The sequence below is a fragment of the Vibrio sp. PID23_8 genome (genome assembly GCF_003584965.1).
Classification (GTDB): domain Bacteria; phylum Pseudomonadota; class Gammaproteobacteria; order Enterobacterales; family Vibrionaceae; genus Vibrio.
Genome location: NZ_LIXE01000008.1, coordinates 1 through 113291, shown reverse-complemented (window position 1 = coordinate 113291; position 113291 = coordinate 1). Strand labels below are relative to the sequence as shown.

Sequence of the window (113291 nt, the reverse complement as noted above, 5' to 3'; positions counted from 1 at the left end):
CGGCTTAATCATCGGGGCGACCAAAGACTGTGTGGCCTCACTGCCACAGCCGCTAAGGCTAAGAGATGACACGAGCAGCGCAGAAATTGCACTCAATTTAAGTATCTTGTGGCCAACTTCAACTACGACCATATTTGCTTCACTCCAAAAACGTGACCGACTATTTGATCGGTGCACTGTTAAGTAATAATTACGTACAAAAGCAAAAGTAAACTTTGGAGTTTATTTTAAAGGTAATTACGCTAACGGTAAACTCAAAAGTTTACCAACTTGTTTTTGTTTGCTAGATTGTGAACGTCTAAGAAAGGAGAACTCCATGACACGCGTAGAAAAAAAACGCCTAGCGATCATCACCGCCGCGAAGGAAGAGTTCATTCAGCACGGCTTTACTGGAGCAAACATGGATCGTGTGTGTGCATTGGCCGAGGTCTCTAAGCGCACTTTATATCGTCACTTTGAAAGCAAAGAAGTGCTTTTTGAATCGGTACTTAGCGTGATTAAATCTTCTATCGGTGAGACACACGATTACCCATTTGATGGTGATAAAAGCATCCAAGAACAGCTAACGACCATTACCCATAAAGAAGTCGAGATACTTTACAAAAATTATGGTATTCCTTTTACCCGTGTGGTTGTGATCGAGTTTTTGCGCGAACCAGAAATGGCTCAACAGATCATTTCTAAGCTTTATCACTCTAAAGCACTAACAACGTGGTTTGAGCTGGCGCAGCAAGCCGGTGCAATTCGAAACATCAATATTGATTTACTTTCCGACACCTATACGAGCATTTTTAACGGGCTGTTCTTATGGCCACTCGTATTCAATATGCAACCTATGCCAACTGAAACAGAGCTCGATCAGAAGATTTCGCATTTGGTTTTCGTGATATCAAGTACCTGCGAAGCATCGGCTCAACAATATGAAACGCCCTCTCAGAAAACAGATTCTTCAAATAACTGAGACACCTGCTGGATCAGTGCATCAATCTGGTCCAACGCGACATTGCCATAACCCAACACGGCTCCATGCAAATCACGCGTCTGAAAATCAGGATGCTCATAATAACTCATTGGGCGGAGCACGATACCTAGAGCTTCGGCCCGCTTTGTCCATTCATGTTCATCGATTCCCTGTTGCCATTTTAGTGTGATGTGAAGCCCAGCAGCTTGGCTAATGACACTCACTCTGGCTGGCAAATATTTCTCGATAGCCAAGCTCATCTGCTCATGCTTTGTTTTGTATAAGCGGCGCATCTTACGAATATGACGAAGCAAGCCTCCTTCCGTGATGAATTCCGCTAACGCTTCTTGAGTATGCGTTGGCGAATCACCACATAGCGCATCCTTAACCACAAGTCTATCTTCGACTAAAGACTCCGGCACAACGAGATAGCCTAACCGCAAGCCGTTAAACATCACTTTATTGAGCGAATTGCACTAGGCAGAACGCAGGAAATTCGCTTGAGTAATGAGAAAGAGCTCAAAGCGACCATGCTACTTCGCATCCCACTGACCGAAGCCTCTGTGAAAATCAGTCACTTTGGCGTGAGTGATGAGGCTCAAGATATGGATATTCCCGTTTGGGCAGGTGTTTTGCCTTATCGAACAGTGGTAGGGCCGCTTCAAGCTTGTGAGGATCTTTATGAAGGGATTGAAGAGCCTGACTACCGTAGTGCCTACCCGAATCGCTGGCAAAAATAGGAGCCGATGCCCCTGCTACTTCGTTCTATTAGCTCAACATTCAAAACGCAGTGAATACTCTTTTGGCGTCACGCCGCGGTGCTTTTTAAACATTCGATTGAAACTGGCCACATTGCTGTATCCAAGCATTTGAGAGATAGCTGGCACACTGTTGCCCTTTCTTAATTGCTCTGCTGCGACGTTGCTTAATACATACCCTGAAACGGTCGAAAAATTTAGCCCAAGCTTGTGCAATCGACGCTGAAACTGCTGCTCTGAAAGCCCAAATAGCATCGATACTTGCTCTAATGTGGGTAACCCGTAATGGCGGCTATAATTCACCACTTCATAAATGATTTTAAGCTCATCCTCTGGGTCCGGCATGTTGAGCAGATCATCTAAATCGGAAAAACTCATCGCAAGGCGGCTCTCTTGACGATGCGTCACCTGCTTTGAAGCAAGACGATCGTCACTATGAATCCAGATCTCCGTTCTAGGTTGACTCCACATCACCTCACACCCAAAGTACGCTTTGTATAGTGCGTGGTTCTTTCTTGAGCCCGAAATCATCACTCGCAATGGTGCATAATCTTGGCCGAGAAACGCCCGCAATACCTTTATCATAAAAGTGGCGCAGCGGATGCTATCATGCACTTTGCCCGATGCATCGACAAAAGGATTGTGATAAGTCCATTTAACGATATTCCCAGATTGCGCCCCGGCAAAAAACGCACCGGATTGCAAATTACTCACCCCATAATTCACGCGGCGAATCGTGCTGGATAAATCGTTCCCCGAAAACAGCCAGCGCCCTATAGGCCCGAGTGTTTGAAGATCGACCTCCCGACTTAAATTTAATATCACATCAGCGTCACCACTCCGTGATTCTAGGTTTCGATACCACTCATTGACAGCAGGGATCGGAACCAAAGTCATTGGGTTATGAAAAACAGAAGCCGGGATCCCAAGGTCTTCTGACTGCAATTTATACTTAAATAACGCGAGGTTATGAATATTTAGGATGCCCATTGCGCGAATAAACCGAACCGTTTCCACTACTAATCACATCAAATATAGTCGACAATTGATTGAATTTGTCACAAACAATCATCCTTTTCAATAAGTAAACACAATACGCCCCATATATCTTAGAGGAGCAGTTTATGAGTTTACTCAGTGTCCCATTTGTCGGAACAGGCGCAGACACCGCTTTGCATGTTGTTGCAGCCGTCGTATTAATCGCCAGTGTTGCTGGTGCGTGTTACGGCTTTTGGAAAATCCATGAATTACCAATCAATAAAGCACACAGTAAAGATCACCATCAGATAGGGCTCATCACCGCCCTCACTTGGATAGGGTTCGTCTGGCACTGGGTTTGGGTGCTCGCGGTGATCTTTGCCTTCGTTGATATGGAAAAAGCCATTCTCAATCTGCGTGATACATGGAGAAGTAAACCGCAATCAGAAACACAGCCACAAGAGGAGGCATAATGTTAGAAGGTTTAGCGGTTTGGGCACTGTTTATCTACTTGCTTCGCCTTGTTGGCATGCCTTGGAACAAAGCAACGAAGTCATTTGCTTACCTTGGTGGGGTCGGTTGGTTGATGTTTGTGTGGGTAGGGTTGATCAACTTTACGCCAATGGATCTCTCTGGTGGTTCTGTGGTGCAGTCTCCTCATATTCAACTTCGCCCCGATTCAACCAACGTCAGAGGCAAAGTCGACCACATTTATATCAAGCCTAACCAACAAGTTGCGCAAGGTCAGCTCATCTACGAACTCGACCCTACGCAATATGAAATCGCATTTAATCAAGCGAAAGTCTCTGCCGATGTGGCAGAAGTCGCGCTTGAAACGGCACAAGGCGATATTTCGATTGAAGAAGCGAATCACGAAGCGTTGGTGCAAGACCTTGAAACATCAAAAAGCCAGTTAGCTGCAGCGCAAGTTGATTTCAAATTGCAAAAGAAGATGTTAGACCGTTACGTTGAACAAAACCGCGTGGTGCAAAACACCATTACGGAAAGTGACATCGACAAACAATCGAGCGCAGTGGACATGGCGCGCCACAATGTGTTGACACTTGAGTCACAAATCAAGAAGAAGCAAGTGGATATCTCACGGGCAAAACTTGCTATTGATAAAGCCGAACTTGCGGTCGAAACCAAACGTGCAGAACTTCGCCAAGCACAAGAGCAAATCGCCAAAGCGCAGTGGGATCTCAACAGCACAAAAGTGCACGCCCCTGCCGATGGGTTTGTCACCAACTTTATTTTACGAGAAGGCCAGCGTGTCTCAGTCGCGCCTCGTATCAATATGTACACCAACGAAAAGTACGTACTGATGCGCGTGAACCACCAAGCCATTCGCAATATCAAACCGGGTCAACCGGCTGAGTTCGCCTCATCGATATATCCTGGTAAGATCTTCGCCGCAACGGTTGAGGGTATCGTTGAAGCAACCGGTGAATCACAAGGCAACCTGTTAGGCTTAGACGATTCGGTAAGAGCAACAACGGGTAAAAACTTACAGAATAAACATCACTTTGTTCGCCTAAAAATTGATGAACCTGAAGGCTATGACATTCCAGTTGGTTCTGTTGGTCTTGCGTGGGTAAGCGGTGAAAAGCCAATTGGTTTCCTTGCCTTCCTAGATGCAATTCGGGGCATTATCATCCGAATGAAGTCTCAGTTATACTTCTTCTACTCTATCTAAACGCCCAAACCGCCAGTTTCGCTGGCGGTTTTCTTGTCATTTGTATCCAAGCACGTACTGTCCCCGTATAACAAATAGTTAGTAAATATTGGAGCAGACTCATGTCGCCAAAGGAAAGAAGCCTACCTACCCATCGAATATCAAGATTTGGCAAATTCGCCTCGCTTGCGACCCGTGTTGCTGGCAACGTGATTGCAGAAGGCACCAAGCAAATCGCAAAGGGCAACAGACCCAAAGCGAAAGATCTTTTGCTGACACCACAGAACATCGCACGCTTAACAGACCAACTCGCTCACCTGCGCGGTGCAGCCATGAAGCTTGGTCAAATGCTCTCAATGGATGCCGGTGATGTCTTGGAGCCTGAATTAGCGGACATCCTTTCTCGACTTCGCTCTAATGCCGACCCAATGCCAGCCAAACAACTGAACGGTGTGATGGAAAGCTCGTTGGGGGTCAATTGGAAAGACGATTTTCTCTCTTTTAACTTCAAACCCATTGCCAGCGCCTCGATCGGACAAGTACACCAAGCTTACAGCGATGCAGGTGACAACCTAGCAGTCAAAGTGCAATATCCTGGAATAAGAAAAAGCATCGATAGTGACGTAAACAATGTGGGGACACTGCTTAAAGTGGTTGGATTGATTCCAGAGTCTGTCGATTACAAAGGATTGCTCGAGGAAGCGAAAAAACAACTGCATGATGAAGCCGATTACGACCGCGAAGCACAGTTTGCCATTCGCTATCATGAGGCTTTGAAAAAGGCCCCTCATTTTGTGGTGCCGAAAATACACACTAAAAGCTGTTCCGACTCCGTGCTCAGCATGGAGTTCATTGATGGCTGTCCGATTGAGCAAATCGAACATTATGACCAAAATACGCGAGATTTTGTCATACACAGTCTGCTCGAATTGCTGTTCCGAGAGTTGTTCGAATTCAAGATGGTACAAACCGACCCCAATTTTGCCAACTATTTGTATATTGAGAGTACCCACCAAATCGGCTTGCTGGATTTCGGCGCGACTCGTGAGTACAGCGAACGTTTTAGTACCGGCTATCTCCAAGCCTTCGCGTCGGTCGTGAACAATGACGAACAAGGCTTGAATGATGCACTGGAGCAAATAGGATTCTTCAGCCAATCCATCTTGCCTGCTCAGCGTAAAGCCATTCTCGATCTGGTCAAAATGGCGTGCGAACCAATGTTGGTTGATGAACCTTATGATTTCAAAGCCAGTGGATTGGCACAAAAGCTCCGCGAAGCAGGCACCATTTTAAGCATGGAACAAGATTACTGGCACACACCACCAGCCGATGCCCTTTTCCTGCATCGAAAAATCGGCGGAATGTACTTCCTTGCCGCTCGTGTTGGTGCAAAAGTGAACGTTCACCATCTGGTTCTGCCATATCTCAGTTAACTCACCCTTTAGGGTGTTGTTTTTCTGCTACTTTCGCGTAACTTTGACAGCAGTTTATCAACCTACTGTCGGGGTTCTCAGTGAGCAAGTTTCAAGACCTCTCAACTTTAATAGAACAGATTGTCAAAGCGGACGAAGCGGATCAAATCACCGCACTGAATGATTCCATCGAATACGGCTTAGAACCAGGCTCCGTCGCATTGATTCTGGAAGCTTTTCCCATTGATGATCGTGTCCGTTTGTGGCGAGCACTGCCGTTAGAGTTTCACATCGATGTGTTGACCGAAATGCGTGCCGATGTGCGTTTTTCTATCATTAATGCTTTATCTGAGGTCGAACTAAAACTCACCCTTGCAAAACTAGATAATCTCTCACTGATCGAATGGGCTGACTCACTCCCTGAAGAGATCATCAATGAAGCATTGTCTCTCATCGAGAAAGACGAGCTCGAGCTATACGATCAGGCGAATGAATACGAAGAAGATGAACTCGGCCGCTGGGCTGAGCGTAAGATCATTACACTTCCATTCAACATTACGGTAGAAAAAGCACGTATGCTGATGGCTCGCTACAGCTATGACGCACCACAACATGTGTATTTAATTAACCGCTGCAAACAGTTTCGTGGTGTCGTGAACTATCACGAGTTACTGCGAGGTGAAAGCGACATTCGACTAAATACGCTCGCGATTGAAACCGTCACTGTGCTCGACAGTAAAATGAAATTACCAGAAGCCGTAGAAGCATTAGAGCACAGTGCGCTCTCAGCACTTCCCGTCACCGATGCAGACCAAACCTTAATTGGCGAAGCGGATTGGCAATTTGCACTCAGTACTCAGCGAGAGATTTACGAAGCTCGTTTGATGGCGGGTACAGGTATGGATGAAGGTGATGACTTATTCGCCCCTGTCATGAAAAGCTCTCAAAAACGTGGGGTTTGGCTTGGGATCAACCTCATCACCGCTATTTTCGCTTCGGTAACCATTGGTCTGTTTGAAGATGTCATTGCTCAAGTAGTCGCGTTAGCCGTTTTGATGCCGATTGTCGCATCGATGGGTGGTATTGCAGGTAGCCAAACACTGACTCTGATGATTCGTGCGATGGCGCTCAATCAGATCACACCTGGTAACCGTTTTGCTTTATTGAAAAATGAACTGGGCATCGGCTCTTTAAACGGACTATTGTGGGCACTAATCATTGGTGGTTTAGCAGGGCTTTGGTTTCAATCTACCGTATTAGGTGCAACCATTGCACTGGCCATCATCGTTAATATCATCACGGCAGCGTTGTTTGGCGTACTTATACCAATAGCTTTAGATAAGTTGAAGCTTGACCCCGCGTTAGCAGGTTCGGTCATTTTAACGACCGTCACTGATGTGGTTGGCTTCTTTGCCTTCTTGGGTACTGCGAGCTTAGTCATGTTATAAAATTAGCACCGTCATCTAACTGATTAATAAAGACTAGCAATACCAGCAAAGCGATTTATTCATATTATTTAAGGTAAAATGCACATGAACTGCTATGCTTATAGTGACCCTTTTTAAGCCGAGGGTCACCTAGCCAACTGACGTTGTTCGTGAACTCGACTTGTTCACGCATACATAGGCCAATCGCTTTGCTGCGGTTGGCTTTTTTTTTACCCCCCACTATTCTTTCCTTACGTACTTAACCGGCTTGCACCACGCCACACACAAAATCATTTCATCCTTCATTGGCCACCTACGGTCAAGATAACCATAAAAAATAAACACTCCAGACCAAAAACGCCACCTAACCATCATAACCACAACCAAATTTGACAGATTGCGTTCAAATAATGAACACAACAAAAATAAACACCAAGAAAACGTTTGCTTTTTCATTCATAAAGGGACGACAGCAACAGACTTAAGAAAGAAACCATCAAATTCAAACAGGACATAACATTAACGGAAATAATACCGATTTCATTACACTTTCAGTAAAATGCAGAGGCCATTAACAAACATTTTTTACTCTAAAAATAAATTACAAACCACTGATTTAAAATCAAAAAATAACAAAAAAACCTCAGACAAACGTTTTAATAACAAAAAACACATTGACTATGGAATTTACATCACGATAATACGCGCCGTTTACCCAGAATTTGGGTTCGATAATTCATTTTATTTTTCTTTGCGGAGGTAAAAATGGCTGCAGACAATAACTACAGTCTTGGACCAGTTCCTAACAGTGCCAGAAAGGGTGTCGCTTCATTAACCATGGTAATGTTAGGACTCACTTTCTTCTCCGCGAGTATGTGGACGGGCGGTTCGCTCGGTACTGGCCTTTCTTTTGATGATTTCCTCCTCGCTGTTCTCATTGGTAACCTAATTCTCGGCATCTACACTTCTTTCCTTGGTTACATCGGCGCTTCTACTGGTCTTTCTACTCACCTTCTTGCTCGTTTCTCTTTTGGCTCTAAAGGCTCTTGGCTCCCTTCCGCACTGCTTGGTGGTACACAAGTTGGCTGGTTCGGTGTTGGCGTGGCAATGTTTGCCATTCCGGTTCACAAGGCGACAGGCATTGACACTAACTCCCTCATCATTCTCTCTGGTCTCTTAATGACCGCGACCGTTTACTTTGGTATCTCTGCACTGATGATTCTATCGGCGATTGCTGTTCCTGCCATTGCACTACTTGGCGGCTACTCCGTGATCGAAGCGATAAACAGCATCGGTGGTATCGCTGAGTTACAAAATGTACAACCAGTTGAGCCCCTTGATTTCTCAGTCGCATTGGCAATGGTAGTTGGTTCATTCATTAGTGCGGGTACATTAACGGCCGATTTTGTCCGTTTCGGTAAAAAGCCAAAAGGCGCCGTCATGGTGACCATGATTGCCTTCTTTATTGGTAACTCACTCATGTTTGTCTTTGGCGCTGCTGGTGCAGCGGTAACCGGTCAGTCTGACATTTCCGAAGTGATGATCGCGCAAGGTTTATTGATCCCTGCCATTATCGTTCTAGGCTTGAACATTTGGACAACCAATGACAATGCGCTTTACGCATCCGGTCTTGGCTTCTCCAACATCACTGGTTTACCAAGTAAATACATTTCCATGGCTAATGGCGTGGTAGGAACACTTTGCGCACTTTGGCTCTACAATAACTTTGTTGGCTGGTTAACGTTCCTATCACTTGCTATTCCACCGATTGGCGGCGTTATCATCGCGGATTTCCTAGTAAACCGTAAACGTTATAAAAATTTCGACGCGGCGGAGTTCCAAACTGTTAACTGGGCTGGCATTATCGCCGTTGTCATTGGTGTAGCAGCGGGTCACTTCCTTCCAGGTGTGGTTCCTGTTAACGCAGTACTAGGCGGCGCAATCAGCTACCTGACTCTTAATCCCATTCTTAATAAAAAGACACTGGCTGAACAGCCAGCGTAAGGAATCAGCATGACAACACTATTGATCAAAAACGCTACGCTAAAGGGACAGGAAGGTCTCCAGCAAATACTGATTGAGGATGGTCAATTCAAGCGTATTGAAAACAATAATGTAGAGCTAAATTACTCAGGTGACGTACTCGATGCCGAGGGCGGCATGGTTGTCGCACCTTTTTGTGAGCCGCACATTCACTTAGATACAACCCAGACTGCTGGTGAACCGAGTTGGAACATCTCTGGTACACTGTTCGAAGGGATCGAGCGCTGGGCTGAACGCAAAGAAATGCTGTCGATTGAAGACGTCAAAGCACGTGCAAAGCAAACACTAAAATGGCAAATCGCCAATGGGGTTCAGCACGTGCGTACTCACGTTGACGTTTCTGACCCTACCCTTATCGCACTAAAAGCGATGGTGAAAGTGCGTGAAGAGATGAAAGAGTGGGTCGACATTCAAATCGTTGCTTTCCCACAAGAAGGCATCTTATCTTACCCTAACGGTAAAGAGTTGCTTGAAGAAGCCGTTCAACTGGGGGCAGACGTTATCGGTGCAATCCCACACTTCGAGTTCACTCGTGAATACGGTATTGAATCCCTACACTATGTGTTCGAACTGGCACAAAAATATGACCGTCTGATCGACGTACACTGTGATGAAATCGACGACGAACAATCTCGCTTTGTTGAAACACTGGCAGCATTAGCGCACAAATTCAATATGGGCCACAAGGTAACAGCAAGCCATACGACGGCAATGGGCTCTTACAACGGCGCCTATGCCTCTCGCCTATTCCGCCTACTGCGCATGTCTGGTATCAACTTCGTTGCAAACCCATTGGTGAACATTCACCTACAAGGTCGCTTTGACGACTACCCGAAACGTCGTGGTGTAACACGCGTTAAAGAGATGCTGAATGCCAACATCAACGTATGTTTTGGTCATGATGATGTGTTTGATCCTTGGTACCCACTAGGTACAGCGAATATGTTGCAAGTTCTGCACATGGGTCTGCATGTGTGCCAAGTGATGGGTTACGATCAAATCAATAACTCACTGGATCTGATCAGCACCAATTCAGCCCGTACGCTGAACATTCAAGACAAGCACGGTATTGAAGAAGGCAAACCTGGTAACCTACTGATCCTTCCTGCTGAAAACGGTTTTGATGCAGTACGCCGCCAAGTGCCAGTGCGTTACTCCGTTCGTCACGGTAAAGTGATTGCGGAAACTCAACCAGCGACAACACACATTCATCTTGGTGAACAAGAACAAGTAACGTTTAAACGTTAATAGCCACTCTGAATAAAAAAGAACAAGGGGCTGATACTATCAGACCCTTGTTTTATTTTTTCATTCGTTGCGTAAGCTTTTGCTGACAACTAATGATGTTTCTCAACATGGAAGGAGAACGGCCTAAATAGACGATCTTGCCCTCTTCATCCACAATCGCGGGCTCCACTTTTAAGCCTTTCATATCTGCACCGCCTTCCACTAGCTTACGCTCTAATTCATATAAATCCTGCATTTCTTGGATTCATTTTATAATTGTCGATTTCGCGTGAATCCTATCCCTCTCACCTAGAATGAATTTTGACTGAAATAAAAAATAGCCATCCATTATACGTCTATTTTCATTATTTATAAAAACAACAAGATGAACGTAATCCAAACATATTTTCTATAAAATTTGTTGCCGGTCTCAGCAATATCACCCTAAACGTGGACCACAACATACCTCAAGCTTACTTAATGACGGACTAGGTAAAAAAGAAGGTGCTGATTTAGCGATAGAATTGCCTGCTTCTTATTTGCATGATTGCTTCACCTACCCTAAAGATCACCCAGACCGAAAGCAAAGTTTCCACAATGGTGGCGAAGAAAGCCATCTCGTTTTTAGAAAAGATTAACTATCCATAACAATACCATGATGCGGTTACTCATGCGATTGAAGCGCAAGGCGCTTCCCTGATTGTGGCAAACCATGTCAGTTACGTAGACGCACTTATCTTAATGGGCACATCGACCCGCCCGATGCGATTTGTGATGGATAAATCAATCAGTGAACTGCCCGTTCTTAAGTACGTTTTCCGTCATGCTGGCGTCATCCCAATCTGTTCACCACGCAAATGCGCAGAGATATACGAAAGTGCTTTCGAGAAAGTCGAGCAAGCGCTTAATAACGATGAAGTGGTTAGTATCTTCCCAGAAGGTCGATTAACGTCAAATGGTGAACTGGGTGAATTCAGACCTGATGTTGAGAAGCTCCTAAGCCGAACACCTGTTCCTGTGACTACAATGGCGTTAAAAGGCTTATGGGGATCGTTCTTCAGCCACAAAGATGGACACGCATTAACTAAGCATCCAGCTCGATTCTGGTCTCGAATTGAAGTCAGTATTGGTGAATTACTGCAACCGGCAATGCTAAATCGCCATTTGTTACAAAATGAAGTGCAAGATTTGCTCATTCGCCGACAGTAGTTCAGTGCAGAATTTAGTAGGATAAAGTCAACGTCACAAATCTAGGAGGTGTTATGAAAATCATCATCTTACATGGTCTTTATATGCATGGGCTCGTCATGCAGCCTCTTAGCCAACAACTGCGTAAGTTTGGCTACGAAACAAAGGTGTTAAGTTACAACACCGTATCAATTAATGAAGAATCACTGTTTGACTCTATTGATCATGCACTTAATCCTTTCGCTGCTAACGTATTGGTGGGCCATAGTTTGGGGGGGTTGATGATTAAACGCTACCTCGCAAACAGGCAGCCAACTACTAGCTTGATTTCGCATGTCGTCGCGATTGGTTCTCCGCTGAAAGGGGCGTCCATCGTAACTCGCATTCAGGATCTTGGTTTTGGTGTCATGTTGGGTAATTCGCCTCATCATGGCCTCAATATGCATGAAGATGTTTGGGCTTTCCCGCAAAAGCTCGGCAGCATCGCTGGCACCATGCCGATTGGCGCACGACAAATCCTGATGCACAAAGACCACACACTCTCAGATGGAACCGTCACCGTAGAAGAAACTCGACTAGATGGCATGCAGGATCATATCGAAACAAAGCAAACCCATACCAGCCTAATCTATAACACCTTTGTGCCAGAACAGATCGATCATTTTATTCGTACCGATCATTTCAATCGATAGCACACTTTTCCATCAAATAGTTACCTTCGACTTTTCAATTCTTAGTGTACGCAGTACTATCTCTACTCCGACCGCTCATGCTGAGTCGTCGGAGTTTTATTTCCGACTAAACAATAATGTTAAGTTCGGACTCAATGTTCTCAGGGCGGGGCGAAATTCCCCACCGGCGGTATACTCTTTTGAGTGAGCCCGCGAGCGCTCGATTTATCGAGGTCAGCAGATCTGGTGAAATGCCAGAGCCGACGGTTATAGTCCGGATGAAAGAGAATAAGAATACACCAGCATATTTACTCAATGTATTTATCAAATTATTGAGAAGTTCTGGTGCGTTTCTTTTTGATCGCGTTTTTTGTTAAGTGCGGGTTTATGCCATTCATTAGCGCGTAAACTTGTGGTTATAATGATGAACACAACGATCTCTCATACCGCCCTGATTCTGGTGATATTTAGGAGTTAACCATGAATCAGTCATCACTACTTGCCGAATTTGGCAACCCAATCACACGTGTTGAAAACGCACTTATCGCTCTCAAAGAAGGCCGTGGCGTGCTTCTTCTTGATGATGAAGATCGTGAAAACGAAGGCGACATTATCTATTCAGTTGAGCACCTAACAAACGAGCAAATGGCACTGATGATCCGCGAATGCAGCGGCATTGTTTGTTTATGCCTGACCGATGCTCAAGCAGACAAACTTGAACTTCCACCAATGGTTGTGAACAACAACAGCGCAAACCAAACCGCTTTCACTGTTTCAATCGAAGCGAAGCAAGGCGTAACAACGGGTGTTTCTGCGGCCGACCGCGTGACAACCATCAAAACCGCAGCGAATCCAAATGCAAAGCCAGACGACTTGGCTCGCCCAGGTCACATATTCCCACTTCGCGCTCGCCCTGGTGGTGTAATGACTCGCCGTGGTCATACCGAAGGTACGGTTGATCTCATGCAGATGGCGGGACTACAACCTGCAGGTGTACTGTGTGAAGTCACAAACCCAGACGGCACAATGGCAAAAACGCCGGAAATCGTCGCATTTGGCCGCCTTCATAACATGCCTGTACTGACTATCGAAGACATGGTCGCGTACCGTAATCAGTTCGATTTGAAACTCGCATAAGCACTTAGCTATCAAACTGTTCTAAGCCGCATACTCGTGCGGCTTTTCTACCCGTCGCTCTATCCTACCGTCCAACGTTTCACTTTATGCATACTCATTTGGCTTAAAGGGGCTGAATTCCGAGCATTGGCACGTCTGCAAGCCAAGTCGTTCTCACTTAGGTTACTTGGTTAGATAAGTACTACGCTTACTAATGCCACCGAACAATAACGATAAGGAAGACTGCTATGGCGACGACACGTTCTACCATGTTACAGCTGGGATATTTAGGCCTCATTCCTTTTCTGTTTAGCTTAGTACTCATCCTTACTGACACCGTATTGTTTGACTTAAACGGCCAGCAATTTTTCATCACATACAGCGCCGTTATTTTGAGCTTTTTGTCTGGCAATTTATGGGGCAACGGCATCGACCATTATTACCATCGCCTTAGTCGTAATGCATTGATACTCAGTAACCTATTCGTCTTGCTCGCTTGGGCCGCCCTATTGCAAAGCAACAAGAATCACATGGTGGCAACGCTACTCTTAGCCATTGGTTATGTCGCAGTTTGGTACGCAGAAAAACTAATAAGAAAAGTAGAGAAAGAAGTAGAGCCAAAAGGCTATCAACTAATGAGAGGAAAGCTCACTGCTGGCGTTGTGTTAATGCATGGTCTGGTATTAATTACATAAAAATGACGACCTCCGAGGTCGCCATTTTTGATTTTGCGTCAATGCTTACAGGGTAAGTAAGTAGTTCACCAACTCATTGTACTCATCGTAACTGCGGATCTCGTTCGCAAGCACAATGTACTTGTTATTCACTAATACACCAGGTACCCCTGTCAGAGTACTCTCTTCAAATTTCTTATCGAACTGCTTTTGCATCGAGTTTACAGCAAAGCTATTGTATGCCGCGTCAAACTTCTTCGCATCCACACCATTATCGACAAAGATCTGCTTTAGTTCGACTTCATCGCGTGGGGCTTGGCGCATTTGGTGGATCTGCGCGAACATAACCGGAACCATGCTTTTCTCAACACCTAACGACACCATCGTTGCATATGATTTTGCCATTGGCACCGCCATATCACTGCCCATAAAGGCAACGTGAACTTTCTCAAAGCTTGCATCTTCTGGTAGTGCTGATTTTAAGTTCTCCACCACTGCTTCGAATTTATAACAGTGTGGGCAGTAAAATGAGAAAAACTCCGTAACGGTGGGTTTGCTGGCTTTTTCCACATCCAAGACTTTGTAATGCTTACCTTCTTCAAATTGCGCAGCGTGAGTGGTAAATGTCAGTAAAAGAGTGCTGCATAGCGCGAGTAGTTTTTTCATGTTTGATTCCTTCTGACACACGAGTGCCATATTCACTAATTAATAAGAATCCAGCGGTACTGGAGAATGATGAATGTGGGAATCAAACAATTGGAGGGCGGTAAGTTTTATAAACCACGGCCACGGCTTTCGGCGTTGATGATTTATCGATAAGAGCAAGCTGGTGGGGCAGCAGCATCAAGTCATCATGCAACAAGTTGATAGGCATTTTAACGATACATAAAGAACTGCAGCTTGTATGAGCTTGCTGTCCTTTCTCCATCAGGTGGTCACTGTGATGCGATTCAACACAATCGCTTTTGTTCACCCTCTGGTGCTGCTGAAGATCAAATTTTTGCTCTTGAGCACACAGTGCCTCTATCTGCACCTTCGCCGCACGCACACTAGAGGCAAAACCCGTTAGCAGCATGGCTAGCAGGCAAAGCATCGTCGTTGTGAATGTGCGGTTAAAACTCAACATACAACATCTTCAAAATACGGTGAGTCTTCATCATACAGAAACCGTTCTTGCTTACAAGTGAGACACTCCACAACCCATACAGAAAACGTATTCATCCGTAGTCTCCATCGAATACCGTTCGATAAGGCTTGAAATTCCTGTGAAGCCTGAGTAATAGTTAGAACGGTTTTTGAACAAACAAGGAAGAGTTAATGCTTAAAAAGAGATTCTTTAAAACGAAAGATGAAGTCGAAGTCACGTTCGAGCTAGACAAAAATCAGTGGCAATCGATTCAAATTGCAGGCGATTTTAACAACTGGCAACCAGAACCCATGAAACTCGTAAAGAAAAGTGGCCAGTTTAAATTTAAGACACGCTTGCCGAAGGAGCAAAATATTGAATTCCGTTACCTGTTTGATGACGAAGAATGGGAGAACGATCCATACGCCGATGCTTATGTGCCTAACGGCTTTGGTAGTGACAACAGTGTCGTCTGTACCGCGGCGGAATCTTCATAACATTTCATTCAACCTTCTACAGGCGCATTCGTGCGCCTTTTTTATGTCTATTATAAAGCAAGGTAATTCGCTATTGTTTCCAGCCAACAACAGTGTTTTAGCTAAAGTGATATATATCAACAAATGTCATTTCCTTAATATTACCCACATTGCAGCGAAACAACTGCTTTCAAACAAAGCGATTTTCAAGCAAGAATAAAAAGGAAACAAAAGATGAAAAAACTGATCGTAATTACGGGTGCAAGCTCAGGTATTGGTGAAGCTATCGCACGTCGCTTAAGCGATGAAGGCCACCCTCTTCTTCTTCTGGCTCGCCGCGTAGAACGTTTGGAAGCACTGAACTTACCAAATACACTCTGTGAGAAAGTAGACGTAACAGACAAATCTTCTTTTGAAGCCGCTATTGCGAAAGCAGAAGAGAAATTTGGACCAGCAGATGCGTTGGTGAACAACGCCGGTGTAATGTTACTTGGTCAAATTGATGCTCAGGATGCTTCAGAATGGAAGCGCATGTTTGATGTGAATGTGCTTGGCCTGTTAAACGGCATGCAATCGGTTCTTGCTCCGATGAAAGCCCGCAATAGCGGTACGATTATCAATATCAGCTCTATCGCAGGTAAGAAAACCTTCCCAGATCACGCGGCATACTGTGGTACTAAGTTCGCGGTGCACGCTATCTCCGAAAACGTGCGTGAAGAAGTGGCGGCGTCTAACGTTCGTGTTACCACTATCGCACCGGGTGCTGTAGAAACGGAACTGCTTTCTCACACTACGTCTCAAGACATCAAAGATGGTTACGATGCATGGAAAGTAGACATGGGCGGCGTACTTGCTGCTGATGACATTGCTCGTGCCGTTGTGTTTGCTTACCAACAACCACAGAACGTCTGTATCCGTGAAATCGCATTGGCACCGACTAAACAACAGCCATAGTTTCACATCGCGGCCCCTGCCAACGGGCCGCTTGTCTACTCTCATTCTCGCGTCTCTGGCATTATGTTTACACTGATTAAAAATTAGCCACACTAGCTACAATCTTGATTCATGAGCTATAAACTGTCTCAACTGCATAACATTCGTGCTTTTCCCCTGCAAATTTCACAAATATTTCACGCTCTACCCGTTACTCGTCTATTTGCAATTTAATGCCTTTTCATTTTTGGGGGCTTTGTCCCTCGAAGCCCCCGCTTTTTTAAATGGGGGGGGAGGTTAAAGGCAACACTACTTTCGTTTCCCATCACCGTGACCTACACTGCACTTTTGGTATGAAGATCATGCTCTCATGATCACTACTACGGCATACGTTCTCATCCTCAGATGGCAGCACGCCTAGCATGCTCCCCTAGTTCCATCATTTTGCTTAGGTTTTCCGTCTGAGCCCAAGTGAATGCAAGCATAAAAATAAGATTGACTAAAAAATCAACAAAATAAAAGCTAGTAAGCATTACAAACAAAAGAATAAGGAAGTCATTCTGTCATGCTGCCTACAAAACCGATATTACGCTCGCTACTCACCACCGCCTGGACTCTGCCTTTGATGCTGAGTGCTTTTTCCGCTTTCGGTGCCGATAAGGTTTACCGACTTAAACTCGCAGAAACTTGGGGACCAAATACCCCGATTCTCGGCGATGCCAGCAAAAATATGGCGAAATTAGCCGAAGAGATGTCCAATGGACGCTTGGTGATTCGTATTGATTCCGCTAACAAGCACAAAGCGCCATTAGGTATTTTTGATATGGTCAAATCAGGCCAATACGATCTGGGTCACTCAAGCTCGTATTACTGGAAAGGAAAAGTGCCCAATACCCTCTATTTCTCTTCTATGCCCTTTGGCATGATTTCGACCGAGCAATACGCTTGGTTCTACCGAGGCGGAGGCATGGAGTTGATGGAAAAGGTCTACGCCCCGCACAACTTACTGTCGTTTCCTGGTGGTAATTCAGATATCCAAATGGGAGGATGGTTTAAGAAAGAGATCCACTCTCTCGATGATTTGCAAGGCTTGAAGATCCGCATTCCGGGCTTTGCTGGGGAGGTAATGGCAAAGGTTGGCGCAAAACCGACCAATATCGCACCCGGTGAACTTTACACATCGCTAGAACGAGGAACGATAGACGCGTTAGAGTGGGTTGGTCCCGCTTTTGACTTAAGAATGGGGTTCCAAAAAATTGCGCCTTACTATTACACCGCGTGGCATGAACCTGGATCTGAAACCCAGTTCCTCGTAAATAAGAAAACATGGGAAACACTGCCCGCTGATTTACGCTCAATTCTGGAAACTGCGTTCCGCGTGGCTGCCTTTGATATGTATACCCAAGCAGTCGATGCTAACGCAAATAGCTGGGCAACAATGAGTGCAGAGTACCCTGATATTAAAGTCCGAGACTTCCCACCAGAAGTACTGCAAGCGATGCAAAAAGCGACCGAGGATCTGCTCCAAGAACAAGCCAGTAATGATCCTTTAACCAAAGAGATTATTGAGTCGCAGCAACAGTATTTAACCAAAGTACGGGCTTGGACAAATATGTCTTCCAAGGCGTACCTTGACGCAAGTCAGCAATAATATTGATCATGCACTTGAAAAAGGGCTAACAAACTAGCCCTTTCACTGTCTGCCTTTTCCTACTGGTAAGCAGTCAGATAATCTTCTACCTGCGCACGATACTCTGTTTTTAATCCATCGCTGATGAAACTTGCATTGATGGCGTTAATAGTGAACTGAGCCAACTCCTGTTTGCTCATCGAGTGAGCGTTACTCACCGCTAAGAAATTGTCTGTCATATAGCCGCCAAAGTAAGCGGGGTCATCTGAATTGATCGTGACTGCCACACCTTTACGAAGTAGCTCGACGATATTATGCTGCGCCATGTTATCAAACACGCACAATTTAATATTGGAAAGTGGGCACACCGTTAATGGCATTTTGCTCTCAATCAATCTTTCTACCAAAGACGCATCTTCTACGCAGCGAACACCATGATCGACACGGTTAACGCCAAGCATTTCTATCGCATCAATAATGTTCTGCGCTGGCCCTTCTTCCCCTGCGTGCGCAACGGTTAGTAAACCCGCCACTTTGGCTTGCTGGAACACATGCTTAAACTTCTCTGGAGGGTGCCCCTGCTCAGAAGAATCCAACCCCACACCAATAATTTTATCTTGATGATTCAGGACGGATTGCAACGTTTCAAAGGCGCTTTCTTCTGAAAGGTGGCGCAAGAAGCACGCGATGATCTGCGAAGTGATACCAAGCTTATCGTGACCGTCTTGCATGGCTCGGTATATGCCATTAATAACAGTATCAAAATCAATGCCTCGGTCGGTATGCGTTTGCGGGTCAAAGAAGATCTCGGTATGGATGACATTGTCCGCTTTACATCGTTCTAAATATGCCCAAGTGAGATCATAAAAATCTTGTTCGGTTCGCAGCGCGTTCGCGCCTTGATAATAGATATCGAGGAAAGACTGTAAATCCTCAAATTCGTAAGCGCGGCGTAATGTCTCTGGAGAGTCATATGGAATGTCGATGTTGTTTCGTTTTGCAAGTTCAAACAGCAGCTCCGGTTCTAACGAACCTTCAATGTGTAAGTGCAGCTCTACTTTTGGAAGCCCTTGAATAAATGCATTCATATTCCACCTATTTAGTTATGTTTTGTGGATGCAATTACTCTAAGAATAGATAGTGATTGGAAAAAATCGAACGCCATTACAAAGAGTAAGATCCACTGTGACCTCAACTCTTCGTAATCAGCACTTTGCGGGAACTGGTAGAGATCCCCAATCCATATTATTGGGGTTATACGAAGCAAACCTGCGCTATTTTACGTGATAAAAGATGAATCTCAAATCGATGATTGTTCAATAGCCATACGCAAACTCCAAAAAAACGCTTCTCCCTCCCTTACACATGCATTAAACGCATAACCTATTCCACTTTTTGTCATTTGCGTCATTACTGGTTTATCACTACACTTCGCGCTCATTTTTTTACGTGAGCGCACAATGCATGCTTTTTTCTCAATCCATTTTCGCTCAGGTGCTGAGGATATCGGTCATGTTGTGCTTGTCATTAATCATTGTCCATAACTCTCCTAAGTTATTGGAAATTCTGGCAGCACAAGCCATTAACAGTGGCTGTCACCAAACTACAGGTGACAATAAAGAACACTCTCATCACCACCATCATTAATAAGAGCAATTTATGAGTATTTTCCGGTTTCCACTCCTAGTTTGGCTGGGAATAGGGATTCTAATTATCTGTCTAGGGATCAGACAATCATTTGGCATTTTTATGATGCCAATTTCCGACTACTTTCAAACCGGGCGTGAGTTCTTTAGCTTTGCGATAGCATTGCAAAACCTATTGTTTGGTGTTTTCCAGCCTTTTGTGGGTATGGCAGCCGACCGTTGGGGAGCAAAGCGTATTATCATTTTAGGTGCCATCTCTTACGCTTTGGGACTGTTTCTGACATCGATGGCCGTTGCACCAACCATGATGTACCTATCACTGGGTGTACTTGTTGGTCTTGGTCTGAGTGCCACCAGCTACGTGATCGTTCTGGGTGCCGTCGCGAAAGTCGTACCAGCAGAGCATGCTGCAAAAGCATTCGGTTTAACCACGGCCGCTGGTTCATTTGGTATGTTTGCCATGATCCCAGGCGCACAGACACTAATGAGCGACTTTGGCTGGCAAGGGGCAATGCAAGCATTCGCTGTGCTATGTAGCTTTATGGTGGTGTTTGCCCTATTCATGAGGACGGCAAAGCCAAAAGCCAATGCCGCTACCAATGCACCAGAAGACAATCAAACACTGAAAGAAGCATTGAAAGAAGCCTTTGCTCATAAAGGTTACTGGTTGATTCATGCCGGATTTTTTGTGTGTGGTTTCCACGTGATGTTTATTGCCACTCACCTACCTAGTTATTTAGCAGATAAGAACTTACCAGCGTCAACTGCAGCAATGGCATTAGCTTACGTTGGTATCTTCAATATCTTTGGCTCCTATTTCTGGGGGGTAATGGGTGATCGCTTTAACAAACGCCACGTAATGTCAGCACTGTACTTGATGCGCACCATTGTGATTGCCGCTTTTGTGACGCTACCTGTCACTGAACAGACGGCAGCTATTTTTGGTGGCGCAATCGGTTTCTGCTGGCTTGGGACAGTGCCGCTGACTTCTGGCCTGGTTCGCCAAATCTTCGGCTCACGTTACCTATCGACCCTTTATGGTCTGGTGTTCTTCACTCACCAGGTCGGCAGTTTCTTGGGAGCTTGGGTGGGCGGCCGAATTTACGATTACTACGGCTCATACGAGCCTATCTGGTGGTCTACCGTGGTTCTTGCGTTGATCGCCGCACTGATTCACCTGCCGATTAATGACAAACCTGTACCGCGTTTAACTATGGTTAAGGCCTAAGTATTGAAGGCTCTCAATACACGTTGAGAGCCTTTTTTATCTGTCGTTTCAACGCTCCAATGTGCTATTCCCAAGTAACCTGAACTTGGACATGCTGGATATCAATAGTGCAATCTCATTGCAATTATTCATCCTCGGTTAATGTTTATATGACATACTTAACTTAACGCTATAAATCAAAAGGGTTTTAAATGAGAACACTCGGCAACATCATCTGGTTTGTATTCGGTGGCGTATTCATGGGTTTGCTATGGTGGTTCTTCGGGCTACTGGCATTCATCAGTATCATCGGCATTCCATGGGGACGCGCTTGCTTCGTAATGGGTAACTTCTCGTTTTTCCCATTCGGCAAAGAAGCCGTTTCACGAGATGAACTCACGAACGAGATGGACATCGGCACTAGCCCGCTCGGGGTGATCGGTAATGTGATTTGGTTTGTGTTTGCGGGTATCTGGTTAGCAATCGGTCATGTACTTTCTGCCGTGGCATGCTTTGTAACGATCATCGGTATTCCGTTTGCACTTCAACACCTAAAACTGGCGGTCATTTCTCTCGCACCGATTGGTAAAACCGTCGTATCGACAGAAGAAGCCACAATGGCTCGCTACAACATCAAACGATAATCTATAACCAAGTACCTTGAGATTGTTTCGGTATAGTGACCCTCTCAGCAAATGGCTTAGAGGGTTATTCCGGTAATAGGTAACCCGCCATTAACGACGGTTTATTAATAAACCCAAGTAAATGGGGTAATAACCGGTGGTTATTAATGGTGAGTTCTCGAGTCTAAGTTGTTTTTGATAATCTCTGTAACGATACCGCGTAACCAATGCACTGTGACATTGCTCAGATTTTTGTGATGATAGCAAGCCTGCAAGGCGGGCTTAATAACCATCCCACCGTACTTGAATTCGATCCGACATAGATAAGAAAGTTTCTCGGCATTCAGCGTCTTTGAGGCAGGAAATACCATATCCGAGTTTTCGACTACATCCACAATGGCGAAAGGCAGTTCACAACGAAAGCAATGTTAGGCTCTACACCTTTGACCTTTATAATTTTTCGCAAATGAAACGTTGGAGTTCCAGTCGGCTGCAATGATGGTGGCGAACTCTAAGTTCTCACAATCCGTAATCTGTAAGCGTCCACCTTTTAGCGGATGATCCTTACGTACATAAGCGCAAAATGCATCCTGAACAATAGCTTTGGTCAAAAGCTCTTTCGGGGAGTGACTGATCTCATAGTTGACGCCTAACACGGTTTCTATGTGGGCGATGCTGGCGAGCGAATGAGATATGAGTTACAGTTTGTTACAATCATTAAAGTCTCTCATTCTTATACCAAAAATAGTTTGGGCACACAGCAAGGATTTCTATGATAAATAAAAAAGTACTCATTCTCTTTGCGCATCCTTCCCAACACCGCTCCGAAGTGAACGCCCCTATGTTCAAAGCCGCCCAAGAAATTGAAGGAGTGACGTGCGTCGATCTGTACAGTGAGTATCCTCATTTCAATATTAATATCGACCGAGAACAACAACGCTTATGCGATCATGATGTGGTGATTTTTCAGTTTCCTCTCTATTGGTACTCCACCCCTTCTATCTTAAAAGAGTGGCAGGATCTTGTGCTTGAATACGGTTTTGCTTATGGCACAGAAGGTACAGAATTGCGGGGAAAAACGATGCTATGCGTGCTTTCTGCGGGCGGTAAAGAAGAAGCCTACAAAGCCGAAGGCTACAACCACTTTACCATTCGGGAGCTACTTGCACCTATCGAACAAATGTCTTCACTAACCGGAATGAACTATATTGCCCCTCTTGCTTTGTTTGGTTCTCGCACCGCGCTAGAAGAAGGTCGAATCCCCCATCATCTTGAACGCTACCGGACTCTGCTCACCGCGTTAGTCGAAGACAAACTCAATATCAAAGCAGCAGCATCACTCATTAAGCTCAACAGCGCCTTACCAGAACTGATTAAGGGAGCATCATGACTGGGGTTTTCTTACAAGCTTTTATCTACCTAATAGCGGCAGTGATTGCCGTTCCTTTAGCGAAGCGCTTGGGGTTGGGGTCTGTACTCGGCTACTTAATTGCCGGTGTGATTATTGGCCCCATCATTGGTCTAGTCGGCAAAGAGACCACCACCATTCAGCACTTCGCTGAGTTCGGTGTGGTGATGATGTTATTTCTCGTCGGTTTGGAACTAGAGCCCAAAATGCTCTGGGCAATGCGCAATCGTCTAATGGGCTTAGGTGGTTTGCAAGTTGGTGGTACTGCTGCTGTGATCATGGGGATTGCGCTTTATGTTGGGCAGCCTTGGACCGTTGCTTTAGCCATCGGCTTGATTTTCGCCTTATCTTCAACCGCCATTGTGCTACAAACCTTCAGCGAAAAAAGGTTGACCAAAACAGAAGGTGGTCAGAACGCGTTCTCTGTACTTCTTTTCCAGGATATCGCCGTCATTCCAATGCTAGCCTTTATCCCCCTCCTAGCATTGCCCGAATTAGTAGAGCAAGCACAATCCGCTGCGCAAACGGCGGCAGAGCATCATGAAGAGTTAAGCTTGGTCGCTGGATTGCCTGGTTGGACATATGGCTTAGCGATTACCGCTTCGATTGCTCTCGTGGTCGTTGGCGGCCATTTCCTGAGTCGCCAATTATTCCGCTATGTCGCAAGCTCAGGTCTGCGTGAGATATTCACGGCTACAGCGTTGATGCTGGTGATCGGTATTGCTGCCCTGATGAGTTTAGTTGGTCTATCACCGGCTTTGGGAACTTTCCTCGCAGGTGTCGTCTTGGCAAATAGTGAATTCCGCCATGAGCTTGAGTCAAATATTGAACCCTTTAAGGGCTTGTTGCTCGGCCTGTTCTTTATCACGGTTGGTGCAGGCATCGATTTCTCTGTCCTATTTAGTGACTTCGGTTTAATCATCGCTCTCACGCTCGGCGTCATGCTACTAAAAGCGTCCATTTTGCTCATTTTAGCGTTTATATTTCGCATTAAAGGGAGCAACCGTTGGTTGTTCGCGTTGAGCTTAGCGCAAGCGGGTGAATTCGGTTTTGTGCTATTAAGTTTCTCAGTACAAAACCACGTTATTCCATTCGAGCTATCTCAAACATTAGCCCTCGTCGTGGCTATCTCGATGTTCCTTACTCCGGGGTTATTTATTCTGTTTGATAGAGTGATTCTTCCTCGCCATCAAAGTGAATCGAACGAACGTGAAATCGATACTATTGAAGAGCAAGGCACGGTTATCATCGCGGGTATTGGTCGTTTTGGTCAGATCATCAACCGTCTCTTAGTATCCAATGGTGTAAAGACCGTCGTTCTGGATCACCAAGCGAGCCAAATTGACAACATGCGCCAAATTGGCACCCGTGCTTACTTTGGTGATGCAACGCGTCCCGATATGCTTCATACCGCTGGCATTAAACAGGCCTCGGCAATTGTTGTCGCGATTGATAACCAAGAATCAAGTGTCGAATTGGTGAAATACATCAAACACACTTACCCTCAGGTGAAAATCATCGCACGTGCATTCGACCGCGGTCATGGCTACCGTCTCCGTCAGGCAGGAGCGGATATTATAGAATCAGAGACTTACCACTCTGCATTAGAAGTTGGTGGTCATGCGATGAAGCTGCTTGGTATTCATCCGTTCTTTGTTGAACAACAAAAAACCACTTATAAGCGTGTCGAAGATAGAAAATCCAATATTCTGTACGAAGCATGGGCCGATGATTCAAAAGGTGAGCGCTATGACAATAACTTCCTTCAGCTGTTTATTCACCTAGAAGAGAAAATGGCCGAAGAGATGCGAAAAGACCGGCACGATAAACTCTCGCGATCAGAACGAGGTTGGACACCACCACCGAAGAGCTACGCAGACAAGTTTGATGGTGAAAACGTTCCAGATTTGCCGACTCCAACAGAAGCCCCCCCATAAAATGAAAACCTCCCGCGGGAGGTTTTTTCTCGTCTAAGCATCAACTGAAGTTACATAAGATCACTCATTAAGGTCTCATATTCTTCATTGGCTTCATCAACTAGGTGAGAAAGCTCCAACGCATCTTTTTTCGCAAGGTTGAATTGCCACGGCACGTTGCCTTCTTTCCCACACACTTTGGTTTCGCTACCACGACTTTCAAAAGACAAGTCACCAAAATCCGTCGTATGATGCTCACCCAGCTCAATGATATCGACTTCCAACATTCCAACTGGATTGACTTCAACGCTAGCATGCAAGTCTAGGCTATTCTTCAAACTGTATTCACGATGCACGGTAATCATGGTGCCTCCTTGATCCTCCAATGGGCTACCTTTTAGAAGTATAGATGAAGGCATGTGATCCAAAGATTAAATTACGCTGAAGATTGATCTTGATTAAAAAAACCGCAACTAAATTATCGAACAACGATCAAACAGTATGCGTTTTGTTCTTACCGTCTCACGAGTTTGAAATACACTGTGAATGTGAAGTTAATGAGCCACAAGGAATAAACAAATCCCTGAGTCTAGGCTCGGGGATTTTTGTTTGAAAGCAATCGTGCGTATTCAGCTTTATTCTTTTAAGCAAAAATAAAGGTGTATAGGTATCCTGCACTAATCGCCATGCTTAGAATCACGAATAGAAACGCCGCAATCATTTGGTTCTTAAAGATAGATTTTAGCAAAATCACTTCTGTAAGACTTGCGCCCGCGCTACCAATGATAAGCGCCATGACTGAGCCCAACGCCATGCCTTTTTGTACTAGCGCCGCACTTAGTGGAATCACCGCTTCTGCTCGAATGTACAATGGAATGCCAACCACAGCGGCAACTGGAATCGCGTACCACTTAGCTTCACCTGCGTACTCTACGATCAGATCAGTCGGAATGAAACCGTAGATGAAAGAGCCAATTGCGATACCCATCATTAGGTATGGGAATACTGGGAAGGAGGAACGACGTTTTTATGATCTCACTTAGAGAGCTAACCAAAGAAAACTACTTGGATTGCATCCGGCTCAATTTGCATCCAAAACAGGAAGATAGCCTCGCGTCCAATGCCATTACGATTGCCCAGTCTCACTTCGAAATCGATTACCAGTTGAAAGTGATTTATGAACAAGAGACGGTTATTGGTCTATTGGCGTTTTGTCATGAAGATGAGCCACTGGATTATTCTATCTACTGGCTGTTCCGTTTTATGATCGATAAAGATCATCAAAATAAAGGCTATGGAACACAAGTACTCAACCTTCTTGTTGAAGAAATAAAGGATCTCGGTGGAAAACCCTTCTCACTATGCATAAGCCGTCCAATCAACAAGCTAGAAAGCTCTACCGAAATTTTGGTTTTGTTGAAGATGGCGTGTTAGACGATGGTGATATTTCACTAAGACTGGTTTTGAGTTGATTAAATCAGCTCCTTAGTAATGCTCATGGTAAAGCGGTGAACACGACGCGACTAAATACCATACTCGGCATTTAGTCGCTTTTTAAACACATATTATTCAGACACTAAAAGCATGGCGGATTTAGCTGCAACCTTCACCTCTTGCCCACTAGCTACCTTCAAGTTGGATATCATATCGACTAGATCGTTGCCTCCTTGCAGCAACAACGATTGAGGTCGAGCAGATTTATTCAACACCAAAATTCCCTTCTCACCCCGTTGAAGTACTAACATATCATCGTTGCCTTCTAGCACCATCATCGGCTCACCATGAACTCGGTTATGAAACGCGATCATCTTCGCCATTCTTGAGTCTTTCCACGTATTCTTCCATCTTGGTTTGCCATCTTTTCCTTTAATACCGCTAGTATCGAGGTCGGTGTAAATCAGCGGCACACCGCCATCACGACCAAGAATATAGGCATACGCTAACCACTCGTCCTCTTCATCCATGATCAAGTCCAAGAACACATCGTTGTTCGGGATGTCATGGGTAATGGCGAACGTAATTGCCCGACCATTCGATAACGCCTGACCAAAACAATAAGGGTCAATCAAAGATTTGAAGCTGCCCTTCTTGGAGAACGCCTTAAAGATGGTTGAGAACAAAGGGAAATCGTAGGCTCCCAAACGCGTCTCTTTCAAATATGGCTCAAGAAACAGTTCGTACTCTTCTTCTGTAGCCCCACCATCAGTAATGATTTCACCGAAAATATGGATATCATGGGTAATGTCTTCGGTCCAAACCCGCTTTAGATGTTCCAAAGTCATGTGTTTAGCCGCATCAATACGGAAGCCTTTCACACCGAGTACTTTTAATGCGTTAAGATAAGCACGCTGCTGTTTAACGACGTCGTCACAAACTCGAAGTGTCGGCAAGCCAGGATCAGTCGGGCCTCCGGTAATTCGTCCGTTCTGCACTTCCCACTTGTCTTTCCAATCTGTGATACCAAAGGCTTCAACAAAATCATTTTCATCAAACAGCGGCTCAGATAAGTCACCAAATAGAATCAGGTCTTGATACTTGTCCGTATTTTTCTGGTAGTCATCCATCACTGATTGGCGCGGATATTGTAGGTCCGAGCGTAGATGTGCTTCGTTTGCCATGTGATTAAAAACGACATCGGCATAAACTAATACGCCTGCACGGTCGAGCGCTTCAACCATGCTTTTAAAATCTGTGGTATTACCGAGCGCATTGTCGATAACACGATAGTCTTGAGGTTGGTAACGCTGCCACCAGCGTTCGTCTTGTGCGCTTTTCATTGGTGGTGAAACCAATACCGAGCCATAACCTAGCTCGCTGATCTCCGCTGCGCGTTGGGCAATGTCAACATACTTCCAATCAAAAGCATGCAAGATAACATTGGCACCCGTTGATTGTGTGTCCTGTAAGCCACTCATGTTTCTCTCCTCGTCGCGTTCGCTCACCCATTGTTACTCGAATTCATCGTGAGCGAATCCAATAGCCAAAATTATAAGAACTATTGACGCGCCTCCCTCACCCCTTTTGCGTTTCTGCTAGGGGGAAAAACAGGGCGTAGCTCATCCCCTGTAAAGGTTTAATAAGCTATGTTAGCGCCCAAACCATCATCAAAACTACAAAAAACCAGTGCATAAACCCCTGTTTTATAGTCACTTTTAAAGATGACATCTTCTGCCCAGCCTCCATTCTCACTAATACGCCTTAGCTCAAGAAGAATGTAGCAATGGAGAAATCACTCGCTATGTAACAAACATTTAAGAAAGCAAAACTGTTACTTACATCACGATCGGTGCAATTTATAAATAGATAGGAAAGTCGACAAAGGCTCGAAAAGATAACGAGAGGAGCGCGAATAAAGGGCGGTAAATACAAAAATAGCGCGATAAACGCGCTATTTTTTATTAGGTACGGTACAAGACCTTAACGACGTGCCAACCAAATTTGGTCTTCACAAGGTGTGGCGTTAGCACTTCACCGGAAAAACAAACTTTATCGAACTGTGGCACCATTTGACCACGTCGAAACTCACCTAGGTCGCCACCACGTTTACCAGATGGGCAAGTCGAGTATTTCTTTGCTAACGCCTGGAATTTAGCGCCTTTTTTAAGTTGCGCAATGATGTCTTCAGCTTGTTCTTTATGCTTCACAAGAATGTGCAAAGCCGCTGCTGTATTTGCCATGTGCCTGTCTCTCACTGTTCGGATCGAGCAAGTTTACCGAATTGACCTGATATCGCCAATAATTTCTCACATACAGCTCTATTTTGGAGCGAAAAATGAGCAAGGAAAAACTGATAATTTAGTGAAATACTGTGTGGCCATTCACACGATATCCACTCAAATTAGGAAGATTGCTTCAAAAGCTAACTTTTCTCTGCTAAACGGTTGAAGCTGTCGCCTTATAAGATTAGATTAGCGTCATAAATCAGCAGTATAGATAAGGATATTTTATGACTAAAGTCATTAGCAAAGCGAATCAATCACAGGGAATGCTGGTATTTAAACTCACCCTGCAACAGCACTTTGCAATAGGCACCCTAAAAGTTCGTGAAATTGTTCCTTATCTGCCTACGACTAAAATTCCTTATTCACATTATCACGTAATCGGGACCGTTACGATTCGTAATTTAACCGTCCCCGTGATCGACATGGCGGCAGCGATTGGTTTTCGCCCTATGCACGAAGAAGAGTACCAAGACTGCTACTTGATTGTGACCGACTGCCTAAGAACCGTCGTCGCCTTCATGGTTCGTGGCATTGAAAAAATCATCGAATGCGACTGGAAAACAATTGAAACGCCGCCAGAAAGCGCTGGTAACAATATCTTTGTTACGGGTATCACTCGTTATGAAGATAACATTGTTCAGATGTTGGATGTCGAACTGCTACTTTCAAAAATCTATCCACAGTATGAAAATGCGAAAATTCCAATGCTAACGGACATTGAGCGCGAGCGATTGAAAGCATTGAATATCTTACTGGTTGATGATTCCGCCATCGCACGAAAACAGCTCTGTGATGCGTTAGATAGCATCAACATTCCTTACCAAATCTGTAAAAACGGAACTGATGCATTGGCATTGATGAAACATGATGCCGCCGCTAATCGTCCTATCGACTTGTTGGTCAGCGATATTGAAATGCCTGGCTTAGACGGATACGAGCTTGCCTTTGAAGTTCAAAATGATGCCGCGCTGAACCACTCTTACCGTATTCTTCACACTTCCCTGTCGAGTGAGATTTGTGTTGATCGCGCTCACCAAGTCGGTGCACACGAGGCACTTGAGAAATTCAACGCAGGTGAACTGGTGGAAGCCATGCTTCGAGGGGCAAAAGAGTTAGAAGCCAAAGCCATGGCTTCTTAGTTTACTTCTTTGGCATTGTGTAGCTGCGAGACACAAACTCCGTCTCTGCAACCTGATAAAGGTCATTAATATGTGATACACGTTAGGCTGTAATCAAGTCAGGATATTGCGACTAAAATCATCCAACTCCATCGTTAGTACTAACCCAATGCGGCTGCATAGCTCATCAGCAGCAATTTCACAGTCACACACTGGGCTGGCTTCATAAATGAATGGGTAGCAAATCTCGGCTAGTTCCTTACTTATGGGTCTCATGCTTTTGTTCCAAGATCAAAAGAAATCCGTATATACCCGAGTGACTTAACTTCCCTTCCACATTCATTATTTCGCGTTACACCTAATGATTACAACTATTTTGTGGCCATGTTGGAGGAGGACAAATCAAGGACATTATCACCTGATACACCCGAAAGGTTTTAACGAAAAGAAAAAAGAAGCCCCGCATCGTTGCGGGGTTGGTCTATGGTGTTTGAGTTACTTGCTCATTTGAATCAATGATCGGCCAAGCAACCACTCAATTTCTCTCGCGCTGCCGTCTCCAAATTGACTTTCTGCCATTTTGTACAAACGGTCTATACCATTAGCAGCAAACTCATGAGCATTTTCTGAAGTAACAATATGATGGAATAATAGGCGTAAGATCGCCAAAAATTCTGAATCATCAAGAGCCTTAATCCAGCTCTGAGAAAACACCTCTAAGCCTTTATCAAACTCCAAATGATCGACGAACATTTTAAAGATACGACCATCGAGTGCCGCGGTAAAATCCGTTTTCTTAGGGAAATGGTGGCTAATACCCGTACGTGATACCCCCGTCTGCTGACTCAACGTTGTGTAAGACATTTTGTCGTAACCAAGTCTTAAAAGTTGATCAACAACGGCATCCATAATCTTCTGAATAGTAATTTCGGTATCTTCTTTACTACGCTTTGGCATATTCTAAGCTCTTCTCTTCATAAATCCATCTAACTCACTTTTCGATGAAGCTAGAATGAAAATCACCCTTAACAGTATCTACTTCGCGCCCCTAATCTTATATTAGGAACCAACATACCCCATTTGCACTGTATTCCAGTGCGAACCATAGTAATAGGACTATCACTATATGTGACTAAAAACATGGTAAAAATTCATCCCATCAAAACTTTACACCAAATCATTCATCAAAACTATGTTAAGATTAAGAGTGATAATTGTATAAAAACAATCAATCGGAAATAGTCTTATAAATTGAATTCCAGTTCAACCAATCAAACGAAAATCTCTCTAATATGTTGGTTAATTGCTTTTAAACATTGACAGGCATCACACTATTTTCCTATAAGCATCGAAACATAGCCTATTACTTTTGATTAACAACATAACATGCTGTTCTATTTTTGTCCAAAAACGTTCATTTTTGTAGATACAGATCAAATACCTGATAGAATACCCACAGTATTTACATGAGGATTTGTTATGAGTATCGAATTAGAACAAAATCAAGTATGTGAAGCTTGTGGTTGTGCTGGCGAGATGGGCTTTATCATCAAAGAAGGCGACGATGTTGCTGACGTAACGATTTTCGCAGAGTCAAAAGCAACATTGGAAGCAGAGTTAGAAAAATACGTTGAATTGGCTAAATCAGTATGTGCAGATGTTGAATACAACACATCTGAACTGACTGAAGAATCAAAAGAGCTAACCGCTCGATTCAAGTTTGAAGTCAGCGCTGAAAAGCTAATCTTTGAACTAAAGACTCGCTCTCTAATGCGCTAGTCATGGATAAAAGCGAGCACTCGCTCGCTTTTTTAACTTCGGTGAGTACCGCCTCACGGTTGTTTCTTAAGTATGACCCACTTAAGTGCACCATTGGATTCAAAATCATTGGCCTCCGCACAAACCAAAAGTACATTGTCGACTTTAAGCATCGCCCCCTCGGTATAAGCTTTATCATCATAGTAACAAATACGCTGTCCGACCTTGCCATCCGCTGCGATGAAGGCTCCCAGCTCTGGTGTACTATAAGACTTTGCCACCACTGCATCAGAAACCGACAACGACGCCAAGCTCATGATCATTATTAAAATCGATTTCAAATTCATGCATATCTCCTCAAATAGATTTAAGCATACTAGCAGGTAGATCTTTTATGTTCTTGGCAGCATCTCATACTATTGGTAAGTCAGGCTCTAGATGCGCAAGTTGCTTTACGCTATGCTTTTCATGTTTTTAAATTTAGAAGTGTCGACGATGCGTGTTGTCCCATTATTATTAACATTAATGGCTGTCAGTGGTTCACCTACCGCCTATGAACTCGACTACTATTCCAAATTTGGTCATACCGATAACTATGGCAACCTTGACCTGAGGAATAAACCCTATCGTCAGTTGCCCGATGGCTTAGCGGTGAAGGGTAACTTGAATATCTCACAAACCCCCATCACTAAGTTACCTAAAGCGCTAGATGTCAGTGGTAATTTAGAAGCGAAGCATAGTGCATTGAAAACCATCAGCCCCGGCACAAAGATAAAAGGTTATGCCGATTTATTGGGCAGTAAAATTGAGCGTTGGCCTATAGGGATTAAACTGGGTGGGTACTTAAATTTAACAGATACTCCCCTAAAAAGTCTCCCTGCAAGGCTACGAGTGAAAGGAGACTTGAGTGTCATTCGTACACCATTAACGGCATTACCAGAAGGGTTAATCGTGGATGGAAACCTCTATATTGGTGGTTCTTCACTTACTCAATTTCCAGATATGATGACCGTTAAAGGGAATATCTTTTTAGGTGGAAACAAAATATCAAAATGGCCTCGCAACCTAACACTAGGTGGCGCTGTCGCGCCGTAGTAAAGAATTAAGGTGAGAAACGAGTATAGAATCAACAGATAAACCCTATTTAGACTTCGCCTCTCACTGCTTCACTGCCACGGATCGGAGTTCCGCGTTGACTATTCCTGATTGTTTACCGGATTCGCATAGCTCGCAACCAAATAGGTTTGCGCGCCAGTCGGTAATTTCTCTAACTTCTCAGCCAGTTGAGCTCTCACAGAGTCGGTAATGCTCTCATCTTCACGCCCTGCGGCTAGCAGATTGATTGGGAACACACGGTAGTTGTGATGGATTTGACGATCGATTTCTGCCGCCAAGGCATCTGGCGTTTCAAACTCTTGGTCAATGACATCCCCAAAAGAAACGTGCACTTTACCTTTGTAGCCTATGATTCCTTGGATGATGCTCTCAATGTCTTCAAATTCGCCTTTTTCATAGCGACCATTCTCTGCTTTCTCATACAACTCTTTAGCCTTGGCGATATCACAAGGATCGTTTTGGTACGAGATAGAAACAGGAACAATTTTCAAAGAACGCGTATACTCACCAAAGCTAATTTTATGTTTTCGGCCTTCCACATGAAACATTTTGAGAATCGCTGGATCGGTAAAGTCGTTCCCATCTTTCGCGCGGCCTTCTTTTTGAGCAATCCAAATTGAGTTCCCTGTATCCAGAGAGTGTTTGATGTAGCTAGAGAGTTGCCCTAGGGCCTTCATCATCTCTCGTGGCGCTCTTGCCGAACGTTTGACGATGAAACTTTTATTCAGTTTCATCAGTTCAGTCGCACATGGCTTCTTAAGTAAGTTATCACCAATAGCAATACGTACCGTTCGGTGATCATTTTGGTGTAAACCATAGTTAACAAGCGCTGGGTCCATCGCAATATCACGGTGGTTAGAAATAAAGAGGTAAGACGTATTTTTGTCTAACTTATCTAAGCCAGAAAAGGTCACGCCATCCGTTGTCGCATCTAAGGTATCTCGAAGATATTTCTTTACTTCTAACTGAATGGCCTCCACCGACTTCAGTTTACTCCACTTCGCTTTTAAGTAGAGGCGGATAACTGGGCTCATCAATGCTTTAAACCAACCAGCTTTATTCGCAAAGCGGTGCTTTAAAATTGCACTGATGAATTCATCGTCTTGGATCAGACGGTCTAGCGCCGCTGGAATCTCTTCGTCATTGTATGGACGAATTTCAATATAGGGATCGGTATTGGTTGTCATTATTTATTTCATTTCATTTCAAAAAAAGCTGGCACATTCTACGCATTGTTTTGCCACGCCGCAGCAGTTCAACCCATACTTTTAACATGGTCATACCAGTCGTATTACAATTTAACTTGTCAAAAAAATCTGTTACCCGGTTGGCATTCAAATGCTTTAGCGGTACTCTTAGCGGCCCAAAAACTCTGGTATTCATAATGAACTACGCAATTGAATTTCACGACGCTCACTTCCCTTTTCTGCATGTAACAGCACGTAAAAATGCGCTCAAACACAGTTTGCTATCTGTTGTAGAAGGTTTGGCGATCATAAAATTGGGTAGGCAGGAGTATGCCATCGAACCGGGTCAATATTTTTGGATTCCACAGGGATGTTTGAGCTCCCTCACTTTTTTACCTAACACTCGTGTCAATCGCTGTGATTTCTCTGTCCGCTTGAAAGACTCATTCGCACACCAAGCGGGTTTTGTAACGCCTTCGGTATTATTGAAAGCCCTCGCGGAAAAACTCTCCACTACGAAAGAACGTAGTACATATCAACTTGATTTATTGACCGTTGTTAAACATGAGGCGCTTACCCTAAAACCTAGCTTGAACACCTCCCCTCTAACCACTTCCATTAATCAGTGGAAGCCAGGGAGTGAGGAGCGCATTTCAAGAGAGTTGTGCCTAGTGTTAACACTTCGTGAAGCTAGAAAAATGAAACTATCTGGCTTAAAGCAAGCAGATATTGTCGAGCAATTATTTGCGGGCAATGAAGAAGAATATGAGCAGTTATGCTACTTGGTGTTTGGAGAAGTACTCTAGGTTTTACCGTTCATTGTCGAACAGAATTACAAAAAGGGCGTACATAATGTGAGCCCTTCAATCAGTTAACGTGGGTTAGAACGGCACTTCGATTTGCATCATCCAGTCCGCGTCGTAATACTCGTGCCAGCGATAATCAAAACGCATCCGTGGTTCGCCATCATTTTTATCACCAAAACCAACACTAAACATCAAGCCATGGCTGCGTAGCCATTCCTCTGTGGTCATTTTATTTTCATCGCCTTGCAACTCTTCTGGCATCCAGACACCTAAACCAAAGTAATTGTTTTTATGGTTTTTCGTGAGTAATGGCGTATCTAGCGATTTAATCGCCCACTCATCCCAATAGTTATCAGTTAGCTCATCCGTCACTTTTATCTCTTCATACCAACTGAGCGTATCGACACTGAGCACACCAACGCTATCAAAAGCGTCTTCGCAAACAGGCATGGTGTTATTCACAAAAACAACCGACCGATCAGACAAATAGTTACAAGCAGAACTCGCCTGTGTGGCCACAAGCAGCGCGCATGCACTAAATACCACCATTCTGACCATGAGAATCTGACCTCTTAGTTACCAGATAATGTTTCTTTATATAAGCCTTCGCTTAGCAATAATTCACTGACTGTTGGGGTCGTATATGCACTGATATCTTTGCCCTGCAACAATGCATTACGAATGTCCGTACTTCTGATTTTTATCTTTTCTGGACACGCCATAACAGACCAACGCCCCATAATCTCTTCTGCTTTATAAAATTTAGCAAAATTGAAGAAATTATCAGGACCGATAACAAAAGTTATATCGGCTTGCTCATGAGTTTCTTGAATTTTTTCTAATAACGAAAATGTCGTCACACGTTGCCCAGGCTGGTACAAAGTTTGCTCTAAATCTGATCGTTGAACATTAGAAAGCCCCATGTCCTCAATAAAAGCATCGACCAGTTTGCACCGTATTGGGTAATCCAACATATTTTTGCCCCAAGCGTGTGCAATACTGGGCTCTAGCAACACAAGATCAAAGTGGCTCAGTGACTCGATTACGCTCTTGTGTCCTAAGCTAGGCGGGTTAAATGCGCTGCCAAAAACGGCGATTTTTTTCATATCCGGTGATTACCTGGTTGAAGGGTGTTTTCTAATTCGATGAATTCGGTATGATACTACAAATCTTTAAAGCTTTTGACACCAAAGCGACGTTTATGAACATCAATTGAATGGTTTTGCGCCATTTGTGAACGATAAACGCCTGCCGTTGTAAAATCTATTAAAATGGATTTTGGTGTCTGACATATTTGCAGGAAAAGGAACCTTAAATGGAACAGTCCATCCGCGATGAAATGCGTGTATTGCCATCAATTGACCCGCATTTCGAAATTGAGCGCCGTGTCGCTTTTATTAAGCGTAAGCTTCAAGAAGCCGGTTGTAAGTCACTTGTGCTTGGCATCAGTGGTGGTGTTGACTCAACAACGTGTGGCCGCCTAGCACAAATTGCTGTTGACCAGTTGAATGAAGAATCAGGCCACCAACACTATCAGTTTATTGCTGTTCGACTGCCTTACGGTGAGCAGAAGGATGAAGATGAAGCGCAACTGGCGCTCTCTTTCATCCAACCAACACACTCTGTATCCGTTAACATCAAAGAAGGCGTTGATGGTCTCCACGCGGCGTCTCATGTTGCACTTGAGGGAACGGGGCTTTTGCCTACAGATGCAGCAAAAATAGATTTTGTAAAAGGTAACGTTAAAGCACGTGCTCGCATGATCGCGCAATATGAAATCGCTGGTTATGTTGGCGGTTTGGTCATTGGTACCGATCACTCCGCAGAGAACATTACTGGCTTTTACACCAAATTTGGTGACGGTGCCTGTGATATGGCTCCTCTATTTGGTCTAAACAAACGTCAAGTTCGTGAAGTTGCAGCAACGCTAGGTGCACCTGAATTACTGGTGAAAAAAGTCCCAACAGCGGACCTAGAAGAACTTGCTCCGCAAAAAGCAGATGAAGATGCTCTAAGCCTGACTTACGAGCAGATTGATGACTTTCTTGAGGGGAAACCAGTATCACAAGAAGTCAGCGATCGTTTGGTTTCTATCTACAAGGCAACCCAGCACAAACGTCAACCGATTCCTACGATCTATGACTAAATAGTGCTACTACGAATAACCGCTTCGTACCGCTCAGGTAAAAACGCCGCATACCCTATGCGGCGTTTTATTAGTTAATAGGCGCTAGCCTGTCACTATGACGTCCGTTTCTGGAATCGCGCAACAAGCTAGAACCGTCCCCATTGCACGCTCTTCATCGGTGAGTGCAGGAACGTCAGGATGATCAACTTTACCTGACTCCAACTGCACCTTACAAGCACCGCATAAACCCGCTCGGCAGCTATTTGAAACACGCTTGCCTGCATTTTCAATCTGTTCCAGTAACGTTTGTTGATTGTTGCCGAACAGTTTAAAACCATTAAATTCAATCCCTACCCTCTTTTCCGGTCTCGCTGCCATTGCCGCAATACCGAAGGCTTCCTGATGGTAGTTGTCTTCTGGTAACCCTTTCTTCAACAGCAGATTCTTCGCCTTTTGCATAAAGCCATCCGGGCCACATACAAACACTTGCCGCTGTTCAACGTCTTTGATGAGTTTGATATGAGAAAGGCTTAAGCGACCTTTTAAACCAAACCAATCAATCGTTGGTTGGGTCAAACTGATTTTCAAATCTAATCCTGGATGCTGACGTTTAAGCGCCTCCAATTCCGCTTTGCAAGGAATATCCATCTCGCTTCGACATTGATGATAGAACACAACATCATCTAACTGATTTTGATCGGCTAAATAACGCAACATCGAAAGCATTGGCGTCACACCGCTCCCAGCAGAAAGCAATAATAATGGTTGGGCTTTATGTTCTTTCAAGTGAAATTGGCCATCGGGTGTTCCTGTTTCTAGGACATCCCCAACTTGCAAGTTGTCCAATAATGCATTGGAGACTCGGCCTCCTGCAATTCGCTTGACGGAAATGGCATATCGACCCTGCCTTGATGGGCTAGAAGAAAGCGTGTAACGACGCCCCACTTTCTTGCCGTCTATTTCCACATCAATTGGAAGATGTTGGCCTGGTAGATATGGGGGCAGTAAGCCTTTGCTTGGTTCTAGCCAAAAAGTCACGAAGTCGCGGGCGATCGCTTCACGTTCAACACAAGTAAGCGACATTCGTTTCGGTGAGTTGTCTGGATAGTACTCCGGTTCTTTGTATTCCAATACTTCGACTTTGTCGCCTTGACGGATAATGCCCTCATTGCGTGCAACCAGATTTTGTCCGAAGAAGACACCCCCACGCTCATTGGCACGAAATTCTTGCAATGTTCTTAGTGGCTCTTTACTCTCACGAAATGTACCGCGTTGTGTGTTTACGGTCGTTAGGATGCAGCGCTCACAAGGCTTAACTGTTTCAAATTCCACTTCACCAATTCGAATGCGTTTCCATGAATCTTCTTCAAATGGCTTTGTGCCGGCAACGACAAGATTGGTGCGGAACTGTTCCATCGAGTGCTGTTCTGAGCTTCTGCGATTCAGCTCCTCTAGTGACGCTTCACTGATCACCAATACTGGGTAACCATCTGCAAAGCTGACATTATGACCCAGCTTTTCTCGTACTCGATTCGATTGCTCTCCGGTAAACAACAACTCGACACGCAGTCCCAATACCTTGCTAAACCAGTCATCGGCTTCATCCGTTGTGGTAAAAGCCGTAAACGTATCCTTCCAAACCGTGGCTGGGGTTTCCTGCATTTTGAAATCTTGATAACGAATTTTTAGCGGTTTCGCCTCAAGGCTGGTGAATACCACACCATCTGGCAACAAGGCAGACTTAATGGTCACCATTTGTGGGTGCTTCCTTGCAGTGACCATCGCCCCGTCAGCTTTCGCAATCATAAAACGACGGTCAAAACTCAACCCTTGCTTTTCTACCCACGCAGACGAAAGCAAGACGCCACCAACGGATTTTACTGGAAATACATTTATTTGAGACAACACAGACTGAGACACGACCCTATTCCTACCGATTCGTTAATGATTAAACTATTCTATCTCCATCGGCTCTTTGACCCAAGTGCCGATAAAAGAGCCACACCAATCAGCTAGGTTTTAGAAAAACCACCTGTGATGAACAATGTTCCATGATTTTGCAGGCTTCTAACTAAACAAGGATTGCCAAATTGTGTCATTGCTTATGCAATCTCGTCAGTTTTTTTTGACGCCACCATTGTCACTTATCCTGAGTTTAAACCATGGATACAAATAAACTCATTCTGATATTGCTGTGTATCTTTCTTCCACCCGTTGCAGTTTTTATGGAGAAGGGCTTAAGTAAGGACTTTATCATCAACCTCGTTTTGACGTTTTTCTTCTTCCTACCGGGTACAATTCACGCACGTTGGTTAACGATGAAATAACCCCGCAGAAAGAAAAGTGAAAAATGGGATGAAATGGATGTGCATTTCCTCTATCATCCTGTCGCCTAAGCGCAAGCGTTTGCTCTTGAGGTAAATGCAGCGTTTAGGCTCCAATCACATATTTTCACTGGTGGGAGCCATTAATGACAACACTGACTATTACTCGTCCTGACGACTGGCACGTTCACTTACGCGATGGTGAAGTTCTAAAAGACACCGTTCGCGATATTAGCCGTTATAACGGCCGTGCGCTGATCATGCCAAATACCGTCCCACCTGTTACCAATACCGAAATGGCGCTCGCCTACCGTGATCGAATTCTTACTGAACCACACGGTGACCAATTCGAACCACTTATGGCACTTTATCTGACTGACAACACCTCACCTGACGAAATACGCAAAGCCAAAGCAACGGGCAAAATCGTCGCCGCAAAGCTTTACCCTGCAGGTGCAACCACCAACTCAGATTCAGGTGTCACTGACGCGAAGAACATTTACCACGTTCTAGAAACGATGGAAGAAGTCGGTATGCTTCTATTAGTGCACGGTGAAGTCACCCACAATCACGTAGATATCTTCGACCGTGAGAAGGAATTCCTTGATACCGTTCTTGCTCCAATCGTTAATGACTTCCCTAACCTAAAGATCGTTCTTGAGCACATCACAACGGCAGATGCCGCAAACTTCGTCACCAACGCATCTGATAACGTTGCGGCAACCATTACCGCTCACCACCTACTATTCAACCGTAACCACATGCTTGTAGGCGGTATTAAGCCTCACTTCTACTGCCTGCCAATTCTTAAGCGCAATACCCACCAACAAGCGCTTATTGCAGCTGCAACTAGCGGCAGCAAGAAATTCTTCCTGGGAACGGACTCTGCGCCACATGCGAAAGGGGCAAAAGAGTCAGCTTGTGGCTGTGCGGGCTCATACACTGCACACGCAGCACTAGAGCTATATGCTGAAGTGTTCGACAAAGAAGGTAAGCTAGAGAACCTAGAAGCCTTCGCAAGCTTTAACGGCCCTGATTTCTACGGCATCGCACGTAACACTGATACCGTCACTCTTGAAAAAACCTCTTGGGATGTACCAGAAACGATGCCATTTGGTAACGACATCGTTGTTCCTATTCGTGCCAACGACAAGATTGAGTGGGAAGTGAAATAATCACGCCTCCAAAATGAAAAAAGGGTCATCTGCCACACCTAGTTGGGAAGGGCATGACCCTTTTCTTTGGGCCTTTTCATACTCACTGCCTCTAAATAACCAGAACTCAGATTACTCACCGCGTACTTTCTCTACGACTGTCCAAACCGCAACAACAGCAAGGCCTGCAACAACACCGACAAGACCGTTTAGTAGCGTCGGTACAATCGCTGTCGCAATGGTGTGACCTCGGAAATCCATAATGATGGGTTCTATCAGATGGTGAACAGCAGGCACATTGTGTACCACAATACCACCACCGACTAAGAACATTGCGGCGGTACCGACTATCCCCAAAAACCTCATCAGTTTTGGTGCAAAACTAACCAGCACGCTGCCAATCTTGGCTTTGACTCCTTTACCTTTCGATGTGCGCTCAAGATAGAAGCCCAGATCATCGAGTTTCACGATGCCAGCCACCAGCCCATACACACCGATTGTCATCAGCAATGCAATTAAGCTTACGACTAAAATTTGAGTCAGCATGCTGGCGCCCGTCACAGTGCCAAGTGCGATAACAATAATCTCAGCTGAAAGAATGAAATCGGTACGAATCGCTCCCGCGACCTTTCTCTTCTCATATTCTTCGACCGACTCGTCAGAATCGACTTCGTCTTGTTTTTCTTCATGTTTATGTGCATGTGGGAAAAGCTTTTCTAGAATTTTCTCTGCCCCTTCAAAACAGAGAAATAAGCCCCCCAGCAAGAGTAAAGGCATGATTAACCAAGGTATAAAAGCGCTAATTAGTAACGCTGCAGGGACGAGGATAAGTTTATTTCTAAATGATCCTTTAGCCACCGCCCAAACCACCGGAATTTCTCGCTCAGCGGCAACGCCTGATACCTGCTGAGCATTTAATGCTAAATCATCACCCAATACACCTGCGGTCTTCTTTGCCGCGACTTTAGACATTAAGGCGACATCATCCAATACAGTCGCTATGTCATCCAACAACGTGAGTAAACTCGCTCCAGCCATTTTCTTATCTCTTTTATAGAATTGAATTAGTAACCTACATTCAGGTTAAGTAACAAAATGCAACACTACAGAAAGCTCAACAAAGTAATGATTTTGCAAACAATGGTGTGACAAATTGTGTTTTCTATTGCCGTCAGATTCAGAGAATACTAGTCTTGTCTTACCTTCAAGCACATAAAAGAAAAGTATAGATGAAAAGCGGATACACTGACCCAATCGGTACCCAAGGTGAACCTTGGGGTGAAGCGGAACGCAAAGCATGGTTTGAACAACGTGACGTAAAACGCAGCTATCAAGAAGAAGTGGTGTCTAAGATTAATGCGCTTCGTGATCGTTTCGAGGTGGAGCAATATGGCGCGCTTTCTTACGACGAATCACGCTTCCCACTGTTTTGCATCAAAACCCGTAACTGGGATGCAAACAAACCGGTTGTTTTAGTAACAGGTGGGGTTCATGGCTACGAAACGAGCGGTGTGCATGGCGCACTGAAGTTTGTTGATACTCAAGCCGAGCGTTACGCTGAGCACTTCAATATTGTCGTTGCTCCTTGTGTTAGCCCTTGGGGTTACGAAGTCATCAACCGTTGGAACCCAAATGCGATTGATCCAAACCGCTCTTTCTATGCTGATAGTCCTGCAGAAGAATCGGCAAACTTAATTAAGTTGGTTGCAACGTTAGGCGATGTGTTAATGCACATTGACCTTCATGAAACGACGGATTCTGACGAAACCGAATTTCGTCCTGCACTCGCTGCTCGCGATGGCATTGAGTACGTAGAGGGTATGATCCCGGACGGTTTCTACACAGTAGGTGACACAGAAAACCCGCAACCAGAGTTTCAAAAAGCCATTATTGAATCGGTAGCCAAAGTCACGCACATCGCCCCAGCCGATGATAAAGGCGAAATCATCGGTTCAACGGTGGTTCAATTTGGCGTGATTAACTACCCAATGCTAAAGCTAGGTCTGTGTGGTGGCGTGACCAACTGTACTTACGGCACCACAACGGAAGTTTACCCAGACAGCCCGAAAGTAACGGATGAAGAGTGTAATGACGCTCAAGTCGCAGCGGTTGTGGGTGGTCTGGACTACGTACTCACTCAGCTATAACAAGCGATTTTTATACTGCTCCGGTGTAATGCCGGAGTATTTTTTGAACATGGTAATAAATGGGCTTGCTTGGTTGTAACCCAATGTTAGTGCCACTTCTTTTACTGTCTGTCCTTTACGTAACAACTCCATCGAGTGCAAATAGCGCACTCTTAGTCGCCACTCAGTAAAACTCATCCCCAGTTCACTCTGACAGTGACGCGCCAACGTTCGTTCTGTGGTGTGGACCTTCTCTGCCCATTCTCCCAAACTAATCTCATCCGTCGGTGCTTCTTCTACTGCTTTTAAAATCGGCTCAAGGTACTTGTTGTCAGTAGTCGGCAAGAAATGGTGCTCGACTTCTTGTTTAGCTAGCTGATCGAGTAACACCTGAACTAAGCGCTTATCCTCATCGGTTTTTGCCACGTTGATATCGCGTTGGCGAAAATCTTCTACTATCGCAGAAACAATAGGAGTGACCTTAATCAGACTGGTTTTCTCTGGGAAATACTGGGTAAGTTCTGGCGCAATATTTAAAGAACAATATTCCAATGGCTTACGATTGTAACTGGTGTGTCGGATTCCGGCTGGTACCCAAATCGCAAGGTGTGGAGGTGCAAGAAAGCGGGTATCTTCGGCATCCATCTCCAAAATGCCGCCACTGATCAACTGTACTTGGCCCCATGCATGGCTATGAACTCGCGTTTCAGTGTTCGACAAAAACGCCTCAAAATTCATAAATACATCTGATGGTGCAGCGTCGATTAATAATGAAGGATGAAGATTTCTCATACTCTTTTTCAAATTTGTCTTCCTGTCGCTTACAATGTCTCTACAGAGATACTTTTCATTATAAAGACCTGTCAGACTAGCGCTATCTAATATTATGCGATAGGGCTCTCATGGTTTATTTACTTCCATTTTTCACCGTTATGATCTGGGGGGGCAATGCCATCATCAACAAAATGGCATCGAGCACTATTGAACCGAGTGCAATGAGTTTCTATCGTTGGTTTTTGGCAATGCTGATCCTAACGCCATTCTGTTTACCCACGGTGATCAGGCAGCGTCATATTATTCGTCCTTACCTCACCAAACTGGCAGTGCTCGCATTGTTAGGTATGGTATTAAACCAATCTCTCGGTTACTACGCAGGCCTAACGACCACGGCATCGAACATGGCACTGATCTCTTCATTAGTACCGCTGATTAGCGTATTCTTGAGCGTGCCTCTACTTGGCAAATCTATTTCCATGTTAAGTCTGGTTGGCGGTGTCCTTTCATTAGCAGGGTTAGCATTTATGCTAGGGCATGGTGATATCAGCTATTTCCTTCACCAAAATATGACTCAAGGCGACAGCTTGATGCTAGCAGCCTCGCTCTGCTACGCGATTTACTGTGTGTTGCTCAAACGCTGGAAAATGCCCTTCAACAGCCTGACTCTAGTGTACATGCAAGGGGCATTCACTTTGGTCATGTTGATGCCTTTATGGCTTCGCAGCGAGCAGTTGCTACCAAGCCAAAGCGCGCTTCCATTGATCGCCTATGCGGGTATTGCCGCTTCTATTTTTGCACCACTAATGTGGGTGAAAGCGATCGACTTAATCGGTGCGGATTCTAGCGCAATGTTCATGAATTTGATGCCCGTGGTCTCCGTTGCCCTTGCGTCATCCTTGTTGGGTGAGCAGGTGTACAACTATCACATTATCGGCGGTATGCTGGTTATCTCTGGAGTCGTTCTTTCGCAGATAAAGGTACGAAGAAAGACGCCAATCACCAGTCCAGAGTTACCACCAGCAACCTCTTAATGAACAGTGAACAAGCCACGGAATCTACCGTGGCTTTTTTGATTTCAAGAAGTCTACAAAAGTTAACATTTTGTTGCGCCGCCTATTCCAGAACCAAGTGCTTACTGATACATTGAAACGACAATATTGATGAAACAGCAACGCACAAAGGAATGACAGATGAGCAGTGGTCAAAGAGACATTACCCTTCGTTTTCTAGCGGAACCCGGGGACGTAAATTTCGGTGGTAAGGTGCACGGCGGTGCAGTCATGAAGTGGATCGACTTAGCGGCCTATGCCTGCAGCGCAGCTTGGAGTGGCAAATACTGCATTACCGCGTATGCTGGAGGGATTCGCTTTGTCGCTCCGATTCACGTGGGTAACCTGGTAGAAGTCAGCGCTAAGGTTATTTATACGGGACGAAGCTCTATGCACATCGCAATTGATGTTCAAGCCTGCGATCCTAAAAAGATGAAAAATCGCTTAACCACTCATTGCATCGTGATCATGGTTGCCGTTGATGAAAATGGCAAACCTATCGACGTACCTAAATGGATTCCTGAGTCCGATGAGGATAAAGCGCTCGAACAGTCAGCGATTCGCTTAATGAACATGCGCAAAGAAATTGGCGAAGAGATGGAAGCGCACGTTAAATACCCAAAATGATTCCTTTCAGCGCAAACTGATTCCCCATCATGCATGAAGCAATGTCATCGTTGCTTCATTTGCTTGCGCTCTGTCATAAATATTTCACTTTGTTTTGCTTAAATTCCATCACTATTCTGGCGTTGTATAGAGTTTGGATCTTGAGATTGAAGAACACCACATTGAGTGAAGTGACACTCTCCAATTTAAAATCCGTTGAATACCAATGGGTCAGAACCATGTATGTCGAAGGCTACAACGAAGCTGAAATCAACCACTACATTCAAGCTTGCTTTGGTGGCGATGTTACTTTCGCGGATCTATTTCGCCGCGTTGCGCTTCAGAAAGAGAGTTTATATACACTGCTTCAATACGTCGGATGCGCACCTTCCAGTCGTGAGTTTTAGATTGTTCTACATTTAAACCCAAGGCAACTCGCTGCTTAACCCTTCCTACTGGTTAGACTCCCTTCCCAAGGCACAATCCATATTGGTATTATCCCTTCACCTCAGAATATCCCTACATTATTTATGTGAAGTGAGACGCATGGCCTATCTCTGTCTCTCTGTATACTCCATTACAAAATCGCTAGGCTATCTCTACATTTTCGATACGCATAAAAAACCTGAGTCGTGACTCAGGTTATGGTTACAAAAACTGTTAGTGATTAAAACGTAAGGAACTAAGCTAACAGCCAGCTATGCGTAACGCCAATAAAGCCTGATATTACTGATCGGCGGCCAAACCAAAGAGCGTAATATCAAAGCTATATATAAGGGCGACCATTGGTCGCCCTTTTCTTTTTATTCTTTCAGTTCATACTTAACGACCAAATTAAGTATTAACCTTTGACACCACCAGCGGTTAGGCCACCAACCAACCAGCGCTGTGCAAGCAAGAATACTGCTGTAATTGGCACTGCTGAAAGTACCGCAGCGGCTGCAAAGTCACCCCACAAATAGTTTTGTGGGTAGAGGTATTGTTGCATGCCAACAGCAAGAGTGTATGAGTTTACATCAGATAGCAGCAGCGACGCTACAGGAACTTCGCCTATCACCATGATAAATGAAAGAATAAACACTACTGCTAAGATTGGTACAGACAGTGGAAGCAATACTAGACGGAATGCTTGCCAAGGCGTCGCACCATCGAGTGCTGCTGCTTCTTCTAAAGAAGAGTCAATACTTTCAAAGTAACCTTTAATCGTCCACACATGCAGAGCGATACCGCCTAGGTAAGCAAAAATCAAACCACCATGCGTATTCAAGCCTAAGAATGGGATGTATTGTCCAAGCTTGTCAAACAGTGCGTATAGAGCAACCAGAGCCAGTACCGCTGGGAACATTTGGAAGATCATCATCGCCTTAAGGATGGTGTTTTTACCTTTAAACTTCATACGTGCAAACGCATAAGCTGAAGTTGTCGATAACGCCACAATCAAAATAGCCGAAATGCCCCCAACTTTAACGGAGTTCCAAAGCCATGTCATAACCGGGAACGGTGGTGGCGTAATCGAACCATCCGCATTGGTCACGGATATTCCTAGTGCTAATTTCCAGTGATCTAATGTCGGGTTATCAGGGATCAAACTGCCCGTTGCAAAGTTACCCTCACGGAATGAAATCGCGATGATCATCAATAACGGGAAAATGATCAGTGATAGAAACGCCCACATTGCGATATGTGTAGCCCAAACACGGTATTTTAATGACTTACCTTGTACCATTGCCATTGTTCTGTCTCCTTAATCTTGAGCTACTTTAGTTACACGAAGGTTTAGAAGAGCCAATGCGCCCACTAACAAGAAGATCAACGTTGCGACTGCACTTGCCAGACCAAAATCTTGGCCACCAGCACCTTCAAACGCGATGCGGTACGTGTAGCTTACAAGTAGATCCGTGTAACCTGCTGGTTCAGATGTACCAATCATGTTCGGACCACCACCCGTCAATAGCTGGATAAGTACGAAGTTATTGAAGTTAAATGCAAAGCTTGCAATCAGTAATGGAGTCAGTGGCTTCAGCATCATAGGTAGAGTGATGCGAGTGAAGTTGGTGATGAAGTTGGCACCGTCGATAGCTGACGCTTCATATAAGTCATCAGGAATCGCCTTAAGCAGCCCCATACATAGAATCATCATGTAAGGGAATCCCAACCATGTGTTCACCACAAGAATCATTGTTTTCGCCATGAACGGGTCTGAGAACCACGCAGGACTAATACCAAACAGCCCTTCAAGTAGCATATTTATCTCACCAAAGCTTTGGTTGAAGAGGCCTTTAAAAATCAAGATTGAGATAAACGCTGGTACCGCATATGGCAGGATAAGCAAAAGTCGGTAAACAGCACGGCCTTTCAGTGCTTCCCATTGAACAACACTGGCAAGAACTAAACCAATAACAAGCGTAAATAATACCGTTAAAGCAGAAAATATAATCGTCCAAATAAAGATGCTGATGAATGGTTCTTTAATGCCATCATCCTTCCAGACACGCTCAAAATTATGTGTGCCAATATTCACAACAAAGCCCGGAGAAACCGTATTGCCGACAAACTGCCCATTTTCATCTACAGGCTGATAGTAGCCAACTTCCATATTTGGACGCAGTGTTTCGTTGGTACGGTTGTTGTATAGCGTTTCACCATCGTTTTGTAGCGTATATAGAGGTACCACAGCAGCAAACTTACGCAGGCCACTCATACGGATATCATCACCGTCTGGAAAATGTAGGTCTACGCCACTTAATGCACTGCGGTTCTTAACGATAGTCTTGATTGGCTCCTTCTCACCCGTAACTTCCGTGATTGGCACTAGATCAAGATCCGTTGCAGAGAAGCCTTGTAACTGGAAGGTAGGCGTCGCTAAAAGCTCTTCGCCTTTCTTAACCACAATTTGATATCCCTGCTCAGTCTTATACAGAGTAAACGGGTAGCTATCACCACTTTGGTATGTTCTGTCTAGCAGCACAGTCTGTGCACGGTCAAAGGAGAGTTGATTTTTTGCGCTGTAGTTAGTAAACGCTAACCCTATAGTATATGCCAATGGGAAAAGGATGAATAAAATCATCCCAGCGATACCCGGGTAGATATATCGGTGAGCGTAGGTCTTTTTACTACCAAAGATATACAGTGCTAAAGCGGTAAGAAGAAGCGTAAGTAACGCAAACGCAATCTCACCACGAGAATACATAAGAATTGTTGCGTAGCCATTAATAATGCCGACTGTGCCTAATAGTGCCCACTTGATAAACACTTTTTTGCTGCTCGGAAGGTTGGCTTCTGGTGCTGTCATAGCATTTGTACCTTGAACTGACTGCATAGGGAACCTGCTAGCGAATAGAGAATAAATATAGAAAAGTAAGGAGGAGTTACCCCCTCCTTAAAAGGGTATTACTGAATTATTTTGTCATTTGTTTTTCTGCGTCAGCCAGAGCTGCGTCAACGGATTGGCGACCATCAACAACATTGATGATAGCGTTTTTAGCTGCACCCCAGAACGCGTTCATTTGTGGAATGTTTGGCATGATTTCGCCGTTCATCGCGTTGTCCATTGTTGCCGCGATACGAGCATCTGAATCTAGCTCACGTTGGAACGAGTTAAGCGCTACCGCACCTAGTGGCTTATCACTGTTAACCATACGTAGGCCATCGTTTGTTAGTAGGTAGTTCTCAATGAACTCCACTGCTAGGTCTTTGTTTGGTGATGCCGTACTGATGCCTGCTGTTAGAACACCAACGAATGGCTTAGAAGATTGGCCTTGGAACTTAGGAAGCGTAGTTACGCCGTAGTTCACGCCAGACTTCTCGATGTTGCCCCATGACCATGGACCATTGATAGTCATCGCTGCAGTACCTTGGTTAAATGCAGACTCAGATACTGAGTAGTCCATATCAGCAGAGATCACGCCTTTGTCTACTAGACCTTTAACGAAGTTCATTGCATCTTTCACGCCTTCGTTTGCGATACCAGCGTCTTGCACGTCGTAACCGTCAGAGGTGTATTTGAACGCATAACCGCCATCAGCTGCCATTAGTGGCCACGTGAAGTACGGTTCTTTTAGGTTCCACATGATTGCAGACTTACCGTCTTTCTTAAGTTTCGCGTCTAGCGCTGCCACTTCTTCCCAAGTCTTAGGTGGGTTTGGAACAAGATCTTTGTTGTAGATTAGAGATAAAGACTCAACTGCTACAGGATAGCCAATCAGCTTGCCATCGTAGCGTACTGCATCCCATGCAAAATCAACGATGCCTTCTTGGATTTCTTTAGATGGTTTAATTTCAGCTAGTAGACCTGCTTCCGCGTAGCCACCAAAGCGATCGTGAGCCCAGAATACGATATCAGGACCATCACCTGTCGCTGCAGTTTGAGGGAACTTGTCTTGTAGCGCATCTGGATGAGCCACTGTTACTTTAATACCAGTGTCTTCTTCAAACTTCTTACCAACTTCTGCAAGGCCATTGTAACCCTTGTCACCGTTGATCCAGATAGTGAGTTGTCCTTCCTCGATAGCAGCATTTGCACCAAAAGAACCCAGTGCAACAAGAGTACCTAGTGCTGCAGCGCTTAATTTTTTCATGTTCGTATCCTTTTTATATTTTTGATGTAGGGCTAGTCCATTGAGGTTCAGCCATATTTCGACACATATCATCTGAAATTATCTATTGTGTCTCATCCTCCTAACCCCTACGCCCTTGCCATTATGACGTATTTTCGTGATCTGAATCGCCAAGGGTTGGGGACTCAAATCACAAAATGAACACTTCCTGTGATCAGATTCAACTTTAGGCCATGCAATAATGTGATTTCTGCCCAAATCATTCATTACGCGTATTTTTCTACTCCTCCCTGCCTACTCCCCCTACATTTATTTTGTTTGGGAGGATGTCGCATTGAGCACGATCTTAGAAACTGCAGCCATCCAATAATGGATGGTAAGAACCCTTTCCCAGCATTCCCTACCCTGTAGGTTATAGATTTGCTGGTTTGCATTGCCATACGAGTGGTATGTCATTATTAGTGTTGTTTGTGGTAATTAATTCACGGGGGAGACGATACGAATAATGTGGGGGAGATACACTCGTATTTGGCTAGGAGGGGTAGTGTTCCTATTTATGACATTTTGAACATTACCCTATTTTTCTTACCACCATTAATAACTTACCAATTCCTACTGTTACTGCTCGCGAGATAACTCATATAATGATGAGCGGTAAATAATAAAAAATTGATCGAGGACGAGCTACATGGCGAGTGTCACGTTAAAAAATGTTTGTAAAGCGTATGGCGACGTACTGATTTCTAAAAACGTAGACCTAGAGATCAACGAAGGTGAGTTCGTTGTCTTCGTAGGTCCATCTGGTTGTGGTAAATCTACCCTACTACGTTGTATTGCTGGTCTTGAAGACATTACTTCGGGTGATTTGTATATTGGTGACCAACGCATGAACGATGTAGAGCCATCCAAACGTGGTGTTGGTATGGTTTTCCAATCCTATGCGCTATACCCACACCTTAACCTCTATGACAACATGTCATTTGGTCTAAAACTGGCTAAAGCTGACAAAAAAGAGATCGATAAGCGCGTTGAACACGCTGCAGAAATTCTTCAACTTGGTCACCTACTAGAGCGTCAACCAAAAGCACTTTCTGGCGGTCAACGTCAACGTGTTGCTATCGGCCGTACACTGGTGTCTCAGCCAAATGTATTCCTTCTTGATGAACCACTTTCCAACCTGGATGCTGCATTGCGCGTTAACATGCGTGCACAAATCACTAAGCTGCAACGCCAGTTAGGCTGTACCATGATCTATGTCACGCACGATCAGGTAGAAGCGATGACAATGGCAGATAAAATTGTAGTTCTAGACGGTGGTTTCGTATCACAGGTTGGTAAGCCATTGGAGCTATACCACTATCCACAAAACCGTTTCGTTGCTGGTTTTATTGGCTCACCAAAAATGAACTTCATGAGTGTGTTCATTGATGAAGTCGAAGCTGAGCGCGTTAAAGTTCAACTGTCTAACGGTGTGTCTTTCTGGATCCCTGTCGATGGCACCACCGTTAATCGTGGCGATCGTATGTCTCTAGGTGTTCGTCCTGAGCATCTAGTAACGGCAAACGAAGCGGATGCAACGATTAAAGGCGAAGTCATGATTGTCGAGAAATTGGGTAACGAAACTCAGGTATACCTAAACTTAGAAGGCGCAGATGCTGACGTGATTTTCCGTCAACCAGATACATTAGCCGTCGACACGGGTGACAAACTGGAAATTGGCATTCCTGCACACCGTTGTCACCTATTCCACAGCGATGGGCGCGCTTGCCGACGCCTATACAAAGAAAACGGCATCGAGATCGAATAAACACGGTTGCTTGCTACCAATCCCTCTCAATCGAGAGGGATTTTTTTGTTTGAGAAAGTGAAAAATAGAAGCTTGGGGCGGCACTCTTTTGGATATTTTTCTTTAATAGCGAGATATAATTGACGTAAATAAACCCATAATGAGTACTAACCATGTCTTCACATCCAACCGAAATTACTTTTTTCGAGTTCCTCACTCCGCTGATCACAGCGGGTAAAAAGACCATCACTATCCGCGACGAATCAGAAAGTCACTATGTGCCAAATACAGAAGTCGAAGTCTTTACTTTAGAGACTAATCGCAAGGTATGTAACATTCGAATACTGTCAGTAGAACCATTGAATTTCGACGACATCAACGAGTTCCACGCCGAACAAGAAGCCATTGAGCTACCAAAACTGAAAGAGCTGATCCGTGAGATCTATCCAAATATTGATGAACTTTATGTGATTGAGTACGAGTTGATCAAATAACACCCAGGAAAAGCTAGGCGACTGGTCTAATTTTGTTTATGGTAGATTCATGAACGCAAAAACGAACGATACTCGTCAACACATCTTAGATGTCGGCTACCAATTGGTCGTCGCCAAAGGCTTTACTAGCGTAGGGTTATCCGAATTGCTCAAAGTAGCGGATGTACCCAAGGGTTCTTTCTATCACTACTTTAAGTCGAAAGAACAATTTGGCGAGGCTTTAATTGAAGCTTACTTCACGCGTTATCTTAAGATGATAAAGGTTCACTTTTCAGAAAGTGATGGCTCTGGTTGTGATCGTATACTCAGTTACTTTGAACGTTGGATGGCGATCGAAAATGGCCAATGCAACGCCAACAAATGCCTGGTCGTAAAGTTGAGCGCTGAGGTTTCCGATCTGTCTGATGCAATGCGGATTAAACTCGCCAACGGCGCAAGTCAGGTTGTGAAAGCCATTGAAGAGTGTATTCAAATTGGTTTAAACGATGGCTCTATTCAGGTAGCGTCTGCAGAAGAAACCGCCCACTTGCTCTATCACCAATGGATTGGCGCGAGTTTGCTGAATAAGCTGTATCTAGATCGCTCGGGTTTACAATGTAGCTTTAAAAGCACACAAAATATGTTAAAAGCTGAATAATCAGCCACACTTAATCCGCCTTCTCTTTAATCAAAAAGTACGGCGGATTTTTTAGGAATCAATACTAGACGACTGGTCTAATAACTACTAAGGACACAACATGACTCAATCACTGAACCGTCAAATCGTTCTCGCCAATCGCCCTGTGGGCTCTCCAGTTCAAAGTAACTTTCGATTAGAGCAAACGGCTATCCCTACCCCAAGCAAGGGCGAAGTGCTTTTGCGCAGCGTGTACCTATCTCTAGACCCGTATATGCGTGGACGTATGAGTGACGCGAAGTCTTACGCCGATCCAGTTGAAATCAACGATGTGATGGTTGGGGGGACGGTGTGTCAGGTTGCCGCTTCTCAGCATCCAGATTACCAACAAGGCGAGTGGGTGGTGGCTTACACGGGTTGGCAGGATTACGCACTTTCTGATGGTGAAGGCCTGTTTAAACTCGGTAACGAGCCGACTCACCCGTCTTACGCGCTTGGCGTGCTGGGTATGCCGGGCTTTACCGCTTATGTGGGCCTGCTTGAAATCGGTCAGCCAAAAGTCGGTGACACTCTGGTTGTGGCAGCTGCGACTGGCGCTGTAGGCTCGATAGTTGGTCAAATAGGTAAGCTGAAAGGCTGCCGTGTGATTGGTGTTGCAGGCAGCGCAGAGAAGTGCCAGTACGCAAAAGAAACATTGGGCTTTGATGAGTGTCTGGATCATACCGCAGAAGACTTTGCCGAGCAGTTAGCTGCAACTTGCGACAAAGGCATCGATGTCTACTTTGAAAACGTAGGCGGAAAAGTGTTTGATGCCGTATTGCCTCTGCTTAACGTCGGTGCTCGCGTTCCACTTTGTGGTTTAATTTCTCAATACAATGCCACTTCACTGCCAGAGGGCCCAGATCGCATGTCGCTGCTAATGGGCAACATTCTGGTTAAACGCATCAAAATGCAAGGCTTCATCATTTTTGATCACTATGAGCAAAATTATTCAAACTTCGTCAAAGACGTTAGCCACTGGGTAGCAGAGGGAAAAATTCACTACCGTGAACACTTAGTTCAGGGGTTAGAAAATGCACCAGAAGCTTTTATTGGTCTCCTTGAAGGCAAAAACTTTGGCAAGTTGGTTATACAAACGAATCAACCGCTTTAAATAAAAGGAATGTTCAATGATCAAGCTACATCACCTAAACCAATCTCGTTCAAAACGAATCATATAGATGTTTGTTGCTAAAGATAGCGCGCAAACAAACTTTCTAGCCGACTATGCCGATGCAGAAATGATGAAAGTGAGGAGCTACGTTGATCAAAGCCTAGAAAGGAAAACTTGCTTTATTGAAGAACGCCTGACTGGTGCGAATTTCATGATGTCGTTTGTTGTCGATGTCCTAAACAAATTCGGCATGATTGACCGCTTCTCTAATATTCAGCGTTATGGCGCACAACTTTCGACTCATCCTTCTTTTCACAAGGCAGAAGAGCTTGAAGTGAAATTCGGTTAATTCATTTTTACCGCTCAATCGATTGAGAATTTCTGTCTATTGTGAACGATTTAAAATAGGCAGCAATTTTTCTCACAAACCACTATTAAATGTTATTTTTAATCCATACAACAAACAATGTTAATTGACAGTAAGTTATTACTTAACAATCACTTAATGCGTACGTGATACCTATCACACTTGCTATTAATGATAGTTTTCATTATCATTATCATTATCATTATCATTATCATCGCTATTCTCCTCGCATAATTTTCGGATTCATCCAAAAGACAAGATTTATCATCACTATTGCAAGGAAATTTAAATGAGCAAGAAACTGACGACAGCAGCAGGTTGCCCTGTTGCACATAACCAAAATGTTATGACTGCTGGCCCACGCGGTCCTCAATTATTACAAGATGTTTGGTTCCTTGAAAAATTGGCACACTTTGATCGTGAAGTGATCCCAGAGCGTCGTATGCACGCAAAAGGTTCTGGTGCTTACGGTACGTTCACAGTAACTCACGACATCACAAAATACACTCGCGCTAAGATCTTCTCTGACATCGGGAAAAAAACAGAACTATTCGCTCGCTTCACTACAGTAGCTGGTGAGCGCGGTGCCGCAGACGCAGAACGCGACATCCGTGGTTTCGCACTAAAATTCTACACAGAAGAAGGTAACTGGGACTTAGTTGGTAACAACACGCCTGTATTCTTCCTACGTGACCCACTAAAATTCCCAGATCTAAACCACGCAGTAAACGCGACCCTCGCACTAACATGCGCAGCTCTACCAGCAACTGGGATTTCTGGACATCACTACCAGAGGCTTTCCATCAAGTGACCATCGTAATGAGTGACCGTGGTATCCCAGCGTCTTATCGTCACATGCATGGTTTTGGTAGCCATACGTTCAGCTTTATCAACGCAGAAAACGAGCGTTACTGGGTGAAATTCCACTTCAAAACTCAGCAAGGCATCAAAAACCTAACTGATCAAGAGGCAGAAGCGATCATAGGGAAAGACCGTGAAAGCCACCATCGTGACCTTTACGAAGCGATTGAACGTCAAGACTTCCCTAAATGGAAGATGTACGTACAGATCATGCCTGAGCTTGAAGCCGATGAAGTCAACTTCAACCCATTCGACCTAACACGTGTATGGTCTCAAAAAGATTACCCATTGATCCCCATTGGTGAATTTGAACTAAACCGTAACCCAGAAAACTTCTACGCAGAAGTTGAACAATCAGCGTTCAACCCAGCAGCTGTCGTACCGGGTATCGGATTCTCTCCAGACAAGATGCTGCAAGGCCGTTTGTTCGCTTACGGCGATGCTCAGCGTTACCGTTTAGGTGTGAACCACCATCAAATCCCTGTGAACGCTCCTCGTTGCCCTGTTCACAGCTACCACCGCGACGGCGCGATGCGAGTTGATGGTAACTTTGGCTCAACATTGGGCTACGAGCCAAACTACAAACAAGAATGGGCAGAGCAACCAGACTACTCTGAGCCACCACTACGTATCAACGGCAACGCTGATCACTACGATCACCGTGTAGACGAAGACTACTTCAGCCAAGCGGGTGAGCTATTCCGCCTGATGAACGAAGAACAACGTCAAACTCTGTTCGACAACACGGCTCGTGCAATGGACGGCGTGCCTGATTTCATCCAACAGCGCCACGTTCAACACGCTTACCAAGCAGACGAAGCGTACGGCAAAGGTCTTGAGATTGCGCTAGGCTTAAACAAGTAAGCGAACGCTGCAAGTATCACACTGTGTGACTAACAGACATAAAAAAGGAGGTGCCCTAAGGCACCTCCTGATTTCAAATCACTAATCACAATCAATGCTCAAGGAGATTCATTATGATCAACTTAGATTTCTTTAAGCTCTTTGATACCCAAGAACTGTTTATCTATTACTGATTCATCAACTACTGATTTTTAGCTACCGCTTTGATCAGTACTGATGTATCCATGCGACCTAAACCATCGCGTTGAAGGTCTGCGTATTGCTCATCCACTTTCTTAGTCAGTGGAAGGTCTAAACCCACTCGCTCTGCTTCTTGCAAACAGAAGCCTAGATCTTTGCGCATCCAGTCGATTGCAAAACCAAAATCAAACTTACCTTCCGCCATGGTATTTGCACGGTTTTCCATCTGCCATGAACCTGCGGCGCCGTGTTTCAGTGTTTCAACCACTTGGGCAATGTCCAAGCCTGATTTTTGTGCCAGCAGCAAAGCTTCACTTAGACCTTGTAGCACGCCACCAATACAAATTTGGTTTACCATCTTACAGCGTTGGCCTTGGCCGTTTTCACCCAGTAGTGTCATCTGCTTCGCGTACACGTCCATCGCTGGAGACACGCGATCGAAAATACTTTGCTCACCACCACACATGATGGTTAGTACGCCGTTTTCTGCGCCCGCTTGACCACCAGAAACCGGTGCATCAATGAAGTGATTGCCGTATTGAGCGCACGCTTCGGCAAGCTCTACCGCCAAGTCAGCAGATGTCGTCGTGTGGTCAACCAACACTGCACCCGCGTTTAAGCCAACCAAGATGCCCTCTTCACCGTATACGACGCTGCGTACATCATCGTCGTTGCCAACACAAGTAAAGACAATGTCACAACCTTCGGCAGCTTCACGTGGTGTCTCACACGCTACGCCTTGGTATTCTTCAGCCCACTTATCTGCCTTAGCTTTGGTACGGTTGTACACTTTGGTTTCAAAGCCCGCTTTACTTAAGTAACTAGCCATTGGGTATCCCATAACACCCAGACCGATAAACGCTACTCGTAGTTTATCCATTGCAAGACTCCTGAATTCGAATTAGTTTCGTTTTGAAGTATGTTACTAAAGAATTCAAATCATTACCTGCAATTTATGTAAAAACCTAGTTGACTTTCGCCGGACAGATTATTAACGTTTACACATCGGACTGTAGCGCAGCTTGGTAGCGCACCGTCATGGGGTGTCGGGGGTCGCTGGTTCAAATCCAGTCAGTCCGACCATTTTCAATTCCCCCCTCATGATTTCCGCAATATCAGCACACAGTATCTAAATCGCACTTCTCTAACTTTTTAGTGCGCCAAAAGATAGCATTCACTCCTCTGTCTCACTTTATCAAGCCTATGTGACCTCAGCTCGGGATAATCTAAGCCATTCAGCACAGTGATGAGCCAATATTTTGTGAATGGTAACGCGTTGCGAACAGAGAACCTCAGAGCAAAAAAAAGCCTCGCAACGGCGAAGCATTATAGGTTTCATGTGATTCAGTTTCAGTTAAGCGTTCGCTTTCACTTTTAATCGATTTTTATTGTCTCGGTTAGCAATGACTTGTTGATGGTCATCTATTGAACCTAACGTTTTCGCTAAACGGTCATACAAGACAACATTAACGGTCGCGGCAAGATTCATGCAGCCCGTGGTAGGGACATACACAACGTGATGCGCTTGATCGACCACATCTTGTGGCAATGAACCGTCTTCAGGTCCAAACACATACACCGCTTTCTTGGGATGAGTAAAGTGCGGAAGCGCCACTGCGCCAACGGCCAATTCTACGCATACAATTTCTACATCGCTTTCTAACTCAGCGGTAAGATCGTCCATCTCGACCAATCCAATACGTTCATGCATGTTTTTGGTGTCTGTTTGGAATTTTACGGCGCGATTATAACGAGTACCGTTATAGCGTACCTGTGTGGCGTCATAACAGCCCGCAGCACGCATAACAGCGCCAACGTTAGTTGGATTTTTCGGGTTGTGCAGGCCAATAATGACCGTTGGCTGTGTTGTCATTGCTTGTGTTCTACTTCTACGTTTGAATATTGAATCGAAACGGTGGATTATGGACCTAATGTGGTCGAAGTACTATCGCTAGATCACAATATTTGCCCGCGATTATTCCAATATGTCAAACCATCTCCATCGCTAACAGAGAAGATGACTGATAGTGAGTCTGGCCTTCCTTGGTTTTATTTCTGTGCAGCTTTTCATCAATGGAGAAAGTTGGTCTTGGGTCCAAGGCATACGAATATAATTGGTATTCATCTAAGAGCAATTGTAACCAAAAGAGCAGAGATAAATCCCTGCTCTTTTTCTTTAAATCAAAGCATTAACACTCAAATTACTTAGTATGAAAAATCTGCTCGGTCTCGAGAGACGTCATTGCTCGAACTTGACGCCAAATGTAATAAAAAATACCAAACATCATCAACATACTTGGAATTGCAATGATAGGGTAACTGTAAAGTGTCAACTTACCCAACTCTTCATTGAACGCTACTGTGCCTGCTGGGCTGGTGACAATCCAGGTTGCTAAGAAGTAATTCATTGCTGAAGAAAACGCAAATGTGCTAGCAAATAGATAATTTGATGACATCAAGCAACGCTCGAACTCCTCAGTTCGGCCGCGCGCGCTCAAGCGTTCCTTGATCAAAGAAAGGTTTAACACCGTATCATTCAGGAGCATCTTCTGCATGAAAGGATAACGTGTAAACGTTGAACCCAACACAGCTAAACCAATAAGGCCAGGAATCAGAGCCTCTTTCAGCGCCAACCAGCGCGTATCGAGTTCTAATAAACCAATGCCACCCGTTAATAGAACACTAACAAAGCCAAGTGCAGAGATGAAGTTAAACTTCTTGTTACGGATAAGATCCATACCACCGTAAACAATAGGAAATAGCAAAGCGACAACGAGTGCCATCGCGGTTCCTAAATGCTCATCGCCACTGAACTTCATCAATATGAAAGAAGGGATGAATACGTTAAAAAGGATCTCGAAGAGAGGATTCGACTTTTTCGCGGTTGTGTTGTTCATAATTTCCTACTGAATCTACTATAACCCCAAAAGGCGGGTTGCCTTGAGATTAAGTGGGCATATCTGTTACTTGTTTACTTTGAGGTGAAGTGTTCACCGCTTAGCGCCAGATGTAAAGGGTTAAAGCCTCGAGTTATGTAACGACTTATGAAATAGACGAGCAAACGACACGTTAACTCGCTGTACGCAAAAGGAAATGCGCCTTAGCTATGATGTAAATGTTGTTATAACAAACGTTTAGAGAGGGATTCGCATGGCGTTGCTCAGCACTTAAACGGTCGTCGTGTCACATCCACTACTTGTAACTGTCTGGCAATAGGGCGTGGCCAGCGTACTCTGTCAAATAGACGAGCGCATCAATGACGCGGATAGGCGTTAACAGGTTATCTTCGTTACAGTTATCTAATTCAAATGTAAGGTAAATGCGACCAAATTCCACCTTTAGAAATAGGTTTCCTTGGGGGGCTCTATCTTGGGTTAAAGCAAACACGCCAACACCGATAAAGTGCGAGCTTTTCAGATTTCTAGTCGCGTAGATATCACACTTCAGCTGGTGTGCGAGCGTTAAGAAATCGAGAAGTAGATTAATTTGATCGTCTGAAACGTTATCTAGTGCTTTTATATGCGGTTCTTTGCAGAAACGCTCTAAATAGCTCATCATTTCGTCGATATCGTTGTTAAATAGCATCGTAGGCCGCCCGTATTGTAAGGCTTGCGATTGTACCTTTAGAGCAACAACATACAAAGCGTTTAAATTGGCCTCGGCAGCGACATTGCGGAGGCTCCCTCACCATCGATCTTCCGTGCGGCTTTTGATGCGGTCAGCCACTCTCGCGTCCGTGAAGAAGGCGTTGATGTGATGCAACCTGCCTCACAGCATGGTACGCCGAGTTCACGAATCAGCTTTGTGGAAGCATTTTGGATGCCGACTGCCGGGGGCGCACAAGTATTAGATGCGAAGACTGGTCTGCTAGCGAAAAACCATCACTACGATGCCATCGTGGTCGAGGCGAACAAAGATGTTGGCAACCTTCACATTTGGTCGGAGTTTGATTCACCAAAAGACATTCTAGAAAAGATCATCTGCCTGGCTCAAAAAGAGAACGTGAAATGCGTTTGGGTTCAAGATAAGTTGATTATTTAGATATAATAAAAACTTATCGGTCACACCTACCTTAGTCCCTGTAACACACCTAGGTGACTTCAACATGCAGGGCTCTGGACGTATTGCCTTAGGCATATACCCAAGCAACCCAAGATGCTTGGGTAAACCAATAAGCGCCTCCCACTTCGAGGCGTTTTTATTGAAACGAGTAATACTCACCTAACGAGCAATCATGCAAATCAGAAATAACGTAACTTCTCAGCGAATTGATTTTGAAATTAAAAACCACATATTTACAAACATTGCGATTGCTTTCGCTGTAAGTGATATACCCTTCACTATAAGCACGTTGACCGTCGTTAGAGGTGATGTCTGCCGCCAATTCTAAATACGCTTTATGGGCATTAACGCGCTTCATCATCTCATATACATCGAGCCACTCTTCTCGGTTTGCCATTTGAATCAACATAGATTCTGCTTGGGTTTCCAACCTTTGTGGGTAAACATAAAAACGCTCATACGCTAAGTAAGCACTCACCAAGATAAGGATTAACACTGCTGATGTCGTTCTTTTCATGCAAGTTGGCTCTTATCGTTATAAAGATTCTGAGGATCTCTCAGGCTAGATATATACCCGAGTCACCTCAAGATGCTTGTGTATAAGAGTTTAGGGTAAGGAATTGACCCAAATAACAAGCGACGGTCAGAGTCAGTCAATTTCATGACAAACCGCTATCTTCCAAAAAATGACCATCGAATCGCCCATCAAGGTTAAACCATTTTTATTCGAACCAAAGTGGGGACGATCGTCGGGACGCAAAGCTGGTCAACCTTGCTTATCGCACACAAAGTTCAGTACACCGTGCACGGCTTTATCGCGGCACGCTTAGATGCACTGACCACAGCTAATGCAGTGGTTAGCATCAAACTCGATAAACTCAGAGCTACGGTCCATAACCTTGGTTTCTTTTCTGATACGTAAGCTTCATGCGCAGACATATCTGCATCTGCGGCATGGCGTTTAAGCTGGCGAAACGTGTTCACTTCAGTCAATAGGAAGCAAAAATTAATTAAATCTTGACCTTACCCTAAGGTTAACCTTTAAAATAGAAAGGCTTTCATCATTTTCATCAAAACGGGAAAAGGTATGCACTTAAAGTCGCTGCATACAATTTGGTTAACTCTCTTTACTGCGCTGGTACTTTTGGTATCGAGTGTGGCTAATAGTGAGCCTTTGATGAACATCCAAATGATGTCAAACGGCAAGATGAATCATGGACATTCTATGATGAAGAGCGACAGTGAGCACTGTGACATGCCCGAAATAATGGGCGTTGCTATGACAGAAGTTTCAATGACAGACGCTCCCTTAGTAGAAAATAGTGACGCAAAAGAAACCAGCATGAACTGCGGAGGCAGTTCCGGTATGGTTCACACCTGCTGCACAACCGCATGCACAATCGTGTTTGTTCCCCTGCCTATTCCTGTCAATAGTCCAATGCCTACCGTTTATCGTGCAGCCATTACTCCCGAATTCGCTTCCCCTGTCGTGCATATCAGCCGCGACCTGTACAGGCCCCCTATAGTTTAAGTCAGTCAAGCATTCGACCCTGCGTGTATCTCGCAGGTTGTTTTAATGCGCCCGAGCGATGGTGTAAGACTGGCTTACTGTTCCCGCTTTAACTCAAGTCTTCCCCCTATCGATCCGGCGAACACTGGATTTAGATTATGGATTTCAAACCATACCGCCTAACTGCACCTATTTTAGTCATGGCTCTAGTTTCTGCGCCGACCTTAGTTAATGCAGCAAGCACAAAAACTAAAGTAGCAGGATCTACCGCGTTAAATATGCGTGCTTCAAACGACAAGCTCACGCAGCTAATTAATGTGGCCTTGAGTAACGATGGCAATCGCCAACAATACTCGGCGCAATCTACTGCCATGCGTGAAACGGGCATTGCAAGCTCAACCTTGATGGATCCCAAACTGAAAGTGGGCTTCGGTGGCTTACCTGTCGACAGTTTCAAGTTCGATGAAGACCCAATGACCAACATCTCCGTTGGATTAATGCAGCAGTTTGAGCGTGGCTCGACGCTCGACCTTCAACAGAAGAAAGCCAATCAACAAGCCGATGGACTTGGGCTTCAAGTACATGCTCGTGAGCTTGAGGTTGCCAACAGCATGACTCAACTTTGGCTAGAGCTTGGCTATCAGCAACAAGCTGAGCAAATCTTGCGAGAAAACCGTAAGTTGATGAAGGAAATGGAAAGCTTTATTCAAACCAACTACTCGATTGGCAAGAGTGAAGCGCAAGATCTACTCAACTCACAACTCCAAGTAAGCAAACTGGACGAGAAACTGCAAGCCAATGCGCAAATGCAACGTCGTCTTATTTCTCAACTATCCGAATGGTTGGGTTCAGACTGGTTAGCGAACGAGCAGGCTCTGCATGCAAGTAATCAACTGAACTGGGACACACTCAATAACAAACTTGCGTCCAGTCTTGATTCGACTAAGCACTACCAACAACTCCGCCAGCACCCAATGGTTAAAATGGCAGATGTGAGTATTTCTACCAATAAAACTCAGGTCGAAATTGCTGAGCAAGCCTACAACCCTCAGTTTGGTGTCGAAGTGATGTACGCTTATCGTCAAGCCAACAATATGAAGGGCGAGCCAGCGTCAGACTTGGTCAGCGCTTATCTAACCATGGACATTCCTTTGTTCACCGGTGACCGTCAAGATCGCAATCTTGCCGCTGCTCAGTACCAAGTTGGCGCTGCACAATCACAAAAAGACACCTTATTGACGCAAATGAACGCCAAAGTGAACACTTTGTTAGTTGATCGCGGCAACCTAACCCAGCGTCTAGAACGTTATCAATCCACCTTATTACCTCAAGCAAAAGCGCGCATTCAAGCTGTGGAGCGAGGTTACCAAAACAACACCGCGCAGTTTAACGATGTGATTTCTGCCACGACTGATGAGTTGGCATTACAGCTAGAGCAACAACGTCTGTTGACCGATCTCAACATCGCAAACAGCAATTTAGCCACCCTACTCGGCGGCTTCGACTATCAAGTAGCTTCCCCTGAAGCTCGCTCTATCTCGGCATATTAATTTGTAATTCCCCAACGCGATTGGGGCTGCAGCGATATGACAAACAAGAGCAATCGAAAACACTGTAGTGTCAAATGAAAACGGGAAAATAAGGTATAAAAATGAAAACATTACAAGTAGCAACCATCGCACTGATTGTTGGTGGAGCTTTAGGGTTTGGTGCGAATCATTTTCTTGTGGGTTCAACTCATGACATGAGTGCAATGGGTGGCGAATCGGCTACCAGTTCCAACGACCCTCTCTACTGGGTTGCTCCAATGGATCCAAACTACAAACGCGACAAACCGGGCAAATCTCCGATGGGGATGGACTTGATCCCTGTTTACGCTGAAGACTTAACTGGCGAACAAAATAAACCAGGGACAGTTACGATTGATCCGTCAGTAGAAAATAACCTTGGTGTAAAAACCGCAAAAGTAACGCTGGAAAAATTATCACCGCGCATTGAGACCGTCGGCTATATCGCCTTCGATGAAAGCCTGTTGTGGCAAACCAACGTGCGTGTTGCTGGTTGGGTTGAGAAACTCTACATCAATGCCGTCGGTGAAAAAGTGAAGAAAGGCGATGTGCTTTTCACCCTGTATTCACCAGAGTTGGTTAAGGCACAAGAAGAATTGCTGAATGCTTACCGCACTGGTCGCAACGGTTTAGTAAAAGGTGCAACAGAGCGTTTGGTGACGCTTGGTGTAGACCGTGGTCAAATAAAATCCATTAGGCGCAGCGGAAAAGCCTCTCAATCCATTGAAATTAAAGCACCGGCTGACGGTGTTATTGCAAGCCTAAACGTGCGTGAAGGTGGCTACCTATCCCCAGCACAAGCGGTGATCAGTGCTGGTCCATTGGACAATGTTTGGGTTGATGGGGAAGTCTTTGAGCGCCAAGCACACTGGATAAAAGCTGGCTCTCAAGCCACGATGACCCTGGATGCGATTCCGGGAAATGAATGGCAAGGCGTGGTGGATTACGTGTACCCAATCCTCGACCCGAAAACACGTACGTTGCGGGTTCGCCTTAAATTTCCTAACCCAAATGGCGCATTAAAGCCAAACATGTTTGCCAACATCGCATTGCAGCCTGTTACTGAAGACGCGGTATTAACCATTCCTAAATCATCCGTTATTCGTTCTGGTGGCATGACTCGCGTGGTTCTGGCAGAAGGTGACGGCAAATACCGCTCTGCCCGAATTGAAGTAGGCCGCGAAGATGGTGAGCAAATCGAAGTATTACAAGGCCTTAAACAAGACGACAAGATTGTCACCTCATCACACTTCATGCTCGATTCTGAATCAAGCCAATCCGCGGATCTCTCTCGCATCAACGGTGTAGAGCCTGCAGCAGAAACTGCTTGGGCAAAAGGTGAAATCACCGATGTGATGGAAGAACACAGTATGCTGACCATTAACCACCAACCTGTACCTGAATGGGGTTGGCCTGGCATGGTAATGAACTTCACTCTTGCTGAGGGCATCGATATCGGTGACTTAAAAAAAGGTCAATCCATTGAATTTGAAATGCAAAAGACTGAATCTGGTCAGTACCAAATCATTGATTACAAATCGGACAAGAGCGTCATTGCAACAGAAGTCTGGCTAACAGGTGACATCACTATGTTGATGGCAGACTTTGGCATGATCACCTTAAATCACCTGCCCGTTGCTGATTGGAACTGGGATGCAGGCGAGATGAACTTCTCCGTTGGTGACGAAGTGGATTTATCTGGCTTTAAAGAAGGCCAGAAAGTTCGATTTCTATTGGAAAAACAAGGGACTGACTACGTTCTGAAGCAACTAGTGGCCGTTGAGGGGCAATTATGATCAATGCCATTATTCGTTGGTCAATCAACAACCGCTTCTTCGTGTTGATCGCGACCTTAGCCCTGGTATTAGGCGGACTTTACAGTGTAAAGAATACGCCTGTTGATGCGATTCCGGACCTTTCTGATGTGCAAGTGATCATCAAGACAAGCTACCCGGGTCAAGCTCCTCAAGTAGTGGAAGATCAGGTTACCTACCCACTAACAACCGCAATGCTTGCCGTACCGGGAGCAGAAACGGTTCGTGGTTACTCTTTCTTTGGCGATTCCTATGTTTATATCATTTTCAACGATGATACCGACATGTACTGGGCACGTTCACGCGTGTTGGAGTACTTAAGCCAGGTAGCACCAAAGCTACCACCGAGCGCAAAACCGACCTTAGGTCCTGACGCGACCGGTGTGGGCTGGGTTTACAGCTACGTTTTACAAGACAAAGCCGGTAAGCACGATTTAGCCGATCTTCGTAGTCTACAAGACTGGTTCTTAAAGTACGAATTGCAAACCGTTGAAGGCGTATCGGAAGTGGCCACCGTAGGAGGCATGGTGAAGCAGTATCAAGTGCAAATTGATCCTGCCAAGCTGCGAGCTTACAACCTCACGCTACAACAAGTGAACATGGCAATCCAAAACGGTAACCAAGAAACCGGCGCGTCCGTAATTGAAGTAGCCGAAGCCGAACACATGGTTCGTACCACGGGTTACCTAACCAGCATCGAAGACATTAAATCGCTCCCTCTGAAAGTCACCGACAAAGGCACGCCACTACTATTGGGTGATATTGCAGACATTAACCTTGGCCCACAGATGCGTCGTGGTATCTCAGAGCTGAATGGCGAAGGTGAAGCCGTTGGCGGCGTTATCGTGATGCGCTTTGGTGAGAACGCAAGTGAGGTAATCGCAAAAGTTAAAGACAAACTCGCAGACCTACAACGCGGTCTACCAGAAGGTGTTGAAATTGTTGCAACTTATGACCGTTCGACTCTGATAAATGCTGCGGTAGAAAACCTATGGAAGAAGCTTGCAGAAGAGTTCATCGTCGTTGCGATTGTGTGTGCACTATTCCTATTCCACATTCGCTCCTCGTTGGTTATCGCTCTTAGCCTGCCGGTCGGTATTCTTACTGCGTTTATCGTAATGCATTGGCAAGGCATTAATGCCAATATCATGTCCCTCGGTGGTATCGCGATTGCCATCGGCGCCATGGTGGATGGTGCAATAGTAATGATAGAGAACGTCCACAAGCACATAGAACGAACACCACTGACCGATAAAAACCGCTGGCAAGTGATTGGCACAGCGGCTGAAGAAGTCGGTGCCCCGCTTTTCTTCTCATTGCTGATCATTACCCTGAGCTTCGTGCCCGTATTTGCCTTAGAAGGTCAAGAAGGCAAGATGTTCTCTCCGCTTGCGTTCACTAAGACTTACGCCATGGCAGCGGCCGCTGGTTTGGCTATCACGCTTGTTCCTGTACTCATGGGTTACTTCATTCGCGGTAAGGTGTTACCGGAGCACAAAAACCCGGTAAACCGTGGCTTGGTCGCATTGTACCGACCACTGTTGAACACCAGTCTGAAATACCCTAAGACCATGATTGTTATCGCCTTAGGTTTGATGGCATCGGCTTACTACCCCACCAGCAAGCTGGGCAGCGAATTCATCCCCCCCCTGGATGAAGGCGACTTGATGTATATGCCGACAACCTATCCGGGTATCTCGATTGGTAAAGCACGTGAGCTTCTACAACAAACCAATAAGCTAATCAAAACCGTCCCAGAAGTACAAACGGTATGGGGCAAAATTGGTCGTGCAGAAACCGCAACTGACCCTGCACCGCTGACCATGATTGAAACCGTGATTCAACTCAAACCTCGCGAACAGTGGCGTGACAGCGTCACAATGGAATCGTTGCGCAAAGAGTTTGATGATCTGGTGAAATTCCCAGGCTTAACCAACGCGTGGGTAATGCCAATCAAAACGCGTATCGACATGCTGGCGACCGGCATCAAGACCCCTATCGGCATTAAGATCGCAGGCCCTGATCTAAAAGTGATTGAAAAGATCGGCTCTCAGTTGGAACCTATTCTTAACAGCGTACAAGGCACGGCTTCTGTTTACGCAGAGCGTGTAGCGGGCGGCCGCTATGTCACAATCGATATTAAGCGTCGTGCGGCAGCACGTTACGGCTTAAACATCAAAGACGTCCAGCAAGTTATCTCCACCGCAGTAGGCGGCATGAATGTGGGTGAAACTATCGAAGGCTTGGAGCGTTATCCAATCAATGTTCGCTACCCACAAGACTACCGTGACTCGGTAGTTAAACTGCAAAACTTACCGTTAGTCACACCAAATGGCGCTCGTATCGCATTGGCTGACGTTGCAGACATCCATTACGAAGACGGCCCTCCAATGATCAAGACTGAAAACGCGCGCCCAAACGGTTGGGTGTTTGTTGACATCGATGGTCGTGACTTGGGCTCTTACGTCGTGGAAGCGCAACAAGTCGTGGCAGGGCAACTAGAACTTCCTGTAGGTTACTCGCTTGCTTGGTCTGGTCAATACGAATACATGGAGCGTGCAAAAGACCGCTTGAGTGTCGTGGTCCCAATCACCATCGCCATCATTATGTTGTTGCTTTACTTCAGCTTCCGTCGCGTCGGTGAAGTGATGATCATCATGCTTACCCTACCGCTCGCTATGGTGGGTGGTTTGTGGCTAATGCATATCCTCAACTACAACTTCTCGATTGCCGTCGGAGTGGGCTTTATCGCTCTTGCCGGTGTCGCAGTTGAAATTGGGGTCATCATGCTCGTGTATCTCAACCAAGCTTGGTACTACAAAAAGCTCGACGCAGAAGAGAACAAGCAACAACTTGAGGCGAAAGACCTAACCGATGCCATTCGTGAAGGTGCTGGCTTACGTGTTCGCCCTGTAATGATGACGGTACTGACGGTCATTATTGGTCTGATCCCAATCATGTACGGTGAAGGCACAGGGTCAGAAGTGATGCAACGTATCGCCGCGCCAATGATTGGTGGTATGGCATCGGCACTGCTACTGACGCTATTAGTACTGCCAGCCATCTTCAAATTATGGAAACAACATGAACTGAATAAAAGCGAACTAAACAAACGTTCGTAATTAACGCCCTCCCCCCGAAGTCCGAGCACTTCGGGGGAGGTCACCGACTTAGATGCTACAAAGGATATTCACAATGAAAAAAACACTCATTACTCTAGCGCTCACTCTAACAACGACCGGCGCTTTCGCTCAAATGGACCATTCCAATATGGATCATAATAATATGAGCCACGATAATATGGATCATGGCAGCATGAATCATGGTGAAATGGACCACAGCAAAATGGATCACTCCAACATGATGGACATGCCCGGGATGTCCACTGTTGGTATGCCAGCGATGGGAGCAAAACCAGACAAAGTCGTACACGTTATTTTGAGCGATGACATGACGATTAAGTTCAAGAAAGACGTTAAGATTGAGCCAAATGACGTGGTGCAATTTGTGGTAATGAACACAGGTAAAATCAATCACGAATTCAGCATCGGCTCAGCGAAAGAACAATTAGAACACCGTGAAATGATGAAGAACATGAGCGGCGACCACATGCACGACTCAGGTAACGCTGTCACGGTTGAACCGGGCAAAGCAAAACAGCTGCTGTGGCATTTCCACGGCGACAGTAACGTTGAATTTGCGTGCAACATTCCAGGTCATGCGGAAGCTGGCATGGTCAAAAAAATAGAACTCTAGAGAATAAAAAAGAGGCGCAAATTTTACAGCGCCTCTGTTTCTTTAACGCATCACGAATAGCTCTTCGTGATAACGCTTTTCAATATCGAATTGGTACGTATCTAGCTCTTTTTTCAGTGTTTTTGAAAAAGCTTCTGGCCCGCAGAAATACGTTTCATACTGATCCAAATCACCGCATTGTGCGATGATACGTTCAGCATTCAAACGAGGTGATTTCAACGTATCAATCACGTGCAATTTGACGTTTGCTTGGTGCGCTAAGTGCCACAGTTCATCGACCAACTGGCCGTCAATACCACGAGTACAGTAGAACAGATGAATATTGGGATGCGCTATTTGTGCTTTCAGCTCCTCTAAAGCCGCGAAGAAAGAAGCAATCCCCACGCCACCAGCGATCCAGATTTGTGGTTGGTCTAAATCAAACTCTAAACGACCATAAGGGCCTTCAACCATCACCACATCGCCTGCTCGGACTCGCTCATAAAGCCCAGTGGTAAAGTCACCTAGCTCTTTAATTAAGAAACGTAACTCGTTGCTTTCACTACCTGATACGATGGTAAACGGATGAGCATCTTCATCTCCAAAACGTAAGTAAGCAAATTGACCCGCTTTATGGCCTTGCCAAGAAGCTTCCGGTGTTAAAACCAATTCCATGACTTCCGCTTGCGAGAAATAACGTGTAGAAGCCACAATCGCCGAGTATTTGCTACGGCGTCCGACAAAACCAAGCAAACTATATAGCGCAGCGATAGAGCCAATCACAGCAAAACCAACGGTCAAATAGTAAATAGGCTCCCCCCAGTACGCGCGTTTCAACAGCAGTACGGAATGGACAGCGGTTAGCAGATACGCCACAGACATCAAGCGGTGTGAGAGTTTAAATGGTTTGTACTTCACTGCACTCCATAAAGAAACCAAAAGCAAAACCAATAGCATGTAGAAGCCCCATTCACCCATGCCTTGAGCAAGGTCCCGCAAACCATGAATCCAAGCCTCGATACCAGAGAGGTTACCCGCAGGGCCTTCACCTGAATGTTTTACCGGTCTAGCCGTTACACCTGATATTACCAACCATTTTGGCACTTGATACCAAAGCCAGTGTGCAACACCCAATGCGACACTACTAATGCCCAGCCATTTGTGAACTCGATAAGCTTTGTCCATACCATGCAGCCAATTTTCAACGACAGGTAAGCGCATCGCTAATATCATGGCGATAGACATCAGCATCAGCGACAAAATACCTGAGTATTGGATTAGGGCAGAACGCCATTCAAAGAGATTCGTTGACGAGAAAAGTTGCGGCTCCATCGCAAACCATAATACGGACATCACGGCAATCATTACCCAAATAATATTGCGGACTGTTTTCATGATTGGTTACTCGGTTAGTTAACAACTTTACTTTAGCTATCTACATGTAAAGCAACGTCAATAAACGTAAAATCAGATAAAGCTTGGCATATGCAAAGATTCCTACAGAAAAAAGACGAAAATCTAACAGTGATTAAAGCATTCACTCGTTATAGTGCTCCTACTTATCGCAAAGTGCGAACCTGATTAAATAACACTAAGAAATCGATAATGAAAAAGCTATTGCTGCTATTTGAACTACTGGTCTTTTCTAGTGCAACTTACGCCGCCCAATTAAATGTGAATCTAGCCGCCATTGAGCAACACATCGCTGGTCGTATTGGCGTGTCTGTTTGGGATACACAGACAGATGAACAGTGGGATTATCGCGGCGACGAACGTTTTCCAATGATGAGCACATTCAAAACGCTCGCATGTGCCACTATGTTAAGCGATATGGATAGCGGAAAATTAAACAAAAACGCAACGGCCAAAGTAGAAGAACGCAACATCGTGGTTTGGTCACCAGTCATGGATCGCATGACAGGACAAACAACACGAGTAGAGCACGCGTGTGAAGCGGCGATGCTCATGAGCGATAACACGGCTGCCAATATTGTGTTGCGTAGCGTAGGCGGCCCAAGAGTAGTGACGATGTTTTTACGTTCTATTGGCGATAAAGCCACACGCTTAGACCGCTATGAACCCGGTTTAAATGAAGCAACACCTGGAGATAAGCAAGACACCACGACACCTAACGCCATGGTAAACACGCTACATACTCTGCTTGAAGGTGAAGCTCTGTCGTACGAATCTCGTACCCAACTAAAGATCTGGATGCAAGATAACAAAGTGTCTGACTCTCTGATGCGTTCTGTCTTACCTAAAGACTGGTCGATTGCCGATCGCTCAGGCGCTGGGGGCTTTGGGTCACGCGGCATTACCGCTGTGATTTGGAAAGAGAATCATAAACCGATTTATATCAGTATTTACCTCACAGAAACCGAACTCTCCCTTCAAGCAAGAGATCAAGCCATTGCGAAGATTAGTCAGCTTGTTCTTGAAGAATATGTAGACATCCCTAGTGCAGGTTAACGACTTAACCGTCCCCCTATAAAATTCAACGGAGCTTTGAGCTCCGTTTTTATGTTCACTTTTGTAGCAAGACGTTACCAGTAAACCGGATTATCTAGGGCTTGTGCACAAGACGAGCCACCCGCCACCGGCATCAACGCTTCATTCGTTAGTGATTGAGCTAACCAGCCATGCGGATAACTTAACTTATGTGGCGCTTTACACTGTGCTTCGGTCACTTGTTGGAAACCGACCTTAGAATAGAAGCTAGGGTCACCATAAGTGAATGCTAGGTGAACGCCCTGCAGCTTGAGTTGCTTTAACCCGAACTGAATCAATGCTTGCCCTACCCCTTTGCCTTGGCACTCCGTCAACGTTGCCATTGGTGATAGCAGATAGCCAGTTTCACCACTTTCGAAACGCAGTGGCGTAAACAATACGCCCGCAATTAGGCGATCGCCTTCTCTGGCAATAAAACCTTTTAGATCTTTTTCTGGCGTTGTTTTGAGTAGCTCACTCACCAAAGCACCTATGGTTTGACCTTCCACTTCCCCTTCTGAATCAGAGAAGGTTTGAGTAAATAGCGCAATCATCTCGCTGCTCATTGCTCTCTCGTAAGGAGAAAGTGTGTAGTGTGTTTTTTGAGTCTTTTGATTTGTTGTTTCGTTCATTTTTCTTTCAATCTTTTTGTAAGATATACATCTGGTACGCCACTTCATTGCCGCGACGTTTAACGATATCTAATTCAACTTGTATGTCTTTCAATGCTTGCGATGCTGGCATCTCTGCTTTCAAGCTTTGCACACGTTCATCCAGCGGGAGGTAGTAGTTATCCCAAGCCTGCTGGCTAATTGGAAACGTTTCTAGCACTCGGTAACCTGCGGCTTTCGCCTGTGCAATTCGCTTCTCGACACTGCCAATATCTGGGTACTCTTTCTGCCAAAATACCACCGTATCTTCGCTTGGTGTGTCTGTGTTCCAAACCAGATCGCTCACTACCAAGATACCGTCGTCTGCTAGCAATGATCGCCATGCTTTGAATGCGTTCTCAACGCCCATAATGTATGCACTACCCTCCGCCCAAATCAGCTTGCTTGCACCTTCTGCAAACGGTAACTCGGTCATGCTCGCGCAAACGGTAGTGATCTTGTCACTTAATCCAAGAGCTTGAGCTTTGTCTTGCAAGCGCTGTATAGATGGCTTGTCGTTATCAACCGCAGTGACATGCGCGTGTTTTGCTAAGGTGCGAGTTGCAATGCCCTGCCCGCAGCCGATTTCAAGAATATCATCAGGTTGCGTTGGCAATAAACTCAGCGCTTTTAACGTATCTTGCTCTGAGCCTGGGCCCCAGAACTCCAAGGTTTCAAATACGCAGAAGAAGTCCGCCATGTAGTCTTCGTGAGTATTCATGTCTTTTGATAACCAACGTAAGTGAAGGGCTTCTTTCTCGCTAAAACCTTGCGTCATTAGCCATTTTAAGTGCGCATCCGGCGCGACTTCATCCAAAGATTCATGCCATTCGGTTAACGGCGTTTCACCAAGCAGTGCCGCCAACAACTGACGCGATTTCTGCTTTTGCTCGATCTCTTCATCAAGCTGCTTGAGCCTCTCTAACATCAATTCGCGGTCTACTTTGGCCTCTAAACACGCTTTGCACTCTTTAAGCGTGAGTCCACCACTTTGCAATTGCTGGACCAAGCGTAAACGTTGTAAATCCGCATCACTATAAGCACGGTAGCCATTGCTTAACCGCTGCCCTTTAATAAGTTCGATCTTCTCGTAATAGAGCAATGTGGTGCGAGACAAACCCAGCATCTCTGCCAGTTCCGATATCCGATACATGTTTGTTTCCTCAGCGCTGATAAAAGCATCTTAAACTGTAGAGTTATAGACAGGTCAACTTTAATTTTGGAAAAAGATTCAAAAAACAAAACGCCCACAATTCACAAGCATTGTGGGCGTTTTAAATTTTGTCAGTGATTTAAAAGCAGGCTAATTCACTAACCCTTGCACAACTAGTTGAGGGAACACATCATTGCGGAAAATCGTGCTAATCGAAATGTTATCTACGTTTGAAGAATCCACCCATTTGCACTCTTCGATTTCATTGCTTGCGACAACATGACTAGCATAAGAATCAACAAAAAATACATCCATGATGAGAGTCACGCCGACTTTATCGTGAGCGGGCGCCTCAAAGCGACCAAAAGCCGTTAAGTCACTTTCTCTAACCGCAATACCGACTTCTTCTCGTAGTTCACGACACAACGCTTGCTCTGGTGTTTCACCACTATCAAGTTTCCCGCCCGGAGCGTAGAAGGTGTCTTTGCCTTTTGAACGCAAGACCAACAACGCCCCGTCTTTAATAATTATTCCTGCTGATTTATGCATTTAGATTCCTAAAAACACGACTGAAAACTCGCAGCATTCTACACCCAAGTCATCGACGTCAATACAAATCAGGGCTAATTTTGCCTAATGCCTTATATATTGCCCCATGAAAAATGAAGGTGGGTTCAAAGGAGAATAACTGGCAGCTCAATGTTCATAGAGCTTCGATTTCAAAACAAAAACGCAGCCCGATAAGCTGCGTTTGAGAAGGGAAAGGTACGGTTACAGTTTTTCGACGCCCATATTAAAGAGCGTAAAGCTGTATACATCGGCAGTTTTTTCAATAATTTTACTCGTTGGGGTCCCCGCACCATGGCCAGCATTGGTTTCAATACGGATCAGTGTTGGATTAGTACCCGCCTGTTTTGATTGCAACTCGGCAGCAAACTTGTAGGAATGTGCCGGAACCACGCGATCGTCATGATCGCCTGTGGTGACCATCGTTGCTGGATACTCAACACCAGGTTTCACATTATGCACAGGTGAGTAATCTTTCAGATATTGGAACATTTCTTTGCTCTGTTCCGAGGTGCCGTAGTCATACGCCCACCCAGCACCAGCAGTGAAAGTGTGGTAGCGCAACATATCCAATACACCTACCGCTGGCAGTGCCACTTTAAACAGTTCTGGACGTTGCGTCATTACGGCTCCAACAAGCAAACCACCGTTCGAACCGCCATTGATCGCCAGCTTTCCCTTAGATGTGTAATCTTTATCGATAAGGAATTCTGCTGCTGCAATAAAGTCATCGAACACATTTTGCTTGTGCATCTTTGTACCAGCGTTGTGCCACTCTTTGCCATACTCGCCGCCGCCACGAATGTTGGCTACCGCATAAATGCCACCGAGCTCTAGCCACGCCGCTCGGCTTGGGCTGAAGTAAGGCGTTAAGCTGACATTAAAACCACCATAACCATACAAGATAGTCGGAGCTGTGCCGTCTATTGGCGTCCCCTTCTTATAGGTAATGATCATCGGAATCCTAGTGCCATCTTTGGATTTGTAGAACACTTGCTGAGATTCAAATTGTTCTGGTTTGAATGGCGCATCGGATTTGTGGTAGATCGTGCTGTCTCCGTTTTCTATGCCTAGGCGATAGGTGGTGCTAGGCGTCTTGTAGTTGGTGAAAGTGTAATAGACTTCTGCATCCTCTTTCTTACCCCAAAAGCCGTAAGCACTGCCGATGTCTGGCAGTTTGATTTCTCGAATGAGCTTACCGCTCATATCGTATTGTTTGACCATGGATAACGCATCCACGATATAGCTCGCAAACAAAGTGCCACCCGCGGTCGATGGTTTAAGCACATTGTCTGTTTCTGGAATTAAGTCGTTCCAATGGTTCGGTTGTGGGTTACTCGCATCCACCGTCACGACCCGTTTATTAGGCGCATCGAGGTTGGTCACCAAATACAATGTGGTACCTTTGTTATCAATTACCCAAGTGTCAGATTCGGTATTATCCACAATGGTTTGCAGCGCACTGTCTGGCTTAGTCAGATCTTTAAAGAACAGCTTATTACCCGAAGTTGAAGTACTTGCTGAAATAAACAAATATCGTTGATCATCAGAGGTATAGCCGCGAATGTATCTGTGTTTCTCTGACTCTTTACCACCGAAGATAAGCTTATCTTCACTCTGCTTGGTACCCAGTTTGTGGTAATAAAGTTTGTGCTGATCCGTTTTCGCTGACAGCTCACTTCCCTCAGGTTTGTCGTAACTCGAATAGTAGAAACCATTGTTACCTAGCCAGTTCACACCACTGAATTTAATGTCTACTAGCGTCTCACCCACGGGCTGCTTAGTTTCCGTATTGAGAACGATCACTTTTCGCCAGTCGCTGCCCCCCTCTGAAATACTGTACGCCACTAGAGATCCATCTTTGGTGAAGCTCACATTTGCCAATGAGGTGGTGCCATCTTCGCTAAAGGTGTTGGGATCGAGAAAAACGTCAGGCTCACCATTGCCGAATTGACGATAAAGGACGTCCTGATTCTGTAAACCATCGTTCTTATAGAAGTAGGTGTATTTGCCTTCTTTAAATGGTCGTCCTAGTTTTTCGTAATCCATCAACTTGGTTAGGCGCGCTTCAATCAGCTTGCGATATGGCACTTGCTCTAGGTAATCAAATGTCACTTGATTTTGGGCTTTTACCCAATCAGAGGTCTCTTTGCTGCGGTCATCTTCTAGCCAGCGGTACGGATCGCTCACGTTGGTGCCAAAGTACTCATCAACCACATTAACTTTTTTGGTCATTGGATACTTCAGTGCCATTTCATGCACATGTTCAACCAACTGTTGCGTTGCATCTTCTGCAAGCACAGTGGATGAGACGCCCGTCATCGTAACGGCAGTAAACAGTGCTAAGGTTTTATTTTTCATAGACTTCCATTTCTTTTTTAAGGTCTTCTGTAACGCATCATGCATCTTACAAACTGTACTACAGATTGGGGGCATGGTTCCAACTCATTCAACTAAGAAAGAAACAAGCGGTTATTTTCATTGCGCACTAGTCCCCGCGAAATGAGTACGTCCGAAAGACTCTCTCTATGCAATGTAACATGATAATTTGACAAAACTTTAAGCAGTTTCGAGCTCTTCTCGGCACATTTTTTTCTGAAGCCATACTATGCTTAAGATAAATGCAATGTACGTAAGGGCGTGGCTATGAAATACAAACATATTCTTGTCGCACTGGAACTGTCTGATGAGAGTACTGTGTTGATCGATAGAGCTGTTTCAATGGCAAACTATCTCGGTTCCGAGATTTCATTTATTCACATTGACGGTACACACGGCGAGATTTATCCAGAGCTAGTCGACATCGTAAAATACCCTGACAACAGACCGCTAAGCGAACATTCAATGGAGTGCTTGAGAAGCTTCGGTGACTACATAGATCACCCACTTAAACGTTTTTTGGTTGGGACTGGTGACTTAGCGGATAAACTTGAAATCACCATCAAAGAAGAAGAAGTCGATTTGCTCATTTGTGGGCACCACCACGACTTCTGGAGCAAAATTATTTCTTACTCAAGACATCTCATCAATAAATGCCCGGTAGATATTTTAGTCGTGCCGATTCACGATTAAATCGACAAGAAAGCCGTCTACTGCAGGGCGGCTTTTAAATTAAGCCGCGCATTTCGTTCCACTCCCCTAAACTTCCTCTAAAAATAACCCCTATTCTGTTCACCCAGTACGCAATTCCAACTTCAGCGCAACAAACGTTGCTTGTTATGTTGACCAATTTATTTTGTTTGTCGCATCCAAGAGCTGACCATATCATTCGCCGCATGAAGGAATGAGATTCCTTTTTATGCTCTTTAATAATCAAATGCCGCACTTCTAAGTAGTCCATGACCTACAAAAGTAAAAGTTTCATTTTTTTCCAGTTTTCACTTTTACAACCACTGAGTAGAACATTTAACGCTTTGTTCTACACAACAGTCTATTCATGTAGGAATTTATCGTGGATAAATATCAAGCTGCTTACTCAAAACGTGTAGAAAAGCTAAAAGGCAACCGTTCGCCAAAAACTATTGCTCGCCTTTCTGCGTGGGATGCGTTTTTTAACAAAGAATATGAAATGCAAGACCTTGAGTCTCAAATGGCAGATTCGGCACGTAAACATTACGAGAAATCTGATGTAAAAAATGAAATTAGCTTTGGTTCATTCAAACGCTCGTTCTACAACGAATCGATCGTGATTTACGATTTAACCGATGGCGCATCAATTCAAAAAGTGTTCACGCCATTACTTGCGTTAACCGCGTTATGGGTAATGTTTGTGTATTTCTCACATTGATGATAAACCTGATAAATAAGCACTATTGGTACTGTACTGTTTACTCTGCTAATGATAACAAGTTGAGGGTTTGGGGATGAAAAAATATATAACGCGGCATTTGGATACGGCTTCAAGCTCTATCAGGAAGCCAATGGGTTCGTTTACCCAATCTACGAGAAGGCGTTTATTCTTAAATGCCTAAAATAACTCTTCTCTTACTTGCAACAACGGCCGGCGCCGGAGTCACCGGAGCGGCATTCTGTGTTGGCATCACCTACGCCTTTACACAACTGCCAATAACGCAAATTATATCAAGCTTATAATTCTAAAAAGTAGAGCATTTCGGTGCTCTGCTTTTTTACTATTTCCCCCTCAGCAAAGCTCAAAAGCGTTCCCACGCCACATTATGATGACCATCGTTCGATTTCCTCTTCCCTAAATTGGCTCAGATCTATTAAGCTACTTTCCCAATAAAAGGATAGTTAACGGAAGGATCGGATGAAACTGGTAGGTCCTCATGCACTGATTGTTGAAGGTGGCGCAATGCGCGGCGTATTTTCATGCGGCATACTCGATCGTTTTCTAACCGAAAATTTTTCTCCATTCGACAGTTTTTGGGGAGTATCTGCTGGAGCCAGTAATCTAGCGGCTTACCTAGCTAAAATGCCAGGCAGAAATCTGAAGATTTATCTCGATTACAGCTTACGCAAAGAATTCATCTCACCAACTCAATTGCTGCGTGGCGGAGATATGATGGATTTGGACTGGATATGGGAAATCACACTAAATGAGCTTGGTATTGATCATACCACTCTCGCTGCAGACCCTCGGCCTTTCTTCCTTGGTGTGACTCGCCAAGATAACGGACAAGCCGAGTATCATACTCCCACAATCGATATGCTGGCTGAAACGATGAAAGCAAGCAGTGCACTGCCGATTCTTTACCGTAACGGCGTCACATTAGGCAAGACAAAATACGTCGATGGGGGAGTTACAGATGCCATTCCAATTGCAGAAGCCATTAAAAGAGGTGCAACTAAAATCATGATCCTCCGAAGCCGTCCAGCCAGTTATCGTAAATCAAAAAGCAAGTTTAATGCTCTCACTAAACGCATGTTAAAAGATACGCCAGCGTTAATTGAGCCAATGCTCACTCGCCATATTCGCTACAACCAGTCCTTACAACTTATTCAGAATCCCCCTGTGGGCGTAGAGATCATTCAAGTTTGTCCTCCAGAGACTTTTAGGCTTAAACGCCTCAGTCGTTCTCCTGAACCATTGCATGATGCCTATAAGCTAGGTATTATCGCTGGAAGAGACGCCATCGCTCGGTGGAATAACTAATTAAAGTTAGTTAAATATAATTTAAAATAATTGTAGCTATTTTTTAAACACCCTGTATAGTGCGCTCTGGCTCTTAGAAAAGAGCTGTTAATGCTACATTTAGTTTAAGTTCCCTCTCAGTACCCCCCTGAATCACTCAATTCAGACACCTGCGTAAAACTTCCTCTTGATTGCACATTCAATAGCTTAAAAAAGAACCACCATAATTCATATATTTTTGTTTAAATTCAGAGGTTTTTATGTCTGGTAAAGTAACTGGTTCAGTAAAATGGTTCAACGAAACTAAAGGTTTCGGTTTTCTTTCTCAAGACAATGGCGGTCAAGATGTATTCGTACACTTCAACGCTATCGTTGCTGACGGTTTCAAAACGTTGACTGAAGGTCAGAAAGTAAGCTTTAACGTAGAAGATGGTAAAAAAGGTCCTCAAGCGACTGAAGTTACCCCTCTATAATATCGCTTTTCTTGGTGCGGCATGTCCATGCGGCACCAAACTCTCTCCCCTTCAAAATGTCTCACAACCAACACTAAGCAAACATTTTTGCTTGGCTTAATGCTGCCTACAATAAGTTAGGTGCTATATATTTATTAAATTATTTTTAGGAAAGATTATGTCTAAAAGAACAAGTCGTCAAAAACACTGGTTTCAATTATTGAACAAAGAAAAAATATCCAAGAAACAGGAGATTAAATGTTAGAGATTGAATTCAATTTAACAAAGCCGAATATTTCTTGGTGTGCCAAAATACACCAACTCAATAGTGATATTTTAAGACGACACATACTAAGAAAACTTCAATCTGCTTGCTATCTCATTGATTTTAAATATTGTGAGAAAACTCACTCAGGTAGCATACTGTGTGACTCGGGTTCAAAGTTAGGAAGTTTTACTATCAAGTAAATCCATTTTAATGCATTAATATAGTATTGAAATACAGCAAATTTAAAAGGTACTCAAATGGCTAGAAAAAGTAAAAAACAGGTAGCACAGGAAAAGAAAGAATCTGAGCAAAGCGAAGCAATTTTAAAACAACAAACACGCCGAAAAATTGAAGATATCATGGAGCAAAGAGCATTTGATAAATTGTTTGAACTCTAATAAGCGAACCCTCCATTTTCTGTTCTTTATTCCTCTCAGCTAAATATCGATGTGCAAGGTATCGCCACCCCTTCTCAGTTCACAATGAGTAATGCACAATTAACTTTAAGCCAACCCACTCAAAGAAGAAATGACAAAGCGTTTATTGCATTCCAGCGACTCAAACCTTGAGTGCTCTGGCTGCATGTACGCGATATTTTCCACAGCACTCGCGAGCGTCGGGTCGATTTGAGCAAAAACCGTTGGCGCAACACCGTGACTCTCACAAAAAATAACGCATCACTAAACACCTCCCTTAGTCTTACCACAGCTTGGCTTACCGCTGACTGGCTTACGACTAACCGTAACGCCGCTTTGGTGCAATTTCTCTCTTCCATTATCGCGACAAACGTGGGGGATTAAACTGTAATCTGAGTGCTTCATACTTAATGTTAACCAAGAAAAATAACCACTAAAATAAGTTTAACTTAAATTATATATAAACCAACTTATAGAGGTTTTTATACTATTTTGCGAATGTGATGACGAACTAGAAACAATAATCACCCGCTCAACGTTTACCCTCTTAACATCGACAAAAGGGATAACTATGAACGTCATAAAAGCCATAGGTCGCGTGATATATGCGATCTTGATGGTGCCAATAAAGCTCTCTTTGTTTATGCTTTTCGGTGCTTATCTACTCGCACCCACTGGCACTACCATTTAAAAAACATTGATATGAACTTGTTCCCCCCCTAACGGCACCATGATGGTGATTTTAAATTCCGAATACTTCAGCGGTTACCTATTTTCAGTCACTATAGCGCTCGCCATTTTCATACTCTATTTGCTATGGTAGATCCATGAAGTCGCAGTTCATCAAGCGCAAGAGTAGAGAAGTTCCCATATTCACCTGGTGTTTGCTTTATCACTTTGTGGCCTTTTTCTTCACAAAGCATGGTGATATTGGCACTCATCATCGCGTTCACTAACTGGGAACACATTAGCCACTCACTAAGTAACATTATTCGCAATAGCCTTCTGTCACCACAAACACAGCCCCAGACACCAGCCAAAGCCACTGAGGAATAGTCCATGTAAGACGTTATGATTCCGTACATTTTGATCATGTTGATTTTGGCGCTAGACTGAGTGAGCGGAACAAAGCATACACAAAAGGAAGATAATCATGATTAAACAAGGCCAAACACTGCCTGCTGCAACTCTTAGTGAACTGACGACGGATGGCATGGTGAACCATCAAGTGAGCGAACTTTTTGCCAACAAAAAGGTTGTCCTGTTTGCGGTACCGGGCGCATTCACGCCAACGTGTTCTGAAGCCCATTTACCTGGGTATGTCGTCTTGGCAGACCAACTAAAAGCCAAAGGCGTCGACCTTATTGCTTGCGTTTCTGTCAACGATGCCTTTGTGATGCAAGCTTGGGGAGAAGCACAAAACGCAAATGAAATAATGATGTTGGGCGACGGGGATGCGAGCTTTACTAAAGCACTTGGTTTAGAGATGGATACCGGGAGTTTTGGTGGCATACGTTCACAGCGTTACGCCATGCTCATCGACAACGGCGTCGTCACGAATTTAAACGTCGAAGCACCACAAACGTTTGAAGTGAGCAATGCAGAAACCATCCTCGCATTACTATAAATCAATAACTTAATTCAATCGGAAGCTTTTCAGCTTCCGTTTTTTTATTTCTGAGTTAACGCATTCTCACTACGCTGGTCTCTTGCTTACTTTGTAATTCAGCAAAACTGAGTACAAATGGGGCCGACTGCTTTACGCGACTTGGTAACGATGACAACGCATCGTATGCGTCTTGCTTGGTTCTGAAGTCACCAACGGTCACCGTGTACCAACGAGTGCCTCGGCTGTTTTTCCAGTTCACCCAAACTGGATGCTTCGGATCGATGTAGCGAATGTACTCTTTCACATCTTTCTCTTGCTTTAACGCCAGTACTTGCATGGTGTAGTGGCTCGGGTTTAGGTAGCCGTAAGCATCTTGCGATGACATCACCCCTACGCACTGTCCGCTGTCAGCCTGCTGTTGAGGCAAGGTACACCCTACAAGCGTAAAAGCTAATGTCAAAGATAGAATCTTATACACGTGTCACTCCGTTATTATTCTGAATGTATCTCTTTATGAGTTCTCAAAAAATAAAAAGGCGACCGTTTTGGCCGCCTGACTAAATTTGTCGAGTGATTAGAACCAACTTAATACCAAGCGTTTAACCCAGTCCACCAAGCGTTTAAAGATACCGCCCTCTTCTACTGGCTCAAGTGCCACAAGTTCGGCCTCTTTCACAACATCATCGCCCACTTTGTACACCACTTTACCAACCACTTGGTCTTTTTGAATGGGCGCGATTAAGTCACTGTTGTACTCCAGTTCGGCTTCTAGCTTGTTCACGTCACCTTTTGGCAAAGTGAGATAAACATCGCGTTCAACGCCGACTTTCAGCTCGTCTTGATCCCCCATCCATACACGAGCCGAGGCCATTTTTTTACCCGCTTTGGTTGGCACGACTGTATCGAAGAAACGGAAACCGTAACTCAACAGCTGTTTGCTCTCTGATTCACGAACACTGGGGCTCTTTGCACCCATAACAACAGCAACTAATCGCATGTCACCATTCGTCGCTGAGGTAGCTAAGCTGTAACCTGCACCGCTGGTGTAACCTGTCTTCATGCCATCGACATTCATACTGCGATCGCGTAACAATCCGTTGCGGTTGTATTGCGTGATTCCGTTATAAGTAAACGACGTTTCACTGTACATTGGATAAATATCGGGCAAGTCACGAATGATTGCACGGCCTAACGTCGCAATATCACGAGGGGTTGAATACAGACCATCACTGTCTAAGCCGTGCGGATTGGTAAACGCCGAGTTCGACAAACCAAGTTGGTTCGCCCAGCTATTCATTAAGCCGACAAAACCCACCTCGCTGCCTGCAACGTGCTCGGCAATCGCCACACTGGCATCGTTACCCGATTGCACCACCAACCCACGATAAAGTTCAGATAGAGAGACAGACGTCCCCACTTCAATGAACATTTTCGAAGAATCAGGGAAGTTCTTCGCCCATGCATTGCGACTGATCACCACTTCATCATCCAGACTGATGCTGCCAGATTTCATCTCTTGGCCTGCGACATAAGCTGTCATCAACTTGGTCAAGCTTGCAGGGTTGAGACGCTTATCCGCATCACGTTCTACCAACACCGTACCGGTGTGATAATCCATTAATACATAGCCACGTGAGCTTAACTCTGGCGCATTTGGTACCACGGTCGGAGCAGCAAAAAGAGGAGTGGAGATGGTCGTCAGGGCTGTGACTAACGACGCATTAAATACTAAATTTTTTTTCATAGCAGCATTCTTTGGCTTACAAACTAAGACGAGTATATTGAAACGCTGTTCAGTTACAGCAGCTCTGTTACGATTGGTTACGTTTACTCGATCTTTGTCGAAAAGAATGCGAAGTTGATTGAAAATTACTTATAAAAAATCCTTCGCTCAGAAACTGCAACAACAAAAGAGTTTGAACATCAATATACGATTACACGTCGGTAACCTCATCGTTCACGGTGCCCCCCCTCCAAGAACCAAACCAAAAAAAATTACACATCAAACGATTACCATTGCGCACTCACACATAAAATACCGCACAAAACGCTCATTATTTGCATGTCATTACATAAAACATTATCATTCCGTCACATTTTTAATTAGAACTCAAAACAAACGGAGGGCGGTTTTAGTGTTTTTCTTGCACAAGAAAGACACATTAAAAAGCGTACATGTTGTATTTATGGATAATGCACTCAAAAAATATAGTATCGAAACTACCGATTATCAGGTTGGCCAAGACAACGTACAAAAGTGGGGGTTTGATATCCACAACCCAGTCTTTGGGATTAGCGCAGGCCTTGTGATCCTTTGCCTTATTTCTCTTCTTATTGTTGATCCCGCCACTGCTCGTGAAGCCTTAAACGGCTTGAAAAACGGCATCATCGCAGACTTTGATCTGTTCTTTATGTGGTCAACAAACTTCTTCATCTTATTCGCTATCGCCATTCTATTTTCTCCGCTTGGTAAAATCAGAATTGGAGGTAAAGAGGCGCGCGCTGAACATTCAACCATTTCTTGGCTTTCGATGCTGTTTGCAGCAGGTATGGGAATTGGTCTCCTTTTCTGGAGCGTTGCAGAGCCAACCGCGTACTTTACTAACTGGTTCGGCACCCCACTCAACGCCGAGGCGTACAGTGATGAAGCAAAATCACTCGCGATGGGCGCGACCATGTTCCATTGGGGCATCCACGGCTGGGCCATTTACGCCATTGTTGCACTTTCCCTTGCCTTCTTCGCATATAATAAGGGACTACCACTGTCATTACGCTCAGCGTTTTATCCTTTATTTGGTGATAGAGCTTGGGGATGGTTAGGTCACATCATTGATATTTTGGCAGTGCTGTCGACATTATTTGGTCTCGCCACGTCACTCGGCTTAGGCGCGCAACAAGCGACTAGCGGTATTAATCACGTATTTGGTTTAGAGGGTGGCATTGGTATGCAGATCATTGTCATCGCTTTTGTCACCTTTATTGCCGTGCTATCGGTCATTCGTGGTATCGACGGTGGTGTTAAGCTACTGAGTAACATCAATATGATTGTGGCTTTTGCCCTACTGGCATTCGTTATTTTCATTAGTTTCGACGTTGCCGTGGCTTCTATTTGGGATAGCACAGTGGCTTATGCTCAAAATATTGTTGCGCTAAGTAACCCACATGGTCGAGAAGATACGGACTGGATGCATGGCTGGACCGTTTTCTACTGGGCATGGTGGGTATCGTGGTCGCCATTCGTTGGCATGTTCATTGCGCGAGTATCTAAGGGGCGTACCGTCCGTGAGTTTATTTTCGCCGTTATCGTTATCCCTACCGTCGTGACGCTGGTTTGGATGTCCGTATTCGGTGGTATTGCACTAGACCAAGTAGTGAACAAGGTCGGTGAATTAGGTGCACATGGCCTAACTGATATTTCCCTGACTCTATTCCATGTTTATGATGCCCTGCCTTACAGCTCGATCATCTCTGTATTGTCCATTGTTCTCATTTTGGTGTTCTTTATCACCTCTTCAGACTCTGGTTCTCTGGTCATTGATAGCATTACGGCTGGCGGTAAGATTGATGCTCCTGTACCACAACGTATCTTCTGGGCTTGTATCGAGGGGTCGATCGCAGCGGTGATGCTTTGGATTGGTGGTAAAGAAGCGCTGCAAGCGTTGCAATCAGGCGTGGTCGCAACGGGATTGCCGTTTACGCTTGTACTATTGGTGATGTGTGTGAGCCTCATTAAGGGCTTAAGGTCAGAGCTGCCAGCTTATCAAGATACAGCCGCAAAACACGCAGTGGCTCGCTAACTACTAAAAAATCTAAACGAGCGCCGTTCGAGCGCTCGTTTTGTTATCTAGCCTAACGCATTAACTAGTCGGGCTTTTTTGCAAGTACGGTGTCGATGTCCGCAGCGCTGTGACGTTCCGCTGCTTGTTCCCACTCCTCTCCCCATGTTCGGTTTACAATATGGCCACGCTTAACGGCTTCACGTTCATCAATCGCTTTCGCCCAACGCACGACATTCTTATAGCTCATGACGTCCAAAAACTCTGCTGAATCGTACAAACGCCCTAGCACCAAATTTCCGTACCAAGGCCAAGTTGCGATGTCTGCAATACTGTACTTGTCACCACCTAGAAATTCATTGCCCGCAAGGCGCTTATCCAGTACATCTAGCTGACGTTTTGCTTCCATCGTAAAGCGGTTGATTGGGTACTCGAATTTCTCTGGTGCGTACGCGTAGAAGTGACCAAAACCACCGCCAAGGTATGGCGCAGAACCTTGTAACCAAAATAACCAGTTCATTACTTCAGCACGCTGTGCGCCTTCTTTTGGTAGGAAGTGACCAAACTTCTCCGCTAGGTAGAACAAGATATTGCCAGACTCAAACACGTTTACTGGCTCATCACCCGAGCGGTCAACCAGCGCTGGGATCTTCGAGTTCGGGTTGACGGACACAAAGCCAGAACCAAACTGGTCGCCATCGCCAATCTTGATCAAGTATGCGTCGTATTCTGCTTCTGTTACGCCTGCCGCCAAAAGCTCCTCAAACATGATCGTTACTTTCTGACCGTTTGGTGTACCCATTGAGTAAAGCTGGAACGGGTGCTCACCAACTGGGAGCGCTTGTTCATGCCTTGCACCTGAATCTGGACGGTTGATGCTCGCCCACTGGCCGCCGTTTTCGTTATCGTTTGTCCAAACTTTTGGTGGAATGTATTCGTTAGTCATTGTTATCCCTTATTGTGTTTGAATGCATCTTCCAACTGACATCCTAATCGCGCCAGTAAGCATAATCAGATGTCCCCATCGCCACATGCGATAAAGCCTACTCAAGATATTAGGTCGAATTCGCCAATTAAAAGTCCTGCAATCTCTTTTAGTTAGAACCTTTGGTTATGGGAATTTCTTTCAGGATATATACCCGAGTGACTTCAAGACGCAGGATTCAGAGCGTTAACATGAGCTAGGTTCTTGATACCAATAGTGATGAACAAATCAAGTTCAGCGGCCCATCCATCATCTCGGTTTTAATCAAACTTGCATCATGACAACAACTGATCGACAGTGCAAAGCCGTGCAGGTAATCCGCCAATAGATCCAAACTGTCTTTCTCCACTTGCCGAGATAAACCCAAAGGCTCAATAATCCATTGATAACGCTCAGCGAACACTTGCGCCGGACCATGGGATGTCATACTCAATATGGTTTGCAACAGCCCGTTGTACTCACGCAACAGGTTAATATAACTAACACACAGGCTTTTAAGGCCGCTTTGCCAATCTTCACTCGCTTGGGGCCGATAAATGGCTTCCACCAGCGATGTGGTGAGCGCTTCAAGCAACGCATTCTTATTTTTGAAATAGTGATAGATCGCCATAGGATCCACATTCAATTGCATTGCCAACGAGCGGATGCTTGGCACCTTTCCATCCCTTTTCATCAATAACTTAGCCGACTCTAAAATACTTTCTGCGCTTAACAGTGACTGCTTTGCGGTCGGTCTTCCGCGCTTCTTTTCGTTGACAGACATTTGATCTTCCCGATAAACTCGCCAATATTCTACTTTGTAGGATTAATTTTAAACTAACCTTTAGCTTGGCTCAAGCACAACCCATTAGATGAGGTACTCATGGCAAACATCGTATTTATTGCGACCAGTCTGGACGGTTACATCGCAGATAAACAAGGTAAACTCGACTGGCTATATTCCGTACCAAATCCAGACCACGTCGATACCGGATTTTTCGCTTTGATGGAACGTATTGATGGCTTAATCATGGGGCGCAATACCTTAGATGTGGTACTGAGTTTTGATTGCGACTGGCCTTACCGCAAACCTGTCTTCGTACTCAGTAACACCATGACAACAGTGCCACAGGGCTACGAAGACAAAGTCTTTTTAGTAAAGGGCGAGCTAAAAGACGTGCTTGCTGATTTGAATGCAAAAGGCTTTAAAGAATTATACATCGACGGAGGTGTGACGATTCAGAACTTCCTAAAAGAAGATCTTATCGATGAAATAGTGATAACCCGCTTCCCTATCCTACTTGGCGGCGGCGCTCCCTTGTTCGGCAAACTGGATCAACCATTGAACTTTAAAGTCACCAAGAGCGAAATCGTGTTAGATACGTTGGTGCAAACGACTTACGTGCGTAAAAGGTAGGCTAATTACCACAGGAAAACGCCCATCAAAGTGAAGGGCGTCTATTAATTGAGCTATGTTTCGCTGTTTAAAGCACTAAACCGCCGTCAATCTTGAGCACTTGACCCGTGATGTAGGCACTCTTATCGGAAGCTAGGAAAGATACGCCATTAGCAATATCCTGAACCGACCCCATTCGCCCTAATGGGGTTTTCCCTTCCATCATTTGAATGACTTTCTCCGGTAAACTTCTTGTCATATCGGTAGAGATAAAACCGGGAGCGACACAGTTCACGCGTATTTGCGCCCCTTTTCTGGCGAGTTCTTTCGCCCAACCTTTGCTCATGGCGATCACACCGCCTTTACTCGCACCGTAATTACTCTGCCCAATGTTACCGTCAGTACCAACGATAGATGCTATATTGACCACACTTCCGCTCCCTTGCTCTAACATGACAGGCGCAACGCACTGAGTCAGCAAAAACACGGCTTTTAGGTTCACATCGATAACGCTATCCCAGTCTTGCTCTAGCATGTCTGGTAGCAACGCATCACGCGTGATTCCAGCATTATTGACCAAAACATCAATAGATTGATGTTGACTAATAATACTACCCACGACTTCATTCACTGCCTTTGCATCACACAGGTTTACTTGATAATGAGATAGTTGTTCAGAGTCGCTCCAGTCTATCGGAGAAATATCTAGCCCAACGACATGGAAACCGTCCTCAATAAGTTGTTCACAAATTGCCTGACCGATACCACGAGCCGCACCAGTAACGACTGCTACTTTTTCTTGTTTCATTTGGCCTTCCTTAAGTGTACAGATTAAAAAATTGCTTTATTCAACGCATGGCAAGTTGGCGATTTTCCATACGTAGTTTGATATTCTTATAATGCAACAATAGGAATATTCTGGAAGCCAGTAGAGAACTAATCAAGGTCGATAAATGTCAATTTGGTATTATCAGACCTATGTTACTGTTCTTCCTAGTCAAACTTGGGTAAGAAATTTCAACAGAAAAACTTAAACGTTAGTCAAGTGACAACGGTCATCCAAAGCCTCTCAACATTACTGGAGCCTGATCATGCTAAATATGGATTTTTCTCAGCGCATCGTTATCAATACAGGGAATGAAGAGTGGGTAAGTAGTCCAGCCTCTGGAGTCTGGCGAAAGCCGCTAGAGAGGGAGTCAAAAGAATCCGGGCATACTACCAGCATCGTGAAATACGAAGCGAACTCCGCTTTCGCCACGCATTTTCATCCGCTCGGCGAAGAGATCCTGGTTCTTGAGGGTGTCTTTTCAGATGAAAAGGGGGACTACCCTGCTGGCACCTACCTTCGCAATCCGCCCGGAAGCCACCACGCTCCGTTTAGTAAAGAAGGTTGCGTTATTCTGGTCAAGCTGAATCAGTTTGCTCCCAGCGACCTTAAAACCGTGCGCATCAACACCACAGCTGCAGAATGGCTGCCTGGCATAGGGAATCTAAAAGTGCTGCCTTTACACAACGTTGAGCATGAGCATGTTGCGTTAGTCAAATGGCCCAAAGGAGAGCGTTTTCAACCTCATCGACACTTTGGTGGAGAAGAAATATTGGTACTTTCCGGGGCGTTCAAGGATGAATTTGGCACCTATCCAAAACACACTTGGCTTCGTAGCCCACATATGAGTGAACACTTTCCATTTGTCGAACAAGAAACCGTTATTTGGGTAAAAACGGGACATCTTCCGATAAATTAAAAAATAGAGATTTAAAGAGAAATACAATGGTGCGAAGAGATATAAAGAAGAGGAGCAAACGGCTCGATGGCCGAGCCGCTATCTGTAATATCAAGGGCTCTGCTATGCACTCATGATTTTAGAATGCAGCCAATCTTTAAGTTCCGCTCTGTTGTGTTTAAGCGTATTCATTTCATTGTCATCAATAGGATTTCCGCGTAATTCTAGTTCCCTTATCTCCTTATCTAGCGCATTGTAGTTTTTTGCCGTTTCAGCAAATGAGGCGTCACTTGCTACTAATTGATTGATGGTATCTAAGTGCTCTGGGAATTCATGAGTTAATGAGTGATTTTCGCCTAACATAAAGACCTCTTTCGCTTGAGTTATTTCGATGTAATGATTGCTCAAATCTTAAGCAACTATGAGATAACTTTAGCACCTGTTCCGCAGTTAAATCGTCGAATTGCCCACAAAAAAGTAACAAACTGATTTTTCACGTTTTGCAAAGTGATTTTAATCGTCTTCGTCAATAAACTAAGTGACCCGTTTATAACGTCATCTTCGCCAGTTATCTTTTTATCGATTCCCCCGTTATACCCAGATTGACGCGAACCTATAATTCAGACAGTTGCCTGATACGAATTTGACCATCTGTAAAGGAATGACTAGCTTGTAAGCAATGGTGGTAAAAGTATCGTGGAGGTCTTGTGATCCGTTTTCTCTTAAACCAGACCTTGATGGAAGAAGACGATATTTCTCCTAATCTGACGGTATTGAACTATCTCCGCGAGCATGCACGAAAAACCGGTACGAAAGAAGGATGCGGTTCAGGCGATTGCGGAGCCTGCACGGTGGTGTTAGGTGAAATCATTGACGGACAACTCGAGTACCGAAGTGTGAATTCATGTTTAACCTTTGTTTCTGCGCTACATGGCAAACAATTAATCACAGTAGAAGACTTAAAAAGCGCAAAGAGACTCCACCCAGTTCAGCAAGCAATGGTCGATTTTCACGGCAGCCAATGTGGCTTCTGCACGCCAGGCTTTATTATGTCGATGTTTGCGCTGATTAAAAACACCCCGCACGCCAACAAAGAAGAAATCGCCCTAGCGCTAACCGGTAATCTTTGTCGCTGCACTGGCTATCGCCCAATCATTGACGCCGCCCTGTCGCTGAGCCAGCAAACGCCTATTCGTGACGCTTTTCTCAAGTACGAAAAAGAGACCATCGATAAATTGAACGCCATCGAAAAGCCGCAACTTGAGCATCATGTCGATGGAAAGATCGCCTTTTCACCGACAAGTTGTGATGAACTCGCCCAAGTTCTCATCGCTCACCCGAACGCAAAACTGTTTGCAGGCGGAACCGATTTGGCATTGGAGGTCACGCAGGCACACCACCGTATCGAAAAGCTCATTTATCTTGGTCACGTCGAGGATATGAAAACCATCAATCAAACCGAGACCCATATCGAAATTGGTGCAAATGTACCCTTTACCGACATTCATCGCACTCTAGCACCGCACTATCCCGACTTTGGCGCGCTGCTTCAACGTTTTGCTTCTCTGCAAATCCGAAACCAAGGAACCATGGGTGGCAACATCGCTAACGCCTCCCCGGTCGGAGATACTGCGCCATTGTTGATCGCACTTGGAACCACACTGATTTTAAGACGAGGTGATTACGTGCGTGAAATCGCGCTAGAAGATTTCTTTAACGATTACAGAGTCACAGAGCTCCAACCCTCTGAGTTTATTCAGACGATTCAAGTGCCTAAACCGCAAAAAGACCAAACCTTTAAAGCGTACAAAGTGTCCAAACGTTTTGATGATGATATCTCCGCCGTGTGTGGCGGATTCCTGCTGACCCTAAATAACGACACGATTACTGATGCGCGTATTGCGTTCGGTGGTATGGCGGCCATTCCTGCTCGAGCCAAGCAATGTGAACAAGCCTTAATCGGGAAGCCACTCTCACAGGTTTCAGTACATGCTGCCATGACGGCGTTAGAACAGGATTTTTCTCCCATTTCTGATTTCAGAGCAACCAAGGAGTACCGCACAGAGCTCGCCAAGAACCTGCTATACCGGATGTACATCGAGTTGAGCTACGCCAGAAACAACCAAGCCATTGATACGAGGGTCATTCACTATGCCCCATAAAACGCCCTCGTCCAAGAGTAAAAAATACCCAGCCTCTTCAGCAAAAGCGACATTGGTCACCGGTGTCGGTAAGCCAGTCAAACATGACAGTGCAAAAAAACAGGTGTCTGGAGAAGCACTCTATGTTGACGATCGCGCCGAGTATCCCAATCAACTCCACGTTTATGCCCTTATGAGCCCACACGCGCATGCGACCATCACGAAACTGGATGTGTCTCCTTGCTACAAGGTGCCAGGCGTGCAAGCGGTCATCACTGCGCATGATGTTCCAGGCAAACTCGATATCGGTACGATCCTCCCTGGCGATCCATTACTCGCCGACAGAAAGGTGGTTTACATTGGTCAGCCCGTGATTGCGGTTGCCGCCAACAGCCTCGACAATGCTCGAAAAGGAGCCAATGCCGCCATTGTCGAATACGCGCCGCTTCCCGCCTTGCTAGATGCCAAGCAGTCGCTAGCGGAAGGACTGTTTGTTGCCGATAGCCACACCCAGAAACGGGGCGACGCCACAGGAGCGATTGCCTTCGCACCACATGTACTGGAAGGCTCATTATGCATAGGTGGGCAGGAACATTTCTATTTGGAAACACAGGTTTCCAGCGCAATCCCTACCGAAGATGGGGGCGTCATCGTCTATTCTTCATCGCAAAATCCGACGGAAATACAAAAACTCGTGGCTTCGGTATTAAATATCCCCATGCACAAAGTGAAAACCGAAGTACGCCGGATCGGAGGCGGGTTCGGCGGTAAGGAAACACAGGCCGCATTTCCCGCCTGTATCGCCGCAATAATGGCTACGCAAACCGGGCAGCCCGTGAAATTTCGCCTGCCACGTCGAGAGGACATGATGATCACGGGCAAGCGTCATCCCTTCTTCAATCAATATAAAGTGGGGTTTGATAATAACGGCGTGATTCAAGGGATCGAACTGGCACTCTGCGCCAATGCCGGACACTCACCGGATCTTTCCCGCGCGATTGTCGATCGTGCCATGTTCCATGCAGATAATGCTTATTACCTTGGCAACGCCACGGTGACCGGACACTGCTTGAAAACCAATATGGCATCCAACACGGCATTCCGGGGGTTCGGTGGCCCGCAGGGCATGGTCACCATTGAACATGTGATGGATAGCATCGCCTATCAACTGGGTAAAGACCCGTTGGACGTACGCAAAGCCAATTATTACGCAGGGGAAGGTCGCAACGAAACTCACTACTACCAAAAAGTGACCGATAACTTCATCCATGAGATGACGACTGATCTAGAAGCGTCGTGTGACTATCAGGCGAGGCGTAAAGCCATCACCGAGTTCAACGCCTCCAGTCCGATATTAAAAAAAGGCATCGCCTTAACGCCAGTGAAGTTTGGTATTTCCTTTACGGCGAGTTTCCTTAACCAAGCCGGTGCGCTTATTATTGTCTACACCGATGGCAGCATTTGCCTTAATCACGGTGCGACGGAAATGGGTCAAGGAGTGAACACCAAAGTCGCGCAAGTCGTCGCAGAAACGTTCAACGTTGACATCAACACCATTCAAATCACAGCAACCAATACTGAGAAAGTCCCAAACACCTCTGCAACGGCGGCGTCATCAGGGGCAGACCTCAATGGCAAAGCGGCGCAGCAGGCCGCGATGACGATCAAAGCACGCATGGCCAACTTTGCCGCTTCCCACTTCAACGTCGCGACGGAGGAGGTCGTGTTCAACAACGACAGCATTTTACTCGGCACCAAACAGTCCATAACGTTTGCCAAGCTGTGTGAGCTTTGTTGGCTCAACCAAATTTCTCTCGCGGCGACGGGCTTCTATCGTACGCCGAAGGTCTATTATGACTACGAGAAAGCGCGCGGTCGCCCTTTCTATTACTACGCTTACGGCGTTTCCTGCTCCGAAGTCATTATCGATACCCTCACCGGCGAATACAAAGTACTGCGCACAGAGATACTTCACGATGTCGGTGCATCTTTAAATCCAGCGATTGATATTGGTCAGATTGAAGGTGGGTTCATTCAAGGAATGGGCTGGCTAACCACAGAAGAGTTAGTTTGGGATGATAAGGGGCAACTGGTGACAGCTGGCCCAGTGAGCTACAAGATCCCGACCGTCACCGATACCCCAACGATCTTCAACACTCGCTTAGTCGAGAACCGAGCCAACCGAGAACAAACCATCTTCCACTCGAAAGCGGTGGGGGAGCCGCCGTTCATGTTGGCGATATCGGTATGGTGTGCCATCCGTAATGCGATTGCCCACATGGCAAATAATGGAAAAGCCCCCACTCTTCCAATACCAGCCACACCAGAACACGTTTACAACGCCATCAAACAAGCACGCCAAAAGTAATCGGTACCGCAGAGTTCGACATCGTTAGCTAGGAGGCTGAGATGCATACAGACAATTGGATCCAAGCCCTAGCTGAGTTCGACGCCAAGGGCATGCCTTGTATCATGGTGACAGTGCTTGAAGATAAAGGCTCCACACCGCGCAATGCAGGCACCAAAATGCTCGTTACGGAAAGCGAGGTGGTGGGCAGCATTGGCGGCGGTCATCTTGAATACGTTGCCATGCAAACCGCCAAAGAATTGCTCAATCTGGGCGAAACCGACATGAAGATCGAACGTTTCAATTTAGGGGCGAAGCTGGGGCAGTGCTGCGGCGGCATCGTCACACTGAGCTTTGAGCCAATAGGCCAACCACGGCATCTTCTCGCACTATTTGGTGCTGGTCATGTCGCCAAAGCGCTGATCCCTATTCTCGCGACATTGCCATTTAAAGTGATTTGGATTGATGAACGCGCCGAACAGTTCCCTTCTCACCTCCCTAAAAACGTAGAGAAACGACTGACAGAGGATCCCGTCGGTGAAGTACACCACCTTCCTGAAAACTGCATGTACTTAGTGCTCACTCATAGCCATCATCTCGATTTCGAACTTGCTCGAGCCATCTTAACGCGTGGAGACTGTCGCTACTTTGGACTGATCGGCTCACTCACAAAAAGAAAGCGTTTTGATTATCGATTAAAAGAACGAGGCTTTGATGACGATGCGATCAATAACATGACCTGCCCCATTGGCATAGAAGCAGTAAAAGGTAAACACCCGGCAGAGATCGCCGTGGCTGTCGCTGGCGAATTGATCGCCTGTTATCAGGGAGAAATTATTCCCAACAAGCGAGAGCAAGAGTCGCAAGTATCGGCACGGAAGATCGACACACCTTAATCTCTGCTATTTAATCATGAGTTCGCTATGGTTGAATTCTACTGTGAGGCGATATTTCGCATTGTTAAACTGGCACACCAAGCAAACGGTAAGTTGAGTACTTGGTGGCAAAACAAACCACGCAACGTGCAAATATTCGCATCATTTATTCCAGATTAAGGATTTCATACAAAAAACTGACAAAGCATCACAAAGAATTGGCAAGATGTATTCAATTTATCTCTAAATTTCAGCTACCTTTAAAAAGTTTTATATTAGAAAGGATGTATAAATGAACGCGTTTAAATTTAGCATGATCGGGGCTGCTGTTGTTTTTGCCCTTACTGGATGTGGTTCAGACAGTGATTCTAAAAGCACAACGACCCCTGTTACCCTATCCGTTTCTGATGCACCTATTGATGACGTATCAGAAGTCGTCGTGACCTACAGCAAAGTCGCGTTCTTACCGATTGGTGAAGGTAAGCCACAAATCTTTGACGTTTACAAAACCAATGAGAATGGGGAATACGTTGATGAAGATGGAAACTTACTTGAAGAAGGCGAAGACCCACTCCCACTCAGCGTAAACTTATTAGCTTTCCAAGGCAGCGATGCGCAAGAATTGGTTGAAGATGAAGTCATCCCCACCGGCGATTACAAACTGTGTGTTTTTGCCAATGATGGCGACCATCCTGACTACCCATCTTACGTCGTTGAAAAAGCTACAGGAAACCAAGTTGCCTTAACGGTAAAAGGCGAAGGGAAGTGTCCTCAAGGCGTCGGTGAAGAGCCTAATTCTGGCGTACTGTATTTTAACGATACCTTTACCGTTAACCCAGACAACAACGATTACGTGGTTGAGTTCGACTTGCGACGCGGTCTAAAAGACGCAACGGGCAAAGATGAAGGCTACACCATTCAACGTACGTCAGTGTCACTTATCAACACCGTGACGACAGGCGATATCGAAGGTACAGTAGTGGATGAGACTTATGACAACTGTCAGGTGGATAATGCATCTGAAAGTGGCCATGCCCATGCGGTATACCTATATCAGGGTGATGTCGCACAAGAGGATATGAAGCCATACGTAGCGACCGAAGGCGTGCTTCCTATCGCTGCGGCTAACGTAAACCCTGAAACAGAAAACGGTTTGATCACCTACCAATATGAATTTGGATTCGTGGAGCCAGGAACATACTCCGTAGGTTACACCTGTACAGCTAACGATACCAACGACACCATTTATAAAGCCAACAGCAATTTAACGGTTATCGCGGGTGCCGATACTACATCAGACTTCTAACGTTTAGACAGCAGAGCTTCGGCTCTGCTTTCTTCATTTCAATGTCGACCTTTATGCGCTCAAAAGAAGCTGATCGGCAAGTAAAAATCTAACTCGAAGCGCTCTTCTTCATTAAGAAAGTGATTACGATGATAATGGACATACGCCGGTGTTGAACGCTGCTTAAAACCCGACTTCGGTAACCATTTCTCTAACACCATACTAATTTGCGGCAGCAACTCACCATACATTCCGCTAAGACGAAACACCGCATGCAAGCCGCCAGGGATGATCATTTGATTCACTACCCCACGATATTTAAGGGGTTTATCTATCGCCATGCACGCGACATACCGACACTTATCTAACTCTACCCATGCGGGGTTGGAGTGGTGCAGCCCAAATTGAGTTAAGAAATCACGATTCTCCGAATTCGCCCACGCCTTAAGCACCAACCATGCCTTACGAATCGAACGATTGTAACCTTCATGACGAACGTAAGCGGCGAATCGTTGTGGGACTTCAATGATTTTCGGTTCAGGTAAAGTGCGCTGTGCCACTCGATGATAACCAGCGGCAATCTCGGGATCTTTCAAATAAGGCTTTTCTGCGACCTGCAGATCGTGCTTGCGCCATGCTCCCGGTGAGAGTTCAAAAGTCGCTTTGAATGCTCGACTAAAAGAAGAAACCGAACTAAAACCACACTTATTGGCGATATCCAATACCGACGATTTGGTATCAAACATCAACTGATTCGCTGCGTATTCCATGCGGGTACGACGGATGTATTGATGGATGGATTCCCCGACCACTTGTTTAAATATTCGGTGGAAGTGCTGTTCAGAATACGCCGCTACATCAGCCAGCTCTTTGGCGGATAATTCTCTACTAATATCTTGATGTATGTAAAACAACACGTCATTGATTCTGGAAACCTGCTGTTGGCTCATGGAGTGACATCTCGCCTAAATAGCATAAATGGACATGTTTAACAGCATAAACAGACACACCTAAGTTATCAATTCCCATGTACTATCTTTCGCATAAAACTAGAATTAAATACTGCGAGAAACACAGTACATGGAAATTGCACAGTCACTACAACAAGTAAAGTCTTCTTATATTCGTGAGATCCTCGCGGCGGCGAGCGATAAAAACGTCATCTCACTTGCTGGCGGTTTACCAGATGAAAAGACATTCCCTATCGACTTAATGAAGCCAACCCTTGAAAACCTAGCCAACATGACAGAGGTGTTTCAGTACGGCTCAACCGCAGGTTATGCACCGCTACTGAACTTTCTGAACGGTTATTACCAATTGCCAGACACGCACCTTGCCATGATCACTACGGGCTCACAGCAAGGCTTAGACTTAATTGCGCGAGCCTATATTAACCCTAACGACAAAGTCGTAATGGAAGCACCAAGCTACCTAGGCGCAATGCAAGTATTTGGCTTAGTTCAAGCGGACATCGTAACCGTTTCGCAAACAGAGTTTGGCCCTAATTTACAAGAGCTAGAAGAATGCTTTGCAGAGCAAAAACCCAAAATGTTTTATGCGGTGCCAGACTTCCACAACCCTACAGGCGTATGCTGGGCGCTAGAAACCCGTAAAAAAGTGGCAGAGCTTTGTATTCAATACAATGTGGCATTCATTGAAGATGCCCCTTACCGCGAACTGCGATTCTCAGGAAGTGCGTTACCTTTGGTATCCGATTTCTGCCCACAGAACGCGATCGTATTACGTTCGTTCTCAAAAATTGCCTCTCCTGGGCTACGTATCGGTGTGGTAACCGGCAAACGCAGCTATATTGAACCGTTGATCAAAATCAAGCAAGGAGCGGACCTACACTCTAGCGTACCGATGCAAGCACTGTTGCATGGCCTGATGCAGCACGATGGCTTTGACACTCACATTTCAACCATTTGTCAGCTATACAAATCTCGCTACGACGTGATGTTTGCCGAGCTAAAAAAACAGCTCCCATCAAGCTGTAGAGTAAAGCCTGTTGATGGCGGCATGTTTGTCTGGGTTGAGATCCCTGAGTGCGATACGTTTACGCTAGCAAAAACGCTGCTCGCCAATGGCGTCGCAGTTGTACCGAGCCCAGTGTTTTATCCTGAAGGATCAGAGGTAAAAGCCGCATTGCGACTAAACTTCACGAATGCCACACGTGAAGAACTGAAAGTAGCCGTGACGCGCTTGGCTGAAGTGTTAAACGCACTAAATTAAAAAATATACTTTAGAATCCAACCATCTACCTTTGAAACACAAATTATGTTTCAAAGGTAGTGTTTGAAAAAGTTCCCACAAAAAATAATTTTTTCTCTCAAAATCGATTCTCTACGTTAAGTGTCTGTTTTTACTTGATCCTAGAGCTCTAGCCAAAAATAGATCATCATCACAAATTTGAAGCCTAGAAAAGTTACGTCTATCTTTCAAAAAAGACATCAACCTTGCAACATCATCTACGAATTCAAACACTTTTGGCCGTGGGGCTTAACACGGACAACAATAGACGGTGATCATCTCCGTCGATACGTCTTGTGAAGATGAATTGAGCAAGGAAGCACTTAAAGCCATTCTGAATGTCGCTAATCCAGTCATAAATTGGAGTCTGAACGTCGGCTGACACGCATCATATTAGAGAGGGGTTATCAAGATGAACAACCGAACATCGAAAGGACTCGTCATATCGGGCTTGTCCGCCATGCTGTCACTTGCTTCTGCATCATCAGCTCATGCTAGCAACTCGCCAAATTGTGGCGACGTTCTCGCTGGGAATAAAACGGCCGTGTCACAAAAGATGACCGTTCTTCTCGGAGAAGATATCACCAAAGCCAATCTTGTCACGACCGTGATCCCGGTAAAAAATAATCCATTCGTCACCGAAGCATTGGTTTCCGTGGCAAATGACGTATCACCGAATGGTCTGCTACCAGCAAAATCATTAGAAGAAATCAAACAAGTTCGCACCAACATTGAACAAGCAGGACGAGAAATCACTAAGCTACAAGGCACATTTGAAATTGCATTTATTAGCTTGATTGATGGCTACTGTCAGTTCTCCACCAATACCTTAACCACCCATGCAAAAATCGATTTTGACCATTTAGAGGGACTCTCGTCTTATTCGATTCCTGCCCTACTCGCAATGGTTGATAAGTCCTACCGATTAGCAGAAGCACGAATAGCAGAAGAAAACGCCAATCTCACTGACGCAGAGCGCGAGAAACAGCGACAAGAAGAGCTCGCAGCTGCCGCGCGCTATCAAGATGCCAATGTACTGGTCAAAGTAGAACAGTTTGATGGTTCGAACGTCACCTTCTCTGTCACCAACTTAGGTGCTGAAGCCGAACTTCAACCTAACTTCAATACTTTTAGAGCGTATCAAACCGACAAAGGCGAGTTAGTTTATAAATCGGAGTCGTTATTGAGTTTGGTCGATGACGAAGGGAATGGTTTGAACACGTTTGGTATCGCAGAGCTCGGGCCAAAAGGCAGTAGTGCTCTCTCTATTTCGCCAGGGGAAACACGTAAGTTCATCACCAGTATTGAGTCCGAAGTCGCACCACAAACCCAATTGAGTTTAACGTTCCCGGCCAAAGTGCTTAATACTAGCGATGCGTTTACCGTTTCATTCACAGATGCCATAGCGGTTGCAACGGCGAGTATCCACTGATTCAACGCGTAAGGTGCTAAATCTTCAGAGACTGGTAGCGGTCAATGACTAAGTTAAGATGAGCTACAAAAAAGCAGACTTTTATCGTCTGCTTTTTTTTAAATTAATTTTGGCATTTGTACGCATTAGCGAACATGGTCACAGAGCTATTAAAACCTAGAGGCTCATAAAGATAGAGCGTGTCTGCACCTAAGTCAGCCGCTTTAATGCGCATTTGGTTCAGCGTACCCCAAACCATATCTTTATCTGCATGAAGCCAGTAATCATAGAAGTGACCTTCAGAGCCCATCACGGTGCCAAGGTGTTGGCAGTTTTCAATGGCATTCACGTCATCCCAAACGACTTTCACTTGATTAGATTCCTGTGTTGGGAAGGTAACACAACCGGTTAATAATGTTGCTAATGCTGCGCCAGTCATTAACTTTTTCATAATGATATCGACCTAGGTTTATCCAAACCGGGCATTCTATGCATCGACTAGGCAATGAACAACAAAGAATACTTGTCGTTACAACAACGGTTCATTTCAACATTCGAGCATCACGGATGTTCAGTGTCATCAATCTTAACGTAGATAGCATTTAATGCCGAACTGCGGTAAAACAGATGAATCAGACGAAGTGAGGGATTGAATTTGGCTGGCAAAAACAAACTGATCCGCTATCGAGCAATAGAAGTTGCTGATGTATTTAGCAAAGAAGATGAATTAATTAAACAAGTCCAATCAAATCAACTCTCGCAAGTATTACTGCTGTGGCAAGTGAAAAGCCCCACACTGGTTCTTCCCGCAGGAAAAAAGTGGCCTATCTTTGACGAATTAGAACAAGCGCTACAACATGCCAACTGGAAACTCTTTTCACGTAAAACAGGGGGCGCGCCAGTGCCTCAAGTGTCTGGGATCATTAACCTCTCTCATATTTATCATTGGCCAGAAGGCCAGCCATACGATATCAAACAAGCTTATCTCCATTTATGTTCAGTGCTAACGATATTCTTCGAGCAACTTGGCGTGAAAGTTGATATTCACGCCACCCCCAATTCCTACTGCGATGGCGACTACAATCTCAACATTAGAGGTCAAAAGGTGGTGGGAACCGCGCAACGAGTATTACTCAACAAAAGCGGCGGACAGGTCGTGCTATCTCAAGCGTGTATTCTGATCGACACAGATGTAGAGAAAATCGTTGAGCCCGTACAGTTATGCAATCTCCTGTGTGGCTATGACGAAGACATTCGTGGCAATGTCCATACTCCCCTATTCGATCACATAGAAGAGAGACCAAGCGTGGACACTTTATTCCAAAAACTGACGCAGGCGTTTTTGGATCATGTGAAAATTTGAAAAGATCACAAGAAGTAAAGCTAGGCACGTTCCAATGCCTAGCGATAGAAAGAGCTTACTACAACAGATAGTCATAACGCTCGCTGTCTTTTTCTGAGAAAGACTCAATAAACTCAAGCTGTAAGCCGTGATCCTCTACGTAGTAAACGCTCTTCCTAAATGGGTGCTCACCACCGAGATGAACTAGCTCGTATCCTGCTTCTTTGAACCTTATTATTAAAGCTTCCACATCGGGTACCACAATGCCTAAATGCTTGAGCCCTGTCGTATGGCTAGTCCAATGTTCAGCTTCACTATTGCCGCCTGAAGAGATTACCATGTAAGAATGCTCATCTCCGAGATGGAACCATTCGATAGGTTTGCCAAACCAGACATCAATTTTTCCGCTTCCGCGTACTTTCCATTCTGGAATTGCACTGATAAGAAAACGAATCGTTTGTTGCGCATCCACAACTAAAAATATTGGCGTGTTCAATGTCGTTTTTCATGGGGGAAATTCCTTATTCATCATGTTTTTCGTTTGCTTGATGAATACTCTAAAACTTCAAGTTAACTTTAGGTAAATCGCTCATTTTTACATCCCTATAGGAAATGAGATCGAGTTCAACTATTTCTCCGTGACAGAAATAGTTGAAGCCGACGCCCAAAAGCCTCAGAATGTCGCACTTTTCGCATCGTACATAAATTCGACGCGTTGTTATCTAACTCGACAATTGAGAATCATACATATGGGTTTTACCTCGTTAGGTCTATCTGCTCCAATCCTTAAAGCAATTCAGGAAAAAGGCTACGACACCCCTTCGCCAATTCAGGCTCAAGCAATTCCTGCTATTTTGAAAGGGAAAGACGTCATGGCAGCAGCGCAGACTGGTACAGGTAAAACAGCGGGCTTCACGCTGCCAATCCTTGAGCGTTTGTCAAATGGCCCTCGTGTTCGCAGTAACCATATTCGTGCTTTGATCTTAACGCCAACACGTGAGCTTGCCGCGCAGGTTCAAGAAAACGTGTTCATGTACAGCCGCCATCTAACGCTGAGCAGCGCGGTGGTATTCGGTGGCGTGAAGATCAACCCACAAATGCTGCGTCTTCGTAAGGGTGCTGACGTATTGGTTGCAACGCCTGGCCGTCTAATGGACTTGTACAGCCAGAATGCGGTGAAATTCGACCAACTGGAAGTACTGGTTCTGGATGAAGCAGACCGCATGCTCGACATGGGTTTTATTCGCGACATTCGTAAGATTCTTGATTTGCTGCCAAAACAACGTCAAAACCTACTGTTCTCTGCCACGTTCTCGAATGAAATTCGCGCTCTTGCAAAAGGGTTAGTAAACAACCCTGTTGAGATTTCAGTTAACCCAGCAAACTCAACCGCAAGAACAGTAGAGCAATGCATTTACCCTGCAGACGTGAAAAAGAAAGCGCCAATGCTGGTAAAACTGATCAAAGACGGTGACTGGAAGCAAGTGCTGGTATTTACTAAAACTAAGCACGGCGCAAACCGCTTAGCGAAGTTTCTCATTGACGAAAAGATTACCGCTGCCGCTATCCACGGGAACAAGAGTCAAGGCGCACGTACGAAAGCACTGGCGGACTTCAAATCAGGTGAAGTACGCGTTCTCGTTGCAACTGACATCGCAGCACGTGGTATCGATATTCCTCAGCTTCCTCAAGTGGTGAACTTCGAGCTACCAAAAGTGGCTGAAGATTACGTTCACCGTATTGGTCGTACAGGTCGCGCTGGCGAAACAGGCAAAGCAATTTCATTGGTTTGTGCACTTGAAGCACCGGAACTGTTCGCGATAGAGCGTGTAATTCAAGAACTTCTACCACGCAAACAACTTGAGGGCTTCGCTCCAACCAATGCCGTACCAGAATCTAAGCTAGATACTCGCCCAATCAAGCCAAAGAAACCGAAAAAGCCTAAGAAGCCAAAAACCGACGGTGACAATGCTCATCAAGCAGAGAAGAAAACGTCCAATGGCGCAAGCAAGCCTAAGCGTCGTTTCAATGAGAATAAAGGTGGAGCTGGTAAGCCTAAGGGAAACCGTGACGGTCAGGCGCGCTCAAACGGCAAACCAGATGCGAATAAGCCAAACAGCAATAGAAATGGCAACGGTGGTAAGCCAGTAGGAGCAAAACCTTCAAGCAGCAAGCCATCTGGTCAGCGTCGTAAGCCGCGTCCACAAGTGGCTAATTAAGTCGCTCGCTTCCATTTAAATAACAAAGCCGCTGATAACACTCAGCGGCTTTGTTTTATCAACCAGATACATCGCACTTCAAACTTGCTCTTAAGAGTTTAAGTAATGCCTCCAGAGCACTTTCAACCTCAACCACCTAGTGAATCTCTTCTAAAATATCGTCAGATGCATTTTGAAATGCTTTCTCACTTTGGTATCCATTACCTACCCACACCTCTTTGATATTATAAAAGAAAATCGTCACCATAAAGGAGGCTATACCAACTCCTTCCGTTTAAAAGACATTATGGCTCAGGAGAAAAAAGAATGACCAATATATATTCTGATATACCAAATCACATCCCTGATGAGATATTCGAAGATATCATTTCTACAAACCACATTCGAATCGAGCGAATTCTATCTCATGGACATCGATCCCCGGAGGTTGGCTGGTACGACCAAGCTGAACACGAGTGGGTTATTGTACTTAAAGGCGAAGGGGTTATTGAATTCGAAAATGGGCAAGTTCATACATTATCTGAGGGCGATTTTATCAATATAAAAGCCGGTATAAAACACAAAGTATTGAGCACTTCACCTGATGAAGTCACCGTCTGGCTAGCTGTCTTTTACCGCTGACTGCCGTCATAATGGTTGGCAATTAGATGTTTAACTCGACAAATTTTCATTAAAAAGCAAGGAATGCACATGAATACCGTATATGGCTCGGTGATGATATGGGGAGTATTTATCACTGGGTTATGGTCAATTTATCGACAATACAACCGTTAGGTTATTCGGACTTTTGGACACCATGACGATGCCTCTGAAAAAGTATCGCTGTGGGGAAACTTCCACAGAGATCTCTTTCGACAGCAACGTTCATTCCCAAGCTATATTAATCTTGTTGTAACAAGCATTGACGAGGTTATCCATGACATACGAAGAGTTCAATCAATTCTGCGGCTCGTTCGCTGCGACATCTCATGTTGTACAGTGGGGTGATGCACATGTTTGGAAAGTGGGCGGAAAAGTCTTCGCGATTGGTGGTTGGAGCAAAGATAAACAGCCTGCCTTTACTTTTAAAACCTCACCTTTGAATTTTGATTTTCTCCGTGACAGTGAAGGTTACATCCCTGCCCCTTATTTTGCCAATCGCGGCATGAAATGGATTCAACAAACAGAAACTTCGGGGCGATTGGATGAGGAGTTGAAGTATTACTTGTCCGAATCTTATCAAATTGTTGCTCTTGGCCTGAGCAAACGTAGGCGCCAAGAGTTAGGGATTGAGTAGCCAATTGCGAAACCTTGATAAACACAATGCAAACCTGCTTACTAACTAACAATCCGGCTCGTCTAGTGCCATTACGCCACACTCGCTCAATCAAGCACCTTTCGATAGCTGGTATATAATAAACGGATTACGAACTAAAAAGTGCACATGGGAGTTTTATGTCTGTAGAAAATGAGAAACAAGAAGTCATCGTGGTTGATATCAAAATGCCCTTCATGTCGATGGTTATCCTCATGGTAAAATTTGCCATTGCATCCATTCCGGCCATGATCATTCTAGGCATTATCTTCAGTATTTTAGGGGCACTATTTGGCGGTCTGTTCCATGGAATGGGACGCATGTAGCCCTCCTCGACCACCAGAAATAGACAAACAGCACACTCTCCGCACGAAATAAAACAGAGCGGAGAATCTTTTCATCCTATCAATCCACCAACACTAGTGAATCTAATATTCCCTTTCCACTATGAATCCCTCCTTCATTTTCACTGGCGGGTTTACTACGGATAAGATAGCCAGCATACCCTTCAAACTCGGTGGCAGGTTCACCTTGATAATGCGCTGTAAACAAACCAATTTCACTGACTAAATCGGTCACTATTGTCTGCTTGGCATCACGCACGGCAATCGTTGGCTTTTCGCGCTCATGAGGATACAGACGTTGCATTAATGCCCACGCATCATATTCCTCTTGAGTCATCTGACTCAGTTTCGCTTTGATATCCGCACCAAATATGCAGTGACCACCGCCTTCTCCTTGATTCTTCAACACCCATTCGTTCTGATTAGCAGACGAGTTAAACCACGCAATAGTTTCTACATTGACGGGTTTCATGTCGGCGAGAACACTTTTCACCAACGTCGCTTCTTCTAACGTCAGTCCCCAGCGTATATAGTCTTCAGCTGGCATCGTGGTAAGCAGCATTTGCATTGATTTACTGGTTGCAAGTTGCTGGCTAAAGGTTGCGTTTATCGCTACGTAATGCTTTTCCATAAACAAACGAGTCTGGCTCAAGGTATAGCCACAAACTGGTTCATCCAATTCTGGTGAGCAGTAGTCTATATATTGGTAACCCGAACGCAGATAAACCACGTCGACGCCACCGATGTTGTCTAACATAAGACGCTGATTGTCACCGGTATATAACTGGGTACTCAACTGTTCGAAGGTACGTCTTACGGTGCGCATGCCTAGCTTTTGTAGTTCAACCTCAAGCAAATGCTGGTCGTAAACGTTGTCTTCATTTTTTTGCACCACCATCAAAAACGTCGGCTTATCGTCTTCACTGAAGCGCGTTTTTACTTTTTTCGCGGCCGTGGCAATGCCCAACGCCAATTGTTCCATACCAACATTATCCGCCGGTATTGCACTCTCATCTTCTAGCCAATCACGATACACGATGCCCCATTGATTTTGCATAAATTGATGAAGCTGTGTCGCTCGCTGACCAAACGGAGCCATGCCTGCGGCAATTCCGTTGAACTCTATGACCTTAGCTCCATGTTGGCGGTCGTCCATAAAATCCGTGCGCATCAATAGCAAAGGTTGGCGAGCTGGCTTTAAACGGTTTCCAGACGCTCCATGCGCTTCTTGGTGGAGTGCCATCAGGCGTCCGAAAAATGGCTCAGCCTTAGCCACATCAATTAGTGAGCTTTGCAAGAAGTCGTGATCTTCGGACACGTTGCTGATCAGCTTGGCGATAATCGGCGTGACCATTTTTAAATGCTCATACACGCTTCGTTCAATCGACATTGGCGCAATGCTAAAAGGACAATGTCTCGCGCTATTGTCTGCTTGGCGAAATGCGATGCCATGCATGATTGCCCACTCACAGGCATCTTCAATCACTTGCTGAGAAACATATCGATATTTTGAAGTATTCATAGGTTCGCTTCTAAAAAAATAACGTCGTAATCTACCTTAGACGAATGAACGTTCAAAAAGATGATCATGATTTTGACCTCTTTTACTTAAAATAGAACCAATTCTTGTCATGCACAAAGCTCATCGCCCTTCCTTTGCCGCTTGGGAGTGGTTAAAATGCACAAAATTGCGCACTAACTGGATAGAACATGGCAAAACTTACCCTTCAAGAGCAGATGCTAAAAGCAGGCTTGGTAAACGAAAAAAAACTGAAGAAAGCCAAAAAAGGCTCTAAGAAATCACGTGTTCAAGCACGTGAAGTAAAAGCGGCGGTTGAAGAGAGCAAACGTCAGCAGTTAGAGCGTGACAAGCAACTGAGCGAACAACAAAACAACGAGCGCTTGAACAAAGAGATTAGAGCACAAATCAATCAGCTGATTGAGAATAACAAGATTGATTTAAAAGATGGCGACATCAAGTACAACTTTACTCATGGTACACTTGTGAAATCTCTATATGTAGATTCACTAGTTCGTGAGCAGCTGATAAAAGGTATCTTGGCCATTGCCATCGTTGGTGAGAGCTATGTGGTTATTCCTCGTCCTGTTGCAAACAAAATTGCTCAACGCGACGAGTCAGTGATCATTGAACAGAAAGAGCCAGAATCAGATATCCCAGCAGAAGACGATCCATACGCTGACTTCGTCGTGCCAGACGATCTAATGTGGTAGCGCTTTTTCTGTCACGATAATCGTACCATTTATCTCAACCCAAGTGTTTTCAAATAATGGCGCTGCTTAAAGCCAACACATTGACACCGCTTGGGTTCTTTATTTCATTTCAAACAGCGTACCACCACCAACCTTACGACATGGCGAACATGCTCAGTTAAACGTCTGACACTGCTCTGGATCACCTGATTCAAATCCCTTCTTAAACCAAGCAACCCTTTGATCTGACGAACCGTGTGTAAAACTATCCGGCTGAACCGAGCGTCCCGCCATTTCTTGCAATCTATCGTCCCCCACCGCCGTTGCCGCTGCAATGCCTTCTTCCATATCGCCGGGATCGAGTATTTTCATCTCATTATTGACATAATAGCCCCACACCCCCGCGTAACAGTCGGCTTGCAGCTCTAATTTGACACTGAGTTTATTTGCATCCACTTTTGACGATTGTTGCTGTAAGCGATGGACTTCACCGCTCGTTCCGAGTAGGTTTTGTACATGGTGACCGACCTCATGCGCAATCACATAGGCAAAAGCAAAGTCTCCTGGTGCACCGAGCTTTTTCAATTCATCCATAAAGCTCAGATCGAGGTATATTTTGCCATCGACCGGGCAATAAAACGGCCCCGACACCGCTTGCCCTATCCCACACCCTGTTGACGTTGTGTTGGTATAAAGCACTAGTGTTGGCTCCCGATAGCCATTGGGTAATAACGTCGACCAAACACTCTCGGTCGTCCCCAAAACCGCCGCTACGAATTGGGCATTTTCATCCGAAAGTGCTTGGCTATCGGATGGGCTAGTAGACTGCTGCGTTATTGGTATACCAACCATCTCTCCGATCAAACTTCCGTCACCCATTAATGCCTGATAACCAAAGAAGAGAACGCCACCGAGTAGAACAAGCCGGCCGACTTTGCTCTTCATTAAAAAAGGCAAAAAACGAAATAGTTGAGCAACAAGTAATCCGTTTGAAGCTGCACCTTTTGTCCCTGGTTGACCTCGACGATCTTCTACATTTGAACTTCTTCGGCTATTACGCCATCGCATATTTCACCCCAATTGTTCTGTATCGCAGACTCAATTGTGGGCTATTTTTTGTAATTTTGCTGAGGCAGAGATGAGACTTACGTCCCTTGAACAGTGTGCTATGGATTGATTGAACGACCACCAGTATTGTTCGCTCCATCAAAGCATCTCCGCTTCAAAGCGTGCGGTTCGCGCTTGTGCGACAGTACAGTTGGTCACAGACATCAATTCCGCCAAGGTAATATTGGGGGTTTCTAACACTAAACGAATCAACTTCGCTTCTAACGGTTCAAGTTTGTCACTGTGCTTGGCGAGGCCCAATTCCAATTTGTTGATCACAAATCGCATCGGCTCGGGCGCTTCGACCTTGATATGATCATCAAAAGCTTTTATATGTCGCGCTTCACCCGAAATCTGCCAGTTCCTAGAACGCCTGATCCGTTTCAGTTCACACCCTTTCTCAGCCGCGATGGCTTTAGCTCGCTTAGCTTGCTCTCCCCCAACTCGATGAATAAAAGAAGGTAATAGAATCGTGATGCTTGTGTCTTTCATAGAGTTAAACCTCAACCACCGATACGTTCTCAGCTACCCATTTAAGAAGTTGCTTGGCGGCTTTTGACAGCACTTGGTTTTGGCGCACGATGTAGCCGAAATCGGTATTGGGGAAGCTAGGCAAAGGCGTCACTTCTCGTGAGAGTTTAAGCCTTGGATCGAGGGAAAAATCAGGCACAATCGCCGTACCAAAGCCCGCTTCTGCCCAGTCGATTTGTGCCTCTACACTGCCTACTTCCATCACTCTATGTTTTGGTAACTTTAGCTCTGGTAGTGATGCGTCAATCAATTCACGAGTTCGGGTATCATGGCCAAGCAAGATCAAAGTCTGGCTCTCTTCCTTGTTGTCTCGCCAATCGAAAATGTTATCGCCAAAAGCACACCAATGGATTTGCGTTAAAGGCGTAAAGTGCAGCGGTTGGCTCTCTTTCTGCGCCATCACAAAACCGATGTCAGCACGGGCACTTTTCACTAGCTCCACCGCCTGAGAAGATGTCGTATTGAAGAGTGCTAAGTCGATGCCCGGATATTCACTTTTAAACTGCTGAAAAGGCTTGATAAGTAATAGGCGTGAAACAATATCGCTCGCTGCAATTGAAAGCGTCCCTTGCATTAAGTCGTCAATGGCATTGAGATCAGATTGGCAGATTTGCAGCTCGTTCAACATGTGCTGCGCAGTGTCTAATAATCGCTTACCTGCCTGAGTCAGTTGTACTGGGTTACGCTCGATCAACTTAGTGCGAGTCGCTTGTTCAAGCTGCTTGATGTGAAGGCTCACATTAGGCTGCGTCATGTGCAGTTCGATCGCTGTTTTACCGAAATGCTTTACTTCCGCCAAGGTGACGAATGTACGCAACCAGTTCAAATCTAACATAGAAAATTGCCCGATATGATTTTCTTATCAAGTTAATGAGTATAATTAATTTCTCTTATTCACGCGAGCCCCCTAAGATTTTCCGGTCTGTTTTTGGAGAATGAGTTATGTCGTCTATCGTTGTTGTGGGTGCAAACTGGGGTGATGAAGGCAAAGGCCGCATCGTTGACTTTTTGGCAGAGCAAGCTTCTGCAAGCATTCGTTTCCAAGGTGGTAGCAACGCGGGTCACACCGTGATTAACGACCTAGGTACGTTCAAGCTGCACCAGCTACCAAGTGGCGTTTTCAACCCAGACTGTTTGGCAGTTTTAGGTCCGGGTATGGTTATCAGCCCTGCATCGCTGTCTCAGGAGATTGCGGAAGTTGAAGCAGCGGGCGTGAAAGTGAACATGTGCATCTCTGATCGCGCAACACTGTGTCTACCTCTACACGCACTAGAAGATACGCTAGAAGAACAACGCCTAGGCGACAAAGCATACGGTTCTACTCGTCAGGGCATTGCACCTGCATACGGCGACCGTGTGATGAAAAAAGGCATCCTTGTGGGTTGGCTACAGCAACCAGAAGTTCTTGTTGAACGTCTTAAATTCTGGATGGATTGGAAACTTCCACAGCTACGTGCTCTTTACCCAACGTTCGAGTTTGAACAAACCGCTGAAGAGATGGCGGACTGGTTGCTAGAAGTGTCTTCACCTTGGCGTGATGCTATCTGCAACGTAACGCTTCCACTAAAAGCGCTACAAGCAAAAGACCAAACGCTATTGTTTGAAGCACAGCTAGGTGCAGGCCGTGACCTTATTTACGGTGAGTACCCATGGACAACGTCTTCGAACGTCGTGTCTATGTACGCAGGTATCGGTAGTGGTCTTCCTGCTCTGCGCCCAGAGCGTGTTATCGCAGTAGCAAAAGCGTTCAGCTCATCAGTAGGTACAGGTACGCTGATCACAGCAATGGAAGAGCAAGATGCATTCCGTGAACTAGCAGGTGAATTCGGCGCAACAACGGGTCGTCCACGTGACATGGGTTACTTCGATGCAGTCGCAACGAAGAACGGTGTTGAGCTTCAAGCAGCGACTGAAATTGCACTGACAAAAGTAGACTGTCTGACTGGCCTTTTCGATCTAAAAATTTGTGTTGGTTACGAAGGCGAACACAGTGAGAACCCCATTTGGCCTCAAACGGCTGCACTAACACCAATCTATGAGAAGATGGAAAGCTGGAGCGAAGACATTTCTGGTTGTCGTAAATTCGAAGAGCTACCAGTCGCGGCACAAAAATACGTTCTACGTATTGAAGAACTAATGGGTGTACCAGTGAAGATGGTATCGGTTGGTCCTGGTCGTGAACAAATGATTAAGCGCTAAGGCGTGGAATAACACGTCTATACCCAAGTCACAGTAAGTGCTTGGTTATATTAGCAAGCGGCTTTATCTTTTCCGGGGTAACGCCGCTTTTTTTGTTTTTTCAGTCGATAGAACATTAACCCTATCTTCATTTCCTGTACTCCAATGCTTACAGATTCCGACTTCAGAGTGAGGTTACTTGGTTTTCAAAGCTATACTTTCGCAATAGTCTTCAAACTCATGGATATTTCAAAGTGCCAATTACCCAAATTGATAATAACACTGCACTCATCGCCATTGACTTGCAATATGGTATTGTCGAACTGGTCGACGCTAAAGATGCAAGTAAAGTCATTGAGCATACCAATCTGTTGTTAAACACTTTTCACTCTCTCAATTGGCCTGTGGTACTCGTGAATGTCTCCGGTCGTCCAGACGGGCGAGTAGATTCGCCCTCTCGCTCATCGCGTGAACTAAAGCCGAATTGGACGACGTTGATAGAAGAGTTGAACCATCACCGTACTGATATCGTTATCACTAAACAAACGTGGGGGGCATTCACCCACACGCAGCTTCACCAACGCCTACAAAGCTTAAATGTGACTCATGTCGTGATCACTGGTATCGCGACAAGCATGGGCGTTCTGTCAACAGCCATGCAAGCTTATGAACTAGGATATAACGTCACCATTTGCCATGATGCGGTCACCGACCCCTCGCTAGCCAATCATGCCTTTGCTCTATCGTCCGTTATTCCTAAGATTTCAGAGGTCGGCACGACTTTAGATTTTATTTCATTAGCAAAGTCCTTGTATTAATTCAGCCCACTCCCGCTCGTTCACTTTCTCTTCTATGGCAGTAATGAGAAAGTGGACTATGCTTTCTTTGCTTGCTTTAAGACAAGTCAAATAGGAGTGCCAATGAAACAGATCAAATTATTATCGTTTGTGTTATCTGCTCTTCCTCTCTTTTCTAGTTATTCCTTTGAGCTAAAAAGCACAGATATTATTGATAATCAATCACTTAAGAAATCACAAATTTTCAACCAATGGGGCTGCACCGGAGACAATAAGTCTCCAGAACTGAGTTGGAATAGCCCTCCTGAAGGTACAAAAAGCTTCGCAATTACCATGTATGACCCAGACGCGCCAACCGGTAGTGGTTGGTGGCATTGGTTAGTGGTCAATATTCCTGCTGATCAAACTGGTATGGCAGAAAATGCCGGTGAAAAAGGAGGGAAAAGCTTGCCTAAAGGCGCCAGCATGGTGACCAATGACTTTGGTTTCAAAGGATTTGGCGGTGCATGCCCTCCTCCAAACGCGAAACCACACAATTATCAAATTACCGTCTATGCCTTGGATACAGAAAAAATTGAGCTGCCCGACAATGCGTCAGGTGCGCTCGCCGGCTACAACATACTGCAACATGTTATTGATAAAGTGGTATTAACCGCACCAACCAATTTGAGATAGTCACAAAATGATTGGTTTCATTCATCCTACCCTTGCGTAGCGATTAAGAAGAGTTCAAGTTCGAGCTCTTCATTTTTGATTCAGCGTAAATCGATGCATCTCAAATAAGATTGAGAACACCTAGTGCCACTCATTAAATGTGCTGCCCTTCCCTGCTTGCTCATGCATTACCTTAAGAATCATTAAAAACACATTTCATGTTATTTTTTCTAATGGACCTATTGACAAGAAAATTACGGAAGCATATATTGCTTACACGAACTGCCAAATGGAGTTCATTGATGACTTAATTCGCCTTATTAAGGGAATACAAAAGTGATCACCACGGAACGAGCAGACTGTCCCATCAACAGGATGATCAAGATGCGACTTCCGATTATTAACCGTTGAACCGTATGTCTAAATTAGCTCTCAAGGGCTTAAGAGTATGAGTTCGATCTCAGCACTTTATGTGTTGAGAACTATTGCTTATTGAAAGGATAGTACTATGCGTAATGTAGATATTTCTCCCCTATACCGTCATGCCATCGGTTTCGATCGTCTGTTGAATCTTGTTGAGAACAACGCGAAGAAATCGTCTCAAAATGGTTACCCACCATATAACATCGAACAGAAAGATGAGCACAACTACCGCATTACTATGGCAGTTGCTGGTTTCTCTGAAGATGCGCTAACTCTCACTCAAAACGAAAACATGCTGATCGTTTCAGGCGAAATTAATGCCTCTGAAACCAAACCAACTTACATTTATCAAGGTATTGCCGAGCGCAACTTTGAGCGCAAGTTCCAACTGGCTGACTACGTCACTGTTACCGCAGCGAGTATGGAAAATGGATTGCTGCATATTGATCTCATCCGAGAAGTTCCGGAAGCAATGCAAGCGCGTAAGATTTCCATCAGCAAATAGTTTCAAGTTTTCGCTAAACATGGCTAACCACAGCATCACCTGTTTAGCGGTAATCACTGAAGCAATCTATTTGATTGAGACAAGGTATAACAGCCACAAAAATGCCTGTTATGCCCTTATAAAACAACATCGAATTTTAACAACTTTGCATTAATATAACTAATGCAAAGTGTAGAGGTAATTATTATGGGTAAAATCATTGGTATTGACTTAGGTACGACTAACTCATGTGTTGCTGTACTAGACGGCGACAAACCACGTGTCATTGAAAACGCAGAGGGTGAGCGCACC

The 113291-nt window shown here is 45.0% G+C and carries 114 protein-coding genes, 1 tRNA gene, 10 pseudogenes and 2 riboswitches (1 of these 127 running past the window's edge); of the genes and pseudogenes, 75 read left to right on the top strand and 50 right to left on the bottom strand.

Going from position 1 to position 113291, the window contains the following annotated elements:
• Positions 1–132 carry the beginning of an efflux RND transporter periplasmic adaptor subunit gene (locus AK966_RS14225; protein ID WP_119464388.1) on the bottom strand. Its footprint begins 963 nt before the window's first position, so 132 of the gene's 1095 nt are visible here — the first part of the coding sequence; it begins with the start codon at positions 130–132; its stop codon lies beyond the left edge, outside the window.
• 184 nt (positions 133–316) lie between these two features.
• Here AK966_RS14225 and AK966_RS14220 point away from each other — a divergent pair, with 184 nt between their 5' ends.
• Positions 317–961 (top strand): TetR/AcrR family transcriptional regulator, encoded by a 645-nt coding sequence (locus AK966_RS14220; RefSeq protein WP_119464387.1) that lies wholly within the window; start codon positions 317–319, stop codon positions 959–961.
• Here the strand turns inward: AK966_RS14220 and AK966_RS14215 are convergent.
• Positions 934–1431, bottom strand: a pseudogene (locus AK966_RS14215) (aminotransferase class I/II-fold pyridoxal phosphate-dependent enzyme); the annotation flags it as partial. The gene AK966_RS14220 and the pseudogene AK966_RS14215 sit on opposite strands and share 28 nt — an antisense overlap.
• Here AK966_RS14215 and AK966_RS14210 point away from each other — a divergent pair.
• Positions 1414–1701, top strand: a pseudogene (locus AK966_RS14210) (pyridoxamine 5'-phosphate oxidase family protein); the annotation flags it as partial. The pseudogenes AK966_RS14215 and AK966_RS14210 sit on opposite strands and share 18 nt — an antisense overlap.
• Before the next feature lie 33 nt (positions 1702–1734).
• Here AK966_RS14210 and AK966_RS14205 read toward each other — a convergent pair.
• On the bottom strand, positions 1735–2736 hold the full coding sequence (locus tag AK966_RS14205; protein ID WP_119464386.1) for an AraC family transcriptional regulator: 1002 nt from the start codon (positions 2734–2736) through the stop codon (positions 1735–1737).
• A gap of 107 nt (positions 2737–2843) precedes the next feature.
• Between AK966_RS14205 and AK966_RS14200 the strand changes: the two genes are divergently transcribed.
• The 4 genes from AK966_RS14200 (at position 2844) to AK966_RS14185 (ending at position 7232) form a co-directional block, all read left to right on the top strand.
• Positions 2844–3170: an MFS transporter gene (locus tag AK966_RS14200; RefSeq protein WP_119464385.1), complete on the top strand. Its 327-nt coding sequence runs from the start codon at positions 2844–2846 to the stop codon at positions 3168–3170.
• Positions 3170–4393, top strand: coding sequence for an HlyD family secretion protein (locus tag AK966_RS14195; RefSeq protein ID WP_119464384.1), 1224 nt, complete (start codon positions 3170–3172; stop codon positions 4391–4393). The genes AK966_RS14200 and AK966_RS14195 overlap by 1 nt, the downstream gene beginning before the upstream one ends.
• Positions 4394–4494: 101 nt before the next feature.
• Positions 4495–5805 carry an AarF/ABC1/UbiB kinase family protein gene (locus AK966_RS14190; protein ID WP_099079081.1) on the top strand — a complete coding sequence of 437 codons (1311 nt, stop codon included), beginning with the start codon at positions 4495–4497 and terminating at the stop codon, positions 5803–5805.
• Positions 5806–5885: 80 nt separating this feature from the next.
• The gene (locus AK966_RS14185) at positions 5886–7232 is read left to right on the top strand and encodes a magnesium transporter (RefSeq protein ID WP_119464383.1); all 1347 of its coding nucleotides are present in this window, start codon (positions 5886–5888) and stop codon (positions 7230–7232) included.
• A gap of 64 nt (positions 7233–7296) precedes the next feature.
• On the opposite strand, the gene AK966_RS19965 is transcribed toward AK966_RS14185, so the two are convergent.
• The gene (locus AK966_RS19965) at positions 7297–7452 is read right to left on the bottom strand and encodes a hypothetical protein (RefSeq protein WP_182852686.1); all 156 of its coding nucleotides are present in this window, start codon (positions 7450–7452) and stop codon (positions 7297–7299) included.
• Between the two features lie 524 nt (positions 7453–7976).
• Here AK966_RS19965 and codB point away from each other — a divergent pair.
• A complete protein-coding gene (codB, locus tag AK966_RS14180) occupies positions 7977–9215 on the top strand; it encodes a cytosine permease (RefSeq protein WP_119464382.1) in 1239 nt (412 codons plus the stop codon).
• 9 nt (positions 9216–9224) lie between these two features.
• Positions 9225–10502, top strand: coding sequence for a cytosine deaminase (locus tag AK966_RS14175; protein WP_119464381.1), 1278 nt, complete (start codon positions 9225–9227; stop codon positions 10500–10502).
• A gap of 52 nt (positions 10503–10554) precedes the next feature.
• Here AK966_RS14175 and AK966_RS14170 read toward each other — a convergent pair whose 3' ends face one another.
• The gene (locus AK966_RS14170) at positions 10555–10737 is read right to left on the bottom strand and encodes a hypothetical protein (protein ID WP_099079086.1); all 183 of its coding nucleotides are present in this window, start codon (positions 10735–10737) and stop codon (positions 10555–10557) included.
• 232 nt (positions 10738–10969) lie between these two features.
• On the opposite strand from AK966_RS14170, the pseudogene AK966_RS20200 reads away from it, so the two are divergent.
• From AK966_RS20200 to AK966_RS14145, 5 genes and pseudogenes are all read left to right on the top strand, one after another.
• Positions 10970–11126: pseudogene (locus AK966_RS20200) on the top strand (phosphohydrolase); the annotation flags it as partial.
• 30 nt (positions 11127–11156) lie between these two features.
• A pseudogene (locus AK966_RS14160) lies at positions 11157–11690 on the top strand (1-acyl-sn-glycerol-3-phosphate acyltransferase); the annotation flags it as partial.
• A gap of 53 nt (positions 11691–11743) precedes the next feature.
• Positions 11744–12361, top strand: coding sequence for a cobinamide adenolsyltransferase (locus tag AK966_RS14155; protein ID WP_099079087.1), 618 nt, complete (start codon positions 11744–11746; stop codon positions 12359–12361).
• A 132-nt stretch (positions 12362–12493) separates the two neighbouring features.
• Positions 12494–12634: riboswitch (FMN riboswitch) on the top strand.
• A gap of 186 nt (positions 12635–12820) precedes the next feature.
• Positions 12821–13477: a 3,4-dihydroxy-2-butanone-4-phosphate synthase gene (ribB, locus tag AK966_RS14150; protein ID WP_099079088.1), complete on the top strand. Its 657-nt coding sequence runs from the start codon at positions 12821–12823 to the stop codon at positions 13475–13477.
• Between the two features lie 227 nt (positions 13478–13704).
• Positions 13705–14151, top strand: a complete 447-nt coding sequence (locus tag AK966_RS14145; protein WP_099079089.1) for a DUF3429 domain-containing protein — start codon at positions 13705–13707, stop codon at positions 14149–14151.
• A 45-nt stretch (positions 14152–14196) separates the two neighbouring features.
• Here AK966_RS14145 and AK966_RS14140 read toward each other — a convergent pair whose 3' ends face one another.
• On the bottom strand, positions 14197–14796 hold the full coding sequence (locus tag AK966_RS14140) for a thiol:disulfide interchange protein DsbA/DsbL (protein ID WP_099079090.1): 600 nt from the start codon (positions 14794–14796) through the stop codon (positions 14197–14199).
• 82 nt (positions 14797–14878) lie between these two features.
• The gene (locus tag AK966_RS14135) at positions 14879–15256 is read right to left on the bottom strand and encodes a hypothetical protein (RefSeq protein WP_099079091.1); all 378 of its coding nucleotides are present in this window, start codon (positions 15254–15256) and stop codon (positions 14879–14881) included.
• Between the two features lie 191 nt (positions 15257–15447).
• On the opposite strand from AK966_RS14135, the gene AK966_RS14130 reads away from it, so the two are divergent.
• From AK966_RS14130 to AK966_RS14120, 3 genes are all read left to right on the top strand, one after another.
• Positions 15448–15753, top strand: coding sequence for an isoamylase early set domain-containing protein (locus AK966_RS14130; RefSeq protein WP_099079092.1), 306 nt, complete (start codon positions 15448–15450; stop codon positions 15751–15753).
• A gap of 213 nt (positions 15754–15966) precedes the next feature.
• Positions 15967–16686: an SDR family oxidoreductase gene (locus AK966_RS14125; protein ID WP_099079093.1), complete on the top strand. Its 720-nt coding sequence runs from the start codon at positions 15967–15969 to the stop codon at positions 16684–16686.
• 604 nt (positions 16687–17290) lie between these two features.
• The gene (locus AK966_RS14120) at positions 17291–18316 is read left to right on the top strand and encodes a TRAP transporter substrate-binding protein (RefSeq protein ID WP_259343776.1); all 1026 of its coding nucleotides are present in this window, start codon (positions 17291–17293) and stop codon (positions 18314–18316) included.
• A gap of 59 nt (positions 18317–18375) precedes the next feature.
• Here the strand turns inward: AK966_RS14120 and AK966_RS14115 are convergent, their stop codons facing one another.
• Positions 18376–19383: an adenosine deaminase gene (locus AK966_RS14115; protein ID WP_099080356.1), complete on the bottom strand. Its 1008-nt coding sequence runs from the start codon at positions 19381–19383 to the stop codon at positions 18376–18378.
• Positions 19384–19477: 94 nt separating this feature from the next.
• Positions 19478–19577: riboswitch (purine riboswitch) on the bottom strand.
• Between the two features lie 182 nt (positions 19578–19759).
• Here AK966_RS14115 and AK966_RS20340 point away from each other — a divergent pair.
• The 5 genes from AK966_RS20340 to AK966_RS14090 all read left to right on the top strand — a co-directional run bounded on the left by AK966_RS20340 (position 19760) and on the right by AK966_RS14090 (position 25116).
• Positions 19760–19942: a hypothetical protein gene (locus AK966_RS20340; protein ID WP_310648447.1), complete on the top strand. Its 183-nt coding sequence runs from the start codon at positions 19760–19762 to the stop codon at positions 19940–19942.
• Positions 19943–19954: 12 nt separating this feature from the next.
• Positions 19955–21169 carry an MFS transporter gene (locus AK966_RS14105; protein WP_119464379.1) on the top strand — a complete coding sequence of 405 codons (1215 nt, stop codon included), beginning with the start codon at positions 19955–19957 and terminating at the stop codon, positions 21167–21169.
• Between the two features lie 191 nt (positions 21170–21360).
• Positions 21361–21792, top strand: coding sequence for a YccF domain-containing protein (locus AK966_RS14100; protein WP_099080358.1), 432 nt, complete (start codon positions 21361–21363; stop codon positions 21790–21792).
• 751 nt (positions 21793–22543) lie between these two features.
• Entirely contained in the window at positions 22544–23161 is a 618-nt protein-coding gene (locus tag AK966_RS14095) for an NAD(P)H-dependent oxidoreductase (protein ID WP_099080359.1), read from the top strand.
• Entirely contained in the window at positions 23158–25116 is a 1959-nt protein-coding gene (locus AK966_RS14090; protein WP_119464378.1) for a monovalent cation:proton antiporter-2 (CPA2) family protein, read from the top strand. The genes AK966_RS14095 and AK966_RS14090 overlap by 4 nt, the downstream gene beginning before the upstream one ends.
• Before the next feature lie 50 nt (positions 25117–25166).
• Here the strand turns inward: AK966_RS14090 and AK966_RS14085 are convergent, their stop codons facing one another.
• Together AK966_RS14085 and AK966_RS14080 are read right to left on the bottom strand one after the other, a co-directional pair.
• Complete coding sequence (locus AK966_RS14085; RefSeq protein WP_119464377.1) at positions 25167–25460, bottom strand: hypothetical protein; 294 nt, start codon at positions 25458–25460, stop codon at positions 25167–25169.
• A gap of 278 nt (positions 25461–25738) precedes the next feature.
• Positions 25739–26101, bottom strand: a pseudogene (locus AK966_RS14080) (permease); the annotation flags it as partial.
• A gap of 23 nt (positions 26102–26124) precedes the next feature.
• Between AK966_RS14080 and AK966_RS14075 the strand changes: the two are divergent.
• Positions 26125–26529, top strand: a complete 405-nt coding sequence (locus AK966_RS14075; RefSeq protein ID WP_259343775.1) for a GNAT family N-acetyltransferase — start codon at positions 26125–26127, stop codon at positions 26527–26529.
• 131 nt (positions 26530–26660) lie between these two features.
• Here AK966_RS14075 and AK966_RS14070 read toward each other — a convergent pair whose 3' ends face one another.
• Together AK966_RS14070 and ppiC are read right to left on the bottom strand one after the other, a co-directional pair.
• Positions 26661–28010: an alpha-amylase family protein gene (locus tag AK966_RS14070; protein ID WP_119464376.1), complete on the bottom strand. Its 1350-nt coding sequence runs from the start codon at positions 28008–28010 to the stop codon at positions 26661–26663.
• A 483-nt stretch (positions 28011–28493) separates the two neighbouring features.
• Positions 28494–28772, bottom strand: coding sequence for a peptidylprolyl isomerase PpiC (ppiC, locus tag AK966_RS14065; RefSeq protein ID WP_099080364.1), 279 nt, complete (start codon positions 28770–28772; stop codon positions 28494–28496).
• Positions 28773–29041: 269 nt separating this feature from the next.
• Here ppiC and AK966_RS14060 point away from each other — a divergent pair, with 269 nt between their 5' ends.
• Positions 29042–29956, top strand: a complete 915-nt coding sequence (locus tag AK966_RS14060) for a chemotaxis protein (RefSeq protein ID WP_099080365.1) — start codon at positions 29042–29044, stop codon at positions 29954–29956.
• 96 nt (positions 29957–30052) lie between these two features.
• Here AK966_RS14060 and AK966_RS14055 read toward each other — a convergent pair.
• Both AK966_RS14055 and AK966_RS14050 read right to left on the bottom strand, forming a co-directional pair.
• Positions 30053–30211 (bottom strand): annotated as a pseudogene (locus AK966_RS14055) (ATP:cob(I)alamin adenosyltransferase); the annotation flags it as partial.
• 219 nt (positions 30212–30430) lie between these two features.
• Positions 30431–30892 carry a TetR/AcrR family transcriptional regulator gene (locus AK966_RS14050; RefSeq protein WP_099080366.1) on the bottom strand — a complete coding sequence of 154 codons (462 nt, stop codon included), beginning with the start codon at positions 30890–30892 and terminating at the stop codon, positions 30431–30433.
• Positions 30893–31414: 522 nt separating this feature from the next.
• On the opposite strand from AK966_RS14050, the gene AK966_RS14045 reads away from it, so the two are divergent.
• On the top strand, positions 31415–31714 hold the full coding sequence (locus AK966_RS14045) for a YfcZ/YiiS family protein (RefSeq protein WP_099080367.1): 300 nt from the start codon (positions 31415–31417) through the stop codon (positions 31712–31714).
• A gap of 53 nt (positions 31715–31767) precedes the next feature.
• Here the strand turns inward: AK966_RS14045 and AK966_RS14040 are convergent, their stop codons facing one another.
• Positions 31768–32040, bottom strand: a complete 273-nt coding sequence (locus AK966_RS14040; protein ID WP_119464375.1) for a YnjH family protein — start codon at positions 32038–32040, stop codon at positions 31768–31770.
• 148 nt (positions 32041–32188) lie between these two features.
• Between AK966_RS14040 and AK966_RS14035 the strand changes: the two genes are divergently transcribed.
• On the top strand, positions 32189–32788 hold the full coding sequence (locus AK966_RS14035) for a hypothetical protein (RefSeq protein ID WP_099080445.1): 600 nt from the start codon (positions 32189–32191) through the stop codon (positions 32786–32788).
• Positions 32789–32889: 101 nt separating this feature from the next.
• On the opposite strand, the gene AK966_RS14030 is transcribed toward AK966_RS14035, so the two are convergent.
• Positions 32890–33996 carry a 1-acyl-sn-glycerol-3-phosphate acyltransferase gene (locus AK966_RS14030; RefSeq protein ID WP_119464374.1) on the bottom strand — a complete coding sequence of 369 codons (1107 nt, stop codon included), beginning with the start codon at positions 33994–33996 and terminating at the stop codon, positions 32890–32892.
• A 197-nt stretch (positions 33997–34193) separates the two neighbouring features.
• On the opposite strand from AK966_RS14030, the gene AK966_RS14020 reads away from it, so the two are divergent.
• The gene (locus AK966_RS14020; protein WP_099080371.1) at positions 34194–34802 is read left to right on the top strand and encodes an AraC family transcriptional regulator; all 609 of its coding nucleotides are present in this window, start codon (positions 34194–34196) and stop codon (positions 34800–34802) included.
• 75 nt (positions 34803–34877) lie between these two features.
• On the opposite strand, the gene AK966_RS14015 is transcribed toward AK966_RS14020, so the two are convergent.
• Both AK966_RS14015 and AK966_RS14010 read right to left on the bottom strand, forming a co-directional pair.
• The gene (locus AK966_RS14015; RefSeq protein WP_119464373.1) at positions 34878–35360 is read right to left on the bottom strand and encodes a hypothetical protein; all 483 of its coding nucleotides are present in this window, start codon (positions 35358–35360) and stop codon (positions 34878–34880) included.
• A gap of 14 nt (positions 35361–35374) precedes the next feature.
• Complete coding sequence (locus AK966_RS14010) at positions 35375–35908, bottom strand: nicotinate-nicotinamide nucleotide adenylyltransferase (RefSeq protein WP_099080373.1); 534 nt, start codon at positions 35906–35908, stop codon at positions 35375–35377.
• Positions 35909–36117: 209 nt separating this feature from the next.
• Between AK966_RS14010 and nadE the strand changes: the two genes are divergently transcribed.
• Positions 36118–36948: an ammonia-dependent NAD(+) synthetase gene (gene nadE / locus AK966_RS14005; protein WP_119464372.1), complete on the top strand. Its 831-nt coding sequence runs from the start codon at positions 36118–36120 to the stop codon at positions 36946–36948.
• A gap of 84 nt (positions 36949–37032) precedes the next feature.
• On the opposite strand, the gene AK966_RS14000 is transcribed toward nadE, so the two are convergent.
• Entirely contained in the window at positions 37033–38850 is a 1818-nt protein-coding gene (locus tag AK966_RS14000) for a hybrid-cluster NAD(P)-dependent oxidoreductase (protein WP_119464371.1), read from the bottom strand.
• Positions 38851–39092: 242 nt separating this feature from the next.
• Between AK966_RS14000 and AK966_RS13995 the strand changes: the two genes are divergently transcribed.
• Both AK966_RS13995 and pyrC read left to right on the top strand, forming a co-directional pair.
• Positions 39093–39257 carry a YqaE/Pmp3 family membrane protein gene (locus AK966_RS13995; protein ID WP_099080376.1) on the top strand — a complete coding sequence of 55 codons (165 nt, stop codon included), beginning with the start codon at positions 39093–39095 and terminating at the stop codon, positions 39255–39257.
• Positions 39258–39400: 143 nt separating this feature from the next.
• Positions 39401–40429: a dihydroorotase gene (pyrC, locus tag AK966_RS13985; RefSeq protein ID WP_099080377.1), complete on the top strand. Its 1029-nt coding sequence runs from the start codon at positions 39401–39403 to the stop codon at positions 40427–40429.
• Positions 40430–40540: 111 nt separating this feature from the next.
• On the opposite strand, the gene AK966_RS13980 is transcribed toward pyrC, so the two are convergent.
• A complete protein-coding gene (locus tag AK966_RS13980; RefSeq protein ID WP_099080378.1) occupies positions 40541–41446 on the bottom strand; it encodes a DUF808 domain-containing protein in 906 nt (301 codons plus the stop codon).
• 191 nt (positions 41447–41637) lie between these two features.
• Here AK966_RS13980 and AK966_RS13975 point away from each other — a divergent pair, with 191 nt between their 5' ends.
• Complete coding sequence (locus tag AK966_RS13975; RefSeq protein ID WP_099080379.1) at positions 41638–42555, top strand: M14 family metallocarboxypeptidase; 918 nt, start codon at positions 41638–41640, stop codon at positions 42553–42555.
• On the opposite strand, the gene AK966_RS13970 is transcribed toward AK966_RS13975, so the two are convergent.
• Positions 42550–43338, bottom strand: coding sequence for a helix-turn-helix domain-containing protein (locus AK966_RS13970; RefSeq protein ID WP_099080380.1), 789 nt, complete (start codon positions 43336–43338; stop codon positions 42550–42552). The two genes, AK966_RS13975 and AK966_RS13970, sit on opposite strands and share 6 nt — an antisense overlap.
• Positions 43339–43436: 98 nt before the next feature.
• Between AK966_RS13970 and AK966_RS13965 the strand changes: the two genes are divergently transcribed.
• From AK966_RS13965 to AK966_RS13955, 3 genes are all read left to right on the top strand, one after another.
• A complete protein-coding gene (locus tag AK966_RS13965) occupies positions 43437–44342 on the top strand; it encodes a DMT family transporter (RefSeq protein ID WP_099080381.1) in 906 nt (301 codons plus the stop codon).
• A 159-nt stretch (positions 44343–44501) separates the two neighbouring features.
• Entirely contained in the window at positions 44502–44987 is a 486-nt protein-coding gene (locus AK966_RS13960) for an acyl-CoA thioesterase (RefSeq protein ID WP_099080382.1), read from the top strand.
• 140 nt (positions 44988–45127) lie between these two features.
• The gene (locus tag AK966_RS13955) at positions 45128–45373 is read left to right on the top strand and encodes a hypothetical protein (RefSeq protein ID WP_099080383.1); all 246 of its coding nucleotides are present in this window, start codon (positions 45128–45130) and stop codon (positions 45371–45373) included.
• A gap of 434 nt (positions 45374–45807) precedes the next feature.
• Here AK966_RS13955 and malG read toward each other — a convergent pair whose 3' ends face one another.
• The 3 genes from malG to malE all read right to left on the bottom strand — a co-directional run bounded on the left by malG (position 45808) and on the right by malE (position 49543).
• A complete protein-coding gene (gene malG / locus AK966_RS13950) occupies positions 45808–46698 on the bottom strand; it encodes a maltose ABC transporter permease MalG (RefSeq protein WP_099080384.1) in 891 nt (296 codons plus the stop codon).
• Positions 46699–46710: 12 nt separating this feature from the next.
• The gene (malF, locus tag AK966_RS13945; protein ID WP_119464370.1) at positions 46711–48285 is read right to left on the bottom strand and encodes a maltose ABC transporter permease MalF; all 1575 of its coding nucleotides are present in this window, start codon (positions 48283–48285) and stop codon (positions 46711–46713) included.
• Positions 48286–48364: 79 nt separating this feature from the next.
• The gene (gene malE / locus AK966_RS13940) at positions 48365–49543 is read right to left on the bottom strand and encodes a maltose/maltodextrin ABC transporter substrate-binding protein MalE (RefSeq protein WP_099080386.1); all 1179 of its coding nucleotides are present in this window, start codon (positions 49541–49543) and stop codon (positions 48365–48367) included.
• 667 nt (positions 49544–50210) lie between these two features.
• Between malE and malK the strand changes: the two genes are divergently transcribed.
• The 6 genes and pseudogenes from malK (at position 50211) to AK966_RS13910 (ending at position 55663) form a co-directional block, all read left to right on the top strand.
• Entirely contained in the window at positions 50211–51329 is a 1119-nt protein-coding gene (gene malK / locus AK966_RS13935; RefSeq protein ID WP_099080387.1) for a maltose/maltodextrin ABC transporter ATP-binding protein MalK, read from the top strand.
• Positions 51330–51481: 152 nt separating this feature from the next.
• Positions 51482–51802 (top strand): N(4)-acetylcytidine aminohydrolase, encoded by a 321-nt coding sequence (gene yqfB / locus AK966_RS13930; RefSeq protein WP_099080388.1) that lies wholly within the window; start codon positions 51482–51484, stop codon positions 51800–51802.
• A gap of 49 nt (positions 51803–51851) precedes the next feature.
• On the top strand, positions 51852–52439 hold the full coding sequence (locus tag AK966_RS13925; RefSeq protein WP_099080389.1) for a TetR/AcrR family transcriptional regulator: 588 nt from the start codon (positions 51852–51854) through the stop codon (positions 52437–52439).
• Between the two features lie 100 nt (positions 52440–52539).
• Positions 52540–53571, top strand: a complete 1032-nt coding sequence (locus AK966_RS13920; protein ID WP_119464369.1) for an NADP-dependent oxidoreductase — start codon at positions 52540–52542, stop codon at positions 53569–53571.
• 67 nt (positions 53572–53638) lie between these two features.
• Positions 53639–53920: pseudogene (locus AK966_RS13915) on the top strand (glutathione S-transferase); the annotation flags it as partial.
• Between the two features lie 307 nt (positions 53921–54227).
• Positions 54228–55663 (top strand): annotated as a pseudogene (locus tag AK966_RS13910) (catalase).
• Between the two features lie 181 nt (positions 55664–55844).
• On the opposite strand, the gene AK966_RS13905 reads toward AK966_RS13910, so the two are convergent.
• Positions 55845–56723, bottom strand: coding sequence for an NAD(P)-dependent oxidoreductase (locus AK966_RS13905; protein WP_119464368.1), 879 nt, complete (start codon positions 56721–56723; stop codon positions 55845–55847).
• A gap of 126 nt (positions 56724–56849) precedes the next feature.
• Between AK966_RS13905 and AK966_RS13900 the strand changes: the two genes are divergently transcribed.
• A tRNA-Pro gene (locus AK966_RS13900) sits at positions 56850–56926 on the top strand.
• Positions 56927–57197: 271 nt separating this feature from the next.
• On the opposite strand, the gene AK966_RS13895 is transcribed toward AK966_RS13900, so the two are convergent.
• The 3 genes from AK966_RS13895 to AK966_RS13885 all read right to left on the bottom strand — a co-directional run bounded on the left by AK966_RS13895 (position 57198) and on the right by AK966_RS13885 (position 59428).
• Positions 57198–57716, bottom strand: coding sequence for an RNA methyltransferase (locus AK966_RS13895; protein ID WP_099080393.1), 519 nt, complete (start codon positions 57714–57716; stop codon positions 57198–57200).
• 328 nt (positions 57717–58044) lie between these two features.
• Complete coding sequence (locus AK966_RS13890) at positions 58045–58740, bottom strand: VC0807 family protein (protein ID WP_099080394.1); 696 nt, start codon at positions 58738–58740, stop codon at positions 58045–58047.
• Between the two features lie 295 nt (positions 58741–59035).
• Positions 59036–59428, bottom strand: coding sequence for a hypothetical protein (locus tag AK966_RS13885; RefSeq protein WP_099080395.1), 393 nt, complete (start codon positions 59426–59428; stop codon positions 59036–59038).
• Positions 59429–59596: 168 nt separating this feature from the next.
• On the opposite strand from AK966_RS13885, the gene AK966_RS13880 reads away from it, so the two are divergent.
• Complete coding sequence (locus AK966_RS13880; protein ID WP_253252704.1) at positions 59597–59884, top strand: hypothetical protein; 288 nt, start codon at positions 59597–59599, stop codon at positions 59882–59884.
• 157 nt (positions 59885–60041) lie between these two features.
• Here the strand turns inward: AK966_RS13880 and AK966_RS13875 are convergent, their stop codons facing one another.
• Positions 60042–60422, bottom strand: coding sequence for a hypothetical protein (locus AK966_RS13875; RefSeq protein ID WP_172438164.1), 381 nt, complete (start codon positions 60420–60422; stop codon positions 60042–60044).
• 177 nt (positions 60423–60599) lie between these two features.
• A pseudogene (locus tag AK966_RS20195) lies at positions 60600–60800 on the bottom strand (4Fe-4S binding protein); the annotation flags it as partial.
• A 192-nt stretch (positions 60801–60992) separates the two neighbouring features.
• Here AK966_RS20195 and AK966_RS13865 point away from each other — a divergent pair.
• From AK966_RS13865 to AK966_RS13845, 5 genes are all read left to right on the top strand, one after another.
• Positions 60993–61436, top strand: coding sequence for a hypothetical protein (locus AK966_RS13865; protein WP_119464367.1), 444 nt, complete (start codon positions 60993–60995; stop codon positions 61434–61436).
• 137 nt (positions 61437–61573) lie between these two features.
• Positions 61574–62965 carry a TolC family protein gene (locus tag AK966_RS13860; RefSeq protein ID WP_172438166.1) on the top strand — a complete coding sequence of 464 codons (1392 nt, stop codon included), beginning with the start codon at positions 61574–61576 and terminating at the stop codon, positions 62963–62965.
• Positions 62966–63066: 101 nt separating this feature from the next.
• A complete protein-coding gene (locus tag AK966_RS13855; RefSeq protein WP_172438167.1) occupies positions 63067–64779 on the top strand; it encodes an efflux RND transporter periplasmic adaptor subunit in 1713 nt (570 codons plus the stop codon).
• A complete protein-coding gene (locus AK966_RS13850; RefSeq protein ID WP_119464366.1) occupies positions 64776–67919 on the top strand; it encodes an efflux RND transporter permease subunit in 3144 nt (1047 codons plus the stop codon). Before AK966_RS13855 ends, AK966_RS13850 begins: the two co-directional genes overlap by 4 nt.
• A gap of 73 nt (positions 67920–67992) precedes the next feature.
• Complete coding sequence (locus AK966_RS13845) at positions 67993–68553, top strand: cupredoxin family protein (RefSeq protein ID WP_099080399.1); 561 nt, start codon at positions 67993–67995, stop codon at positions 68551–68553.
• Positions 68554–68595: 42 nt separating this feature from the next.
• Here the strand turns inward: AK966_RS13845 and AK966_RS13840 are convergent, their stop codons facing one another.
• The gene (locus AK966_RS13840; RefSeq protein WP_119464365.1) at positions 68596–69927 is read right to left on the bottom strand and encodes a ferric reductase-like transmembrane domain-containing protein; all 1332 of its coding nucleotides are present in this window, start codon (positions 69925–69927) and stop codon (positions 68596–68598) included.
• A 210-nt stretch (positions 69928–70137) separates the two neighbouring features.
• Here AK966_RS13840 and blaCARB point away from each other — a divergent pair, with 210 nt between their 5' ends.
• The gene (gene blaCARB / locus AK966_RS13835) at positions 70138–71001 is read left to right on the top strand and encodes a CARB/PSE/RTG family carbenicillin-hydrolyzing class A beta-lactamase (protein WP_119464364.1); all 864 of its coding nucleotides are present in this window, start codon (positions 70138–70140) and stop codon (positions 70999–71001) included.
• Positions 71002–71075: 74 nt separating this feature from the next.
• On the opposite strand, the gene AK966_RS13830 is transcribed toward blaCARB, so the two are convergent.
• The 4 genes from AK966_RS13830 to AK966_RS13815 form a co-directional block, all read right to left on the bottom strand.
• The gene (locus AK966_RS13830; RefSeq protein WP_119464363.1) at positions 71076–71651 is read right to left on the bottom strand and encodes a GNAT family N-acetyltransferase; all 576 of its coding nucleotides are present in this window, start codon (positions 71649–71651) and stop codon (positions 71076–71078) included.
• Between the two features lie 7 nt (positions 71652–71658).
• On the bottom strand, positions 71659–72822 hold the full coding sequence (locus AK966_RS13825) for a MerR family transcriptional regulator (protein WP_119464362.1): 1164 nt from the start codon (positions 72820–72822) through the stop codon (positions 71659–71661).
• Between the two features lie 150 nt (positions 72823–72972).
• A complete protein-coding gene (locus AK966_RS13820) occupies positions 72973–73371 on the bottom strand; it encodes an NUDIX domain-containing protein (protein WP_119464361.1) in 399 nt (132 codons plus the stop codon).
• Positions 73372–73593: 222 nt separating this feature from the next.
• Positions 73594–75750, bottom strand: coding sequence for a prolyl oligopeptidase family protein (locus tag AK966_RS13815; protein ID WP_099080405.1), 2157 nt, complete (start codon positions 75748–75750; stop codon positions 73594–73596).
• Positions 75751–76035: 285 nt separating this feature from the next.
• Here AK966_RS13815 and AK966_RS13810 point away from each other — a divergent pair, with 285 nt between their 5' ends.
• The 6 genes from AK966_RS13810 (at position 76036) to AK966_RS13780 (ending at position 79599) form a co-directional block, all read left to right on the top strand.
• Positions 76036–76461, top strand: a complete 426-nt coding sequence (locus AK966_RS13810) for a universal stress protein (RefSeq protein ID WP_099080406.1) — start codon at positions 76036–76038, stop codon at positions 76459–76461.
• Positions 76462–76840: 379 nt separating this feature from the next.
• The gene (locus AK966_RS13800; protein ID WP_099080408.1) at positions 76841–77176 is read left to right on the top strand and encodes a hypothetical protein; all 336 of its coding nucleotides are present in this window, start codon (positions 76841–76843) and stop codon (positions 77174–77176) included.
• Positions 77177–77656: 480 nt separating this feature from the next.
• Positions 77657–78502 (top strand): patatin family protein, encoded by an 846-nt coding sequence (locus tag AK966_RS13795; RefSeq protein WP_099080409.1) that lies wholly within the window; start codon positions 77657–77659, stop codon positions 78500–78502.
• A gap of 239 nt (positions 78503–78741) precedes the next feature.
• Positions 78742–78954 (top strand): cold-shock protein, encoded by a 213-nt coding sequence (locus AK966_RS13790; protein WP_099080410.1) that lies wholly within the window; start codon positions 78742–78744, stop codon positions 78952–78954.
• A 237-nt stretch (positions 78955–79191) separates the two neighbouring features.
• Complete coding sequence (locus AK966_RS20190) at positions 79192–79401, top strand: hypothetical protein (protein WP_099080411.1); 210 nt, start codon at positions 79192–79194, stop codon at positions 79399–79401.
• Positions 79402–79458: 57 nt separating this feature from the next.
• Positions 79459–79599: an adenosine deaminase gene (locus AK966_RS13780; protein WP_099080412.1), complete on the top strand. Its 141-nt coding sequence runs from the start codon at positions 79459–79461 to the stop codon at positions 79597–79599.
• Between the two features lie 119 nt (positions 79600–79718).
• Here AK966_RS13780 and AK966_RS13775 read toward each other — a convergent pair whose 3' ends face one another.
• Together AK966_RS13775 and AK966_RS19955 are read right to left on the bottom strand one after the other, a co-directional pair.
• Complete coding sequence (locus AK966_RS13775; protein WP_259343773.1) at positions 79719–79976, bottom strand: LysR family transcriptional regulator; 258 nt, start codon at positions 79974–79976, stop codon at positions 79719–79721.
• A gap of 441 nt (positions 79977–80417) precedes the next feature.
• Positions 80418–80585, bottom strand: coding sequence for a hypothetical protein (locus tag AK966_RS19955; RefSeq protein WP_182852682.1), 168 nt, complete (start codon positions 80583–80585; stop codon positions 80418–80420).
• Between the two features lie 185 nt (positions 80586–80770).
• Here AK966_RS19955 and AK966_RS13765 point away from each other — a divergent pair, with 185 nt between their 5' ends.
• Complete coding sequence (locus AK966_RS13765) at positions 80771–81244, top strand: peroxiredoxin (protein WP_119464360.1); 474 nt, start codon at positions 80771–80773, stop codon at positions 81242–81244.
• A 55-nt stretch (positions 81245–81299) separates the two neighbouring features.
• On the opposite strand, the gene AK966_RS13760 is transcribed toward AK966_RS13765, so the two are convergent.
• Together AK966_RS13760 and AK966_RS13755 are read right to left on the bottom strand one after the other, a co-directional pair.
• Entirely contained in the window at positions 81300–81704 is a 405-nt protein-coding gene (locus AK966_RS13760; RefSeq protein WP_099080414.1) for an SPOR domain-containing protein, read from the bottom strand.
• Positions 81705–81800: 96 nt separating this feature from the next.
• Positions 81801–82970 (bottom strand): D-alanyl-D-alanine carboxypeptidase family protein, encoded by a 1170-nt coding sequence (locus tag AK966_RS13755; protein WP_119464359.1) that lies wholly within the window; start codon positions 82968–82970, stop codon positions 81801–81803.
• Positions 82971–83412: 442 nt separating this feature from the next.
• On the opposite strand from AK966_RS13755, the gene AK966_RS13750 reads away from it, so the two are divergent.
• On the top strand, positions 83413–85023 hold the full coding sequence (locus AK966_RS13750; protein WP_099080448.1) for a BCCT family transporter: 1611 nt from the start codon (positions 83413–83415) through the stop codon (positions 85021–85023).
• A 64-nt stretch (positions 85024–85087) separates the two neighbouring features.
• Here the strand turns inward: AK966_RS13750 and yghU are convergent, their stop codons facing one another.
• Complete coding sequence (gene yghU / locus AK966_RS13745; RefSeq protein WP_119464358.1) at positions 85088–85948, bottom strand: glutathione-dependent disulfide-bond oxidoreductase; 861 nt, start codon at positions 85946–85948, stop codon at positions 85088–85090.
• 235 nt (positions 85949–86183) lie between these two features.
• On the bottom strand, positions 86184–86750 hold the full coding sequence (locus AK966_RS13740) for a TetR/AcrR family transcriptional regulator (RefSeq protein WP_119464357.1): 567 nt from the start codon (positions 86748–86750) through the stop codon (positions 86184–86186).
• A 99-nt stretch (positions 86751–86849) separates the two neighbouring features.
• Here AK966_RS13740 and AK966_RS13735 point away from each other — a divergent pair, with 99 nt between their 5' ends.
• Positions 86850–87383, top strand: coding sequence for a dihydrofolate reductase family protein (locus AK966_RS13735; protein WP_119464356.1), 534 nt, complete (start codon positions 86850–86852; stop codon positions 87381–87383).
• 67 nt (positions 87384–87450) lie between these two features.
• Here the strand turns inward: AK966_RS13735 and AK966_RS13730 are convergent, their stop codons facing one another.
• Positions 87451–88170, bottom strand: coding sequence for a beta-ketoacyl-ACP reductase (locus tag AK966_RS13730; protein ID WP_099080419.1), 720 nt, complete (start codon positions 88168–88170; stop codon positions 87451–87453).
• Between the two features lie 283 nt (positions 88171–88453).
• Between AK966_RS13730 and AK966_RS13725 the strand changes: the two genes are divergently transcribed.
• Positions 88454–89107: a cupin domain-containing protein gene (locus AK966_RS13725; RefSeq protein ID WP_119464355.1), complete on the top strand. Its 654-nt coding sequence runs from the start codon at positions 88454–88456 to the stop codon at positions 89105–89107.
• 102 nt (positions 89108–89209) lie between these two features.
• Here AK966_RS13725 and AK966_RS13720 read toward each other — a convergent pair whose 3' ends face one another.
• Positions 89210–89449, bottom strand: coding sequence for a YdcH family protein (locus tag AK966_RS13720; protein ID WP_099080421.1), 240 nt, complete (start codon positions 89447–89449; stop codon positions 89210–89212).
• Between the two features lie 344 nt (positions 89450–89793).
• Between AK966_RS13720 and xdhA the strand changes: the two genes are divergently transcribed.
• The 5 genes from xdhA to AK966_RS13700 all read left to right on the top strand — a co-directional run bounded on the left by xdhA (position 89794) and on the right by AK966_RS13700 (position 95755).
• Positions 89794–91248, top strand: a complete 1455-nt coding sequence (gene xdhA / locus AK966_RS13715; protein WP_119464354.1) for a xanthine dehydrogenase small subunit — start codon at positions 89794–89796, stop codon at positions 91246–91248.
• Positions 91238–93595: a xanthine dehydrogenase molybdopterin binding subunit gene (gene xdhB / locus AK966_RS13710; protein ID WP_119464353.1), complete on the top strand. Its 2358-nt coding sequence runs from the start codon at positions 91238–91240 to the stop codon at positions 93593–93595. The genes xdhA and xdhB overlap by 11 nt, the downstream gene beginning before the upstream one ends.
• Before the next feature lie 41 nt (positions 93596–93636).
• The gene (xdhC, locus tag AK966_RS13705; RefSeq protein ID WP_119464352.1) at positions 93637–94470 is read left to right on the top strand and encodes a xanthine dehydrogenase accessory protein XdhC; all 834 of its coding nucleotides are present in this window, start codon (positions 93637–93639) and stop codon (positions 94468–94470) included.
• Positions 94471–94497: 27 nt separating this feature from the next.
• The gene (locus AK966_RS20185; protein WP_259343772.1) at positions 94498–94629 is read left to right on the top strand and encodes a hypothetical protein; all 132 of its coding nucleotides are present in this window, start codon (positions 94498–94500) and stop codon (positions 94627–94629) included.
• A gap of 112 nt (positions 94630–94741) precedes the next feature.
• Positions 94742–95755 (top strand): DUF4382 domain-containing protein, encoded by a 1014-nt coding sequence (locus AK966_RS13700; RefSeq protein WP_119464351.1) that lies wholly within the window; start codon positions 94742–94744, stop codon positions 95753–95755.
• Positions 95756–95814: 59 nt separating this feature from the next.
• Here the strand turns inward: AK966_RS13700 and AK966_RS13695 are convergent, their stop codons facing one another.
• Positions 95815–96684 (bottom strand): GyrI-like domain-containing protein, encoded by an 870-nt coding sequence (locus tag AK966_RS13695; protein ID WP_099080426.1) that lies wholly within the window; start codon positions 96682–96684, stop codon positions 95815–95817.
• A 130-nt stretch (positions 96685–96814) separates the two neighbouring features.
• Between AK966_RS13695 and AK966_RS13690 the strand changes: the two genes are divergently transcribed.
• Positions 96815–97966 (top strand): PLP-dependent aminotransferase family protein, encoded by a 1152-nt coding sequence (locus tag AK966_RS13690; protein WP_119464350.1) that lies wholly within the window; start codon positions 96815–96817, stop codon positions 97964–97966.
• Between the two features lie 430 nt (positions 97967–98396).
• Positions 98397–99416 carry a hypothetical protein gene (locus AK966_RS13685; RefSeq protein ID WP_119464349.1) on the top strand — a complete coding sequence of 340 codons (1020 nt, stop codon included), beginning with the start codon at positions 98397–98399 and terminating at the stop codon, positions 99414–99416.
• A gap of 103 nt (positions 99417–99519) precedes the next feature.
• Here AK966_RS13685 and AK966_RS13680 read toward each other — a convergent pair whose 3' ends face one another.
• Positions 99520–99846 (bottom strand): DUF4156 domain-containing protein, encoded by a 327-nt coding sequence (locus AK966_RS13680; RefSeq protein WP_099080429.1) that lies wholly within the window; start codon positions 99844–99846, stop codon positions 99520–99522.
• Positions 99847–100050: 204 nt separating this feature from the next.
• Between AK966_RS13680 and AK966_RS13675 the strand changes: the two genes are divergently transcribed.
• Positions 100051–100758: a lipoyl protein ligase domain-containing protein gene (locus tag AK966_RS13675; protein ID WP_119464348.1), complete on the top strand. Its 708-nt coding sequence runs from the start codon at positions 100051–100053 to the stop codon at positions 100756–100758.
• Positions 100759–100816: 58 nt separating this feature from the next.
• Here AK966_RS13675 and AK966_RS13670 read toward each other — a convergent pair.
• A pseudogene (locus tag AK966_RS13670) lies at positions 100817–101246 on the bottom strand (VOC family protein).
• Positions 101247–101486: 240 nt separating this feature from the next.
• Here AK966_RS13670 and AK966_RS13665 point away from each other — a divergent pair.
• From AK966_RS13665 to AK966_RS13650, 4 genes are all read left to right on the top strand, one after another.
• Positions 101487–102956 (top strand): DEAD/DEAH box helicase, encoded by a 1470-nt coding sequence (locus AK966_RS13665; protein WP_119464347.1) that lies wholly within the window; start codon positions 101487–101489, stop codon positions 102954–102956.
• A gap of 306 nt (positions 102957–103262) precedes the next feature.
• Entirely contained in the window at positions 103263–103577 is a 315-nt protein-coding gene (locus tag AK966_RS13660; RefSeq protein ID WP_099080432.1) for a cupin domain-containing protein, read from the top strand.
• Between the two features lie 295 nt (positions 103578–103872).
• Positions 103873–104232, top strand: a complete 360-nt coding sequence (locus tag AK966_RS13655) for an MmcQ/YjbR family DNA-binding protein (protein ID WP_119464346.1) — start codon at positions 103873–103875, stop codon at positions 104230–104232.
• A 158-nt stretch (positions 104233–104390) separates the two neighbouring features.
• Positions 104391–104576, top strand: a complete 186-nt coding sequence (locus AK966_RS13650) for a hypothetical protein (RefSeq protein ID WP_099080434.1) — start codon at positions 104391–104393, stop codon at positions 104574–104576.
• Between the two features lie 79 nt (positions 104577–104655).
• Here AK966_RS13650 and AK966_RS13645 read toward each other — a convergent pair whose 3' ends face one another.
• Positions 104656–106116 carry a glutathione synthase gene (locus AK966_RS13645; RefSeq protein WP_099080435.1) on the bottom strand — a complete coding sequence of 487 codons (1461 nt, stop codon included), beginning with the start codon at positions 106114–106116 and terminating at the stop codon, positions 104656–104658.
• A gap of 188 nt (positions 106117–106304) precedes the next feature.
• On the opposite strand from AK966_RS13645, the gene AK966_RS13640 reads away from it, so the two are divergent.
• Positions 106305–106826 carry a DUF2058 domain-containing protein gene (locus AK966_RS13640; RefSeq protein ID WP_119464345.1) on the top strand — a complete coding sequence of 174 codons (522 nt, stop codon included), beginning with the start codon at positions 106305–106307 and terminating at the stop codon, positions 106824–106826.
• Between the two features lie 153 nt (positions 106827–106979).
• Here AK966_RS13640 and AK966_RS13635 read toward each other — a convergent pair whose 3' ends face one another.
• The 3 genes from AK966_RS13635 to AK966_RS13625 form a co-directional block, all read right to left on the bottom strand.
• The gene (locus tag AK966_RS13635) at positions 106980–107873 is read right to left on the bottom strand and encodes a neutral zinc metallopeptidase (RefSeq protein WP_119464344.1); all 894 of its coding nucleotides are present in this window, start codon (positions 107871–107873) and stop codon (positions 106980–106982) included.
• Positions 107874–108011: 138 nt separating this feature from the next.
• A complete protein-coding gene (locus tag AK966_RS13630; protein ID WP_119464343.1) occupies positions 108012–108404 on the bottom strand; it encodes a ribosome recycling factor family protein in 393 nt (130 codons plus the stop codon).
• Positions 108405–108408: 4 nt separating this feature from the next.
• On the bottom strand, positions 108409–109278 hold the full coding sequence (locus AK966_RS13625; RefSeq protein ID WP_099080439.1) for a LysR family transcriptional regulator: 870 nt from the start codon (positions 109276–109278) through the stop codon (positions 108409–108411).
• A gap of 107 nt (positions 109279–109385) precedes the next feature.
• On the opposite strand from AK966_RS13625, the gene AK966_RS13620 reads away from it, so the two are divergent.
• From AK966_RS13620 to AK966_RS13600, 5 genes are all read left to right on the top strand, one after another.
• Positions 109386–110642 (top strand): adenylosuccinate synthetase, encoded by a 1257-nt coding sequence (locus AK966_RS13620; RefSeq protein ID WP_119464342.1) that lies wholly within the window; start codon positions 109386–109388, stop codon positions 110640–110642.
• A gap of 233 nt (positions 110643–110875) precedes the next feature.
• Positions 110876–111439 carry a cysteine hydrolase family protein gene (locus tag AK966_RS13615; RefSeq protein ID WP_099080441.1) on the top strand — a complete coding sequence of 188 codons (564 nt, stop codon included), beginning with the start codon at positions 110876–110878 and terminating at the stop codon, positions 111437–111439.
• A gap of 102 nt (positions 111440–111541) precedes the next feature.
• Positions 111542–112093, top strand: coding sequence for a YbhB/YbcL family Raf kinase inhibitor-like protein (locus tag AK966_RS13610; RefSeq protein WP_099080442.1), 552 nt, complete (start codon positions 111542–111544; stop codon positions 112091–112093).
• A 487-nt stretch (positions 112094–112580) separates the two neighbouring features.
• Positions 112581–113000 (top strand): Hsp20 family protein, encoded by a 420-nt coding sequence (locus AK966_RS13605; protein ID WP_099080443.1) that lies wholly within the window; start codon positions 112581–112583, stop codon positions 112998–113000.
• Positions 113001–113186: 186 nt separating this feature from the next.
• The coding region (locus AK966_RS13600; RefSeq protein WP_147422378.1) for an Hsp70 family protein at positions 113187–113291 on the top strand (105 nt) is incomplete at its 3' end.

What these genes read in the sequence shown, in the direction of transcription:
- AK966_RS14130 (WP_099079092.1), top strand. Translation starts at nt 15,448, where the DNA reads ATGCTTAAAAAGAGATTCTTTAAAACGAAAGATGAAGTCGAAGTCACG.
- AK966_RS13725 (WP_119464355.1), top strand. Translation starts at nt 88,454, where the DNA reads ATGCTAAATATGGATTTTTCTCAGCGCATCGTTATCAATACAGGGAAT.
- AK966_RS14040 (WP_119464375.1), bottom strand. Translation starts at nt 32,040, where the DNA reads ATGAATTTGAAATCGATTTTAATAATGATCATGAGCTTGGCGTCGTTG.
- malK (WP_099080387.1), top strand. Translation starts at nt 50,211, where the DNA reads ATGGCGAGTGTCACGTTAAAAAATGTTTGTAAAGCGTATGGCGACGTA.
- malG (WP_099080384.1), bottom strand. Translation starts at nt 46,698, where the DNA reads ATGGCAATGGTACAAGGTAAGTCATTAAAATACCGTGTTTGGGCTACA.
- AK966_RS13920 (WP_119464369.1), top strand. Translation starts at nt 52,540, where the DNA reads ATGACTCAATCACTGAACCGTCAAATCGTTCTCGCCAATCGCCCTGTG.
- AK966_RS13655 (WP_119464346.1), top strand. Translation starts at nt 103,873, where the DNA reads ATGACATACGAAGAGTTCAATCAATTCTGCGGCTCGTTCGCTGCGACA.
- AK966_RS13830 (WP_119464363.1), bottom strand. Translation starts at nt 71,651, where the DNA reads ATGAACGAAACAACAAATCAAAAGACTCAAAAAACACACTACACACTT.
- AK966_RS19955 (WP_182852682.1), bottom strand. Translation starts at nt 80,585, where the DNA reads ATGTGTTCCCAGTTAGTGAACGCGATGATGAGTGCCAATATCACCATG.
- AK966_RS13790 (WP_099080410.1), top strand. Translation starts at nt 78,742, where the DNA reads ATGTCTGGTAAAGTAACTGGTTCAGTAAAATGGTTCAACGAAACTAAA.
- AK966_RS14035 (WP_099080445.1), top strand. Translation starts at nt 32,189, where the DNA reads ATGCGTGTTGTCCCATTATTATTAACATTAATGGCTGTCAGTGGTTCA.
- AK966_RS14195 (WP_119464384.1), top strand. Translation starts at nt 3,170, where the DNA reads ATGTTAGAAGGTTTAGCGGTTTGGGCACTGTTTATCTACTTGCTTCGC.
- AK966_RS13840 (WP_119464365.1), bottom strand. Translation starts at nt 69,927, where the DNA reads ATGAAAACAGTCCGCAATATTATTTGGGTAATGATTGCCGTGATGTCC.
- AK966_RS13980 (WP_099080378.1), bottom strand. Translation starts at nt 41,446, where the DNA reads ATGGCTGGAGCGAGTTTACTCACGTTGTTGGATGACATAGCGACTGTA.
- AK966_RS13625 (WP_099080439.1), bottom strand. Translation starts at nt 109,278, where the DNA reads ATGTTAGATTTGAACTGGTTGCGTACATTCGTCACCTTGGCGGAAGTA.
- AK966_RS13695 (WP_099080426.1), bottom strand. Translation starts at nt 96,684, where the DNA reads ATGAGCCAACAGCAGGTTTCCAGAATCAATGACGTGTTGTTTTACATA.
- AK966_RS13795 (WP_099080409.1), top strand. Translation starts at nt 77,657, where the DNA reads ATGAAACTGGTAGGTCCTCATGCACTGATTGTTGAAGGTGGCGCAATG.
- AK966_RS13665 (WP_119464347.1), top strand. Translation starts at nt 101,487, where the DNA reads ATGGGTTTTACCTCGTTAGGTCTATCTGCTCCAATCCTTAAAGCAATT.
- AK966_RS13845 (WP_099080399.1), top strand. Translation starts at nt 67,993, where the DNA reads ATGAAAAAAACACTCATTACTCTAGCGCTCACTCTAACAACGACCGGC.
- AK966_RS14045 (WP_099080367.1), top strand. Translation starts at nt 31,415, where the DNA reads ATGAGTATCGAATTAGAACAAAATCAAGTATGTGAAGCTTGTGGTTGT.
- AK966_RS13740 (WP_119464357.1), bottom strand. Translation starts at nt 86,750, where the DNA reads ATGTCTGTCAACGAAAAGAAGCGCGGAAGACCGACCGCAAAGCAGTCA.
- AK966_RS14100 (WP_099080358.1), top strand. Translation starts at nt 21,361, where the DNA reads ATGAGAACACTCGGCAACATCATCTGGTTTGTATTCGGTGGCGTATTC.
- AK966_RS13735 (WP_119464356.1), top strand. Translation starts at nt 86,850, where the DNA reads ATGGCAAACATCGTATTTATTGCGACCAGTCTGGACGGTTACATCGCA.
- AK966_RS14200 (WP_119464385.1), top strand. Translation starts at nt 2,844, where the DNA reads ATGAGTTTACTCAGTGTCCCATTTGTCGGAACAGGCGCAGACACCGCT.
- xdhC (WP_119464352.1), top strand. Translation starts at nt 93,637, where the DNA reads ATGCATACAGACAATTGGATCCAAGCCCTAGCTGAGTTCGACGCCAAG.
- AK966_RS13755 (WP_119464359.1), bottom strand. Translation starts at nt 82,970, where the DNA reads ATGAAAAAAAATTTAGTATTTAATGCGTCGTTAGTCACAGCCCTGACG.
- AK966_RS14145 (WP_099079089.1), top strand. Translation starts at nt 13,705, where the DNA reads ATGGCGACGACACGTTCTACCATGTTACAGCTGGGATATTTAGGCCTC.
- AK966_RS20340 (WP_310648447.1), top strand. Translation starts at nt 19,760, where the DNA reads ATGCTTTTTTCTCAATCCATTTTCGCTCAGGTGCTGAGGATATCGGTC.
- AK966_RS13720 (WP_099080421.1), bottom strand. Translation starts at nt 89,449, where the DNA reads ATGTTAGGCGAAAATCACTCATTAACTCATGAATTCCCAGAGCACTTA.
- AK966_RS13640 (WP_119464345.1), top strand. Translation starts at nt 106,305, where the DNA reads ATGGCAAAACTTACCCTTCAAGAGCAGATGCTAAAAGCAGGCTTGGTA.
- AK966_RS13610 (WP_099080442.1), top strand. Translation starts at nt 111,542, where the DNA reads ATGAAACAGATCAAATTATTATCGTTTGTGTTATCTGCTCTTCCTCTC.
- AK966_RS14095 (WP_099080359.1), top strand. Translation starts at nt 22,544, where the DNA reads ATGATAAATAAAAAAGTACTCATTCTCTTTGCGCATCCTTCCCAACAC.
- AK966_RS13820 (WP_119464361.1), bottom strand. Translation starts at nt 73,371, where the DNA reads ATGCATAAATCAGCAGGAATAATTATTAAAGACGGGGCGTTGTTGGTC.
- blaCARB (WP_119464364.1), top strand. Translation starts at nt 70,138, where the DNA reads ATGAAAAAGCTATTGCTGCTATTTGAACTACTGGTCTTTTCTAGTGCA.
- AK966_RS13605 (WP_099080443.1), top strand. Translation starts at nt 112,581, where the DNA reads ATGCGTAATGTAGATATTTCTCCCCTATACCGTCATGCCATCGGTTTC.
- AK966_RS13685 (WP_119464349.1), top strand. Translation starts at nt 98,397, where the DNA reads ATGAACAACCGAACATCGAAAGGACTCGTCATATCGGGCTTGTCCGCC.
- AK966_RS13885 (WP_099080395.1), bottom strand. Translation starts at nt 59,428, where the DNA reads ATGCTATTTAACAACGATATCGACGAAATGATGAGCTATTTAGAGCGT.
- malE (WP_099080386.1), bottom strand. Translation starts at nt 49,543, where the DNA reads ATGAAAAAATTAAGCGCTGCAGCACTAGGTACTCTTGTTGCACTGGGT.
- AK966_RS13680 (WP_099080429.1), bottom strand. Translation starts at nt 99,846, where the DNA reads ATGAAAAAGTTAATGACTGGCGCAGCATTAGCAACATTATTAACCGGT.
- AK966_RS13960 (WP_099080382.1), top strand. Translation starts at nt 44,502, where the DNA reads ATGAGCAGTGGTCAAAGAGACATTACCCTTCGTTTTCTAGCGGAACCC.
- AK966_RS14030 (WP_119464374.1), bottom strand. Translation starts at nt 33,996, where the DNA reads ATGACAACCAATACCGATCCCTATATTGAAATTCGTCCATACAATGAC.
- AK966_RS14115 (WP_099080356.1), bottom strand. Translation starts at nt 19,383, where the DNA reads ATGAATGCATTTATTCAAGGGCTTCCAAAAGTAGAGCTGCACTTACAC.
- AK966_RS13995 (WP_099080376.1), top strand. Translation starts at nt 39,093, where the DNA reads ATGGATACAAATAAACTCATTCTGATATTGCTGTGTATCTTTCTTCCA.
- AK966_RS13875 (WP_172438164.1), bottom strand. Translation starts at nt 60,422, where the DNA reads ATGAAAAGAACGACATCAGCAGTGTTAATCCTTATCTTGGTGAGTGCT.
- AK966_RS14175 (WP_119464381.1), top strand. Translation starts at nt 9,225, where the DNA reads ATGACAACACTATTGATCAAAAACGCTACGCTAAAGGGACAGGAAGGT.
- AK966_RS20190 (WP_099080411.1), top strand. Translation starts at nt 79,192, where the DNA reads ATGTTAGAGATTGAATTCAATTTAACAAAGCCGAATATTTCTTGGTGT.
- AK966_RS13660 (WP_099080432.1), top strand. Translation starts at nt 103,263, where the DNA reads ATGACCAATATATATTCTGATATACCAAATCACATCCCTGATGAGATA.
- AK966_RS13730 (WP_099080419.1), bottom strand. Translation starts at nt 88,170, where the DNA reads ATGAAACAAGAAAAAGTAGCAGTCGTTACTGGTGCGGCTCGTGGTATC.
- AK966_RS13645 (WP_099080435.1), bottom strand. Translation starts at nt 106,116, where the DNA reads ATGAATACTTCAAAATATCGATATGTTTCTCAGCAAGTGATTGAAGAT.
- malF (WP_119464370.1), bottom strand. Translation starts at nt 48,285, where the DNA reads ATGCAGTCAGTTCAAGGTACAAATGCTATGACAGCACCAGAAGCCAAC.
- AK966_RS13635 (WP_119464344.1), bottom strand. Translation starts at nt 107,873, where the DNA reads ATGCGATGGCGTAATAGCCGAAGAAGTTCAAATGTAGAAGATCGTCGA.
- AK966_RS13865 (WP_119464367.1), top strand. Translation starts at nt 60,993, where the DNA reads ATGCACTTAAAGTCGCTGCATACAATTTGGTTAACTCTCTTTACTGCG.
- AK966_RS13690 (WP_119464350.1), top strand. Translation starts at nt 96,815, where the DNA reads ATGGAAATTGCACAGTCACTACAACAAGTAAAGTCTTCTTATATTCGT.
- AK966_RS13780 (WP_099080412.1), top strand. Translation starts at nt 79,459, where the DNA reads ATGGCTAGAAAAAGTAAAAAACAGGTAGCACAGGAAAAGAAAGAATCT.
- AK966_RS13630 (WP_119464343.1), bottom strand. Translation starts at nt 108,404, where the DNA reads ATGAAAGACACAAGCATCACGATTCTATTACCTTCTTTTATTCATCGA.
- AK966_RS14020 (WP_099080371.1), top strand. Translation starts at nt 34,194, where the DNA reads ATGAACTACGCAATTGAATTTCACGACGCTCACTTCCCTTTTCTGCAT.
- AK966_RS13750 (WP_099080448.1), top strand. Translation starts at nt 83,413, where the DNA reads ATGGATAATGCACTCAAAAAATATAGTATCGAAACTACCGATTATCAG.
- AK966_RS14220 (WP_119464387.1), top strand. Translation starts at nt 317, where the DNA reads ATGACACGCGTAGAAAAAAAACGCCTAGCGATCATCACCGCCGCGAAG.
- AK966_RS13850 (WP_119464366.1), top strand. Translation starts at nt 64,776, where the DNA reads ATGATCAATGCCATTATTCGTTGGTCAATCAACAACCGCTTCTTCGTG.
- AK966_RS14140 (WP_099079090.1), bottom strand. Translation starts at nt 14,796, where the DNA reads ATGAAAAAACTACTCGCGCTATGCAGCACTCTTTTACTGACATTTACC.
- AK966_RS14010 (WP_099080373.1), bottom strand. Translation starts at nt 35,908, where the DNA reads ATGAAAAAAATCGCCGTTTTTGGCAGCGCATTTAACCCGCCTAGCTTA.
- AK966_RS13765 (WP_119464360.1), top strand. Translation starts at nt 80,771, where the DNA reads ATGATTAAACAAGGCCAAACACTGCCTGCTGCAACTCTTAGTGAACTG.
- AK966_RS14050 (WP_099080366.1), bottom strand. Translation starts at nt 30,892, where the DNA reads ATGCCAAAGCGTAGTAAAGAAGATACCGAAATTACTATTCAGAAGATT.
- AK966_RS13975 (WP_099080379.1), top strand. Translation starts at nt 41,638, where the DNA reads ATGAAAAGCGGATACACTGACCCAATCGGTACCCAAGGTGAACCTTGG.
- pyrC (WP_099080377.1), top strand. Translation starts at nt 39,401, where the DNA reads ATGACAACACTGACTATTACTCGTCCTGACGACTGGCACGTTCACTTA.
- yqfB (WP_099080388.1), top strand. Translation starts at nt 51,482, where the DNA reads ATGTCTTCACATCCAACCGAAATTACTTTTTTCGAGTTCCTCACTCCG.
- nadE (WP_119464372.1), top strand. Translation starts at nt 36,118, where the DNA reads ATGGAACAGTCCATCCGCGATGAAATGCGTGTATTGCCATCAATTGAC.
- AK966_RS14070 (WP_119464376.1), bottom strand. Translation starts at nt 28,010, where the DNA reads ATGAGTGGCTTACAGGACACACAATCAACGGGTGCCAATGTTATCTTG.
- AK966_RS13965 (WP_099080381.1), top strand. Translation starts at nt 43,437, where the DNA reads ATGGTTTATTTACTTCCATTTTTCACCGTTATGATCTGGGGGGGCAAT.
- AK966_RS13905 (WP_119464368.1), bottom strand. Translation starts at nt 56,723, where the DNA reads ATGGATAAACTACGAGTAGCGTTTATCGGTCTGGGTGTTATGGGATAC.
- AK966_RS13895 (WP_099080393.1), bottom strand. Translation starts at nt 57,716, where the DNA reads ATGACAACACAGCCAACGGTCATTATTGGCCTGCACAACCCGAAAAAT.
- yghU (WP_119464358.1), bottom strand. Translation starts at nt 85,948, where the DNA reads ATGACTAACGAATACATTCCACCAAAAGTTTGGACAAACGATAACGAA.
- AK966_RS14120 (WP_259343776.1), top strand. Translation starts at nt 17,291, where the DNA reads ATGCTGAGTGCTTTTTCCGCTTTCGGTGCCGATAAGGTTTACCGACTT.
- AK966_RS13620 (WP_119464342.1), top strand. Translation starts at nt 109,386, where the DNA reads ATGTCGTCTATCGTTGTTGTGGGTGCAAACTGGGGTGATGAAGGCAAA.
- AK966_RS14190 (WP_099079081.1), top strand. Translation starts at nt 4,495, where the DNA reads ATGTCGCCAAAGGAAAGAAGCCTACCTACCCATCGAATATCAAGATTT.
- AK966_RS14155 (WP_099079087.1), top strand. Translation starts at nt 11,744, where the DNA reads ATGAAAATCATCATCTTACATGGTCTTTATATGCATGGGCTCGTCATG.
- AK966_RS20185 (WP_259343772.1), top strand. Translation starts at nt 94,498, where the DNA reads ATGGTTGAATTCTACTGTGAGGCGATATTTCGCATTGTTAAACTGGCA.
- AK966_RS13855 (WP_172438167.1), top strand. Translation starts at nt 63,067, where the DNA reads ATGAAAACATTACAAGTAGCAACCATCGCACTGATTGTTGGTGGAGCT.
- AK966_RS13775 (WP_259343773.1), bottom strand. Translation starts at nt 79,976, where the DNA reads ATGGAAGAGAGAAATTGCACCAAAGCGGCGTTACGGTTAGTCGTAAGC.
- AK966_RS13650 (WP_099080434.1), top strand. Translation starts at nt 104,391, where the DNA reads ATGTCTGTAGAAAATGAGAAACAAGAAGTCATCGTGGTTGATATCAAA.
- AK966_RS14105 (WP_119464379.1), top strand. Translation starts at nt 19,955, where the DNA reads ATGAGTATTTTCCGGTTTCCACTCCTAGTTTGGCTGGGAATAGGGATT.
- AK966_RS13890 (WP_099080394.1), bottom strand. Translation starts at nt 58,740, where the DNA reads ATGAACAACACAACCGCGAAAAAGTCGAATCCTCTCTTCGAGATCCTT.
- AK966_RS13825 (WP_119464362.1), bottom strand. Translation starts at nt 72,822, where the DNA reads ATGTATCGGATATCGGAACTGGCAGAGATGCTGGGTTTGTCTCGCACC.
- xdhB (WP_119464353.1), top strand. Translation starts at nt 91,238, where the DNA reads ATGCCCCATAAAACGCCCTCGTCCAAGAGTAAAAAATACCCAGCCTCT.
- AK966_RS14135 (WP_099079091.1), bottom strand. Translation starts at nt 15,256, where the DNA reads ATGTTGAGTTTTAACCGCACATTCACAACGACGATGCTTTGCCTGCTA.
- AK966_RS14060 (WP_099080365.1), top strand. Translation starts at nt 29,042, where the DNA reads ATGACTAAAGTCATTAGCAAAGCGAATCAATCACAGGGAATGCTGGTA.
- AK966_RS13860 (WP_172438166.1), top strand. Translation starts at nt 61,574, where the DNA reads ATGGATTTCAAACCATACCGCCTAACTGCACCTATTTTAGTCATGGCT.
- AK966_RS13925 (WP_099080389.1), top strand. Translation starts at nt 51,852, where the DNA reads ATGAACGCAAAAACGAACGATACTCGTCAACACATCTTAGATGTCGGC.
- AK966_RS13700 (WP_119464351.1), top strand. Translation starts at nt 94,742, where the DNA reads ATGAACGCGTTTAAATTTAGCATGATCGGGGCTGCTGTTGTTTTTGCC.
- AK966_RS14015 (WP_119464373.1), bottom strand. Translation starts at nt 35,360, where the DNA reads ATGGTCAGAATGGTGGTATTTAGTGCATGCGCGCTGCTTGTGGCCACA.
- AK966_RS14085 (WP_119464377.1), bottom strand. Translation starts at nt 25,460, where the DNA reads ATGATTACCGTGCATCGTGAATACAGTTTGAAGAATAGCCTAGACTTG.
- ribB (WP_099079088.1), top strand. Translation starts at nt 12,821, where the DNA reads ATGAATCAGTCATCACTACTTGCCGAATTTGGCAACCCAATCACACGT.
- AK966_RS13815 (WP_099080405.1), bottom strand. Translation starts at nt 75,750, where the DNA reads ATGAAAAATAAAACCTTAGCACTGTTTACTGCCGTTACGATGACGGGC.
- AK966_RS14125 (WP_099079093.1), top strand. Translation starts at nt 15,967, where the DNA reads ATGAAAAAACTGATCGTAATTACGGGTGCAAGCTCAGGTATTGGTGAA.
- ppiC (WP_099080364.1), bottom strand. Translation starts at nt 28,772, where the DNA reads ATGGCAAATACAGCAGCGGCTTTGCACATTCTTGTGAAGCATAAAGAA.
- AK966_RS14090 (WP_119464378.1), top strand. Translation starts at nt 23,158, where the DNA reads ATGACTGGGGTTTTCTTACAAGCTTTTATCTACCTAATAGCGGCAGTG.
- AK966_RS14075 (WP_259343775.1), top strand. Translation starts at nt 26,125, where the DNA reads ATGATCTCACTTAGAGAGCTAACCAAAGAAAACTACTTGGATTGCATC.
- codB (WP_119464382.1), top strand. Translation starts at nt 7,977, where the DNA reads ATGGCTGCAGACAATAACTACAGTCTTGGACCAGTTCCTAACAGTGCC.
- AK966_RS14170 (WP_099079086.1), bottom strand. Translation starts at nt 10,737, where the DNA reads ATGCAGGATTTATATGAATTAGAGCGTAAGCTAGTGGAAGGCGGTGCA.
- AK966_RS13810 (WP_099080406.1), top strand. Translation starts at nt 76,036, where the DNA reads ATGAAATACAAACATATTCTTGTCGCACTGGAACTGTCTGATGAGAGT.